Here is a 114,419-nt window from a genome sequence, read left to right as displayed (position 1 = left end):
CGCGGCGCGACTCCTCCTGGCGGCGGCGCTCGGCCACCATGTTCGCGTTCTCCTCCATGAGGTCCTGCAGCGCCTGGACGACGAGCACCGCGGACGGGACGTCCCGGAGCACGACGGGCGACTCGAGGCCGGCGTTGATGGTGACGTGGCCGCTGCGGTGCAGGTGCTGCAGCGGGCCGCGCCTGAGGGTCACGTCGTAGCCGCGCGAGTGCAGCAGCTCCTGACGGGTGCGCACGAAGAACCCGTGCGACACGATGAGGCGCCTGGTCGTGACCGTGTACCGGCGGTTCAACCAGACCAGCACGGGCAGCAGCGTGACGAACACCGCGACGCCGGCGAGCGACACGAGCAGCAGCGCGTTCTCCCACGGCTCCGGGAACCAGCTGCCGAAGTACCCGCCCGTGAGGCAGATCGCGAGCAGCAGCACCACCGGCAGCGTGAGGGCGCGGCCGTGCGGTCGGAGGCGGACGAGCACGCGCTCGGGGTCGGCGGCGACCACCTGCTGCTGCGGCCTCGCGGGCGGGGCAGCGGGGCGGCCGAGGCGCGGATCCACGTCATGCGACGAGGTGAGGCGGCCCGCCTCGTCCTCGGCGAAGCGACGGCGCTCCTCCTTCTCGGCCTTGCGACGGGCCCTGCGGCCGCCGCGGACGGGGAGCGCCCGCCCGCCCTCTCCGGGTGCGTACCGCTGCGTGTCACCCGTGTGCGCCATGCCTCATTGATACCGCAGATGCGTCACGTCGCCCGCGGCGACAGACGTGACGGCCCGATCCGCGGCGGACTCGACGGTGAGCCGCCCGTCGTCGTCGACCCCGGTGGCGCGCCCGAGGAGCTCGCCGCCGCCCGGCAGCTCGACGCGGACGTCGCGGCCGATCGTGGCGCACGTGCAGGCCAGCTCGTCGACGAGCCCGGCCGCGCGCGCGTCGCCGTCGGCGTCCACCCAGGCCAGGTACCGGGTGCGGAACGCCCGGAGGTAGGCGGCCAGGATCGCGTCCACGTCCGGGTCCGGCACGCCCGCCAGCCGCAGGGACGTGGAGGTGGGCGTCGGCAGCTCGGCCTCCTCGAGCGTGAGGTTGAGGCCCGTGCCCACCAGCACGCGGCCGGGCGCGACCAGCTCGCCGAGGATCCCGGAGACCTTCCGGCCGTCCACGTGCACGTCGTTCGGCCACTTGAGCGTCACGTCGGCCGGTGCGGGCACGAGGTCGCGCAGGGTCGCGACGAGCGCGAGGCCCGCCACGAGCGGCAGCCAGCCGGGGTCGAGGTCCGCGCGCCCGGGGACGCAGAGCACGCTGACCGCGAGGGTCCGCCCGGGCGGCGCCACCCAGACGCGGCCACGGCGGCCGCGCCCCGCGGTCTGGTCGAGGGTGAGCACGACGGATCCGTCCGGCCACGCGGCCGGATCCGCGGTCGCCCGCCGGGAGAGCTCGTCGTTGGTCGAGCCGATCGAGTCCAGGGCGAGGAGGCGCGGGGCGGCGAGGCGGCTGAGGGGGAGGTCCATGTCGTCACCGTACCGAGCGGATCAGGAGGTGATCGCACCCCGGACCCGCCGTCTTCTGTGCGTGGTCCACAAGAGCGGGGCGCGCACCCGCCGGTACAGTGAGGCGGGTGACTGCACACGAGCCAGACGAGGACGCCGGCGCCCCGGACATGTACACGACCGCAGGCAAGCTCGCCGACCTGAAGAGGCGCTACCACGAGGCCGTCACCGCGAGCGGCGAGGCCGCCATCGAGAAGCAGCACGCGCGCGGCAAGATGACCGCCCGCGAGCGCATCGACCAGCTGCTCGACCACGGGTCGTTCGTCGAGCTCGACGAGTTCGTCCGCCACCGCACGCACGCGTTCGGCATGGACGCCAAGCGGCCGTACGGCGACTCCGTCGTCACCGGCACGGGCACCATCAACGGCCGCCAGGTCGCCGTCTACTCGCAGGACTTCACGATCTTCGGCGGATCCCTCGGCGAGGTCGCGGGCGAGAAGATCATCAAGGTCATGGAGCTCGCCATCAAGACGGGCGTCCCCATCATCGGCATCCTCGACTCGGGCGGCGCCCGCATCCAGGAGGGCGTGGTCGCGCTCGGAAAGTACGGCGAGATCTTCCGCCTCAACACGCGCGCGTCGGGCGTGATCCCGCAGATCTCGCTGATCATGGGCCCGGCCGCAGGCGGCGCCGTGTACTCCCCCGCGCTCACCGACTTCGTGATCATGGTCGACAAGACCAGCCACATGTTCGTCACCGGCCCCGACGTCATCAAGACCGTCACGGGCGAGGAGGTCGGCTTCGAGGAGCTCGGCGGGGCGCTGACCCACAACAAGGTCTCGGGCGTCGCGCACTACCTCGCGAGCGACGAGGACGACGCGCTCGACTACGCGCGAACGCTCCTCGGGTTCCTGCCGGACAACAACCTCGCCGAGCTGCCGGAGTTCCCGCGCACCGCCGACCTCGAGATCACGGCGCAGGACAGCAAGCTCGACACGATCATCCCGGACAGCCCGAACCAGCCGTACGACATGAAGACGATCATCGAGCTCGTCGTCGACGACGGCGAGTTCCTGGAGACGCAGCCGCTGTTCGCGCCCAACATCATCGTCGGGTTCGCGCGCGTCGAGGGCCGCTCCGTCGGCATCGTCGCCAACCAGCCGAACGCGATGGCGGGCACGCTCAACATCGAGGCGGGCGAGAAGGCCAGCCGCTTCGTGCGGTTCTGCGACGCGTTCTCCATCCCGATCCTCACGCTCGTCGACGTGCCCGGGTACCTGCCCGGCACCGAGCAGGAGTGGACGGGCGTCATCCGTCGCGGGGCGAAGCTGCTGTACGCCTACGCGGAGGCGACCGTGCCGCTCGTCACCGTCATCACGCGCAAGGCGTACGGCGGCGCGTACATCGTCATGGGATCCAAGCAGCTGGGCGCCGACATCAACCTCGCGTGGCCGACGGCCGAGATCGCGGTGATGGGCGGCCAGGGCGCCGTGAACATCCTCTACCGCGGCGAGATCAAGGGCGCCGAGCAGGCCGGCGAGGACGTCGCCGCCGTGCGCACCCGGCTCGCGAACGAGTACACGTACAACGTCGCGAGCCCGTTCCTCGCGGCGGAGCGCGGCGAGCTCGACAACGTCATCCAGCCGGCGGCAACGCGCGCGTCGGTCGTCAAGGCCCTGCGGGCGCTGCGCACCAAGCGCGCGAGCCTGCCGCCCAAGAAGCACGGGAACATCCCGCTGTGAGCGACGTGCACGCGTCGGCGGATGCCCCCCTCGGGGGCTTCCGCGTCCTCGGCGGATCCCCCACCGAGGAGGAGCTCGCCGCCGCCACGGCGGTCATCGCGGCGCTCGCGGCGCAGCCCGCCGCCGAGCAGCCCGCGCGCCGCGCTCCGGACGCGTGGCAGCGATCGCAGCGCAGCGTCCGCGGCACGCTGGTGCCGGGTCCCGGTCGCTGGCGCGGCTTCTCCGGCTGACCCGTCGCCCGGACCGCGGGGTGCGTGCGCCGCACGCCGTGTCCTCCCAAATGACGACTTGGCCGGTCCCTCCCGCTGCGTGAGACTCGTCGTGCTGGGGGGCCCGCATCGCGGGTCAGTCAACACGGCGTCGTCCATCTGTGGTGAGCAGACGACGCCGGGGGGCGGATCATCCCGATGCTCGGGTCATCGGGATGACCGGAGAGGCGCGGGGGCGGACGGTGCAGGCACCGGCCCCCGCGCCTCTCAGCATCACCGACCGGTCACGCGGGCGAGGTCGGCCCACTCAGGTGCGCGGGCGCGGGATCTCCAGCCACAGGTCGACCTCGTCGTCGAGGTCGTCGCTGCCCAGGAGGCTCGCGCTGCCGTCGCCCGCCACGCTCAGGCCGACGACGGTGATCGCGGTGTCGGATCCCTCGGGCACCGTCCGGGCGATGATCTTGTCCGCCCGCGTGTCCCGCACGGCCTCGGCGAGCCGGTCGAGCACCACGTCGCGCGTGGCGTCGTCGAGGTCGTCGATCCCGCCCTCGTCGAGGAGCGTGACGACCGTGCCGCGGCGCCGGGCCAGCATGACCTGCTCGCGGACGGCGTCGTTGAGGAGCGTGCGGCCGCGGATCTCGTCGCGGATCGCGCCCTCCAGGTAGAGGCACTCCTGCCGCTCCTCCGGGGACAGGTCGCCGCCCGTCTCCACGATGCGGCGGAGCATGGGGACGGCCATCCTGCTCGTCTGGCGGAGCCGGAACTGGCGCTCGTAGAGGTGCGCCTCCTGCGCCGCCTGCCAGTCGGCCGCCTCGCGCTCGGCGCGGTGGAACTGCCGGGCGTCGCGCGCGGCCTTGGCGAGGGCGTGCGCGAGGACGTGCGAGACGGCCACCCACAGCGCGCTGCCCGTGACGCCGTATGCGACGAGCCCGGCCGGCCCGCCCCAGAGCACGGTCTGCACCGCCAGGATGACGATGCCCGCCCAGGCGAAGCCCTGCCGACGGCGGGCGGACGTGATGGTCATCAGGGTGCCGACGGCGGCGACGTGCCAGGTCGTGAAGGGCGCGAGCGGTCCGGGCGAGAGCTGACTCGTCACCAGGACCGGCACGACCGTCGCGACGGCGAGGTTGAAGGACGCGAGCCAGACGGGCATGACCGTGGGGCTCGTGGGCCACAGGCTCATGAGCGTGGCGACGAGGTAGAGCGCCACGGCGACGAGCGTGACGGCCGGATCCGCGGGGGCGGTGATCGCGACGAGCGCGAGCACCACGTGGTACGCGGAGAAGAGGGCGGCGAGGCCCAGCACGATCGAGCGCGGGACGACGATCACCGGTCGCCCCTCTCGCGATCCGGGCGCTCGGTCGGAGACGCGTCGAGGTCCCCGGGGAGGAGGGGTGCCTCGGGCGCGGCGGCGTCGGCCGGGGCGGGCCAGCGGATCCGCACGGCCGTGCCCTCCCCCGGCGCCGAGTCGATGGTGACGAGCCCGCCGGCCTGCGCCACGCGCTCCTTGATGGACACGCGGAGCCCCAGGCGCTCCGTGGGGATGCGGCGCTGGTCGAAGCCGACGCCGTCGTCGACGACGTCGATCGCCACGCCCTCGTCGCCGTGGCCGGAGATGACGAGCATCCGGGTGATGGTCTCGGCCGAGGTGCCGGCGTGCTGGAGGCTGTTCATCATCGCCTGCACCGCCGCGGAGTAGATGGCCTCGGCCGTGGCCACCGGGACCGTGCGCGCGCCGAGGTCGCGCGTCTCGAGGACGAAGGGCGCGGAGAGCGCGGAGGCGGCGTCGACGATGCGCTTCGCGACGGCGCGCAGGGGCACCGAGGCGTCGTCGTCCGTGCCCTGCTCGGCCGCGGCCAGGTGACCCATCGCGTTCGCGGCCATCGTGGCGGCGAGCGTGCGGGCCGCCGGATCCGCGGTGCGCGCCGCCGAGAGCAGCGTGGTGAGCACGCTGTCGTGCACGATCGCGTCGACCTGCACGCGCTCCACCTCCGTGGCGTGCTGGCGCACCGCGTGCGAGTAGCGCGTCAGCGCGGTGCCCTGGGCCCAGTCGACCCCGAGGGCCGCCTGGCGGAGCACCGTGACGATCATCAGGACCGAGCCGCCGAGGATGATCGAGTAGAGGACCTGCAGGAACGAGTCGAGCGGCGTGATCACGCCGTGGCGCAGCGCCACCTCGAGGAAGCCGAGCCCGAGCGGCACGGCGACCGTGTAGATCACGGCGATCCAGAGGCGGAACGCCATCGCGGCGCACGTGGTCGCGACCGTGAGCTCCTGGTAGAGGAACGGCTGCGGGACGATCGAGAGGGTCTCGGGGACGATCGCGAACGGCCACGTGGCGAGCGCGAGGACGAAGACCAGGGCGACGGTCGCGTGCGCGGGCACGACCCCGCGACGGATCACGCCGGCGACGCAGGTCCAGACGAGGCTGCCGAAGAACACCACGAGGAAGGCGATGCTCCAGGCCGGGCGCATGGCGTCCAGCTGGCCGTTGATGACCTGCAGCGACTGCAGGGCGAAGAGGAGGCCGAACGCGCTGGCGCCGCGGCCGAGGATCGTCTCGATCCGGGCGAGGCTGATGGGGTTGTCGGGGGTCCGCGGCGGGGCGCCGGCGAGGGCGCGCGTCACGGGAGCCGCGGAGCGCGGCGCGCTGGCCGGAGGCCTAGCGGCCATCGCCGCCGTCCTGGTCCAGTCCCGGGAGGATGCCGTCCTCCACGGCGCGGCGGAGCAGGTCGACCTTGGTGGGGGCGGGGCGGCCGACCTCGACGTACTTCACGCGGATCCGGTCGAGGTACTCGCGAGCCGTGCTGTTCGCGATGCCGAGCTGCTGCGCGACGAGCTTCAGCGGCAGGCCGGAGGCGTACAGGTGGAGCACGTCGCGCTCGCGCCGGCCGAGCTGGGCCTTCGCGAAGTCGCGGTCCGCGTCGATGGCGGTCGCCCACTCCAGGTTGTTGAGCACGTCGCCGCGCGCGACGGTGGCGACGGCCGCCATGACGGTCTGCGTGGCCGACGACTTGGGGATCACCCCGGCGGCGCCGGCGGCGAGCGCCTCGCGGACGCTCGCGACGCGGTCGGCGATGCTGTGGACGAGGACCGCGGCACCCGTTCCCTGCGCGGCCTTGACGTTGTCGGTGACGGAGGAGCCGTCCCCCAGCGAGAGGTCGAGCACGACCACGTCGCACTCCCGGCCGACCAGGCCCTCGACGAGCTCGCGGGCGTTCGCGGCCGCGAGGATGAACTCGAACCCGGCGTCGAGGCACGCGGCCTTGAGGCCGAGCCGCACCGACTCGTGGTCGTCGACGACGGCGACGCGGACGGGCGGACGGGCTTCGGTCACCTGATCGGATCCCTGCGTGGTCTCGGTCATCCGGATCCCCCTCGTCGCGTGGTGCCGTCGAGCTCCGACGGTCGCCTCGCCCACTGTATCGCCCGCCCGCCGCGTCCTCTCGGCGACGGATGCCCCGGTCAGGAGGCCGCGGGCACCAGCACGGCCACGCTCTCGACGTGGTGGGTGTGCGGGAAGAGGTCGAACGAACGCACCGAGCGGAGCTCGTAGCCGCGCTCGGCGAACAGCGCCACGTCGCGGGCCAGCGCGACGGGATCGCACGCCACGTAGACGACCTGCGCCGGGCGCAGCTCGGCGAGCGCGTCGACGACGGGCTTCTTCGCGCCCGCGCGCGGCGGGTCGAGCACGACGGTCGCCGCCTGCAGGCGACGGCGCTCGGCGGGGCTCGCCTCGCGGACGAGGTTCTGCAGGTAGCGGTCGACGCGCGACGTGAGGGACGCGGCGCCCACCCACTGCGCCAGGTTGTCGCCGGCGAACTCGGTGGCGACCTCGTCGCTCTCCACGCTCGTGATCCGCACGGTGTCGCCGAAGCGGTCGCCCACGGCCGCGGCCAGCAGGCCGACCCCGCCGTAGAGGTCGAGGTTCGCGGCGCGCGGGTCGAAGAGGGCCTCGTCGATGGAGGACTGGACGGCGTCGTACAGCGTCTCGGCGGCCCGGCGGTGCACCTGCCAGAAGCCGCCGGCCTCCAGCTTGAACTCGCGGTCGTGGACGCGCTCGGTGATGGTGTCGCGGCGCTGCGGCTTGCCGTCGATGAGCAGCATGCGCACGTGGCCGTCGGAGGGGGCGACGAGGTCGATCCCCTCGACGCCGGGGAAGCGCTGCCCGAAGGGCGCGGCGCCGTTGACGCCGGCGGTGGCGAGCGGGAGCGTCTCGACGGGGATCACCCGGTGCGAGCGCGAGGCGTACGGGCCCACCAGGCCGTCGTCGGCCACGTGCAGGCTGACGCGCGTGCGCCAGCCGAGCCCGTCGGACTCGTCGTCGCCGGGGAGCGCCTGCACCTCGACGTCCATGTCGACGTGCGCCATGCGGGAGAGCGAGTCGACCACGACCTGCCGCTTGAGCTCGCGCTGGTGGGCGAGGCTGATGTGGCCGAGCTCGGCGCCGCCGACGCGGTCCTCGGGGGCGCGGTCGACGGAGGCCTCGGCCCAGACGTGCGGGCGGCGGTGCGGCGACGCGTCGAGCACCTCGACCGTGTCGGCGCGCCAGAACGACTTCTTCGAGTCCTCGGTGATGCGCGCCCGCACCCGCTCGCCGGGGATCGCGTCCGAGACGAAGATCACCCGGCCGTCGTGCCTGGCCACGGAGACCCCTCCGTGCGCCATGTTCGTCACGTCCACCTCGACCTCGCGGCCCACCTGCTCACCCATCCCGCAACCCTGACACACGCGGAGGCGGCACGAACACACAGGCGACAGCGGACCGCAACCCTGACACACGCGGGAGCATCGCCGGGACGCACGGACGCCCCGACGCGCGTGCCACCATGTCGGCGTGACCACGCGCCTCCACCTCGCCTCCACGTCCCCCGCCCGCCTGGCCCTCCTGCGCTCCGCCGGCATCGAGCCCGTCGTGATGCCGTCCGACGTCGACGAGCCCGCGGCCGTCGCGGCGGCCGAGGCGGGCCAGGGCCCGCTCGGCCCCGAGGACATGGTGCAGCTGCTCGCGCGCGCCAAGGCCGAGGCGGTCGTCGGCCAGCTCGTCGCGGGTGCGCCGATCACGGGCCTCGTGCTCGGCGGCGACTCGGCCTTCGAGATCGACGGCGTCGTGCACGGCAAGCCGCACACCGTGGAGCGCGCCACCGAGCGCTGGCGGGCGCAGCGCGGCCGGGAGGGGCGGCTGCACTCCGGGCACTGGCTGATCGAGGTGGCCGAAGGCCGCATCGTGCGCGGCATCGGGCGAGCGGCCGTCGCGGACGTGCGCTTCCGCGCCGACATCACCGACGCGGAGATCGACGCCTACGTCGCGACGGGCGAGCCGCTGCTCGTCGCCGGGTCGTTCACCATCGACAGCCTGGGCGCCGCCTTCATCGAGCGGATCCAGGGAGACCCGAGCACGGTCGTCGGCCTCTCGCTGCCCACCCTCCGCGGGCTCGTCCGGGAGCTCGGCGCGGAGTGGACGGACCTCTGGAACCGTCAGGGCGCCGTGGAGGCGCGGCTCGTCTGAGCGGCGAGCCGCCGGCGGGCGTCAGCCCATCCCGAGGACCTCGATGCGGTCGGCGAGGTACGCGTCGAGCGCCCGCGTCTCGTGCGCGGCCGGCCCCCACTGCACGCGGAGCTCGCGGCCGCGCAGGGACAGGGGCCCGGATCCGCGCGCGAGCGACGCCGCGTCGAGCGCGATCGGCTCCCAGTCGTAGTCGACCGCGTCGCCCTCCTCGAAGGCGCGGACGGCCTGGCGCCTCGCCTCCTTGCGCGCCTCGACCCCCGAGTCCAGGCCCTGGGAGCGCGTGGGCTCCACGGCGCGAGTGATGCTGCCGGTGCGACGCAGGGATCCGTCGGCCGAGAGCAGCAGGACGCCGAGCCGCCAGGCGCGACCCACCGGCACCATGGCCGGCTGCCGCTTGATCGGCCCGAACGAGCGCTTGGCGCGCACCTCGGCGAGCGCCTCGTCGGGCGCGCGGCGGGCCTGCAGCTCGCCGACCGTGGCCCTCAGCAGCTCCCGGAGGTCGGCCGCGGCCGCTCGCGCGTCGTCGTCGCCGGTGCCGGGTGCGGTCATGCGTCGATCATGCCAGGGGCGCGACGCGACCGGCCCGTTGTGGGCGCGCCTACCCGGCAGCCCCTCATGTTTGTGCGGACCCTCCGAAGCCGGGCGCAGCACGCACCCTAGGCTGGGGTCTCATGACGCGTGTGAACAAGGTCCTCATCGCCAACCGGGGCGAGATCGCCGTCCGCATCATCCGGGCGGCGAGGGATGCGGGGATCGGCTCGGTCGCCGTCTACGCCGACCAGGACCGCGACGCCCTGCACGTCACGCTCGCCGACGAGGCATACGCCCTCGACGGGCAGACGAGCGCCGACACCTACCTCGTCATCGCCAAGCTCCTCTCCATCGCCCGCCGCTCCGGCGCCGACGCCGTGCACCCGGGCTACGGGTTCCTCGCCGAGAACGCCGACTTCGCCCAGCAGGTCATCGACGCCGGGCTCACGTGGATCGGCCCCTCACCGAGCGCCATCCAGCAGCTCGGCGACAAGACCACTGCCCGCCACGTCGCCGAGCGAGTCGGCGCACCGCTCGCCCCCGGCACGCTCAACCCCGTGTCCGGGGCGGACGAGGTGCTCGACTTCGTCGACGTGCACGGGCTGCCCGTCGCCATCAAGGCGGCGTTCGGCGGCGGCGGCCGCGGCCTCAAGGTCGCCCGCACCCGCGAGGAGGTGCCGGAGCTGTTCGAGTCCGCCACCCGCGAGGCCGTCGCGGCGTTCGGCCGCGGCGAGTGCTTCGTCGAGAAGTACCTCGACCGCCCGCGGCACGTCGAGACCCAGTGCCTCGCCGACTCGGCCGGGAACGTCGTCGTGATCTCCACGCGCGACTGCTCGCTGCAGCGCCGCCACCAGAAGCTCGTGGAGGAGGCGCCCGCGCCGTTCCTCACCGACGAGCAGAACGCGCAGCTCTACGCCGCGTCCAAGGCGATCCTCCGCGAGGTCGGCTACGTCGGCGCCGGCACGTGCGAGTTCCTCGTCGCGCAGGACGGCACCATCTCCTTCCTCGAGGTCAACACCCGCCTCCAGGTCGAGCACCCGGTCTCCGAGGAGGTCACGGGCATCGACCTCGTGCGCGAGCAGTTCCGCATCGCCGCGGGCGGCCTCATCGACTACGACGACCCGGCGCCGCGCGGCCACTCGTTCGAGTTCCGGATCAACGGCGAGGACCCGGGCCGCGGCTTCTTCCCCGCGCCCGGCCCCGTGCACGTGTTCCAGGCGCCCGGCGGCCCCGGCGTCCGCGTCGACTCCGGCGTGCGCGCGGGCGACGTGATCTCGGGCGCGTTCGACTCGCTGCTCGCGAAGCTCATCGTCACGGGATCCAGCCGCGAGGACGCCCTCGAGCGCTCGCGCCGCGCCCTCGACGAGTTCGAGGTGCAGGGCCTGCCGACCGTGCTCCCCTTCCACCGCGCGATCGTGCGCGACGCGGCCTTCGCCCCGGCGGACGGCGCGCCCTTCTCCGTCTACACGCGCTGGATCGAGACGGACTTCGACAACACCATCGAGCCCTGGTCCGGCGCCCTCGAGGACGCCGCCGAGGCGCCCGCCCGGCACACGGTCGTGGTCGAGGTCGGCGGCAAGCGCATCGAGGTGAGCCTCCCCGAGGACCTCGCGCCCGCCGCGGGCGCGTCCTCGTCCCGACGCGCGGCGGCGGCCCCGGCCCGGCGCAAGCAGGCCGGCTCCGTCGACACCTCGGGCGGCGGATCCGTCACCTCGCCCATGCAGGCGACCGTCGTCAAGCTCGCGGTCGAGGAGGGCCAGCAGGTCGTCAAGGGCGACCTCCTCGTCGTCCTCGAGGCGATGAAGATGGAGCAGCCGCTCACGGCGCACACCGCGGGCACCGTCTCCGGGATCGCCGCCGAGGTCGGCCAGACCGTCCCGTCGGGGCACCGCCTGCTCGACATCGTCTGACCCGCGCACCACGCGACGACGGCCGGTCCCCTCGGGGGCCGGCCGTCGTCGCGTGCGGGCCGCGCGGTGCGGCCGACGCGTCAGAGGACGATGTGCATGGCGCGCGCCGCGTCGGAGATGCTGCCCGACAGCGACGGGTAGACCGTGAACGCGCGGGCGACGTCGTCCACCGTGAGCCGGTGCTCGACCGCGAGGGCGAGCGGGAAGATCAGCTCGCTCGCCTTGGGGGCGACGATGACGCCGCCGATGACCGTGCCCGAGCCGGTGCGCGCGAACAGCTTCACGAAGCCGTCCTTCACGTTCTGCATCTTCGCGCGGGGGTTGGACGCGAGCGGCAGCTTGTAGATGTCGCCCTGCGCGAGCCCCTCCTCGATCTGCTTCTGCGACCAGCCGACCGTCGCGATCTCCGGCTGCGTGAAGATGTTCGAGGTCACGTTGCGGAGCTCGGTGGGGCTGACCGCATCGCCCATCGCGTGGTAGACGGCCGTGCGGCCCTGCATCGACGCGACCGAGGCGAGCGGAAGGAACGTGGTGCAGTCCCCCGCCGCGTAGACGCTCGGCACCGAGGTGCGCGCGACGCGGTTGACGCGGATGTGGCCGGAGTCGCTCATCTGCACGCCCGCCTCCTCGAGGCCGATCCCCGCGGTGTTGGGCACGGATCCGACCGCCATGAGGCAGTGGCTGCCCTCGACGACGCGGCCGTCGCTGAGCGTCGCGACCACGCCGTCGCCCTGGCGCACGACCGACTCGGCGCGCGACTTCGAGAGCACGGTCATGCCGTTGCGCGTGAAGACGTCCTCGATCACGCGGGCCGCGTCGGCGTCCTCGCCCGGCAGCACCTGGTCACGGGAGGAGATGAGCGTGACCTTGGCGCCGAGCGCCGTGTAGGCCGAGGCGAACTCGGCGCCCGTGACGCCGGATCCCACGACGATGAGGTGCTCGGGCACGCAGTCCATCGTGTACAGCTGCGTCCAGGTGAGGATCCGCTCCCCGTCGGGCTTCGCGGTGTCGAGGATGCGCGGGCTCGCGCCCGTGGAGATGACCGTGGTGTCCGCGTCGATCTCGTCGAAGTCGGTGCCTCGGCCGCCCCCGCGCCCGGTGGAGACGATGATGCGGTTCGGCCCGTCGAGCCGGCCCTCGCCCTGCACGATGCGGACGCCGGCGCGGATGAGGCTCGACTTCATGTCCTCGGACTGCTGACGCGCGAGCCGGAGCAGGCGGTCGTTGACGGCCTGGAGGTTGACCGCGACCTCGGGGCGCACGGGCCGACGGGTCGCCTCGCCGCGGGAGAAGAACTGGACGCCGAGGTCGGCGGCCTCGCCGAGCGCGTTGGTGGCCTCCGCGGTGGCGATGAGGGTCTTCGAGGGGACGACGTCTGTCATCACGGCCGAGCCGCCGACGCCCACGCGCTCCACCAGCGTCACCTCCGCGCCGAGCTGCGCTCCGGCGATGGCGGCCTCGTAGCCGCCGGGACCCCCTCCGAGGACGGCGATCCGCTGGTTGGCCTCGAACTCGTATCCCATGCGCACATCATCCCGCAGGCCCGCGGCCCGCGCGAACCCGGCCGTCGTGGCGGCCGGGGCCGCCCGCGCCCGCGCATTTAGGATCGGGGGATGACGTACAGCAACCCCCTCGAGTCGCCCGACGCCGACCCCCAGGAGATCGCGCGGCAGGCGGCCGGGCAGATCGCCGAGCTCACGGGCGTCGAGCGCCACGACATCGCCCTCACGCTCGGCAGCGGATGGGGGAAGGCGGCGGACCTCATCGGCGAGACCACCGCGACGATCCCCGCGACGGAGGTCGTCGGCTTCTCGAAGCCCGCGCTCGAGGGCCACGTCGGCTCGCTCCGCAGCGTCCTGCTGCCGTCCGGCCGCCGCGCCCTCGTCATCGGCGCGCGGACCCACTACTACGAGGGCCACGGCGTCCGCCGGGTCGTGCACAGCGTGCGCACCGCCGCCGCGACCGGCGCCACCACCATGATCCTCACCAACGGCGCGGGCGGCATCAAGGAGCACTGGACCCCGGGCACGCCCGTCCTCATCAGCGACCACATCAACCTCACCGCCGACTCCCCGCTCGAGGGCGCGACCTTCATCGACCTCACCGACCTCTACTCGGCGAGGCTCCGGGCGATCGCCCACGAGGTCGAGCCCGACCTCGACGAGGGCGTCTACTGCCAGTTCCGCGGCCCGCACTACGAGACGCCGGCCGAGGTGCAGATGGCGAAGGCGATCGGCGGCCACATCGTCGGCATGTCCACCGCCCTCGAGGCCATCGCCGCGCGCGAGGCGGGCATGGAGGTGCTCGGCATGTCGCTCATCACGAACCTCGCGGCCGGGATCCAGAAGACCCCGCTCAGCCACGAGGAGGTCATCGAGGCCGGCCGCGCCGCCGAGGGCCGCATCGGCGGCATGCTCGCGCGCATCGTGGGCGCCCTGTGAGCCGGGAGGAGACCGCGGCGCTGGTCGCGGCCGCGCGCGCCTGGCAGGCGCAGGACCCGGATCCCGTCACCCGCGCCGAGGTCGACGAGCTGCTCGCCCTCGTCGACGGCACCGCCGCCGGGGCCTCCGCGGCCGACCGGGAGCAGGCGGCCGCCGGGATCCGCGACCGCTTCCAGACGCGCCTCCAGTTCGGCACCGCAGGGCTCCGCGGCGAGCTGGGCGCAGGCCCGAACCGGATGAACCGCGTGCTCGTCTCGCAGGCCGCCGCCGGCTTCGCCGACTACCTCCGCAGCCGCAGCCCTCGGCCCAGCATCGTCATCGGCTACGACGGGCGCCACAACTCGCGGGTCTTCGCCGAGGACACCGCGCGGATCATGGCCGGTGCAGGCGTCCGCACGGTGCTGCTCCCCCGGGCCCTGCCCACGCCCGTCCTCGCGTACGCGGTGAAGCACCTCGCCGTGAGCGCGGGCGTCATGGTCACGGCGTCGCACAACCCGGCGCGCGACAACGGCTACAAGGTCTACCTCGGCGACGAGGACCACGGCGCGCAGATCGTCAGCCCGGCCGACCGCGACATCGCGGCCTTCATCCACAAGGCCGCGGGCGAGCGCACCGTGCAGCAGCTGCCGGTGGCGGACGACTTCGAGATCGCGCCCGAGACGCTGATCGACTCCTACGTCGCGGAGACCGCCGACCTGTTCGCCGCGCCGCTCGCCCCCCTGAAGTGGGTCTACACGCCGCTGCACGGCGTCGGGTGGGAGACCGCGGCGCGCGTGTTCGACGCGGTCGGCGTCGACGCGCCCGTCGTCGTCGCCGCGCAGGCGGATCCCGACCCCGACTTCCCCACGGTCGACTTCCCGAACCCGGAGGAGCCGGGCGCGCTCGACCTCGCGTTCGAGGCGGCCGTGCGGTCCGACGCCGAGCTCATCATCGCCAACGACCCCGACGCCGACCGGCTCGCGGTCGCCATCGCGGACGAGCACGGCGCCTGGCGGCGTCTCTCGGGCAACGAGGTCGGCATGCTGCTCGGGCTGGGCATCGCCGAGCGCTACGCCGCCGACGGCAACACGGGCACGTTCGCCTCGTCCCTCGTCTCCTCCCCCGCGCTCGAGGTCGTCGCCCGGGAGCTGGGCTTCGGCTACCGCGAGACGCTCACGGGCTTCAAGTGGATCAGCCGCGTGCCGGATCTGATCTACGGCTACGAGGAGGCGCTCGGCTACCTGGTCGCCCCCTGGATCACGAGCGACAAGGACGGCATCTCCGCGGCCGTCGCCGTGCTCCACGGCGTGATGCTGCTCAAGTCGCGCGGGCAGACCATCGACGACTACGACCGCGAGTTCGCCGAGCGGTTCGGCTCCTTCGCGAGCGACCAGATCTCCGTGCGCGTCACCGACCTCGCCGTCATCCCGCGCATCATGGCGAAGCTCAGGCAGTCGCCGCCGACGTCGATCGGATCCCGTCGCGTCGAGCGCATGGACGACCTCGCCGAGGGGACGGCCGACCTGCCGCCGAGCGACGTGCTCCGCTTCCACCTCGGCGACGGCGCGCGGCTCATCGTGCGTCCGAGCGGCACGGAGCCGAAGATCAAGGTCTACCTCGACGCGCAGAGCACCGAGGGCACCGTGGCCGAGCGCCGTGACGCCGCGCGCGCCGTCGTGGCCGACCTCGCGCAGGCCGTCCCGCTCCTGCTCGAGGTCTGACGCGGGGGATCCGCGGGCCGTCCGGCGGTCCGCGGATCGCTGCGCGACGTCCACTGGTAGTGCTGCTATCAGTGCGCTAGCCTGGCGGCATGCGCATCACCGAGCTGGCCGAGACCACGGGGGTCCCGCCGGCCACCGTCAAGTACTACGTCCGCGAGGGCCTGCTGCCCGCGGGCACCCGCATCGGCGGCAACCGCACCGACTACGACGACGAGCACGCGCGGCGGATCCGGCTGATCCGCGCGCTCATCGACGTAGGCCGGCTGCCCGTCGCCCGGGCCCGCGAGGTCCTGGCCGTGCTCGACGACGACGACCGCCGCGTGCAGGACGTCTTCGCGGTCGCGCAGGACGCCCTCACGCCCGGCCCGCCGGCGACGGAGCCGCCCGCGTCCGACGCGCTCGCCCGCATCGACGCGGTCACGGAGGAGGCCGGCTGGTGCGTCCTGGACGGGCACGCCGGCCGTGCGCAGGCAGCGCGGGCGGTCGACGCCTTCGCCCGGTCCGGGCACCCGGTGGAGGACGCCTACCTCGCGCGCTACGTCGAGGCGGCGGGCGTGCAGGCCGAGGCCGACCTCGCCGGGGTCAGCGCCCGGCCCGATCGCACGGCGATGGCCGAGCTCATGGTCGTCGGCACCGTGCTCGGCGACGAGCTGGCAGCAGGGCTCCGGCGGATCGCGCAGGCCACCATCGCGATGCCGAAGGAGGCCGCGGCGTGATCCGCCGCGCGTTCGGCTGGCACCGGCCCCTCATGGCGGTCGCCGCGCTCATGGCCGTCGTCGCGGCGGCGTGCCTCGTGGGCGGCCTGGTCGACGACCGCGTCGTGACGGGCGCGCCCGTCTGGGACAAGCCGGCCAAGTTCTCGCTGTCGATCCTCGTCTACGCCGTCTCGTGGGCGTGGCTCATCGCGCGGCTCCCGCGCTTCCGGCGGCAGGCCCTCGTCGTGGGGACCGTGGTCGCGGTGGCGCTCGTGATCGAGCAGGCGGTCATCGTGGGCGCGGCGGCCGCCGGGACGACGAGCCACTTCAACGTCACGACCCCGCTGGCGACCGCCCTCTGGGGCGTCATGGCGGCCTCCGTCACCGTGCTGTACCTGTGCGCCTTCCTCACGAGCCTGGCCGTGCTGCGCCTGCGGCTGCCCGACCCGGCGCTGACGCTCGGGATCCGGGCCGGCGCCCTCATCGCGCTGGTCGGCATCGGCCTCGCGTACCTCATGACCTCGCCCACCGCGGCGCAGCTCGCCGACTTCCACGGCGTGGCCGGCGCGCACACCGTGGGCGCGGCGGACGGCGGTCCCGGGCTCCCCGTGCTCGGCTGGAGCACCACATCGGGCGACCTGCGGATCCCCCACTTCGTCGGGATGCACGCGCTGCAGCTGCTGCCCGTCGCGGCACTGCTCCTCGGGCTCGCGGCGCGGCGGATCCCGGCGCTGGCGCCCGACCGGGTGCGCGTGCGGCTGACGGCGATCGCGGCCATCGCGTACCTCGCGGTGGTGGCGCTCGTCACCGCCCAGGCGCTCGCGGGGCAGTCGATCACCGGCCCGTCGCCCGCTGTCATCGCGGCCGGAGCGGCGATCGCCGGAGCCTCGCTCCTCGCGGCCGGGATCGTGATCGCCCGCGGCGACCGGGTCCCCACCTCGACGGCGGATGCGGCATCGGCTCCCGCAGGGGCGGATCAGCCCAGCGCGGCGTCGAGCTTGGCGGAGATCTCCTCGAGGTCGAAGTAGTTCTCGATCACCACCACATCGGCGTACGTCTGCCCGATGCGGTCCACGAGCTCCGGCGACGTGAGGATCACCTGCGCGTCCTCGCCGAGGGAGGCGACGCTCGCGAGGTCGGCCGCGGTCACGTCCGCCTCGATGCCGAGGCGCGCGAGCGCCCGCTCCGCGTTGACCTTGAGGATGCCGGACGTGCCGATCCCCACGCCGCAGATCGCGACGACCTTCATGCGCTCTCCTCGCCGGCCATGATGCGCCGGACCTCGTCGACGGTGGTGGCGGCGCGCAGCCGCGGGATGGCGGTGGCGTCGTTGAAGATGTTGGCCATGTCGGCGACCGACGAGACGTGCCGGTCGACCGTCGTGACCGCGAGGCCGACGATGACGTCGACGGGGTCGTTGTGCGCGTGCCCGAACGCCACCGGCTCGGTGAGGGTGACGACCGCGAGGCCGTCCGCGAGCGTCTCCGGACCGGGCCGGGCGTGCGCGAGCGCGAGCCCCGGGGCGATGACGACGTAGGCGCCGAACTCCTCGACCACGCGGATCATGGCCTCGCCGTACTCCGCGGTGGCCGCCCCCGATCGCACGAGCGCGTCGCCGACGAGGCGCACGGCAGCGCGCCAGTCGGCGGCGTCGGCGCCGAGGGTGACGGCGTCGTCCGGGAGCGGTGGGAGCACGGGGTGCGACCTCTCTGTCGAAGCGGCGAGCGGGACGGGTCGAGCGGGACGGGAGACCTCGGGCCCCGCGCTACAGGCGGGCGAACCCGTCGGAGATGATGTCGGCGAGCGCCTCGCGCTCCTCCAGCGGCAGGAACGCCGCGGCGGCCGCGTTCAGCTGGAAGACCTCGTGGTCGTCGAGGTCGTAGGCGAACGCGTCCGTGAGGAGCGCCAGCTCGCGGCTGATGCTGGTGCCGCTCATCAGGCGGTTGTCGGTGTTGACCGTGACGGCGAAGCCGAGCTGGTAGAGCAGGTCGAAGGGGTGGTCGACCATCTCGTCGCCCCACGCCTCGATGGCGCCGGTCTGCAGGTTCGACGACGGGCTGAGCTCGAGCGGGATGCCGCGGTCCTTGATCCACTGCGCGAGCGTGCCGAGGGTGACGAAGACGTCCTCGCCCTCCTCGCTGTCGACCTCGATGTCCTCGGCGATGCGCACGCCGTGGCCGAGGCGCAGGGCCCGTCCGTCGAGGAGCGCACCGCGGATGGACTCGAGACCGTCGGCCTCGCCCGCGTGCACCGTGCGGGGCATCCACTCGCGCGCCAGCAGGTCGAACGCGCCCTGCATGCGGGACGGCGGGAAGCCCGCCTCGGGCCCGGCGATGTCGAAGCCCACGACGCCGCGGTCGCGATGGCGGATGGCGAGCTCCGCGATCTCGGTGCCCCGGTCGAGGTGGCGCATGGCGCTGACGAGCTGGCCGACGCGGATGGATCCGCCCGCCTCCTCGACGCCGCGCACGGCCTCCTCGATGCCGGACTGCACGGCCTCGACCGCCTGGTCGAGCGACAGCCCGCGGGTGAGGTGCTGCTCCGGCGCCCAGCGGATCTCGCCGTAGACGACACCGTCGTCCGCGAGGTCCTCGACGAACTCGCGGGCGACGCGCGCCAGCTGCTCCTCGGTCTGCATGACGGCGATGGTGACGTCGAAGGTCTTCAGGTAGTCGACGAGCGATCCGGAGTCGGCGCTGGTGCGGAACCACTCGCCGAGCGCCTCGGCACCCGAGGCGGGCAGCTCGAGCCCGATCTCGTCGGCGATCTCGACGATCGTCCCGGGACGGAGGCCGCCGTCGAGGTGGTCGTGCAGGGAGACCTTGGGGAGGTCGCGGAACGACCCTCCGCCGGGCAGCGTGGAGTCCTCGGGAGCGATCGTCATGGGACGAATCTACTAGCCTCGACGCGGCCCACGCCGAGGTAGTAGGCACACGAACGATCGGTGCGCGAGACGTCGGCGGCCGCGACCCGAGCCGGAGGACCCATGCCCACCAAGATCCTGATCGACTGCGACCCGGGGCACGACGACGCCCTCGCCCTGATGCTCGCGCACGGCAGCCCCGAGGTCGAGCTCGTCGGCATCACCACCGTCGCCGGCAACCAGACGCTGGAGAAGGTGACGCGGAACGCGCTCGCGGTCGCGACCGTCGCGGGCATCCACGGCGTGCCCGTCGCCGCCGGCTGCGCGCGCCCGCTGGTGCGGCCCGTGATGACCGCGCCGGAGATCCACGGCGAGTCCGGGCTCGACGGGCCCGAGCTGCCGGAGCCCACCGTCGCGCTCGACCCGCGGCACGCGGTGGACGTCATCATCGAGACGGTCATGGGCCACGCGCCCGGCGAGATCACCCTGGTGCCGCTCGGCGCGCTCACGAACATCGCGCTCGCGATGCGCCGCGAGCCGCGCATCGTCGAGCGCGTGAAGGAGGTCGTGCTCATGGGCGGCGGCTACCACCGGGGCAACCGCACGGCCGTGGCGGAGTTCAACATCGCGGTGGACCCCGAGGCCGCGCACATCGTCTTCGGCGAGGCGTGGCCCGTGACGATGGTCGGCCTCGACCTCACGTACCAGGCGACGGCGACGCCCGAGGTCATGGCGCGCATCGCGGCCCTGGGGACGCCGGCGGCGCGCTTCGTCGTCGACTCGATGGAGTCCTACGGCCGGGCCTACCACGACCGGCAGGACTTCCCGAGCCCGCCCGTGCACGACCCGTGCGCCGTCGCGCGCGTGATCGACCCGCGGCTGGTCAGCGTCCGGCGTGCGCCGATCTCCGTCGAGCTGACGGGCACGCACACGACCGGGATGACCGTCGCGGACCTGCGCCGGCCAGCTCCCGCCGACTGCACGACGCAGGTCGCCGTCGACCTCGACCACGCCGGGTTCTGGGACATGGTGGTCGACGCGCTCGAGCGCATCGGCTGAGGCGCGGGCCGCCAGGGCTGGGCCCGGCCGGCGTCTTCCGACGACGGCCGGGCAGCGGATCAGCCCTCTGCGGTGATGCGCTCCCGCACGAGCGGGCCGCGCGCGACGTGCTCCTCCGGATCGCCGACGCGGTACGCGCCCTCGAGCGACTCCAGCGCACGGGCGAACCGCTCGGGCTCGTCGGCCGAGAGGGTGAAGAGCGGGTCTCCGCGGCGGACGCGGTCCCCCGGCTTCGCGTGCAGGTCGACGCCCGCGGCGTGCTGCACGGCGTCCCCCTGGCGCGCGCGTCCGGCGCCGAGGCGCCAGGCCGCGATGCCGAACGGGAGGGCGTCCTGCTGCACGAGCACGCCGTCACGCTCCGCGGTGACCACGTGGGTCTCGCGCGCGACGGGCATCGCGGCGTCCGGATCACCGCCCTGCGCGCGCACGGTGGCGCGCCACGAGTCCATGGCCCGGCCGTCGCGGAGGGCGACCTCGACGTCGGCGTCCGGGATCCCGACCGCGGCGAGCATCTCCCGCGCGAGCGCCAGGGTGAGCTCGACGACGTCGGCGGGGCCGCCGCCCGCGAGCACCTCGACGGACTCGCGCACCTCGTTCGCGTTGCCGATGGCGAGGCCGAGCGGGACGTCCATGTCGGTGAGGAGCGCGGTGGTCCGGACCCCGGCGTCGGTGCCGAGCTCGACCATCGTGCGGGCGAGCTCGCGGGACCGGTCGATGTCGGTCATGAATGCGCCGGATCCGAACTTCACGTCGAGCACGAGCGCGCCCGTGCCCTCCGCGATCTTCTTGCTCATGATGCTCGACGCGATGAGCGGGATCGCCTCGACCGTGCCGGTGGTGTCGCGCAGCGCGTAGAGGCGCTTGTCCGCCGGTGCGAGGCCGCTGCCGGCCGCGCAGATCACGCCGCCGTGGTCCTTCATCTGCTGCACCATCTCCTCCGTGGAGAGGTCGGCGCGCCAGCCGGGGATGGACTCGAGCTTGTCGAGCGTGCCGCCCGTGTGGCCGAGGCCGCGGCCGGAGAGCTGCGGCACCGCGACGCCGTACGAGGCGACGAGGGGCATGAGCGGGAGGGTGATCTTGTCGCCCACGCCGCCCGTGGAGTGCTTGTCGACCGTGGGCTTGCCGAGCTGCGAGAAGTCGAGGGTCTCGCCGCTCGCGATCATGGCGAGGGTGAGGTCGCGGATCTCGATGCGGTCCATGCCGCGGAGCAGGATCGCCATCGCGAGCGCGGCCATCTGCTCGTCCGCGACGTAGCGGTCGGTGTACGCGGCGACGAGCCAGTCGATCTCGGCGGTCGAGAGGCGGCCGCCGTCGCGCTTGGTGCGGATGAGGTCGACGACGTCGAACGCGGCGCTCACGAGCGGTCCCCGTAGGCGTTCAGCGTGCTGGGGCCGAACGCGTCCGGCAGGACCTCGTCGATGGTGCGGATCCCCGACACGGTCTCCAGCAGCATGCCCGGCACCGCGTGCTCGAACAGCAGCTGCCGGCAGCGCCCGCACGGCATGAGGACGTTGCCGTCCCCGTCCACGCACGTGAAGGCGACGAGCTGGCCGCCGCCCGTGAGGTGCAGGACCGAGACGAGCGCGCACTCGGCGCAGAGGGTCAGGCCGTAGGACGCGTTCTCCACGTTGCAGCCGGTGATGACGCGGCCGTCCGTGGCGATGGCCGCGACGCCCACCGGGAACTTGGAGTACGGGACGTACGCGCGGCCCATGGCCTCGTGCGCCGCCTCGCGGAGGGATCCCCAGTCGATGCCGCCCGACTCGACGGGCTCCACGGCGCTCACGACTTCACGTAGGGCTTGCCGGCGGCGGCGGGTCCGCGCACCTGCCCCACGAGGCCCGCGACGGCGGCGATGGTCACGACGTACGGCAGCATCAGCATGAACTCGCTCGGCACGGGCGACCCGATGACGCCGAGGACGTTCTGCAGGTTGCTGGCGAAGCCGAACAGGAGGGCCGCGAGGGTGGCGCGCAGCGGATCCCACCGGCCGAAGATCACGGCGGCGAGGGCGATGAACCCGGCGCCGGCGGTCATCTCCTTGTTGAACGCGCCGACGGATCCCAGCGTGAAGAACGCGCCGCCGAGGCCCGCGATGGCCCCCGCGAGGGAGACGTTCCAGAACCGGGTGGCGGAGACCTTGATGCCCACGGTGTCGGCAGCCTGCGGGTGCTCGCCCACCGCGCGGAGGCGGAGGCCCCAGCGCGTGTGGAAGAGGCAGTACCAGACGAGGAACACGGCCACGTACATGACGTAGACGATGATCGTCTGCCGGAAGAGCACCGGCCCGATGATCGGGATCTGGCCGAGGACCGGGATGTCGATGCGGTCGAAGCGCGGCGGCGAGTTGAGGCGCCCCGGGTCGGCCGACAGCACCTGCGAGAAGAGGAAGCTCGTGAGGCCCGTGACCAGCACGTTGAGCACGACGCCCACGATGACCTGGTCGACCAGGTACTTGATCGCGAAGGCGGCGAGCACGAACGAGACCAGCATGCCGGCGACCATGGCGGACGCCAGGCCGATGAGCGGCTGCCCCGTGAGGGAGGCCACCACCGCGGACACGAACGCGCCCGCCAGCAGCTGGCCCTCGATCGCGACGTTGACGACGCCGACGCGCTCCGAGAGCACGCCGCCGAGCGCGCCGAAGATGAGCGGCACCGACAGGGCGACCGTGCCCACGAGGAGTCCCGGCACCGGGATCGTCTGGCCCGCGGACGCCCAGGTGAGGAACGCGACGAGGAACAGGATCGCGAACACGACGGTGAACCACAGCGGCACCTTCGCCGACCGGCGCACCAGCACGGCGGACACCACCGTGAGCGCGGCGAGGGCCACGGTCACGGCGACGCCGGTGGCGGCGGTCGGCAGCACGAGCGGCGCGAGCTGGATGAGGTCGGTGCCGGTCGAGAGGCCGAACGTGCTCGACCCCTCGCGTCCGAGCAGCACGAACAGGACGAGCGAGATCACGGTGAAGACGCCGAAGGCGACGGGCGCCTTCCAGCTGGTCGCGACGGCGCGCTCGAGGGCCGCGGCCGCGGGGTCGTGCGGCGCGGGTGACGCCGACTGCGTGGGGGTCGTCGCGGTCATGAGGCGATCGCCGCCTTCCGGGTGCGGGTGGTGCGACGCGCCTGGCCCGGCGCGGGCAGGCGGAAGACCGCCCGCACGAGCGGGGGCGCCGCGATGAACAGGACGATGAGCGACTGGACGACCACGACGATGTCGATGGGCACGCCCTCGGCCGCCTGCATCGAGAAGCCGCCGGCCTTGAACGCGCCGAACAGGATCCCCGCGACGAACACGCCCCACGGCCGGCTGCGTCCGAGCAGCGCCACCGTGATGGCGTCGAAGCCGATGCCGGCGTCGATGCCCGAGCTGAAGCCCGTCGTGACCGTGCCGAGCACCTGGCTCGCCCCTGCGAGGCCCGCGAGCCCGCCGGAGATGAGCATGGCGTAGAGGTACGAGTTCTTGACGTCGATGCCGGCCACCCGCGCGGCGCTCGGGTTCTCGCCCACCGCGCGGAAGCGGAAGCCGAGGCCCGAGCGGTTGAGGAGGTACCAGACGATCACCGTCGCGACGACGACCACGAGGAAGCCCGCGTGCAGCGAGTACCCGTCGCCGAGGAGCGCCGGGAAGATCGCGTTGTCGGCCATCGCGGGCGTCTTCGGGTTGTTGGACCCGGGTGCCTGCAGCAGACCGGGCGTCCGGAGCAGGTACGAGAGGAGGTAGAACGCGACGTAGTTGAGCATGATCGTGACGATCACCTCGTGCGCACCCGTGCGCGCCTTGAGGAGGCCGACGATCCCGCCCCAGACCGCACCGCCCACGATGCCCGCGGCGACGGCGAGCACCAGGTGGATCACGGGCGGCAGGTCGAAGCCGAAGCCGACCCAGCCGGCGCACGCGGCGGCGATGAGCATCTGGCCGCGGGCGCCGATGTTGAACAGGCCCACGCGGAACGCGAGCGCGACACCGAGGCCGGCCGCGATCAGCGGGGTCGCGAAGGTCAGCGTCTCGGTGAGCGGCTTGATGCCGTTCGCGAAGCCCGGCCGGCGGAAGTTGTAGATGGATCCCTGGAAGAGCGCGGAGTAGGCACCGGAGGCCGCGTTCCACGCCGCGCTCAGCGTGTCGGTGGGGCGCTGGAAGAAGTACCCGGCCGCCTTCTGCGTCTCCTCGTCCGTGACGGCGATGAGCAGCGCGCCCACGATGAGCGAGAGGACGACCGCGAGGACGGACAGCAGCGCGCTGCCCGACGCGATCTCGCGGAGGACCTGGCCGGCGCGGGACCCCTCGGCTCCGTCGCCGGGAGCGGCCGTCGCCACGGCCGGCACGCCCGCGGGCGCCTCCGAGCGCGTGGGGTCGCCCACGGATCCGGCCTCGCGACCGGAGGCGGGCAGCTGCCCCGCGGACGGGTCCTCGGGCGCCTGGCCCTCGGGACGGGTGGTGTCGTCGGTCATGCGGTGCGCCCTCCGGCGGTCGTGGGGGTGGTGACGGATGCGGGGACCTCGCCGGCCATCATCAGGCCGAGCACGTCGCGCGGGGTGTCGCCGGGCACGATGCCGACGATGCCGCCTCGGTACATCACGGCGATGCGGTCGGCGAGCGCCGCCACCTCGTCGAGCTCGGTGGAGACGACGATGACGGGCAGGCCCCGGTCGCGCGTCTCGACGACGCGCGTGTGCACGAACTCGATGGATCCGACGTCGAGCCCGCGCGTGGGCTGCGCCGCGACGAAGAGGCGGAGGTCGCGGCTGAGCTCGCGGGCGAGCACGACCTTCTGCGCGTTGCCGCCGGAGAGCCGGCCGACGTGCGTGTCGATGCCCTGGGTGCGGATGTCGAACTCGCGGACGCGGTCGCGCGCGAACTCGTCGAGGTAGCCGAGCTTCAGGGATCCGGCGACGACGAACGGCGGGCTGTCGGACCGGTCGAGCATCAGGTTCTCGGCGATGGTGAACTCCGGCACGAGCCCGTCCTCGTTGCGGTCCTCGGGCACGAAGCCGACGCCGGCGTCGAGCACGCGGCGGACGGAGCGGCCGGTGAGGCGGGTCCCGTCGAGGTCGATGGTGCCGGACACGCGGGGCTGCAGCCCGAGGATCGCCTCGGTGAGCTCGGTCTGGCCGTTGCCCTGCACGCCCGCGATGGCGAGGATCTCCCCCGCGTGCACCTCGAAGCTCACGCCGTCGACGACGACCTGGCCGGACGCGTCGATCACCGTGAGGTCGCGCACCACGAGGGCCGCCTCGCCGGGCGTCGCCGGCTCCTTCTGGACGGTGAGCGACACGCTGCGCCCGACCATGAGGGACGCGAGCTCCGCGTTGCTCGCGGTGGGCTCGGCCTCGCCGACCACCTTGCCGAGCCGGATCACGGTGATGCGGTCCGCCACCTCGCGCACCTCGCGCAGCTTGTGGGTGATGAAGACGATGCCCGTGCCGGCGTCCCGCAGCTGCTTCATGATGACCATGAGCTCGTCGGTCTCCTGCGGCGTGAGCACGGCGGTCGGCTCGTCGAACACGAGCACCCCCGCGTCGCGCGACAGGGCCTTGATGATCTCGACACGCTGCTGCACGCCGACGGGCAGGTCGGCGACGAGCGCGTCCGGGTCGACGTCGAAGCCGAACCGGGCGGAGATCTCGCGCACCTTCGCGCGGGCGCCCGCCAGGTCGAGCCGGCCGCCGAGCTTCGTCTCCTCGTGGCCGAGCATGACGTTCTCCGCGACCGTGAAGACGGGGATGAGCATGAAGTGCTGGTGCACCATGCCGATGCCGGCGGCCATCGCGTCGCCCGGCCCGGCGAACCGCGCCACCCGGTCGTCGAGCAGGATCTCGCCCTCCTCGGCCTGGTACAGGCCGTAGAGCACGTTCATCAGCGTGGACTTGCCCGCGCCGTTCTCGCCCAGCAGGCAGTGGATCTCGCCCGGGTGGACGACGAGGTCGATGTGGTCGTTGGCCACCAGCGCGCCGAAGCGCTTGGTGATGCCCCGCAGTTCGAGCTTCATCGGATCAATCTGTTCGGTGGGTGTGGTGAGCACGCGGCGGGGGGACCGGCGACTGCCGATCCCCCCGCGGTGCGTTCGATGCTACTTCGTCAGCGACGACGGCGACTCGACGGTGATCGAGCCGTCGATGATGCCGGCCTTGATGGTGTCGAGCTCGCCCGACAGGTCCGACGGGACCTCGGACTCGTAGTCGTGGAACGGGGCGATGTCCACGCCGCCGTTCTCGAGGGTGCCCACGTAGGGCGTCGCGTCGAACTTGTCGTCCGCCGCGGTCTTCACCACGTCCTCGACGCCCGCGTCGATGCCCTTGAGCACCGACGTGAGGAAGAGGTCCTTGAGGTCGGGCGCGGTCTCGTACGCGTCGGAGTCGACGCCCACCATGACGACCTTCTTGTCGCTGGAGTCGCGGATCGCCTGACCCGCGCTGAGGAAGATCGGGCCGCCGACGGGCATGATGACGTCCGCGCCCTGGTCGATCAGGGTCTGCGCGCTGGTCTTCGCGGCGGGGTTCGCCTCGAAGCCGCCCGTGAAGGAGCCGGTCTGGCTGGCGACGTCCCAACCGATGGCCTTGACGTCCTTGCCCTTCTGCTCGTTGAAGTACTTCACGCCGTCGACGAAGCCGTCCATGAAGATCGTGACGGTCGGGATCTGCAGGCCGCCGAAGGTGCCGACCGTGCCGGTCTTCGAGTAGGCCGCGGCCGCGTAGCCCGCGAGGAACGCGGCCTCGCTGGTGTTGAAGGTGATGGGCTTGACGTTCGGGGCGTCGATCGAGGCGTCGTCGATGATCGAGTACTCGATGTCCGGGTTGGCGGCTGCAGCCTCCTTGGTGGCGTCGGCCAGCAGGAAGCCCACCGTGAGGATCAGGCCGCAGCCCTGGTCGGCGAGGTTGGTGAGGTTCGGCGCGAAGTCGGTCTCCGCCGCGGACTCGACCGGCTTGGCGGCCGGGAGGCCGAGGTCGGTGACGGCCTTGTTCATGCCCTCGTAGCCCAGCTGGTTGAACGACTTGTCATCGAAGCCGCCGGAGTCGGAGACCATGCAGGTGAGCAGGTCGCTCTTCGCGACGCCGCCGGTGCCTCCCGCGGTCGACTCGGGGGCGGCGCCGCAGCCCGCGAGGATCGCGGTGATGCCGACGGCGGCGAGACCGCCGAGGGCGGCCTTTCGGGTGGTGATGGTCACTGTGGCCTCCAGGTGCAGCCCGGGTCAGCCGGGCGATGTGCGTTCATGTTACCCATGCACGGGAATGCATCCCGTGCCCCGGTCGGGCCCCGGGGCGCAAGCGTTATCGATCCGCGACGGCCCCGAAACACCGCGGCAACACGGGCTCTGCTAGGGCGTCGAGACCGACTTCACCTGCACGTCGCCGGAGACGATCCGGGCCTTCAGCGCGTCGAGCTCGGACTGCAGCTCGGGCGACACCGAGGCGGCGAGGTCGTGGTACTCCGCGAGGCCCACGCCGCCGTTCGCGAGCGTGCCCACGTAGGGCTCCGAGGAGAAGGTGCCCTTCTGGTCGTCGGCCACGATGTCGACGACGGCCTGCCCGGTGTCCTTGAGCACGCTCGTGAGCAGGAGCGGGCGGTACTCGGCGGGGAGCGTGTCGTAGCCGTCGTTGTCGACCCAGATGAGCTTGCCGCTGCCGTGGGCGAGGATCGCGGACGCGGCGCCCTCCCCCACCTGGCCGGCCACCGGCATGATGACGTCGGCGCCCTGGTCGAGCAGGTTCTGCGTGGTGGTCTGGCCCTTCGACACGTCCTCGAAGTCGCCGGTGAACGTGCCGTCCTGCGCCGCCGCGTCCCAGCCGAGCGCCTGGACGCTCGTGCCGTGCGCCTGGTTGTACGCCGCGACGCCATCGACGAAGCCGTCCATGAAGAGGGTGACGGGGGGCTGGTTGCCGCCGCCGAAGGTGCCGACCTTGCCCGTCTGGCTCACGCCCGCCGCGAGGTAGCCCGCGAGGTAGGACGCCTGAGCCGTGTCGAACACGAGCGGCTTGACGTTCGGGGCGTCGACGACCTCGTCGACGATCGAGAAGTGCACGTCCGGGTTCTCCGCCGCGGCGGCCGACGTGGCCTCCGCCAGCTCATAGCCCACGGTGAGGATGAAGCCGCAGCCCGTGCCCACCGCCTGCTCGACGTTCGGGGCGAGGTCGGTCTCCGACGTCGAGACGAGCACGTCGGCCTGGATCCCCAGCTCCTTCTCCGCCCGCTGGAGCCCCTCCCAGCTCGACTGGTTGAAGGAGCGGTCCTGCAGGCCGCCGGAGTTGGTCACCATGCGGGCGCAGTAGTCGCTCGCGGCGGCCGAGGTGGCCCCGGGCTCGGGGGCCGCGCCGCACCCGGCGAGGGCCGCGGCGGAGAGGAGGGCGATGGGCAGGATGGCGGCGCGGACGGCGCGGCGGGTGCGGGGCATCCCCGGAATCTAACGGCGGCGCTCCCGCCCCCTCCGGCCGCGGAGAGCGCCCGGAGGGTTCGTTACCCCTTCGTTACAGGACGTCCGTCCCGCCGCTGAGCTTGAGCGCGTCCACCACGCTCTTGACGCGCTGCGCGTTCTCCTTGGTGGTCACGAGCAGGGCGTCGGGGGTGTCGACCACGACGATGTCGCGCACGCCGATGAGGCTGATCACGCGCTTGCTGTTGGCCACCACGATGCCGCTCGACGCGTCGGACAGGACGCGCGCGTCCTCGCCGAGGATCACGAGGTCGGACTTGCGACCGCTCGAGTGCATCTTGGCGACGGAGGCGAAGTCGCCCACGTCGTCCCAGGTGAAGCGACCGGGGATCACGGCGAGCGCGCCCCGGGCCGCGGCGGGCTCGGCGACCGCGTAGTCGATCGCGATCTTCTTGAGGTTCGGCCAGACGCGGTCGACGACGAGGCCGCGGTCGGCGGTGTCCCACGCCTCGGCGAGCTCGAGAACGCCCTTCAGCAGCTCGGGCTCGGTGCGGCCGAGCTCCTCGAGCAGGCGGTCGGCGCGCGCGATGAACATGCCCGCGTTCCAGAGGTGCGTGCCGCCCTTCACGTAGCCGCGGGCGACGCCGATGCTCGGCTTCTCCACGAACGACGCGACCTCGAGGGCGTGCGGGGCATCCGGGATGCTGAGCGCCTTGCCGGTGTGGATGTAGCCGAAGCCGGTCGCGGGCTCCGTGGGCGTGATGCCGATGGTCGTGATGTAGCCCGCGTCGGCGGCGATGACGGCCTCGCGGACGGTGTCGCGGAAGCGGTCCGGGTCGGCGATGACGTGGTCGGCCGCGAACGAGCCGATGATGACGCCCGGCTCGCGGCGCTGGAGGATCGCCGCGGCGAGCGCGATCGCGGCGGTGCTGTCGCGCCCCTCGCTCTCGAGGACCACGTTGGGGTCGGTGAGCTCGGGGAGCTGGGCCTCGACGGCGGCGCGGTGGGCGCGGCCGGTGACGACCATGATCCGGTCCTCGCCGGAGAGCGGCGCGAGCCGCTCCCACGTGTCGCGCAGCAGCGTGCGGCCGGAGCCCGTGAGGTCGTGGAGGAACTTCGGGGCGTCCGCGCGGGACAACGGCCAGAGGCGGGAGCCCACGCCACCCGCGGGGATCACGCTGTAGAAACGGGAGATCGCGCTCGTCTGCTCGGTCATGCGCCCACACTATCGGCACCCTGGGAAACAGCCGGATGCGCCGAGTTCACGCGACGGCAACGGGGCGTTCACGACAGCACGGCGGCGCGGTCGGCACCGGTGCCTAGCGTCGGAGGCATGCGCGTAGCCGTCGTCAGCGAGAGCTTCCTCCCCACCGTCAACGGCGTCACCACGAGCGTCTGCCGGGTGCTCGAGCACCTCAGGGACCGCGGGCACCAGGCCATCGTGATCGCCCCGGACGCCGGCGCCCCGTCCGAGTTCGCGGGCTTCCCCGTCCACGGCGTGCCCGCCATCGCCTACCGGCAGTTCCCGGTCGGCATCCCCAACCCCCAGGTTCTGCGCCTCCTGACCGACTTCGCGCCCGACGTGCTGCACGCAGCGTCGCCCCTCTTCCTGGGCGCGCAGGCCATCGCGGCCGCGACGCGCATCGACACGCCCTCCGTCGCCATCTTCCAGACCGACGTGGCGGGCTACGCGCGCCGGAACCGGCTGGCGGCGACCGCGCCGTACGTGTGGCGGCTCGTGCGGTGGATCCACCAGGGCGCGGACCTGACCCTCGCGCCCTCGAGCGCCGCGGCCGCCGACCTCGCGGCGGCGGGCGTCGAGCGCGTCGCCCGCTGGGGCCGCGGCGTCGACCTCGACCGATACCACCCCCGCAACCGCGCCATGGAGGACGCGGTCGCGCTCCGGCACCGCGTCGCGCCGGGCGGCGAGACGATCGTCGGGTACGTGGGACGCATCGCCCCCGAGAAGCAGCTCGAGCGCCTCCACGCCCTCCGCGGGATCCGCGGCGTGCGCTTCCTCATCGCGGGCGACGGCCCGAGCCAGGCGTCCGCCCGCCGCGCGCTCGCGGGCATGCCCGTGACGTGGCTCGGCCGCGTGGGCGGCCGCGAGCTCGCCGCCGCGTACGCCGCCATGGACGTGTTCGTGCACACCGGCACCGAGGAGACGTTCGGCCAGACCGTGCAGGAGGCGCACGCGTCCGGCCTCCCCGTGGTCGCCCCGCACGCGGGTGGCCCGATCGACCTCGTCGACCACGGCACGGACGGCTTCCTCTTCGATCCCGCGTCGCCCCGGGACGCGCACCTGCGACGCCTGGTGGACGAGCTCGTGGCCAGCGAGCCGATGCGCCTGCGGATGGGCGAGGCGGGCCGCCGGGCCGTCCTCGGCCGGTCGTGGGCCACGATCGGCGACGAGCTCATCGGGCACTACGGCCGCGCGGTGTCGGCCCGCCGATCGGCCCTCCAGGTGGCGGACGTCGCGGGCGCCGGCCCCGTCCCGCTCCTCGCCTGACGCGGTCGCCGACGAGCCCTGAGGCTTAGGGTGCCCTAACGGGTGACCGCCCGGACCCGCCCGTAGACTCGACGGCGACGCGCAATGTCGGCGCGAAGGCGCTCCGCCCACGGGGCACCAGCATCAGGGAGGGTCATTCCGTGTCCATCAAGACGGCAGGAACCCGCGAACCGCACATCGCTCGCGCACCGAAGGTCCCCGCGGGGACGCTGTACCGGGGCCGCGAGGGCATGTGGTCATGGGTGTTGCACCGCATCACCGGCGTGTCCATCTTCTTCTTCCTCCTCGTGCACGTGCTCGACACGAGCCTCATCCGGGTGAGCCCCGAGGCATACAACGCGGTCATCGGCACCTACAAGAACCCGATCATGGGCATCGGCGAGGTCGCCCTTGTCGGCGCCATCGGGTTCCACGCGCTCAACGGGCTGCGGATCATCCTCATCGACTTCTGGCGCTTCGGCGCCAAGCACCAGCGCCTCATGTTCTACGTCGTGATCGGCCTGTGGGTCGTGCTGATGGCCGGCTTCGTGCCGCGCCACCTCCTCAACGTCTTCAGCGAAGCGGGATGGATCTGATCATGAGCGACATCGCACAGCAGGTCAGCGTCGAGCGGCCCCGCCAGCCGCGCCAGCCCCGCAAGCAGGGCGGCGTGAACTGGGAGAAGTGGGGCTGGATGTACATGCGCGCCTCGGGCGTCGTGCTCGTCGTGCTCATCTTCGGCCACCTCTACGTCAACCTCATCCAGGGCGAGGGCATCAAGGCCATCGACTTCGCGTTCGTCGGCGGCAAGCTGTCCGACCCGTTCTGGAAGGTGTGGGACATCGCGCTTCTCTGGCTCGCGGTCATCCACGGCGCCAACGGCATGCGCACCCTCGTGAACGACTACGCCGCGTCGCCGCGCACCCGCACGATCCTCAAGGGCGCGCTCGTCACGTCCACGGTGGTCCTGCTCGTGCTCGGCACGCTCGTGGTCTTCACGTTCGACCCGTGCCCCGCCGGTCAGCCCGCCGACCTGCTGCCCTCCTTCTGCGGCGACCTCTAGTCGCTCCCCCTCCCGCCTCGAGAAAGAAGCCCGTGACCACTGACACCGCGACCCCCGGTTCCGAGCCCTCCACGAGCACCATCGTGGACGGCGTCCACTACCACCAGTTCGACATCGTCATCGTGGGTGCGGGCGGCGCAGGCATGCGCGCGGCGATCGAGGCGGGACCGCAGGCGAACACGGCCGTCATCTCCAAGCTCTACCCGACGCGGTCCCACACGGGCGCGGCGCAGGGCGGCATGGCCGCGGCCCTCGCCAATGTCGAGGAGGACAGCTGGGAGTGGCACACCTTCGACACCGTCAAGGGCGGCGACTACCTCGTCGACCAGGACGCGGCGGAGATCCTCGCCAAGGAGGCCATCGACGCGGTCATCGACCTCGAGAACATGGGCCTCCCCTTCAACCGCACGCCCGACGGAAAGATCGACCAGCGCCGCTTCGGCGGGCACACGGCCGACCACGGCAAGAGCCCCGTCCGCCGCTCCTGCTACGCGGCCGACCGCACGGGCCACATGATCCTGCAGACGCTGTACCAGAACTGCGTCAAGTTCGGCATCAACTTCTTCAACGAGTTCTACGTGCTCGACCTGGTCATGGCCGAGGTCGACGGCAAGGAGCAGCCCGCGGGCGTCGTGGCCCTCGAGCTGTCGACCGGCGAGATCCACGTGTTCCAGTCGAAGGCCGTGATCTTCGCGACGGGCGGCTTCGGCAAGATCTACAAGACGACCTCGAACGCGCACACCCTCACGGGCGACGGTGTCGGGATCATCTGGCGCAAGGGCCTGCCCCTGGAGGACATGGAGTTCTTCCAGTTCCACCCGACCGGCCTGGCAGGGCTCGGCATCCTCCTGTCCGAGGCGGCACGTGGCGAGGGCGCGATCCTCCGCAACAGCGAGGGCGAGCGCTTCATGGAGCGCTACGCCCCCACCATCAAGGACCTGGCTCCCCGCGACATCGTGGCGCGATGCATGGCCACGGAGATCCGCGAGGGCCGCGGCGCCGGCCCGAACAAGGACTACGTCTACCTCGACATCACGCACCTCGAGCCCGCGGTCATCGACGCGAAGCTCCCGGACATCACGGAGTTCGCGCGCACCTACCTCGGCGTCGAGCCGTACACGGAGCCCGTGCCCGTGCTGCCGACCGCGCACTACGCGATGGGCGGCATCCCCACGAACATCAAGGCCGAGGTCCTCTCCGACAACACCACGGTCGTGCCGGGCCTCTACGCGGCCGGCGAGTGCGCGTGCGTCTCGGTGCACGGATCCAACCGCCTGGGCACCAACTCGCTCCTCGACATCAACGTGTTCGGCAAGCGCGCGGGCAACTACGCGGCCGAGTACGTGAAGACGGTCGACTTCACGCCGCTGCCCGCCGACGCGGCCGACTTCGTGAAGGGCCTCGTCGAGGGCGCGCGCAACTCCAACGGCACCGAGCGGATCTCGACGCTGCGTCGCGAGCTGCAGGAGTCGATGGACCGCAACGCCCAGGTGTTCCGCACCGAGGACACGCTGATCGAGGTCACCAAGGTGATCGCCGACCTGCGCGAGCGGTACACGAACATCCAGGTGCAGGACAAGGGCCAGCGCTTCAACACGGACCTGCTCGAGGCCATCGAGCTCGGCTTCCTGCTCGACCTCGCGGAGGTCGTCGTGTACTCGGCGATGTACCGCAAGGAGAGCCGCGGCGGCCACTTCCGCGAGGACTACCCCACGCGCGACGACGAGAACTACATGGTGCACACCATGGCGTACCTCACCGGCGACGCCCACAGCACGGACGCCGGCGACCACATCAAGCTGAGCACCAAGCCCGTGGTCATCACGAACTACCAGCCGATGGAGCGGAAGTACTGACCCTCAGGGTCAGCGCCGCCGCACATCACCGCATCACCGATCGGAATAGGACCGCACACGTGAGCACCGCAACCCTGGACGCACCCCCCGCGGGAGAGGCCTCGGCCATCCCCACCTTCACGGTGACCCTCATCATCCGCCGGTACCTGCCGGGCCAGGACGCCGAGCCCCGGTGGGAGGACTTCGACGTCGAGGTCTACCCGACCGACCGCATCCTCGACGCGCTGCACAAGATCAAGTGGGAGCAGGACGGGTCGCTGACCTTCCGCCGCTCCTGCGCGCACGGCGTGTGCGGATCCGACGCGATGCGCATCAACGGCCGCAACCGGCTGGCCTGCAAGACGCTCATCAAGGACCTCGACATCTCGCAGCCCATCTACGTGGAGGCCATCAAGGGCCTGCCGCTGGAGAAGGACCTCGTCGTCGACATGGAGCCGTTCTTCGAGTCGTTCCGCGACGTGCAGCCCTTCCTCATCTCGAACACGAAGCCGGAGAAGGGCAAGGAGCGGATCCAGTCCGCCGCCGAGCGCGCCCGCTTCGACGACACCACGAAGTGCATCCTCTGCGCGGCGTGCACGTCGTCCTGCCCGGTGTTCTGGACCGACGGCCAGTACTTCGGCCCCGCCGCCATCGTCAACGCGCACCGCTTCATCTTCGACTCGCGCGACGAGTCGAACGTGCGCCTCGACATCCTCAACGACAAGGAGGGCGTGTGGCGCTGCCGCACGACCTTCAACTGCTCCGAGGCGTGCCCGCGCGGCATCCAGGTGACGCAGGCGATCGCCGAGGTCAAGCAGGCGATCATGCGCGGCAAGGCGTAGCGCCACCGCTCCCCCGGACCACGAAGGCCCCGCAGCTCCTCGGAGCTGCGGGGCCTTCCGTCTTGCAGCGCGCGGCTAGCCGCCCGCGAGGATCCGCTCAGCCGCGGCACGCGCCTCGGCGGCGGTGCGCGCCGTGAGGACCGCATCGGCGGCCGCGCGCGCCTCGTCGAGGGTGCGGCGGCCGAGCTCGAGGCGGACGTCGGCGAGCGCGGCGGGCGTCATGGACAGGCTCGTGGCGCCGAGGCCGACGAGGACCACCGCGAGGAGCGGATCCGCCGCCGCCTCGCCGCAGATGCCGACGGGCGTGCCGGATGCGCGGCCCGCGTCGCCCAGCGTGCGGACGAGGCGGAGGACCGCCGGGTGCCAGGGATCCTGGTACGACGCGACGGAGCCGAGCAGGCGATCCGCCGCCATCGTGTACTGCGTGAGGTCGTTGGTGCCGACGCTCACGAAGTCGGCGACCTCGACGACCTGGTCCGCGAGGAGGGCGAGCGACGGCACCTCGGCCATGACGCCCACCGTGCGGAGGCCGAGCTCGCGACCCAGCTCCACGAAGTACGCGGTCTCCTCCGCGTCGGCGACCATGGGCGCCATGACCCAGAGGTCGGCGTCGGTGGCGGCGTCCGCGGCGGCGAGGGCGGTGAGCTGGTCGCGGAGGATCTGCTCGTTCGCCCGGAGCGCGCGGAGCCCGCGGAGGCCGAGCGCGGGATTCTCCTCGTCCTGGTCGGTGAGGAAGGCGAGCGGCTTGTCGGCACCGGCGTCGAGCGCCCGGACGACGACCTTGCGGCCCGGGAACGCCTCGAGGAGCGCGGTGTACTGCGCGGTCTGCGCGGCGACCGACGGCGCCTGGGCGGCGTCGAGGAAGAGGAACTCGGTGCGGAAGAGGCCGACGCCCTCGGCGCCGAGCTCGACCGCGCGCGCGGCCTCGTCGGGGGATCCGAGGTTGGCGAGGAGCGGGACGGGCGTGCCGTCGGCGAGCGCGCCGTCGGTGATGGGGGCGGCGAGCGCCTCCTCGCGGGCGCGGATCCGGCGGACGGCGTCCTCGCGCTCGGCATCGGACGGATCCACGATGACCACGCCCGCCGCCGCGTCGACGACGACCTCGTCGCCCTCCGCGAGGTCCGCGGCGCCCATCACTCCGACGATGGCGGGGATGGAGCGGCTGCGGGCGAGGATCGCGGTGTGGCTGGTGGGGCCGCCGTCGGTGGTGACGAGGGCGAGCACGCGGTCGAGGTCGAGCAGCGCGGTGTCGGCGGGCGCGAGGTCGCGCGCGACGAGGACGAAGGGCGCGTCGGCGGTGGGGATGCCCGGCGCGGGCACGCCGCGGAGGAGGGCGATGACGCGCTGGGCGACGTCCGCGAGGTCCGCCGCGCGCTCGGCCATGTAGCCGCCCATGCCCGTGAGCAGCTCCTGGAAGGTGGCGAACGCCTCGAACACGGCGCGCTCGCCTGAGCGGCCCTGGCCGACGAGGCGGCCGACCGAGTCGAGGAGCGCGGGGTCGCGCGCCATGAGCGACTGCGCGTCGAGCACGTCCTTGGCGTCGCCCCCGGCGCGGGCGCCGCGCGCGGCGAGGTCGTCGGCTGTCGCGGCGAGGGCCTCGGCGACGCGCGCGACCTCGGCGTCGGCGTCGCCCGTGAAGGGCTCCGTGCCGGGCTCGGGTAGCGGGTCGGGCATCCTCATCACGGGCCCGGTGGCCACTCCGTGTCCTACTCCGATGCCGGTGATGCGCACGGTGACTCCTCGCTCGGGTGCGGCCGCGCGCGGACGCCGTGCGCGGGATGGGCGTCCGGTGGGGCTGCCGGAACGGCCCGTCCACGCTATCAGGGGGCTGGCGGCCCGTATCCTCGGGGGATGACCGCCCCCGACGGCCGCGGACGCCCCGCATCCCCCGCTCCCGGCACGACTCCCGCGGAGCAGCCCGCGCCCACCGGCATCCCCGCCCTGTTCGCCCGCGTCATGGCGCTCAAGCCCGTGCGCGTGTTCCTCGCCTACGGGGCCGCGGGCGGACCGATCCTCGCCGCCGGCATGTCGTACCAGGCGGTGTTCGCCGTGTTCGCGGCGCTCGCGGTCGGCTTCTCGGTGGCGGGATCCGTGCTGGCGGACAACCCGATGCTGCTCGACTCGCTGCTGCGCCTGATCCAGGGCGCGGTACCCGGCCTCTTCGGACCGGAGGGCGTGATCGAGGATCCGCAGGAGCTGCTGAAGTCGAGCACCATCTCCATCGCGGGCATCGTGGGGTCCATCGGCCTGCTCGTCACCGCGCTCGGCTGGCTCGCCTCCACGCGCGACTCGGTGCGCCGCATCTTCGAGCTGCCGCCGCCGACGACGTTCTTCCTGCTCCTCAAGGTCAAGGACCTCGGGCTCGCCCTGGTGTTCGCCCTCGCGATGCTGCTCTCGGCCGCGCTCTCGGTCGTGAGCACCGGGCTCCTCGGGTTCGTGTTCGGGCTCATGCAGGTCGGCGAGGACTCGTTGCTCGCCGTCGTCGTCGGTCGCACCGTCGGCCTCGCGCTCGTGCTGGCGCTCGACACGGCCGTGCTCGCGGGCGCCTACCGGATCCTCTCGGGCGTCAGGATCCCGCGGCCGCAGCTCCTGCAGGGCGCGCTCCTCGGCGGCGTCGCCATGGGCGTGCTCAAGGTGCTCGGCACGGCGCTCCTCGGCGGGGCCAGCCGGAACCCGCTGCTCGCCTCGTTCGCGGTGATCATCGGCCTCCTGATCTGGTTCAACCTGATCTGCCAGGTCATCCTCATCTGCGCCTCGTGGATCGCCGTCAGCATGCGCGACCGGGGCATCGACGCGCGCCGCCTCAGCCCCGAGGAGCTGGAGAAGGAGCGCGTCACGAAGCTCGACGAGGCCCGGCGGATCCTCGAGGAGGAGGAGCGCGCGCGAGCCCGCGAGCGCTACGCCGGGTCGCGCGGGCTGACCCGGGTCCTGCTCCGGCTGCGGGGAGAGCACCGCCGTTAGGATCGACTCCATGCCCTCGAACCTCCGCGTCGCGTCCATCAACACGAACGGCGTCCGGGCCGCGTTCCGCAAGGGCATGGGCGATTGGCTCGCCACGCGCGACGTCGACATCCTCGCCATCCAGGAGGTCCGCGCCGAGACGAGCGACATCGAGGGCCTCCTCGGACCCGAGTGGAACGTGCTGCACGACGCCGCGACCGCCAAGGGCCGCGCGGGCGTCGCCATCGCGAGCCGCCGCCGCGCGGAGATCCACCGGGTCGCCATCGGCGAGGAGGACTTCGACAGCGCGGGCCGCTGGCTCGAGGCCGACTACGACGTGGACGGCACGATCGTCACGGTCGTGAGCGCCTACGTGCACTCCGGCGAGGTCGGCACCCCCAAGCAGGACGAGAAGTGGAAGTTCCTCGACGGGATGGAGCGCCGCCTGCCCGAGATCGCCGAGCACTCCGAGCTCGCCGTCGTCGTCGGCGACCTCAACGTCGGGCACCGCGAGCTCGACATCCGCAACTGGAAGGGCAACGTGAAACGCGCCGGGTTCCTGCCGCGCGAGCGCGCCTACCTCGACCGGATCCTCGGCGCGCGCGGCGAGGATGTCGAGGGAGTCGACGGATCCACCGGCCCCGGCCTCGGCTGGGTCGACGTCGGCCGCCAGCAGGCCGGCGAGGTCGACGGCCCGTACACGTGGTGGAGCTGGCGCGGCAAGGCGTTCGACAACGACACGGGCTGGCGCATCGACTACCAGCTCGCGACCCCGGCCCTCGCCGAGAAGGTCACGGGCTACGCGGTCGACCGCGCCGAGGCGTACGACCAGCGATGGTCGGACCACACGCCCGTGGTCGTCGACTACGCGATCTGACCCGTCGCCCGCACCGCCCCTCTCCCCTCCCCCTCCGCGCCGCACCGGCGCCCCGCGAGCGCCCCGCGCTCCCCTCACGAAGGCATCGCCATGACCGCACGTCCCGTCCTCTTCTCCGGCATGCAGCCGTCCGCCGACTCGCTGCAGATCGGCAACTACATCGGCGCGCTCCTGCAGTGGAAGGAGCTGCAGACCACGCACGACGCCGTGTTCTGCGTCGTCGACCTGCACGCCATCACCGTGCCGCAGGACCCCGCGGCGCTCCGCGCGAGCACCCGGCGCACCGCCGCGCAGTACATCGCCGCGGGCATCGACCCGGCCGTCTCCACGCTGTTCGTGCAGTCGCACGTGCCGGCGCACACCGAGCTCGCGTGGATCCTCAACACGCTCACCGGGTTCGGCGAGGCCAGCCGCATGACGCAGTTCAAGGACAAGTCGCAGAAGCAGGGCGCCGACGCGACGACGCTCGGCCTGTTCGCGTACCCGACGCTCATGGCGGCCGACATCCTGCTGTACGGCTCCGAGGTCGTGCCCGTCGGCGACGACCAGAAGCAGCACGTGGAGCTCACGCGCGACCTCGCGAAGCGCTTCAACTCGCGCTTCGGTGAGGTGTTCCGGATCCCGGAGCCGATGATCCAGAAGGACACGGCGCGCATCTACGACCTGCAGGACCCGACGTCGAAGATGAGCAAGTCCTCCGCTTCGGACGCGGGGGTGGTGTGGCTGCTGGACGAGCCCGCGAAGACGGCCAAGAAGATCCGCTCGGCCGTCACGGACACGGACCGCGAGATCCGCTTCGACCGCGGCGAGAAGCCCGGCGTCTCGAACCTGCTGACGATCCTGTCGGCCTTCGAGGGGACGGCCGTTGGTGCTCTCGAGGACCGCTACGCGGGCCGCGGCTACGGCGACCTGAAGAAGGACGTGGCCGAGACCGTCACGGGCGTCTTCGAGCCGATCCGCGCGCGGACGCTCGAGCTGCTGGACGACCCGGCCGAGCTCGACCGCGTGCTCGCCGGCAACGCCGCGCGCGCCGAGGAGCGGGCCGACGCCATGCTGGCGCGCGTCTACGACGCCGTCGGACTCGTGCGGCGCGCCGGCCGATGACCCTCCGGCTGGTCCTCCTCGACCTCGACGACACGCTGGTGGACCACCGCGGAGCCGTGGCCGACGGGATCACCGCGCACCTCGCCGCGCGCGGGCACCTCGACGCCGCCGACGCCGGCGAGCGCGACCGGGCCGTCGCGCTGTGGGTCGCGCTCGAGGAGGAGCACTACCACCGCTACCTCGCGGGCGAGCTCGACTACCAGGGCCAGCGGCGGGCGCGCGTGCGCGGGTTCCTGGCCGCGTGGGAATCCGCCGACGCCGCTGACCTCGCCGCCGGGCTCGCGGAGGACGACGCCGCGACGGACGCCTGGTTCGGCGGCTACCTCGCCGGGTACGAGGCGTCGTGGCGCGCGCTGCCCGGTGCCGTGGAGGCGCTAGACGAGATCGCGCGCCGGCACCCGGGCGTGCGCTTCGGTGTCGTGACGAACGGCGAGCGCAGCCAGCAGGAGCCGAAGATCGCCGCGGCGGGGCTCACCGACCGCCTCTCCCCCGTCGTCTGCTCGGGCGACCTGGGCTTCACGAAGCCCGACCCGCGCATCTTCCTGCTCGCGTGCCAGGAGGCCGGAGTGGATCCGGCCGACGCCGTGATGGTGGGCGACCGGCTGCGCACCGACGCGCTCGGCGCGGTCGACGCGGGCCTCGCCGGCGGCATCTGGTTCGACGCCCTCGGCGACGCGGACGCGCCCCTGCCGGCCGGCGTCGTGCGGATAACCGCGCTCGCCGACCTCGCCGACGCCGTGGACCTCGTCGGCGTCCGCTGACGGCGTAGGTCGCGGAGCGTCACGGACCCCGGCCCCGCAGCCGCGTGGGCTAATCTCGACGCATACACGTGCTCCGGGGTCGGTGGAAATCCGAGCCGGCGGTGACAGTCCGCGAACGGACGATGCGCGACCGGGTCCCCGGGAGCCTCGTCCGCCGATCCGGTGGGAATCCGGGACCGACGGTTAGAGTCCGGATGGGAGGCGCACGCGGCGTCGGCGAGCCTGCCGGCGTCGAGGTCTCGTCGACCGCGCCCGGAGTCCGTCCACGGACGAGGACACCATGCACGACGACCCGACGGCACCGCACGCGGCCGGCCAGCACGCGGCCGACGCACCCGCGCTCGAGCGCGCGATGCGCCGCGGCCTCGAGCTCGCCGCCGAGGGTCCCGCGTGGGGCCCGAACCCGCGCGTCGGCTGCGTGATCCTCGACGCCGACGGCCGCGTCATCGCCGAGGGCCGCCACCGCGGCGCCGGATCCGCGCACGCCGAGGTCGACGCGCTGCGGCAGCTGCCCGCGGGCGGGGCACGCGGATCCACCGCGGTCGTCACGCTCGAACCCTGCAACCACACCGGCCGCACCGGGCCGTGCGCCGACGCGCTGGTCGAGGCCGGGGTCGCACGCGTCGCGTACGCGGTCGCCGACCCGGGCGCCGAGTCCTCGGGCGGCGCGGCCCGCCTGCGCGCCGCGGGCATCGAGGTCACCGACGGCGTGCTCGCAGACGAGGCCGCCGCGTTCCTGCGCGCGTGGCTCGGATCCGCCCGGCTCGGTCGCCCGTTCGTCACGGCGAAGTGGGCCTCCAGCCTCGACGGCCGCATCGCCGCCGCGGACGGCACGAGCCGCTGGATCACCGGGCCCGCCGCCCGGCAGGACGTGCACCGCCGCCGCGCCGAGGCCGACGCGATCCTCGTGGGCACGGGCACCGTGCTCGCGGATGACCCCGCTCTCACGGCCCGCCGGCCCGACGGGATCCCGTACCCGCACCAGCCCGCGCCCGTCGTGCTCGGCGACCGCGCGATCCCCGACGACGCGGCCGTGCACCGGCACCCGCGCCGGCTGATCCGCATCGGGGGCCACGACCCGGCGGAAGCGCTCGCGGAGCTCGGCCGCCTGGGGATCCGCCACGTGTTCGTGGAGGGCGGCCCCACGATCGTCTCCGCGCTCGTCGCCGCAGGGCTCGTGGACGAGGTGGTCGCCTACCTCGCGCCCGTGCTCCTCGGCGGCCCGCGCACCGCGACCGGCGACCTCGGCGTGCCGAGCATGCCGGCCGCCCACCGACTCACCCTCATCAGCACGACGCGGCTCGGGGACGACATCCTCGTGACCGCGCGACCCACCACGGAAGGCCAGTGATGTTCACAGGGATCATCGAGGAGCGCGGACGCGTCCTCGCGCTCGACGCCGAGGGCGACTCCGCCCGGATCACGGTGGAGGCGCCGCTCGCGGTGTCCGACGCCCGGCACGGCGACTCCATCAGCGTCGACGGCGTGTGCCTCACGGTCGTCGCGCAGACGCCCGAGGGCTTCACCGCCGACGTCATGCGGCAGACGCTCGTGATGAGCTCGCTCGGACGCCTCGGCGTGGGCGACCGCGTGAACCTGGAGCGCGCCGCGCGCGTGGGCGACCGGCTCGGCGGCCACATCGTGCAGGGCCACGTCGACGGCACCGGGCGCCTGCTCGCGACCACGCCGGGCGAGGCGTGGCGGATCCTCCGCTTCTCGCTGCCTGCCGACCTCGCGCCGCTCGTGGTCGACCGCGGATCCATCACGGTGCAGGGCGTGAGCCTCACCGTGAGCGCGGTCAGCCCCACCGACACCCCCGTTGCCGACGCCTGGTTCGAGGTGTCGCTCATCCCGGAGACGCTCACGGCGACGACGCTCGGCGCGCTCGAGCTCGGCGACGAGGTCAACCTGGAGACCGACGTGCTCGCACGGCACGTGCAGCGGATGCTCGCGCTCGACGCTCGGTCGGAGGATCGCTCGTGAGCCTCGCCGACATCCCCGCAGCGCTGCAGGAGCTGCGCGCCGGCCGCCCCGTGATCGTCGTCGACGACGAGGGCCGCGAGAACGAGGGCGACGTGCTGCTCGCCGCCGAGTCCGCCTCGCCCGAGTGGATCGCCTGGCTCGTGAAGCACTCGTCGGGCTTCATCTGCGCGCCCATGACCAACGAGATCGCCGACCGGCTGGAGCTGCCGCTCATGGTGGCCGACAACCGGGATCCGCGCGGCACCGCGTACACGGTCTCCGTCGACGCCGCCGACCGGCTCTCCACGGGCATCAGCGCCTCCGACCGCGCGCACACCCTGCGCGTGCTCGCCGACCTCGGCAGCGTGCCGACGAGCCTGCACCGGCCCGGCCACATCCTGCCGCTGCGCGCGGTCGACGGCGGCGTGCGCGAGCGGGACGGCCACACCGAGGCCGCGGTCGACCTGCTCACGCTCGCGGGCCTCACGCCCGTCGGCGCGATCAGCGAGATCGTGCAGGACGACGGCGAGATGATGCGCCTCCCCGGCCTCCTCGCCCTCGGCGAGCGTGAAGGCGTGCTGGTCGTCACGATCGAGGCGCTGAAGGCGCACCTCGAGGAGTTCCACTGCGACCGGCCGCTCGAGCCCGCCGTCGCGATCCCCGAGGCGTCGCGCGTGATCTTCGAGGTCGAGACCACCGTCCCCACCACGCACGGCTCCGTGAAGCTGCGCGCCTACCGCGACCGCACGACGGGCGCCGACCACGTCGCGATCGTCGCGGGCGAGCCGCGCGCGCACGGGACGCTCGTGCGCGTGCACTCGGAGTGCCTGACGGGCGAGGCGCTCGGATCCCTCAAGTGCGAGTGCGGGCCGCAGCTCGACGCCGCGCTCGACGAGATCCAGCGCGACGGCGGCGTGGTCGTCTACCTGCGCGGGCACGAGGGGCGCGGGATCGGCCTCATCAACAAGCTGCGCGCGTACCGGCTGCAGGAGGACGGCTTCGACACGCTCGACGCGAACGTCGCCCTCGGCCTCCCGGCGGACGCGCGCGACTACGGCGCGGCGTCGGCGATCCTGCAGGAGATGGGGATCGAGGACGTGCGCCTGCTCACGAACAACCCCGAGAAGGTACGGCAGCTCGAGGCGCACGGCGTGGAGGTGACCGAGCGCGTGCCGCTCGTCGTCGGCGTCAACGACGTGAACGCGGGCTACCTCGAGACCAAGCGCGACCGCATGGGGCACCGCATGGTGCTCGACACCGACATGCACATCGGACCCGACGCCTACCCCGACGCCGAGGCGCCCGACGGCCTGACCACCACGACCGCATCACCCCAGGAGGAGACCGCATGAGCGGACACGGAGCACCCGAGATCGACCCCACCGCGCTCGACGGGAGCGGCCTCCGGGTCACGGTCGTCGCCGGACGCTGGCACGACGAGATCAGCGCGGGCCTCCTCGCGGGCGCGCAGCGCGTGCTCGACGCGGCGGGCGTGACCACCACGGTGATCCGCGTGCCCGGCAGCTTCGAGCTGCCCGTGGTCGCGCGCGCGGCGCTCGACGCGGGGGCCGACGCGGTCGTCGCGCTCGGCGTGATCATCCGCGGCGGCACGCCGCACTTCGAGTACGTGTCCGACGCCGCGACCTCCGGCCTCACGCAGGCGTCGCTGCTCGCGGGCAAGCCGATCGGCTTCGGGCTGCTCACGCTCGACGACGAGCAGCAGGGCATCGACCGCGCGGGGCTCCCGGGGTCGAAGGAGGACAAGGGCGCCGAGGCGGCCGAGGCCGCGGTGACGACGGCGCTGCTGCTGAAGGGGATCCGCGGGGCCTGACCTGCCGGCCGCTCGGTTTTGATATCGAGAACGGGTATCAGTAAGGTCGTCGGGAGCGCCGCCGGACCGCCCGGCACCCGGCGCGGACGGACGGGGGCCCGGTGCATCCCGCCCTCGACGTCCGCTCACTGTCCATCGCGATCGACCGCGTGCCGCTCGTGCACGACGTCGACCTGCGGGTCGGGGCGGGCGAGCGGGTCGCGCTCGTGGGCGCGTCCGGATCGGGCAAGTCGCTCACCGCGCAGGCCGTGCTCGGGACGCTGCCGCCCGGATCGCGCATGCACGGCGTCGTGGAGCTCGGCGGCGGCGCCGTCGGGCCGGCCGCGCCACGCCAGCGCCTCGGCCGCGTCGCCGCCGTGCAGCAGGACTCGCTCGCGGCGCTGAACCCCCTCGTCACGGTGGGCGCGCAGCTGGTCGCGGCGCTGCGCGCGAGCCGGGCCCGCGGATCCGCCGCCGACGGCGGGCTCCTCACCCGGTCGGACGCGCGGCGCGAGGTGCGGCACCTGCTCGCCGAGGTGGGCATCCAGGATCCCGACGGCACGCTCCCCGCCTTCGCCGCCGAGCTGTCGGGTGGCCAGCGGCAGCGCGTCTGCCTCGCTCTCGCGCTCCTCTGCCGCGCCGATCTCCTGTTGGCCGACGAGCCGACGACCGCGCTCGACGTCGTGACGCAGGCGCGCGTGGTCGACGTGATCCGCCGCCGCCTCGACGCGACCGGCCAGGCGCTCCTCTTCATCACGCACGACCTCGCTGTCGCCGCGGCGCTGTGCGACCGGGTCGTCGTGCTCGAGGCCGGCCGCGTGGTCGAGGCCGGGTCGATGCGCGAGCTCGTGCGGCGGCCGCGGCACGCGTACAGCCGGGCGCTCGTGGCGGCGGCGTCGCGGCGGGCGGGCGGCGGATCCGCGGATCGCGTCGCGGCGACGGCCTCCGCATCGGCCCCGCTCGGCGCGGTGGCGGCCCGATGACCGACGCGCTCGGCGCCACCGGGATCACGCACCGGTACCCGCCGCGCCGCGACCCCGCCGCGCGGCGCATGGCCCGCACCGCCCGCGCGTCCGGTGCCCCCGGCCCGGCGCCCGCGCTCGACGACGTGACCTTCCGCATCGCGCCCGGCGAGACGGTCGGGATCGTGGGCCGCTCGGGATCCGGCAAGTCGACCCTGCTGCGCGTGCTGCTCGCCCTCGAGGCCCCGACCGCGGGCCGCGTGGCGCTCGGCGAGCGCGCGGTCGCACCCTGCCGCGCATCCGCCCTGCGCTGGTACCGGCGGCGCGTGCAGGCCGTGCCGCAGGATCCGGGCGCGAGCCTCGAGCCGCGCATGACCGTGCGGCAGCTCATCCGCGAGCCGCTCCGCCGCCTCGACGTGCCGGGCGACCACGCCACGATCGTCGCCCGCGCCCTCGACGACGTCGGCCTCGCCGCCTCCCTCGCCGACCGGCGGCCCCGCGAGCTGTCCGGCGGGCAGGCGCAACGCGTGGCGCTCGCCCGGGCCATCGCGACCTCCCCGGGGATCCTCCTCGCCGACGAGCCCGTGAGCGGGGTGGACCTGCCGCTGCGCGACCGGATCATCGAGCTGCTCGGCGACCTCGTGCGCGAGCGCGGCCTGGGGCTCGTGCTCGTGTCGCACGACCTCGACGCCGTCGCGCGGCTCTGCGGGCGCAGCGTCGTGCTCGCGGGCGGGCGGATCGTGGAGGAGGGGCCGACCGGGCGCCTGCTCGCCGACCCCGCGCATCCGGCCACGCGCGAGCTCGCCGACGCCGTGCCGCGGCTGCCAGGAGCGCTCACCGCATGACCGCGTCCCACCCGTCAGGACCCGCGGGCCCGGGCACCGCCGCGCCCCACGCCGCCGTCCTCCTCTCCAGCCAGCTCGTGTTCAACCTCGGCTTCTACGCGGTCGTCCCGTTCCTCGCCGTCGTGATGCGCGACGACCTCGGGCTCGGTGCCCTCGCGATCGGCCTGGTGCTCGGCGCCCGCACCTTCAGCCAGCAGGGCCTGTTCCTGCTCGGCGGGATGCTCGCCGACCGCTTCGGCCCGCGCACCCTCATCGCCGCGGGCTGCGTCGTGCGCGTGTCCGGCTACCTGGGGCTCGCGCTGGCCGCGGACCTCGCCGGCTTCCTCGCCGGCGCGATCCTGACGGGGCTCGGCGGCGCGCTGTTCAGCCCGGCGCTGCAGAGCCTGGTCGCGGCCGCCGACGCGAGGGGCCGCGCCACGCGTCGGCCCGGCCGCCCGTCGCTGTTCGCCGCGCTCGTGCTGGTGGGCGAGGTCGGCGCGGCCGTCGGTCCGCTCGCGGGCGCCGCCCTGCTCGGTCTGGGATTCTCGGCGACCGTGCTCGTGGGCGCGGCGCTGTTCGCGGCCGTGGGCGTCGCGCTGTGGTGCGTGATCCCGGCGGACGCGGGGCGGGCCGTCGCGGCGTCGCCCGGGGAGTCGCGCCCGGGATCCGCGCCCGTCGCCGGTGCTGCCGCCGCCGCCCGCTGGGCCGCCGCCCCCGCCCCCGTCGCCGACCGCTGGGCCGCCGTCCGCGACCGCCGCTTCCTCGCGTTCTCCGCCCTCTTCGCCGTCGACCTCGTGGCCTACAACCAGCTCTACCTGGGGCTGCCGCTCGAGCTCACGCGCGCAGGCGCCGGGACTGCGGCGGTCGGATCCGCGTTCCTCGCCGTCTCGCTGCTCACGATCGCGCTGCAGTGGCCCGTCGCCCTCCTCGCGAAGCGGCTCGGCCCCGGTCGCGCGCTCGCGCTCGGCTTCGGCACCACCGCGACGGGCTTCGCGGCGCTCGCGCTCGCGTCCGTCGTGCCGCCGCCCGCGGGTGCCGAGCTCGTGCCCGCCGCGGTCCTCGTCGTCTGCCTCACGCTCGGGCACATGACCGCGGGCCCCGTGACCATGGAGCTCGTCTCGTCCTTCGCCGCCGGCCGCCCGACCGCGTCGTTCTACGGGCTGCTCGCGAGCTGCGGCGGCGTGGCCGTGCTCGTCGCCGGCGGCGTGGTCGGATCCCTGCTCGACGCGGCGCCAGCTGTCGCCTGGGGGATCCTCGCCGTGCTGCCCGTCGCGGCGGCCGTCGGCCTGCCCCGGCTGCTGCCCGCGCCCGTGCCCTCTCTCGAAGCGCACGCCGCGCACGACGCGCACGCAGCCGGCCGCGCCGCGTCCCCACGAGCCACGCCCGCTCCCCCGACCACCACCTCCGATGCCCCGCGCATCGCCGTCGATGCCCCGCGCATCCCCGAGACAGGACCCCATGCCCGCTAGACGCCCCCGCTCCGCCCGTCCCACCCGCGCGGCCCGCTCCGCCGCCCTCATCGCCCTCGCCGCCGCGTCGATGCTCGCCCTCAGCGGCTGCTTCGCCGCGAGCCCGGGGTCCACCTCGGGAGGCGGGCAGGATGGCGACGCCCGCATCCGCCTCGCCATGCTGCAGCCGCCGCGCTCCGGCCTCACGCCCCTCAGCGACGACGCCTTCAAGCTCGCGCGCTGGAGCACGGCCGAGACGCTCGTGACGCTCGACGACCTCGGCGACGCGCAGCCGCAGCTCGCGACCGGCTGGACCCGCGTCGACGACCTGACCTGGGCCTTCGACATCCGCCCCGACGTGCCCTTCCACGACGGCACGACCCTCACGGCCGCGCAGGCCGCCGCCTCGCTCACCGCCGCGGCGACCGCGAGCCCGAAGCCGCGGATCCTCGACGGCGTCGACCTCACGGCCACCGCCGACGGCGACCGCGTCCTCGTGCGCACGGCGACGCCCGACCCGCTCGTGCCGCAGCGCATGTCGAGCCCGCAGCTCGCGATCCTCGCCGCCTCCGCGTACGGCGCCGACGGCACGGTCTCCCCCGTCGGCACGGGCACGGGACCGTTCCGCCTCACCGCGGTCGACGGCACGTCCTCCGCCACGCTCGACAGGTTCGACGGCTACTGGGGCGGGCGCGCCGCGTCCGCCGGGATCGACGTGCGCTTCGTGCCCGACGGCACCGCGCGCGCCGCCGCCCTCCGCACCGGCACGGCCGACGTGGTCGAGGCGATCCCCGTGGGCCAGGCCGCGCAGGTGGATCCGCAGCTCCTGCACGAGGTCGCGATGCCGCGCACCAACACGCTGTACCTCAACACGCGGACCGGGCCCTTCGCGGATCCCGCCGTCCGCGCCGCCGCCCAGGCCGCGGTCGACCGCGCCGCGCTCGTCTCCGGCGTCTACGAGGGCCGGGCCGACGCGGCCACCGGGCTCCTCGGACCCGCGCTGCCCTGGGCCGCCGACCTCCGCGACGGCGCCTCCTACCGCGACGCGCTCGCCGGTCGCGCGACACCCGCTCGGGTCGACGGCGTGCCGATCACCCTGGGCACCTTCACCGACCGCGCCGAGCTCCCCGAGGTGGCCGTGCAGCTCGAGCAGCAGCTCGAGGCCGCCGGCTTCGACGTGACCCAGGACGTCCGCGAGTACCAGTACATCGAGGCCGACGCGCTCGCGGGGAAGTTCGACGCCTTCATCCTGTCGCGCGCGACCGTGCTCGACTCCGGGGATCCGGCCGCCTACCTCTACAGCGACTTCGCGTGCCAGGGCTCGTTCAACATCTCGCAGGAGTGCGACCCCGCGGTCGACCAGGCCCTCGCCGAGGCGTCCGCGCTGCCGGCCGGGCCCGAGCGCCGTGCCGCGATCATGCGGGTCGAGGCCCTCGTGCTCGCCGACGACGCCGCGGTGCCGCTCCTGCACGAGCGCGTGATCCAGGGCGAGGCCGCCGGGGTCACGGGCGCAGTGCGCGATCCCCGCGAGCGCGCGCTCATCACCGTCGACACGCGCGTCGAGCGCTGATGGGCCGCGCGCGCGACGGGCTCGTCGTCGGGGCGTCCCGCGTCGTCGCGATCGGCGGCGTCGTGGCGCTCGTCGGCGCGCTGCCGTGGCTCTCCGGCCGCTCGCCCGAGTACACGATCCTCCGCGCGCGCTACGCCGACCTCGAGGCCACCCCGGAGGCGCTCGCGGCGGTGCGCGCGCAGCTCGGCCTCGACCGCGGGCCGCTCGCCGTGTCGTCCGACTGGCTCGCGGGCGTCCTCCGCGGCGACCTCGGCACGTCGTGGATCTCCGGCCGCCCGGTCCTTCCCGGCACCCTCGACGCGCTCGGCGTCTCCCTCACGCTGATGGCGTTCGCGATCGCGGTCGCCGTGGCGGTCGCGGCGCTCCTCTGCGCGCCCGCCCTCCGCGACGCGACGCGCGGGCGCCTGGCCCGCGGATCCGGTGCCCTGGCCGCCGCCCTCACCGCGCTCCCCGAGTTCCTGCTCGCGACCGCGCTCCTCGTGGTGGTCGCCGTCTGGCTGCGCTGGGCGCCGCCGTCCGGCTGGGACGGGCCGGCGAACGCCGCGCTCCCCGCGCTCGCCCTCGGGATCCCCGCGGGCGGGCTCATCGGGCGCCTCCTCGCCGACGCGATCCGGTCCGCGTCGGCCGAGCGCTGGGTCGCCACGTGGGCGATGGCCGGCCTGCCGCCCGCGCGCACGACCCTCGCGGTGCTGCGCCGCGCGCTGCCGTCGGTGCTCGGGCAGGTCGGGCTCGTGCTCGTCGGCCTCACGGGCGGCGCGGTCGCGGTCGAGCAGGTGTTCGCGATCCCCGGCATCGGCCGCGCGACCCTGGGCGCGGCCAGCAGCCAGGACGTGCCGGCGCTGCAGGCGGGCGTGCTCGCGCTCCTCGCGGTCGCCGTCGCCGCCGGCGCGCTCGCGGATCTCGCCCGTCGCGCGCTCCTCGGCCCCGCCCTCCGCCTGGGATCGCTGCCCGTGCCCGACGCGCGCGTCCCCGCCCGACCGCGCGACGCCGCCGTGCCCGCCGTCGCGGCCTGTCTCCTCGGGCTCATCGTCGTGGCGGGTCTCGCGCGGGATCCCCTCGCCACCACCGCGGGCCGCCTCGCGCCGCCCTCGTGGGCGCTCCCCTTCGGTGCCGACGCGAGCGGCCGGGACCTCCTCGGCCGGGTCGGCCACGGCGCCGTCACGACGCTCGGCACGGCGCTCCTCGTGGTGATCGCGTGCTGCGCGATCGGCCTCGTGCTCGGGCTCCTGCCGCGCGCGGCGATCGGGCCGGTCGAGGTCGCGAACGCGGCCCCGCCGATCCTCGCCGGGATCGTGGTCGCCGCGATCCAGGGGCCGTCGACCGCGGGCGCGGCCATCGCCGTCGCCGCCGTCGGCTGGGCGCCGCTCGCCGCGCACGCCGGGGCTCTGATGCAGGAGGCGCGCGCGCAGCCGCACGTGCGGATCCTGCCGGTGCTCGGCGTCGGACGCGCGCGGATCCTGCTGGTGCACCTGCTGCCCGCCGTCGTCGGCCCCGTGGTGCGGAACGCGATGCTGCGGCTCCCCGGCATCGCCCTCACGCTCGCGGCGCTCGGCTTCCTCGGCCTCGGCAGCGCCCCGCCGACGCCCGAGTGGGGCCTGATCCTCAGCGAGGGCAGCGCCTACGCGGAGCGCGCGCCGTGGGCGGTCGCCGCCCCCGCGCTCGCGCTCGTGCTCGCCGCGGTGATCGCGGTGTCGCTGTCGGCGCACGACCTGACGGGATTCGTGCGGCGGCGGAGCGCATCCGCCGCGGACGCGCGCCCGGCCGACGCGCCCGCGATGGCCCCCGGGGGCTAGCGCCGCTCGTCCGGCCCCGGCTCCTCCGACGGCAGCGGGTCGAGGGCGATGCCGCCGTCCGCATCCCACCTGAGCGCCTCCGCCTGATCCTCCTCGGTGGGCTCCTCGGCGAGCCGGGCGCGCTCCTCGAGCTCCTGGTGCGTCCAGCGACGCAGCTGCAGCACGGCGAGCACCACGACCGCGACGCACGGGATCGCCAGGTACCAGAAGCCGGTCGCGACGGCGACGATCGCGCCCGCACCGCAGATCTGGGCGAGCCCGGGCAGGACGGCGCGGCCGGTCTCGTGCTCCATGGGGCTCCTCGTGGTGGGCGGCATCGCGGGTTCCGCCGGCCGTCCCAACCTACCGACCGCGCGCACAGCATCTCCCCAGGGGCGTAAACTCAGCTCGGCCATCACGAGTGGCCCCCTCGACTCCGCCGCACCCGGCGCCCGCGCCCGACCGGCGCGCCCGCCCCATCCGCGCGCCCCTGCCGCTCACGCCGCACCAGCCGAAAGCCGTCTCCACGCATGTCCACGACCCCCGCGGCCCGCACCGCCGCCCCGTCCACCGCCACACCGCCCGCCGGCAACTCGCGCTCGCGCGTCATCATCGCGAGCCTCATCGGCACGTCGATCGAGTTCTACGACTTCTACGTCTACGCGACCGCGGCGGTGCTCGTCTTCCCCGCGCTCTTCTTCGCGAACGACGACCCGACCGTCGCGCAGCTCGCGTCCTTCGCCGTGTTCGGCGTCGCGTTCATCGCGCGGCCCATCGGATCCATCCTCTTCGGCCACTTCGGCGACCGCGTCGGCCGCAAGGGCACGCTCGTCGCGTCGCTGCTCACCATGGGCATCGCGACCGTGCTGATCGGCTGCCTCCCCACGGCGCTCACGCCCGGCTGGGAGGTCGCGGCCCCCGCGCTCCTCGTGATCATGCGCTTCGGCCAGGGCCTCGGCCTCGGCGGCGAGTGGAGCGGCGCCGCCCTCCTCGCGACCGAGAACGCGCCGGTCGGCAAGCGCGCCATCTACGGCACGTTCCCGCAGCTCGGCGCGCCCATCGGCTTCATCGTCGCCAACGGCGTCTTCCTCGCGCTGAGCCTCGGCCTCACCCCCGAGCAGTTCCAGGCGTGGGGCTGGCGCGTGCCGTTCCTCGCGAGCGCCGTGCTCGTGATCGTGGGCCTCTACGTGCGCCTGAAGCTCATCGAGACGCCCGCGTTCCAGAAGGTCGTCGACTCCGGCGAGGTCGCGAAGCTGCCCGTCGCACGCGTGTTCGTCACGAGCTGGCGCCCGCTGATCCTCGGCACCTTCATCATGCTGGCGACCTACACGCTCTTCTACCTGATGACCACGTTCACGCTCACCTACGGCACCACCGCGCGCGACGCCGCCACGGCAGAGGCCGCCGCGACGAAGGCCGGCAAGACCTTCAACCCGGACACGTTCGCCGCCGGACTCGGCTACGCGCGCAACGACTTCCTCATCATGCTCATCGTGGGCGTCGTGTTCTTCGGCATCTTCACGATGGTCTCGGGACCGCTCGCGGAGAGGTACGGCCGCCGCAAGATGCTCATCGCGACGACCGTCGGGATCCTCGTGTTCGGCCTGCTCTTCGTCCCGCTGTTCTCGGGCGGCTTCGCGGGCACGATGGCGCTCCTCATCATCGGCTTCACGCTCATGGGCCTCACGTTCGGGCCGATGGGCGCGGTGCTGCCCGAGCTGTTCCCGACGAACGTGCGCTACACGGGATCCGCGATCAGCTACAACGTCGCGAGCATCCTCGGCGCCGCGGTGGCTCCCTTCATCGCGGTGGCGCTCTGGCAGCTGCTCGACGGGAACGTGCTGCTGGTCGGCGTGTACCTGAGCGCCATGGCCGCGATCACGCTGGTGGCGCTCATCATCAGCCGCGAGACGCGCGACGCGGACTACGCGGGGAACGTCAGTTGACACGCGTCATGTGAACGGCCGGCCCGGAGGGGCGGGGAGCGCCGGTACCGTCGGCGGGCCACGATCCGTGGCGTCTCCCCGTCCCTGAAGTCGGAAGCCACCGCCATGACCGCTGCCCCCGCCACCTCCCCGCCCGTCGCCGCCCCGGCCAACCCGCGCTCGCGCGTCCTGGTCGCCAGCCTCATCGGCACGTCGATCGAGTTCTTCGACTTCTACGTGTACGCGACCGCCGCCGTGCTGGTGTTCCCCGCGCTGTTCTTCGCGAACTCGGATCCCGCGGTTGCGCAGCTCCAGTCGCTGGCCGTGTTCGGCGTCGCGTTCTTCGCCCGGCCCATCGGATCCGTGCTCTTCGGCCACTTCGGCGACCGGTTCGGCCGCACGCGCACGCTCGTCGCGTCGCTGCTCACGATGGGCATCGCGACCGTGCTCATCGGATCCCTGCCGAGCGGCCTCACGCCGGGCTGGGAGATCGCGGCACCCGCCGCCCTCGCCGTGCTCCGCTTCATCCAGGGCCTCGGACTCGGCGGCGAGTGGGGCGGCGCGGCGCTGCTCGCGACCGAGAACGCACCCGCGGGCAAGCGCGCCATCTACGGCACGTTCCCGCAGCTCGGCGCGCCCATCGGCTTCTTCCTCTCGACCGGCCTGTTCCTGGTGCTCTCGCTCACGCTCTCCCCCGCCGACCTGCAGTCGTGGGGTTGGCGCGTGCCGTTCCTCGCCAGCGCCGTGCTCGTGCTCGTGGGCCTCTACGTGCGCGTGAAGCTCGTGGAGGCTCCGGAGTTCCAGGCGGTCCTCGACCGCGGCGAGACGTCGCGGCTGCCGCTCGGCCGCACCATCCGCACCGGCTGGCGGGGCCTGATCCTCGGGGCGCTCGCCCTCCTCGCCATCTTCACGCTCTTCTACCTCATGACCACGTTCACGGTCACCTACGGCACGTCGCCCCGCACCGCGGAGGCCGCGCAGGCCGCCGCCAGCGCAGCGGGCAAGCCCTTCGACGCGGCCTCGTTCCACGCCGGCCTCGGCTACGCCCGCACCGACTTCCTGCTCATGCTCCTCGTCGGCGTCGTGTTCTTCGCGATCACCATCGTGGTCTCGGGCGCGCTCGCCCAGCGTCGCGGCGCGCGTCCCATCGTGGCCGTGAGCGCCGCCGGCATGGTCGTCTTCGGCCTGCTGATGGATCCCCTGCTCTCCGCGGGCCTGCCCGGCACGCTCATGTTCGTGATCCTCGGCTTCGCGCTCATCGGCATCGGGTACGGCGCCGTCGGATCCCTGCTGCCCGGCATGTTCGCCCCCGACGTCCGCTACACGGGCGCGTCCCTCGCGTTCAGCCTCGCGGGCATCATCGGCGGCGCCGTCGCGCCGTTCATCGCGACGTGGCTCTGGGACATCGGCGGCGGCGGCGTGATGCTCGTCGGCGTCTACCTCAGCGTCGCCTCCGCGATCTCGCTCGTGGCGCTCCTCGTGCTGCGCGAGCACGGCGCGGCGCGCGCTGCGGTCGGAGCCGACGCGGCCTGATCCCGGGCGGCCTCACCCCGTGCGGGCGGCGGCGGACCGGCGGGCTCACCAGGCCCGGCGGATCGCCTCCGCCCGTTCGCGCATCGCGGCGGACCGGCCGTGGATCACGAGCCCGAGCGCGAATGCGGCCGACGCCACGAGCGCCACGGTCGGCAGCACGATGAGCAGCGGGGCCACCGGGATCAGCAGGTACGCGGCTCCGCCCGCGCCCAGCAGGAGCCCGGCGATCGGGCCGAGCACCGCGTACGCCCCCGTGGCCGCCGCCATGACCGCGAGCGCGACGCGGGCGAGCGGCTCGAGCAGCCGTCCGCGCAGCACGACCACCGCGAGCACCACGAGGGCCGCGGCCCGGACGAGGTCGAGCGCCGTCGTCAGCGTGATGAGGCCGGTCGACCGGAGCTCGTCGAGGGAGGCCGCCTCGGCGAAGGGCCGCATCGCCGCCTGCGCCGCCGCGATCCCCACGACGACGGCCGCATGCACGAGCACCGCGACCCCGGCGACGCGCGATGGCCGGAGGAGCCCCGGCTCCCCGCGCACGCCGCGGCAGAGCACCACGGCGGCGACCACCGTGAGCACGACGCCGAGGACGTCGACGACGGGACCCCGCAGCTCGATGGTCGACGACATGTCGGGCGTCGGCTGGATCCGGAAGCCGCCCAGCAGCGCGGGTTGCAGCAGCAGCGCGCCCGCGGAGGCGAGGCCCGCCACGAGCGTCGTCCGTCGTGATCCGCTCATGGCCGTCGCGCGCATCGCATCCCCCATCGCCCTCGATGCCCCGAACCTAGCGGGCCGACCGGGCGAGCGGGACCCCGCGCCCCCGTCCCGGCCGAGGGCTGGCCCGGCGGGGGCCGCGCCGCTATCGTCGCTGGCATGCAGCCGTCCGCTTCGCCCCGGGTCCTCGCGGTCGCGCGCGACGACGCCCACCGCTTCTCCAAGCCCGTCCGCCCGTCGATCACGCTCCTCGCCGGCCTCGGCGTCGAGGGCGACGCGCACCTCGGGACCACCGTCCAGCACCTGTCGCGCAAGCGCCGCGACCCGGACGCGCCGAACCTCCGCCAGGTGCACCTCGTCCACGCCGAGCTGCACGACGAGCTGGCGGAGAAGGGCTACAGGGTCGGGCCGGGCGACCTCGGCGAGAACGTCACGACCGCGGGCGTCCCGCTCCTCGACCTGCCCACGGGCACGCGCCTGCACCTCGGCGAGGAGGCCGTGGTCGAGCTGACCGGCCTGCGGAACCCCTGCATCCAGATCGACAAGCTCGGCACGGGCGCCATGAAGGCGGTGCTCGACCGCGACGCCGACGGGAACGTCGTGCGGAAGTCCGGCGTGATGGGCGTCGTGGTCACCGGCGGCGAGGTCCGCCCCGACGACGCCGTCCGCGTGGAGCTCCCCGCGGGCGAGCAGCTCGCGCTGCAGCCCGTCTGATGGTCGCGGACATGCGGATCCTCGCGGCGACCCTGGCGGGATTCGGCGCGCTCGTCGTCGCGGTGGCGCTGGGCGCCGTGATGGGCGGCATCGCGGGCGAGGAGCCGGCGGGCATCGAGATCGCGTGGGCGTTCGCCGCGGCCGGTGCCGCGATCCTGCTCGTGGCGCTCGGTGTGGAGATCGCGCGCCGCCGGGGTCTGCGCCGCTAGGAGCCCGCTCCCTCAGCGGGGTCGGCGGCCTGCGGCGCGTCCGCCGATTCCGTGTCGCCGTCGCGCGCAGCGACGCGTGCGCGACGCCGCCGGATCGCCCCGCGGACGACGAGGGCGAGAAGCACGGCGCCCGTCCCGGCGGCTCCGATCGTGCACCCCACGACCAGGATCCGGTCGCCCTCCGTGCGCACCTCGGTGCGGTGCGCCACCTGGAACAGGAGGTACGTGACGATGCACGCGAAGCCGGCGAGCGCTTCCTCCGCCTGCTCGCGGAAGCTCAGGCGGGGACGCGGGGGCATGCGCCCAGCCTGCCACGGCCACGAGCGGGTCCCGATGCGCGTCGGTCTCAGCCCCGGCAGCCGCAGCTCTCGCGCACCACGAGCTTCGTGCCGAGCCGCAGCGTCACGGGATCCGCCGGCTGCGTGCTCGTCGTCGTGTCGATGAGGATGCGCGCCGCCGCGCGCCCCATCGCCTCCATGGGCTGCCGAACCGTGGTGAGCCGCGGCGTCGCGAGGAGCCCCGCGAGGATCCCGTCGAAGCCCGTGACCACGACGTCGCCCGGCACGTCGACGCCCTCCGCGCGCAGCAGGTCGACGAGCGCGAGCGCCAGCTGGTCGCTCGCGCACACGAGCGCGCGCGGCAGCCGACCCGCCCGGAGCGCCGCGATGACGCCGCCGAAGCCGGATCCCTCGCCGAGCACCGTGTCGTCGAGCACCTCGTCGGAGGCCGCGACCCCGAGCTCCGCGAGCGCCTCGCGGTACCCCTGGAAGCGCTCCCGGTAGTCGCCGACGCTCGTGGCGCCCACGAACCCGAGGTCGGTGATCCCGTGCTCGACCACGAGGTGCCGCACGAGCTCGCGCGCTCCCCCGGCGTTGTCGGACGTGACGCGATGGTGCCCGTCGTCCGCCGGCGGGTAGCTGAAGAGCACGATCGGCATGGCGAGCGAGACCCGCTTCAGCGACGCGGCGGCCGACGGGCCCGGGAAGATCGCGAGGCCGTCGACGCGGCCGGCCGACTCGGCGACGGCGGTGGCGGTGTCGCTGCCGCGGCTGAGCATCACGGGCCGGTCGTGGGCGCGGCACTCGAGCTCGAAGCCGCGGCGCACCTCGTCGACGTAGAGCGGGAACGCGCGCGGATCCGCCGCGATCTCGCCCGCGTCGTCCCAGGGGATGAAGGTGCGGCCGGGCGCGTACGGCGTCGCGACGGCTGCGGCCTCGGCGGATGCGGCCGGCTCCGCGGGCTCGCGCTGCAGCGGCCGGTCGATGAGGAGGTCGAACGAGTGCAGCCCCAGCGCGCCCGTGCGACCGCGCGCCAGGCCACGGGCCGACGCGCTCGGCATGTAGCCGAGCTCGCGCGCCGTCTCGAGCACGCGCTCGCGCGTGGCAGCGCTGATCTGGTCGGGTCGGCTGAACGCGAACGACACGGTCGCGATGGACACCTTCGCGCGTTCTGCGACGTCGTAGACCGTGGGGCGCCGGGGGCTCATGCGACCGTCCTCTCTCCTGGAGAGCGTAGCGAGACGGGCGCGGACGACCGCGCCCCGGCGCCGCCCGAGGCGGGCACGGGCGCGGTCACGGGCGCGGTCAGCGGATCCGGAGACCGTGGTGCAGCGGGTACACCGGGTCCTCGGTGTCCGACGGCACGTCCGTGCGCGAGGCCCGCACCGCATCCATCGAGCGCGGGATCTCCACCGGCAGCCGCCCCTCCGGCGCGATCCGTCCCGTGAGCGCCGCGAGCACGGCCGCGTCCGAGCTGCCGTAGTCGACCGCGAGCGCCGCGGCGAACGGCACGAGCGGCGTCATGATGGCCGGCCGGTCGAGGTTGACGACCACGACGAGCGGGCAGCGGTCGGCGATCCGCCGCAGCCGGTGCACGAGCCCGGGCGGGAATTCGAGCGACCCCTGGTGGAACCACGCCTCGAGGAAGAGGTCCGAGCGCGGCTCGAAGGGGGCGCCGAGCCGCACGATCGCGAGGTCGGCGTCGTCGGGCCCGTCGGCCGGATCCGCCCAGCCGCCGAGCGACTCCGGCCGCATGCCCTCGACGTGCACGCGCAGCCGGGGTCCGTCGACCGGCAGCAGCGGCAGCGTCGGCCGGCCGCCGCGCTCCCGGTTCTCGAGCACGGTGACCGAGGCGGCCTGCGCGCGGAAGCCGAGCTCGCGGAGGTCCGCGCGGCCGACGACGCGCTCCGCCTCGTCCTCGTCGACGTAGGGGTCGTCGAAGAGCCCGAGCCGGAACTTCACGAGCAGGAGGCGCCGCACCGACTCGTCGATGCGCGCCTCGGTGACCCGACCGTCGGCCACGAGGTCCAGCAGCACGTCGACGCACTCCTCGCCGCCGAACTGGTCGCAGCCGGCCTGGATGATCCGCTCCATCCGCTCGTGCGGCGTCAGCTCCTCCACGCCCCACGCGCGCGCGGGCAGCACCTGGTCGCCGACGTGGTTGTCGTTGACGAGCTCCCAGTCGGTGACCACGACGCCGTCGTAGCCGAGCTCCTCGCGCAGCAGCCCGGTGATCACCTGCCGGTTGAAGCCGAAGCCCACCGGCTCGATCTCCTCGCCGTCGCGCACGAGGCCCTCGGGCATCCCGTAGTACGGCATCATCGCGGCGGTGCCGCGCGCGATCGCCTCGCGGAAGGGCGCGAGATGATACTCGAACATGCCGCCCGGGTACACCTGCTCGCGGCCGTACGGGAAGTGCGCGTCCTCGCCGTCCTTCTGCGGGCCGCCGCCCGGGAAGTGCTTGGTGGTGCAGGCGACGCTGGTGGATCCGAGCTCGTCGCCCTGGAACCCCCGGAGGTACGCAGCCGTGAACTCGGCCACTCGGTCGGCGTCGTGCCCGAGCGTCTGCGCCTGGCGTCCCCAGCGCGGCTCGGTGGCGAGGTCGATCTGCGGGTGCAGCGCCGCGCGGATCCCGACGGCCACGTACTCCTGCCGGGCGGCGTCGGCGAACGCGCGGATCGCGTCCACGTCGTCGAGCGCCGCCAGGCCGAGCGCCTCCGGCCACTGCGAGAAGGGGCCGGCCGAGAAGGCGACGCCCGCGTTCTCGACGAAGGCGTGGCGCGGATCCGTGCTGACCGTCACGGGGATCCCGTGCGGCGTCGACTCCGCCAGCTCCTGCAGCCGGTTGCTCCAGCGCGCGGCCTGCCGGGCCGTGCGGATCTCGTGCACGTTGAAGTGGTTCATGGCCTTGCCGACCACGACCTCGGTCGTGCCCGACTTCGAGATCGCGCCCGGCTCCTCCTTCAGCTCTCCGTCGGCGCCGACCTCGATCACGGTCTGGAACATCAGGCCGGCCTTCTCGGCGAGGCTGAGTCGCCCGACGAGGTCGGCGGTGCGCTCCTCGGGGGTCAGCCGCGGATCCTCGTAGGGCGCCATCACCCCGTCGCCGTCGAGGTCGCGGAACCGGGTGCCGTCGGGGGCGGTGAGGAAGGGGCGCGGGGCGCGGGGCATGGGGGTCTCCAGGGGTCGGAGGCGGGAGGTGGTCACTTGAGGCCGGCGGTCGCGACGCCCTGGATGAAGTAGCGCTGCAGGAACACGAACAGGGCGAGGATCGGTGCGATCACGAGCACGGATCCCGCGAGCAGCAGGCCGTAGTCGGTCGCGTTCTGCCCGGTCGAGTACAGCGACAGGGCGATCGGCAGCGTGTACATGCCCTCGGTCTGCGCCGCGACGAGCGGCCAGAGGAAGTTGTTCCACGACGCGAGGAACGTGAGGATGCCGAGCGTCGCCAGCGGCGGCCCGCACAGCGGCATCACGATGCGGGAGAAGATGCGGAACTCCCCCGCGCCGTCGAGCCGCGCGGCCTCGATGAGCGCCTCGGGGATCCCGAGCATGAACTGCCGCATCAGGAACACCCCGATGGGCGCCGTGATGAACGGGAGGATCAGCGCCGCGTACGTGTTCACGAGGCCGAGCCCCGAGACCATGACGAACAGCGGCACGAAGGTGACGACGCCCGGCACCATCAGCGTCACCATCACGGTGAGGAACAGGATGCGCTTGCCCGGGAACTCCATCTTCGCGAGCGCGTAGCCGACCATCGAGCAGAACACGAGGTTGCCGAGCACGGTGACGAGCGCCACGACGAGGCTGTTGGAGAAGAACGTGCCGAAGTCGAGCGGCCCGAACCACTGCGCGAAGTTGTCCGCGACGGGATCCTGTGGCCACCACGTCGGCGGCCGCTGCAGGATCTCGCCCTGCGTCTTCACGGAGCCGAGCGCCATCCAGATGAACGGCAGGAGCCAGACGCAGAGCACGGCGGCGAGCACGACGTAGACGATCGCGCGGGCGCGGCGGCCGCGGTCGGTGCGGCGTCGACGCGGCGGGGCGCCGGTCGCGGCGTGCGCGGCGACGGCGGCCGTCGCGGCGGGGGCGGATGCGGTGGTGGTCATGCGCGTGCCTTTCAGTCCTTCGACCGCAGCAGCCGGAACTGCAGCAGGCTGAGCAGGGCGATGGCGAGGAAGAGGACGTAGCTCGCCGCGGAGGCGAGGCCGTACTCGCCGAAGCCGAACTGCCGGTACGTGTAGTACGCGACGGACAGCGTGGAGTCGAGGGGGCCGCCGCGGGTCATCACGAACGCCTCCTCGAAGAACTGCAGGAAGCCGACCGAGATGAGCACGGATCCGAGCAGCAGGGTCGGGCGCAGCAGCGGCAGCGTGACCGAGATCAGCCGGCGCCAGGGGCTCGCGCCGTCCATGACGGCCGCCTCCTGCACCTCCTCGGGCACGGCCTGCAGGCCTGCCAGGAAGATGATCATGAGCGTGCCGACGTTGCGCCACACCGCCATCACGACGAGCGAGGGCAGCGCCCACGTGGTGTCGCTCAGCCAGTTGGGGCCGGTGATCCCCACCAGCGCGAGCGCCGAGTTGAGCAGGCCGTCCGGCAGCAGGATGTAGCGCCACACGACCGAGACCGCGACGATGCTCGTCACGACGGGCGCGTAGAAGCCGACGCGGAAGAACGACACGATGCGGCCGCGGCCGGAGTTGAGCGCGAGGGCCAGCGCGAGCGCGATGACCATCGTGACCGGGATCCCGACGACCACGAAGAAGGCCGTGACGCCGATGGAGCGGAGGAACGTGGCGTCGGTGAAGAGCTTCGCGTACTGGTCGAGGCCCGTGAAGTCGACCGCGAACGGGGAGCGGATGTCGGTCGCGCGGAAGTCCGTGAACGACATGGCGAACGAGCTGACCAGCGGCACGAGCATGAAGACCGCGAAGACGGCGACGAACGGGAGGCAGAAGCCCCAGGCGACGATCGCCTGGCGGCGGCGCTGCCGGGCGACGAGCGGGGACCGCGTGCGGCCGGGACGGGTCCCGGCCGCACGCGTGGCGGTGATGGCCAACGGCTACTCCGCCGAGCCGATGGAGTCGGCGTCCGACTGCAGCTTGGCGAGCGCGTCGGGCACCGATGAGGTGCCGCGGCGGATCTGCTCGAGCGCCGAGTCCGCGGCGGATCCGACCTTGACCCAGTTCGTGCTCACGGGCACGGACTTCGCGGTCTTCAGCTGCTCGCCGAACGCGGCGAGGGTGGGGTCGGCCTGGAGCGCGGGGTCCTGCCACGCGGACTGCGACGCGGGCAGGTCGCCCGTCGCGGCGTACCAGGCCGCCTGCGTCTCCGGCTGGCCGAGCCAGCGGGCGAGCTTCCACGCGGCGTCCTGGTTCTTCGCCTGGTCGAAGACGACGAGGTTCGCGCCGCCGCTGAACGACGCCGAGGTCTCCTTCGCCGGCAGCACCGCGGTGGTGAACTTCGAGGCGAAGTCCGTGCCACCGACGGCCTTCAGCTGGCCGATCTCGAAGGGGCCCTCGATGAGCATGGGCGTGGATCCGTCGACGAACGAGGCCTCCTGCGCGCCGGACGAGACGTCGACGTCGGGGTCGGCGATGCCGTCGGCGAAGAAGCTGCCGTAGTACTCGTAGGCCTCCCGCATCTCGGGGGTGTCGAGGGTCCACTTCGCGCCGTCGGCGATCTCGGCGCCGTTCGACCACGGCATCCAGAGCGTGCCCTGGAACGCGTCGTTGCCGGCGGGGAGGCGGATGCCGTGCGCGGCGCCGGCCTTCGACTGCATGTCGGACGCCATCTGCTTGAGCTCGTCCCAGGTGGTGGGCGCCTTCGTCCAGCCGGCCTTCGCCGCGAGGTCGGTGCGGTAGTAGAGGACGCGGGTGTCGACGTACCAGGGGATGCCCGCGGCGCGGTCCTCGACGGAGTTCGTGGCGAGGGAGCCGGGGAAGGAGTCGCTCGCGTCGACGTCGGTCGGCACGGTGGTGAGCGCGTCGGCGAAGTCGGCCATCCAGGTGGTGCCCATCATCGCGATGTCGGGGGTGGTGCCGCCCGCGATCGCGGTCTGGAACTTGTTGTGGGCGGCGTCCCACGGGATCGCCGTGACGTCGACCTCGACGTCCGGGTTGGCGTCCTCGAAGGTCTTCAGGAACGCGGGCAGGGCCTCGCCCTCCGCGCCCATGGCCCACATGGTCACCTTGCCCTTCGCGGGCTCGGAGCCGAGCGTGGTCGCGGACGCGGGACCGGATCCCTCATCGGCGGACCTGCCGCAGCCGGTCAGCGCGACGGTGGCCGCCAGCACGGTCGCGACCGCGCCGAGACGCATGGATGTCTTCACGTGTTCCTCCTTGAACGAAGCGCCCGCGTCGCGAGCCGGTGAGTTACTTATGCGCATAAGAAGCGCAGCGCGTCGAGCATCTCATGGACCCCGTGCAGGGGGCAAGCGCGGGATCCGGCGGCGGCTGCCCCACGCTCTCGGGCGGCTGTCGCGGCGCTGTCGGCCGGGAGTCGGGCACCTGTCGGGTCCGCGTCGTGGTGCGCGCAGAATCCGGCCGCCAGGCTGGCCCCATGAACGAGACACGGGTGGCGGACCTCCGCCGCGAGCGGGGTTGGACGCAGGACAGGCTGGCCGAGGCCAGCGGGATCACGGTGCGCACGGTGCAGCGCCTGGAGGCGGGGAACGACGCGAGCCTCGAGACGCTGTCGCTCGTCGCGAAGGCGCTGGAGGTGCCCGTGCGGGACCTCTTCGCGACCGTCGACGACGGCGACTTCGGCCGGACGGTGTCCGCGCTCGACGACCGCGCGGAGCGGCAGCAGGAGAGGCGCGACGCGACGGTCGACGGCTACCGGTCCCTCTACTCCGGGGTCGGGATCGTCTGGACGCTGCTCGTGGTGGCCGGCATCGCCACGCACGTGCTGCCCGGCGTCGCGGCGCTCCTCATCGGGGCGTACTGGGCCGGCGGCGCGCTGCTCTCGCGGTTCATCCTGCGGGTGGTCGTGGGTCCGCGGCTCGACAGGGCCTACCCGCTGTCGCGGGACCGGACGCTCGACGAGCAGGCCGTCAGGCGGGGTCGGCGGCGCCCGAGCTGATGCCCGGCGATCCGTCGTCGGTCGCGGCCTCGGCGCGCGCGGACCGCTCGCGATGATCCACCCCTACCATCACGCTGCTGTCGACGCGGTCGAGGATCTGGACGCTCACATCCAACTCGCCGACGTGCCACCGCACGGGACTGGGCTGATCGTCGAACACCGGGCGGGAGGGACCGAACACGGCGCCGAGGGCCGCGACGAGGACGTCGTGGTCGCGCCGGACGAGCGGATCCCGCGGGCCACCGTGCCGCGCCAGGTGGAAGCCCACGCTCGCCACCTCGCCCGCATGGGTGCCGTAGGAGAGATCGTGGACGGCGTCGGGTCCGCCGGTCAGGGCGCGGAGGTCCGAGTCGGGGGCGTGCGCGTCGACCTCGCCCGTCGGATGCACGCCGAGGGCGGCGAGCATCCGCTCCGCGTCCGCCGCATCACGCGGCCATGGCGGCGAGACGATCGCACGGACGAACGCGACGACCGTCGCGGTCGCCTCGTGCGGATCCGATGCCGCGTCGCCCACGCGGATCAGTCGTCCGCCGGCTGCGCACCCTGACGCTGCACGACGACCGCGGCCGCGTCGGCGGCCACGACCAGGGCGCCCTCGCGGTCGGCGCCCGCGGCGAGCGCGGAGGCCAGCGCGCCGCAGAACGCGTCGCCCGCGCCCGTGGTGTCGACGACGCGGGAGACCTTCGACGCGGGGACCTCGACGTCGCCCCACATCGCGCCCTCGGCGCCGAGGGTGACGAGCAGCGACGCGGGCGCGGGCGTGCCCGATTCTCGGAGGAGCCCGGCCTCGTGCTCGTTGACGACCACGGGATCCGCGAGCGCGAGCACGTCGGCGGGCAGCGCGGCGAAGGGCGCGAGGTTCAGCACGACGCGGGCGCCGGCGGCGTGCGCGCGGCGGACGCCCGCGGCGACCGTGTCGAGGGGCAGCTCGAGCGAGGCGAGCAGGACGTCGCCCGCGGCGAGCGCGTCGAGCGGCTCGAGGTGGGCGTCCGTCACGCGCCCGTTGGCGCCGGGCGCGACGATGATCGTGTTCTCTCCGTCGGCATCCACCGCGATGATCGCGAGGCCCGTCGTGGCGCCATCCACGGTGACGAGGCCGGACACGTCGATGCCGCGGTCGGCGAGGCGCGCACGGTAGGCGGATCCGTCGGCGTCGTCGCCCACGGCACCCACCATGGCGACCTCGCCGCCGGCGTCGGCCGCGGCGACCGCCTGGTTCGCGCCCTTGCCGCCCCAGAGCCGCTCGGGGTCGGATCCGATGAGCGTCTCCCCCGGCTGCGGGTGCCGCTGCACGCGCACCACCTGGTCGACGTTGAGCGATCCGAGCACCACGACGCGGCCCATGGGCACCTGCCTCCCCCGGCGAGTGGCCGGCCGCGCCCGGGTGGCGCTCTCGGCCAGGGTACCGAGCGGATCCACCCGCCCGGCACGGCCCGGGCACCGCCGCGCCTGCCGCTACCGTGGGGAGGAGACGACCGATCGGAGGCCGCCCGTGCCCGACCCCGACCGCCGCGCGCGCGACCCGCGACCTCCGCTCCTGATCTCCCGCTCGTTCACGCTCATCTGGCTGGCGCAGGCGCTCTCCGCCTTCGGCGAGTACGTGCTGGCGGCGACAGTGACCGTCTGGCTCGCCACGGGCCTCGCCCCCGGCGACCCGGCCCTGCCGCTCTACATCGGCGCGGTCATCGGCGCGACGAGCCTCCCCCGCCTCGTGCTCGCGCCGATCGCGGGCGTGCTCGTCGACCGCTGGCCCGCCCGCCGCGTGATGATCTCGGCCGACCTCGCGCGCGCCGCCCTGCTCGTGCCGCTCATGGTGATCGCCGTCACCGGTCCGACGCCCCTGGTGATCGCCGCCGTGATCACGACGCAGCTGGTCATCGGCTGCGTGTCGCAGCTCTTCGACCCGGCGCGCGCCGCGCTCGTGCAGGTCGTCGTCCCGGCGGATCGCCGCGCCGCCGCCGCGGGACGCTCGCTGCTCGCGAGCACGGGCGTCGGGATCCTCTCCGGGCTGACCGGCCCGGCCGTCTACGCGCTGCTCGGGCCGGAACCCGCGCTCGTGATGGACGCCGTGTCGTTCCTCGCGTCGGCGGCGCTGGTGCTCGCGGTGCGCGAGCGAGGGGCCACGGCCGCCGACACCGGGTCGCCGGACGCGGATGGCGGCGGGCACGGGCACGGGCACGGGCACGGGCACGGCACGGTCGCCTCCGCGGGAGTCCGCTTCCGCGCCGAGCTCGCCGCCGGGGTCCGCATCGTGCGGGCCTCGCCGCGCCTCCGGGTCCTCGTGGCCGGCCTCGCCGCCTACGGCGTGACCCTCGGCGTCAACAACGCGACCCTCGCCCTCCTCGCCCTCACCACGATGGGCCTGACGGCGGCGGAGTACGGCGTGGTCACGGCGATGTTCGCGGTCGGCGGCCTCGTCGGCGCCCTGACGGCGCCCGCGGTCGTCACCCTCATCCGCCCCGAGCGCGCGGTCCCGGCCGCGCTCGTCGCGCTCGGCGCGACCTACGCCGCGTACTCGACCGTGCGCGCGTTCCTGCCCGCGGCGATCCTCATGGGTATCGCGGGCCTCGTGTTCGCGGTCTTCCTCGTCTCCCAGGGCCCGATCCTCCAGGCGGAGGCACCCGTCGGGACCATGGGCCGGGTCTCGTCGCTCACGTCCACGGTGCTGGCCGCGTCGTCGCTGCTGGCCACGGTCGTGACGGCGCAGGTGCTCGCCCTCCTGCCGCCGTCCGCGCAGCCGTCCGCCTACCCGGTGGCGGTCGCCACGGCCGCCGCCGTCATGGGCTCCGCCGGCCTCGCGCTCGTCGCGGGCGGCCTCAGTCGAGGAAGAGGATCCGCAGCCGCCGCGTCGTGAAGACCAGGCCGATGGCCGTCATGACGGCGAAGTAGAGCACGTGGCCGACGACCGCGAACGAGAGCGCGCCCGTCGTGAACCCGCGCACGAGCTCCACCGCGTGCCAGAGCGGCAGCGCCTGGATCACCGTCTGGACCCACTCCGGGTACACCGACAGCGGGTAGAAGGTCGCGGAGAACAGGAACATCGGCAGCAGGACGAAGTTGATCCAGTCCATCTGCTGGAACGTCTTCATGTAGCTCGTCACAGCCATGCCGAAGCTCGCGAACGCCAGCGCGATGAGCACCACGGACGGCAGAGCGAGGATCGCCCACCACGACAGGTTGAGGCCGAGCACCTGCATCACGACGAGGAAGCCCGACGAGTAGACGACGCCGCGCAGCAGCGCCAGGCCGATCTCGCCGAAGGCCACGTCGAGCGGCCCGAGCGAGGTCGCGAGCATGCCCTGGTACAGCTTCGAGTGGTTCATCTTGAAGAAGACGTTCCAGGTGGAGTCGTACACGGCGCCGTTCATGGCGGAGACCGCGAGGAGCGCGGGCGCGATGTAGGCGGCGTACGGCACGGGCTGGCCGGTGCTCGTGGTCACGTCGCCCACTAGCGAGCCGAGGCCGATCCCCATCGCGAGCAGGTAGAAGACCGGCTCGAAGAAGCCGGAGAGGACGACGGTCCAGTTGGTGCTGCGGGTGGCGAGGAGGCCGCGGGACAGGACCGAGCGGGCGTTGCCGGCGTAGAGCGATCGGGGGCCGCCACGGCTGCGACGCGCGGCGGGCGCGGGCGCGGTGGCGCTGGCGGGTGCGGTGGATCCGGTCATGCGCGCAGCCTCCTCGTCGCGACGCGGCGCGACAGCGTCCAGCCGACCGCGAGCCAGAGCAGCAGGTAGGCGACGTGGACGACCGTGAGCCAGAGCGGCTCCTGCATGCCGTAGGTCGCGACCCGGCCGAGCTCGGTGCCGTGCCAGAGCGGCGAGATCCAGCCGATCCACTGCAGCCAGACCGGGAACTGCGTGAGCGGGAAGAACGTGCCCGAGAACAGCGACAGCGGCGTGATGACGAAGCGCATCACCATCGCGATCTGCCCGCTGTCCTGCGTGAGGGTCGCGACGTAGGCCATGAGCATCACGCCGATCGCCATGCCCGTGAGGACGGCGGCGCCGATCGCGAGGAAGCCCGTGCCGAGCGGCACCGCGCCGAACAGGAGCATGAACGCGAAGTAGGCGATGCACGTGGGCGCCATGCGGATCGCGACGCCGATGACCTGGCCGTCGATGATCTGGGCCGGCGTGAGCGGCGACGCGTTCATCGCCTGGAACACGGGGTTCCACTTGAACCCGCCGAAGATCGGGAAGCTGAACTCCTCGCTCGCGACCGTCATGGCGCTGGTCGCGAGGAGCGCGGGCGCCACGAACACGAGGAAGCTGACGCCGAGCGCCTGGTTCGCGTCCGTGCCGCGGTCGACGACCGTCGCGAGGCCCACGCCGAGCGCGTAGAGGTAGACGTAGGGGCTCCCGATGCCGGTCGCGAGCGCGGTGCCGAGGTAGGCGCGGATCCCGAGCAGCCGGTGCTCCGCCGCGTACCAGGCGCCGAAGCGACGCGGGCGGACGCCGCCGGCGACCGCGGCCTGCCGGGTGTCGACGGCGCTCACTCGACCAGGCTCCGTCCCGTGAGGCGGAGGAAGACGTCCTCGAGGCTGGATCGGCGCACGAGCGTGGTGATGGGCTCCAGGCCCTGCTCGAGGATCCGGCTGAGCACGACCTCGCCGTCGGACGCGTAGACGAGCACGCGGTCGGGCAGCACCTCCACGCGGTCGCCGTAGCCGGCGATCTCGCGGGATGCGGACTCGTTGCGGTCGGACCCGAAGCGCACCTCGAGCACCTCGCGGCTCGAGTGGTCGCGGATGAGGGACGCGGGCGACCCCTCCGCCATGATGCGGCCCTCGTCGACCACGACGATCCGGTCGCAGAGCTGCTCGGCCTCGTCCATGTAGTGCGTGGTGAGCACGAGCGTCGTGCCCTGCTCCTTGAGGCGGAACAGGCGATCCCAGAGGATGTGGCGGGCCTGCGGGTCGAGGCCCGTGGTCGGCTCGTCGAGCAGCAGGATCCTCGGGTCGCTGATGAGGGCGCGCGCGATCGTGAGGCGCCGCTTCATGCCGCCGGACAGGTCGTCGACCTTCGCGTTCGCGCGGTCGCTCAGCTGCGCGAACTCGAGCAGCTCGTCGGCGCGGGCCGCGACATGCTTGCGCGGCAGCCCGAAGTAGCGGCCGTAGACGATGAGGTTGTCGCGCGCCTTGAGCTCCAGGTCGAGGTTGTCGGCCTGGGGCACGACGCCCAGCTGCGAGCGGATCTCGGGCCCGTGCGTGTCGGGATCCAGTCCGAGGATGTCGAGGGTGCCGCCCGTGCGCGAGGAGACCGCGCCGATCATGCGCATGGTCGTGGACTTGCCCGCGCCGTTCGGGCCGAGCAGCCCGAAGGACTCGCCGGGCGCGACCTCGAAGGAGAGGCCGTCGACGGCGACGTGGTCGCCGTAATTCTTCACGAGGCGGTCGGCGGTGATGACGGGGGTGGGCACGAGTCCACAGCCTAGGGATGGCCGGGGGTTTTCTCCATGAGCTGAATCTCTCCGGGCGGATGCGCGGCGGCTGACGCGTAGAGTCGCCACGGCGATGCGACACTCGCGATGCTCCGCTCGTCGGACGCCCGATCACTCGCCGGCCGTCCACTCGGCTGGCCGCGCGCCGCATGACGATCGCACCCACCACCCGGGAGAACCCGCATGAGCACCGCCCGTCCCGAGACCGCCGCCGCCCCGCGCGCCCGCTCCCGCAACCCGTTCGCCCGCCGCGACTCCGCCGACGACGGCCCCCGCGCCCGCTTCTCGGAGCTGCTGCCGTACATCCTCGAGCAGCGCGGGCTCATGGCGTTCGTCGTGGTGCTGAGCGTGCTCGGCGCGGCCGCGAGCCTCGGCCAGCCGCTCCTCGTGCAGCGCGTCGTCGGCGTCGTGCAGGAGGGCGGCCAGCTGGGCGTCCTCGTCTGGGCGCTCGTCGGCCTGGTCGTCGTGTCCGGCGTGCTCTCCGGCTACCAGCACTACCTGCTGCAGCGGATGGGCGAGGGCATCGTGCTCTCGTCGCGCCGCACGCTCGTGCGTCGGATCCTCCGCCTCCCCATCTCCGAGTTCGACACGCGCCGCACGGGCGACCTCGTCTCGCGCGTCGGAAGCGACACCACGCTCCTGCGCGCCGTGCTCACGCAGGGCCTCGTCGAGGCGATCGGCGGCGCCGTCACGTTCCTCGGCGCCATCATCGCGATGCTCATCATCGATCCCGTGCTCCTCAGCCTCACCGTGCTCGTCGTCGCCGTCTCGGTCGTCGCGGTCGTGGGACTGTCCGGCCGCATCCGCGTCGCCAGCCAGCGCGCGCAGCGCAAGGTCGGCGACCTGGCCGCGAGCGTCGAGCGGGCCATCGGCGCGATCCGCACGGTCCGCGCCAGCAACGCCACCGATCGCGAGATCCGCGCCATCGAGACCGACGCCGAGGGCGCGTGGGAGATGGGCATCAAGGTCGCCAAGGCGTCCGCGGTGGTCGTTCCCATCGCCGGCATCGCGCTGCAGGCGTCGTTCCTCGTGGTGGTGGGGGTGGGCGGCTACCGCGTCGCGGCCGGGGCCATCACGGTCGGCGACCTCGTGGCCTTCATCCTGTTCCTCTTCCTCATGATCATGCCGCTCGGCCAGGCCTTCGGCGCCGTGACCGCGGTCAACCAGGCGCTCGGCGCGCTCGGCCGGATCCAGGAGATCGTGAAGCTGCCCGTGGAGACCGACGGCGACGCCGACCTCGCCGGACGCCTCCGCGACGACGCGCCCGCGGCGGACGACCGCACCGACGCAGCCGCCGTCGAGCTCGTGGACGTGCGGTTCGCGTACCCGGTGTCGGCGGAAGCTGACGTGGTCGCGGACGGTGCCGCGACGACCGAGGCACCCGCATCCCCGGCCGACGCCGCGGACGCCGCACCCGGCGCCGACCGCACGGGCGGCGGCGTCCTCCAGGGCATCAGCTTCCGCGCCGAGCGGGGCACGCGGATCGCGCTGGTCGGCCCCTCCGGCGCCGGCAAGAGCACGATCCTCGCCCTCATCGAGCGCTTCTACGACCCGACCTCCGGCGTCGTGCGCGTCGGCGGGCGCGACATCCGCACGCTCGACCGCGAGGACCTCCGCCGCCAGATCGGCTACGTCGAGCAGGACGCCCCCGTGCTCGCCGGCACGCTCCGCGAGAACCTCACGCTCACCGCGTTCGACGCGACGGACGAGGACTGCATCCAGGTGCTGCACGCCGTCAACCTCACCGAGGTGCTCGCGCGCAACGAGCTCGGCCTCGACGCGCCCGTCGGCGAGGACGGGATCATGCTCTCGGGCGGCGAGCGCCAGCGCCTCGCGATCGCGCGCACGCTGCTCTCGGCTCCCCCGATCCTGCTGCTCGACGAGTCGACGTCCAGCCTCGACGGCCTCAACGAGCAGCTGCTCCGGAAGGCGATCGACGCCGTCGCCGAGCACCGCACCCTCATCGTGATCGCCCACCGGCTCTCGACCGTCGTCGACAGCGACCTCATCGTCGTCGTCGAGAAGGGCCGCGTCGTCGGCACCGGCACGCACGCCGAGCTCGTCGTCTCGACGCCGCTCTACCGCGACCTCGCGAAGCACCAGCTGCTCGTCTAGCGGGCGCCCACGGCGCCCTCGGCCGGCCACGGCGCGGCGGATGCGCGGTGCCGCTCTGCGCGCGTGGCGGCGCTCAGACCGGCGGCGTCGGCTCCGCCCGCTCCGGCGCGCTCAGGTGCATCTCCCGCGCCGCGAGGAACACCGGCAGGGCGACCGCGAACGCGACGAGCGGGGCGAGCAGCACGTAGATCCAGACCCGCCGCATCCGGAGCCTGCGCCCCTCGACGACGATGAAGACGACGCTCGCGACCGCGGCGATCAGCAGGTCCCACGAGAGCGACGAGACCGACGGACCGCCGGCGGACAGGTCGGCGAGGAAGTCGCGGCCCTCCGTGACCACGCGGATGTTCGCCGACCACGTGAGCACGAGGCCGGCTGCCGCGAGCACCAGGTAGACGACGGCGAGGCGCGTGGGGCGCCGGCGTGCGGGACGCGTGCTCATGGGGACCCCATCTCATCGGTGAGGCCAGGCTATGCGGTGGCCAGACGGTGCGCGCGAGCGGGGCGGAATCGGTCGCGGGGCGGCGTGCTGCGCGCTGCGTGCTGCGCGCTCGAGGAGAGACGCGTCCGCGCTGCCCGCGGCGATCAGCCGGGCGACGCCTCCGTGCGCACCCGCATCTCGCGCACGCCGAGGAACAGCGGGAGGGCGAACGCGAGCGCGACGAACGGGATGAGCACCACGAAGACCCACGCGAACCGGATGCCGAGGCGTCGCCCCTCCACGAGGATGAGCACGACGGCAGCGATCGCGGCGATGAGCACGTCGGCCGTGAGCGAGGACACCGACGGGCCGCTGCCGAACCAGTCGCCCAGGTAGTCGCGTCCGGACGTGATGGCGGCGATGTTGTAGGTCCACGTCACCACGACGCCGGCCAGCGCGAGCACGAGGTAGGCGTAGGCGAGCGGGGTGGGACGGCGCCAGCGGTAGGTCATGTCGGTCTCCTCAGGTCGGTGCGGCTCCATGAGGATAGCGGCAGTGTCGTGTCGCCGCTGGCGGCGTCAGGTCAGCGCGTAGAGCGCGACCGCGCTGGCCGCCGCCACGTTGAGCGAGTCGATCCCGTGCGCCATGGGGATCCGCACGACGGTGTCCGCCGAGTCGATCGCCTCCGCGGACAGCCCGGGCCCCTCCGACCCGAGCACGATGGCGAGCCGCTCGTGCTCCTCGGCCCGGAAGTCCCGGATCGACACCGCGCCGGGGGTCAGCGCCAGGGCCGCGACGTGGAAGCCGGCGTCCGCGAGGGTGGCCCGCGTCTCCGGCCACTCCCCCGTGCGCGTCCACGGCACCTGCAGCACGGTGCCCATGCTGACGCGGATGGCGCGGCGGTAGAACGGATCCGTGCAGCGCGGCGTGACGAGGACCGCATCCGCCCCGATGGCCCCGACCGAGCGGAAGATCGCGCCGACGTTCGTGGGATCCACGATGTCCTCGAGCACCACCACCCGCCGCGCGTCCTCGAGCAGCGACGCGACCGAGGGCAGCGCCGGCCGGTCGAGCGACGCGACGACGCCGCGGTGCAGCACGTAGCCGGTGAGCTCCGCGAGCAGCTCGCCTGGCCCGGTGAACACCGGCACGTCCCGGTCGCCGACCAGCGCGAGCGCCTCGTCGACCGTGCCGCCGAGCGCGAGCACCGACCGCGGCGCGTGCCCGGCCTTCAGCGCCCGCTCGAGCACCAGCGCGGATTCCGCCAGGTAGATCCCGTGGCCCGCGCCCTCCGCCTTGCGGAGCGCGACGTCGGTGCGGTGGCTGTAGTCGGCGAGCCGCGGATCCGCGAGGTCGTCGATCGGGACGACGTGCGCCACTACGAGGCGAACGGGTCGGGCGTGAGCGTGTACTTCGTGTTCAGGTACTCGTGGATCCCCTCGAGCCCGCCCTCCCGGCCGAGCCCCGACTGCTTCACGCCGCCGAACGGCGCCGCGGCGTTGGAGATGACGCCCATGTTGAGGCCCGTCATGCCCGTCTCGAGCCGCTCGATCATGCGCTGGCCGCGCGCGAGGTCGCGGGTGAAGACGTACGAGACGAGGCCGAACTCGGTGTCGTTGGCGAGGCGCACCGCGTCGTCCTCGTCGTCGAAGGGCACGATCGCGACTACCGGCCCGAAGATCTCCTCGCGCAGGATGTCGCTGCCCTCGGCGACGCCCGTGATGAGGGTCGGCGGGTAGAAGTGGCCGGCGCCCTCCTGCGGCTCGCCGCCCGCGCGCACGGAGGCGCCGCGCTCGACCGCGTCGCGCACGAGCCGGTCGGCCTTGTCGACGGCGCGGCCGTCGATGAGCGGGCCGACCGTGACGCCGTCCTCGGTGCCGCGGCCGATGCGCATCCGGTCGATGCGCTCCTGCAGCCGGTCGGCGAAGGTCTCCGCGATCGACGCCTCCACGATGAAGCGGTTCGCCGCCGTGCACGCCTGCCCGACGTTGCGGAACTTCGCCGCCATGGCGCCGTCCACCGCCTTGTCGATGTCGGCGTCGGCGAAGACCACGAAGGGCGCGTTGCCCCCGAGCTCGAGCGAGACGCGCAGCACGTTCTGCGCGGCCTGCGCGCCGAGCTGGCGGCCGACGGGCGTGGATCCGGTGAAGCTCAGCTTGCGCAGCCGCGGGTCGGCGATGAGCGGGCCGGTGACGTCGGCGGCGCGGGTGGTGGGGATCACGTCGAGGACGCCCGCGGGCAGCCCCGCCTCCGCCAGCAGCTCGGCGAAGCGGAGAGTGGTGAGCGGCGTGAGGTCGGCCGGCTTGATCACGACGGTGCAGCCCGCGGCGAGCGCCGGCGCGATCTTGCGGGTCGCCATCGCGAGCGGGAAGTTCCAGGGCGTGATGAGCAGCACGGGTCCGACAGGGTGCTGCGACACGATCATGCGGCCGGTGCCCTCGGGGTTCGTGCCGTAGCGGCCCGTGATGCGCACCGCCTCCTCGGAGAACCAGCGGAGGAACTCGCCGCCGTAGGTCACCTCGCCGAGCGACTCGGCCAGCGGCTTGCCCATCTCGAGCGTCATGAGGAGCGCGAACTCGTCCTTGCGCTCCTGGAGCAGGTCGAACGCGCGGCGGAGGATCTCGCCCCGGGCGCGCGGCGCGGTCGCCGCCCACGCCGCCTGCGCGTCGACCGCCGCGTCGAGGGCACGTGCGCCGTCCGCGGGGCTCGCGTCGGCCACCCGCGCGATGACGGCGTCGGTCGCGGGATCCCGGACCTCGAACGTCGCGCCGCCCTCGGCGTCGACCCGCTCGCCCCCGATGAGCAGGGTGGTGGGCGTGCCCGACAGGAGGTCGGTCTCGGTGGATGCGTTCATGCTGTCCTCGCTTCTTCCGTGCGGTGCGGTGCTGATGCTCGTGGCCGTGGTGCCGCGGGCCGTGGTGCGGCCGGCCGGCCGTGGTGTCGCGTGCCGTGGCGCCACCGGCCGTCTAGTCGGCCGTGCCCTCGACGATCTCGGCCCCGGCGTCGCGGAGGCGGTCGAGGGCGGCGGCGCTCGTGGCCGGTGCCACGCCCGCGACGAGGTCGGCGAGGATCCGCACCCGCTTGCCCTGGTGCACCGCGTCGAGCGCCGAGGCGAGCACGCAGTAGTCGGTCGCCAGGCCGACGACGTCGATGTCGGTGATCTCGTGCAGCGCCAGCAGGTCCGCCAGCGGCACGCCGTCCTCCGTCGTGCCCTCGAAGATCGAGTAGGCGGGCGCGCCCTGTCCCTTGCGGAGGTGGAAGTCGACGGCGGTGACGTCGAGGTCGGGGTGGTACTCCGCGCCCGGCGTCCCCTGCACGCAGTGCGCGGGCCAGGTGGTCGAGAAGTCGGGGACGACGCCGGCCGCGGCGAAGTGGCCGCCGTTGTCGCCCGTCGCCTCGTGCCAGTCGCGCGACGCCAGCACGTGGTCGTAGCGGTACGGCTCCGCGGCGAGGAGCCGGGTGATCCCCCGCGCGACGTCGCCGCCGCCGTCGACGCCGAGCGCGCCGCCCTCCGTGAAGTCGTTCTGCACGTCGATGATGAACAGAGCACGGCTCATGCGCCGCTCCTTCCCCGGGCCGGGCCCGGTGCCGTGGATCCGCCGCCCGGGACCGGGCCGCGCGTCACTCGTCCCCCAGGTCCGCCCCGCAGCGGTACGTGCCCGCGGCCAGCGCGTCCAGGGCGATCTTCGCGTCGCCCGTCACGTTCCCGATGGCGTAGAAGGCGAAGGTCAGCTTCGTGCCGTCGGCCGCGTCGACGATGCCGGCGAGCGTGTAGCCGGTGTCGATCCAGCCGGTCTTGGCCACGATGTGTCCCCGGGCCACGGCGCTGTCGCCGGTGAACCGGCCCGCCAGGGTGCCGGTGCGGCCCGCGACGGGGAGCCCGTCGTGCAGGTACCCGAGCGCCTGCTGGCGCTGGTCCACCTGGATCATCAGCTGCGCGAGGAGCGAAGGCGGGACGCGGTTCTCGGGACTGAGGCCCTGGCCGTCGACGATGGTGAGCGTGGAGGTGTCGAGCCCGTACGCCTGCAGGGCCTTCGGGATCCCGGTCGCCAGCGACTGCTGCGTGTTCCCCGCCCCGACCTGGATGCTCACGAGCCGCGCGAGCGACTCCGCGAGCACGTTGTCGGAGTTGATGAGCGCGGTCTGGATGAGCGAGGAGACCGGCTGCGACTGGACCTTGCCGAGCACGGCCGCACCGGCGGGTGCCGTGCCCTGCGTGACCTCGGCCGACCCGCCCAGCATGGAGCGGAACGTGCTGCCGACGCGCGCCAGCGGATCCTCGCTGCGGGCGGAGACGACGGCGGCGGGATCCGCGCGGTCGGCGTCGAGCTGCAGCGGCGTCATGAAGCTGGAGTACCCGGCCTTGCGCTCGGTGGCGGCCCACGACGGGATCCACGTATCGCCGGAGAAGAGCGAGGTGTCGAGCACGATGCGGGTGATGGGCGTGCCGGCCGTCGCGGGATCCGCTGCCCAGGCCGTGCGCACCTGCTGCGCGAGGTCGCTGAGGCGCGGCGCCCCCGGGTAGACGGAGCTGCCGGACGTGAGGCGCGACAGGGTCGGATCCCCGCCGCCCACGAGCACGACGGTGCCGGGCTCGGACCCGCGGACCACCGTGGTCGCGATGCGACGGTCGGGGCCGAGCGCCGCGAGGGCCGCGGCCGAGGTGATGACCTTCATGACGCTCGCCGTGCGCTCCGGGGTGCTGCCGTTCCGGTCGAACAGCACGCGTCCGGTCGCCGCGTCGCGGACCTGGCCCTCGAAGGTGGCGAGGCGCGGATCCTGCGCGAGGGACGAGATGGAGCACATGCGGAGGTCGCGCGCTGCCTGGTCGGCGGGCGCGGGACGAGGCGGGGCCTCGGTGGGTGTCGGGCTCGGGGTGGGCGTCGGGTCGGCGGTGGCGGCGACGCTCGCCGAGGCGCTGCCCGCGCGACCCGTCAGAGCGCCCGCGCCCACGGCGCCGGCGGCGAGCAGGGCGATCACCGCGACCGCGGCCGTCAGGGACCGGGTGCGACGGCGGTCACGGGTGCGGGTGCGGGCTCGGTCGCGCATGCGGGCTCCGGACGCGGGCGCGTCCCGGTCGGTGCGGTCGGCGCGCGCGCGGTCGGGGCCGTCGGCAGGGGATCGCATGGGGCCATGTTAGACGGCGCACCCGATGGGCCGTCCGGCCGCCGGGGCTCCCGGGACGCACGCGAGGAGAGGGCCCTGTGGGGGACCTGCGACTCGGCTCCGCTGCTCTCGCGCGAGATCGCGACGAGCGGGAGGGATGGTGGAGCCGCCTGTCAGAATCGAACTGACGACCTTCTCATTACGAGTGAGATGCTCTACCGACTGAGCTAAGGCGGCCCGGCCCGGACTCAACGAGTACCAGGCACGAGTAGAGAGCATACCGGATCCCGGAGGCCGCTCCCGCACGTCGGCAGCGCGCGCCCGCCCAGCCCCGTCCCCGGTCCGCCCTCGACGCGTCAGCCGCAGGTCGTGCCGGCGGCAGGCGGATCCCCGCCGAGCAGGTAGCCGTCCACCGCGGACACGATGCACGGATCCCGCTCGTCGTAGGCGATGTGCCCCTCCCCCTCGTAGGTGAGGAGCACGCCGGAGGCGAGTTGGCCCGCGAGCGCCTCTGCCCACGTGTACGGCGTCGCGGGATCGCCCGTGGTGCCGACGACGACGATGGGCGCCGCGCCCTCCGCCGACACGGGCGCCGGGGTGTCCCGGGCGGGATAGGGCCAGTTGCCGCACAGCGGGTCGGGCTCGCCGTCGCGGGAGGTGTCGTCATCCGCGAGCTCGCCGGCGGCGGCTCGGAACTCCGCCGCCTCCGTCACGAGCACCGCGGGATCCCGCTCCACCGGGTAGTCGATGCACTGGATCGCGAGGAAGGCCTCGTAGAAGTTGCCGGAGTAGGTGCCGTCCGGCTTCCGGCCGAAGTAGGAGTCGGCGAGCGAGAAGGCGGTGGTGGACTCGCCGCGGAGCGCCTCGGTGAACGCGGTCGTGAGCGCCGGCCACTGCTGCTCGCTGTAGAGCGCGGAGTCGATGGCGCTGCGCATGACCTGCCCGTCGAGCTCCCGCCCGTCGCGGGCGCGCAGCGGGCTCTGGTCGAGTCGATCGAGGAGGCTCGCGACCATCTGCTCGCCCTCGTCGACGGATCCGCGGAACGGGCACCCCTGCACCGCCAGGCACGCAGCCATGTACGACTCGAACGAGGTGCGGAATCCCGTCGTCTGCGCGAGCACGACGTCGAACGAGCTCGCGGAGGGGTCCGTCGCGCCGTCCAGCACCATCCGGCCGACGTGCGCAGGGAAGTCCTGCGCGTACTGCGCGCCGATGCTCGTGCCGTACGAGTAGCCGAGGTAGTTCAGCTGCCTGTCCCCCACCAGGGCGCGCAGCATGTCGAGGTCGTGCACGGTGCTCTGGGTGTCGATGAACTGCAGCAGCGGGCCGGACCGGGCGGCGCAGGACTCCGCGAACGACTTCGACGCCTGCACCAGCTCCTCGTCGTGCGCTGCGGTGCCGGGCGGCGCCTCGGTCTCGCCGTAGAGGAACGAGTCGAGCTGGGTGTCGTCGACGCAGTCGACGGCGGTGGAGGCCCCGACGCCGCGGGGGTCCCAGCCGACGATGTCGTAGGCGTCCTGCAGGTCGCGCGAGACCGCGTAGTCGACGCTGGCCTTCACGAAGTCGACGCCGGACGCACCCGGACCACCGGGGTTGACGAAGAGCGAGCCGCGCGGACCGTCGGCGCCGCGTGCGGTGTGCCGCACGAGGGCGAGCTGGATGTCGGTGGCCGGATCCGGGGCCGACCAGTCGAGCGGAGCCGTCGCGGTCGCGCACTGGGCGCCGTCCTCGCACGGGGACCACGTGAGGGCCTGCTCGTAGTAGCGGGCCAGGTCGGGCGCGACCTCCTCCGTCGTGGGGCTCGAGGTCGAGCTGCGCGGCTCGGGCACGGGGATGAGGCCGCAGCCGCTGAGGGCCACGGCGGCGGCGAGGAGGACCGCGCCCAGCGCTCCCGCTCGACGCCGGGCCCTCGCCTGCGTCCTGCGGCGCGTCATGCGCGACCCGTGGTGCGCGTGCGTGTGATGGAGACGAGCATCGCCTCCAGGGCGAGCGCCGGCGACACGTTGCCGTCGATCCGGCGGCGCGCGACCCCGACCGCGTCGAGGACCGCGAGCGACGCCGCCGCGGATCCGGCCTCCGCGGCCTCCGCGATCCGCGGGGCGATCGCCGCGTTCACCTGGGGCAGGTCCGCGCCCAGCTGATGCAGGAGCACGTCGCGGTGCAGGGACATGAGGTCGACGAGGATCCGGTCGATGCCGTCGCGGAGGCTCCGCGTGGCCCGCCGCTTCTGGTCCTCCTCGAGCTGCCGGATCTGCGATCGCAGCTGCGGCGGGATGGATCCGCCCTCCTGCACGCCGAGCGACCGGAGCGCGCGCTCGCGCTCGTCGGCGTCGCGCTGCACCGTGAAGGCCTTGGCGTCCTGGCCGGCGAGCTCGAGCATGGCGGCGGCGGCGCGGACGGCGTCGCCGACCGTGCGGATGCCGAGCGCGAGCTCCAAGGTGCGGCTGCGGCGCTCGCGCGCCTCGGCGTCGGTGGCGAGCCGGTGCGCCATGCCGATGTGGCTCTGCGCCTCGCGGGCCGCACGCGTGGCCGTGGCCGCGTCGACCCCGTCCCGACGCTGGATCAGCGCGGCCACGTCCTCGACGGACGGGATGCGCAGCCGGACGCTGCGCACGCGGGAGCGGATGGTCGGGATCAGGTCGGCCTCGCTGGGCGCGCACAGGATCCAGATGGTGCGCTCCGGCGGCTCCTCGAGCGCCTTCAGCAAGAGGTTCGACGTGCGCTCGGTCATCCGGTCGGCGTCCTCGACGACCATGACGCGGTAGCGGCCGACCGACGGCGAGTACTGCGACGACGTGACGAGCGCCCGCACCTCGTCGATGGCGATGATGACCCGCTCGGTCGCGAGCACGCCGAGGTCGGGGTGGCTGCGGGCGGCGACCTGGCGCGCGGTCGCGGCGTCGCCCTCCGGCGTGCCTTCGCTGAGCAGCGCCGTCGCGAAGGCGTAGGCGAGGTTCGAGCGGCCGGATCCGGGGGGCCCGGTGATGAGCCACGAGTGCGCGAGCGCGGTGCCGGCGGCGTCACGCGCCGTGGCCCGCGGGCTGCTCGCCGCGGCGAGGAGCGCGACCGCCTCGGACTGGCCGGTGAGCTCGTCCCAGATCGCCCGCCCGTCGGGGCTCGCGGACGAGCCGTCCGCCGGCGCGGCAGCCGCCCGGTCCGTCGTCGCGTCGCTCACGCCGACGCTCCCGCCGCGATCAGCGCATGCGCTCTGGTCCGGATCTCCGCGGCGATCTCCTCGCGCGGGCGCGCGGCGTCGACGACCAGGAAGCGCTCCGGCTCCGCGTCGGCGAGACCGAGGAACGCCTGGCGCACGCGCTCGTGGAACTCGGCGCGCTCGGCCTCGAGCCGGTCGAAGCGCGTGCGAGCCGCGTCGAGGCGGACGCGGGCGGCGGCCTGGTCGAGGTCGAGCAGCACCGTCAGGTCGGGCAGGAGCCCCTGGGCGGCCCAGAGCGACAGCTCGCGGATCTCGACGGCGTCCAGCACGCGACCCGCCCCCTGGTACGCGACGGACGAGTCGAGGTAGCGGTCCTGCAGGACCACGGCGCCCCGTTCGAGCGCAGGCCGGACGACCGTCTCGACGTGGTGCGCCCGGTCGGCCGCGTACAGGAGCGCCTCGGCGCGCGGCGCGATGTGGCCGCGACGGTGCAGCACGATCTCGCGGATCTCCACCCCGAGGTCGCTGCCCCCGGGCTCGCGGGTGACGACGACCTCGTGGCCCTCATCCTCCAGCCATCCCCGGAGGAGCGCCGACTGCGTGGACTTCCCCACGCCGTCGCCGCCCTCCAGGGTGATGAAGACGCCGGTCACGTCGCGTCGGACGCCGTCGCCGCGGCAGCGGCCTCCTTGTTGGCGGCCCTCGTCGCCGCAGCCTTCGTGGCGGCTGCCGAGCGCGCGGCGGTCGTCTTCGCGGTGCCGGTCTTCGCGGTGGTCGTCTTCGCCGCGGTGGACTTCGCTGCCGTCGTCTTCGCCTTCGCGGGTGCCTTGGCCTTCGCCTTGGCCGGAGCCTTGGCCTTGGTCTTCGGCTTCGTCGGCCCCTTGGCGCGCTTGTCGGCGAGCAGCTCGACCGCACGGTCGAAGTCGATGTCCTCGACGGACTCGCTCTTCGGGATGGTCGCGTTGGTCTCGCCGTCCGTGACGTACGGACCGAAGCGCCCGTCCTTCACCTTGATGCCCTTGCCGCTCACGGGATCCGCGTCGAACTCCTTCAGCGCGCTGGACGGACGACGGGCGCCGTACTTGGGCTGCGCGAAGACCTCGAGGGCACCGGGGAGGTCGATCTCGAAGATCTGCTCCTCGCTCGTGAGCGAGCGTGAGTCCGTGCCCTTCTTCAGGTACGGGCCGTACTTGCCGTTCTGGGCGGTGATGGGGGTGGCCGTCTCCGGATCCTCGCCCACGACCCGGGGGAGGTCGAGCAGGCGCAGCGCCGTCTCGAGGTCGACCGTGGCGAGGTCCATCGACTTGAAGATGGAGGCGGTGCGCGGCTTGACGGCCGCCGCCTTCTTCGCCGCGGGCTTCTTGGCGGGCGCCTTCTTCGCGGGTGCTGCCGCGGCGGTCGCGGGCGCGCTCTCGAGCACCTCGCCGGTCGCCGGGTCGACACCGCCAGCGGGGGCAGCGGGCGCCTCCTCGGGCTCGGGGTCGAGCTCGGTGACGTACGGGCCGTAACGACCGTCCTTCGCCACGACCTGCTTGCCGTTCTCGGGGTTGATGCCGATGACCCGGTCGGTGACTACCGGCGCGTCGATGAGCTCGCGGGCCTTGGCCGCCGTCAGCTCGTCGGGCGCCAGGTCCTCCGGCAGGTTGACGCGGCGGGGCGTCGCGTCCGCGGCGGCACCCTCCTCGTGGACCTCCAGGTAGGGGCCGTACTTGCCGATGCGCAGGGTGATGTCGTCCGCGATGCGCAGCGAGTTGATCTCCTTCGCGTCGATCTCGCCGAGGTTGTCGATGGTGGGGCGGAGCCCCTTGTGCGCGTCGTTGCCGTAGTAGAAGCCCTTCAGCCAGTCGACGCGCTCGGCCGAGCCCTCCGCGATGCGGTCGAGGTCGTCCTCCATGCCCGCGGTGAAGTCGTACTGCACGAGCTCCGTGAAGAACTCCTCCAGCAGCCGCACCACCGAGAAGGCGATCCAGTTCGGGACGAGGGCCGTGCCGCGCGGCGTGACGTAGCCGCGGTCGACGATCGTCGAGATGATGGCGGCGTAGGTCGACGGACGACCGATCCCCAGCTCCTCGAGCGTCTTGACGAGGCTCGCCTCCGTGTAGCGCGGCGGCGGGCTGGTCTCGTGCCCCTTCGCGTCGACGTCGACGAGGCGCAGGTCCTGGCCCTTCTTGAGGTCGGGCAGCTTGGCCTCGCGCGGCTCGGCCGCACCGTGGCGCTCCTCGTCACGGCTCTCCTCGTACGCGGCCATGAACCCGCGGAACGTGATGACCGTGCCCGAGGCGGCGAACTCGGCGACCTCGCCTGCGGACGTGGGGCCCGCGGCGATGACGACCGAAGCGGTGGATCCCTTCGCGTCGGCCATCTGCGACGCGATGGTGCGCTTCCAGATGAGGTCGTAGAGCTTGTGGTCGTTGCCGCGCAGCGTGGATGCGAGCTGCTGCGGCGTGCGGAAGGTCTCCCCGGCGGGGCGGACGGCCTCGTGGGCCTCCTGCGCGTTCTTGCTCTTGCCCGCGTAGAGGCGCGGCTTGTCCGGCACGGTCTCGGGCCCGTAGAGCTCCGCGGCCTGCTTGCGCGCCGCGTTGATCGCCTGCTGCGAGAGCGAGGGCGAGTCGGTGCGCATGTAGGTGATGTAGCCGTTCTCGTAGAGCGACTGCGCGACGCTCATGGTCTGCCGCGCGGAGAAGCGGAGCTTGCGCGCCGCCTCCTGCTGCAGCGTCGACGTGGTGAAGGGCGCGGCGGGGCGACGCGTGTACGGCTTCGACTCGACGCTCTGCACCTTCAGCGGCACGGACGGGTCGCGGAGCGCCTCGGCGAGGGCTTCCGCGCTGCTCGCGTCGAGCGGGCGCGAGTCGTTCTTGAGCGCGCCCTTGTCATCGAAGTCGCGGCCCGTGGCGATGCGCGCACCGTCGATGCGGACGAGGCGGGCGTCGAACGGCAGCTGCTGGTCGACCGGCGAGAGCGATGCCGTCAGATCCCAGTACGAGGCGGTGACGAAGGCCAGCCGCTCGCGCTCGCGGTCCACGACCAGCCGCGTCGCGGCGGACTGCACGCGGCCCGCGGACAGGCCGGGCCCCACCTTGCGCCAGAGGACGGGCGACACCTCGTAGCCGTAGAGGCGGTCGAGGATGCGCCGCGTCTCCTGCGCGTCCACGAGGGCCGTGTCGATGTCGCGCGTGCTGTCGCGGGCCCGCTCGATGGCCTCCTTGGTGATCTCGTGGAACACCATGCGCTTGACCGGCACCTTCGGCTTCAGCACCTGCAGCAGATGCCACGCGATGGCCTCGCCCTCGCGGTCCTCATCCGTCGCGAGGAAGAGCTCGTCGGCGTCCTTGAGCGCCCGCTTGAGGTCGGCGACCGTCTTCTTCTTCTGGTCGCTGACGACGTAGTAGGGCTCGAAGCCGTTCTCCACGTCGACGGAGAACTTGCCGAGCGTGCCCTTCTTCAGCTCGGGCGGCAGGTTCTTGGGCTCGATGAGGTCGCGGATGTGGCCGACGGAGGCCTGCACCTCGTAGCCGCTGCCCAGGTACTGGGCGATCGTCTTGGCCTTGGCCGGCGACTCGACGATGACCAACTTCTTCGTGCCGGGCACGTGACTCCTTATATATGCGTTCATGGGGGCCGGTGGCCGGCACGGTGTCCGGGATGCGTGCCCGCTCGGATCGGATCCGATCCGGGGCGACGTGCGGCGGGGTCCCCGACAAGGCACACCATACACACGCGCACCGACCGGGCACCTAATCGCGGCGCCTCCCGGATGCGCCGCGTCCGGGCGGCGCATCGGCCGGGCAGGAGCGCCCCACGCGGACGTGGACGAGGACGCTCGACGGAGGCCCGACCCCTCTCATGGGCCACCCGCGAGACGCTCTCGACCAGCGCGCATCGGCTCCGCCAGGAGGGCGAGGACGCCCCGGACGACCGGGCTGCCCCGGGTCATCCCGACGCCCGGGACGGCGGTTGACCGGCTCTCGCGCGCGCCGTGACCTGGAGGCCCGTCGGGCCACCGCGACGCTCTGCCACCACGACCGCCGTCGTGCCCGTGATCTCGCAGCCCGCGAGCGCCGCCCCCGCGGCGACCACGACCTCCTCGGCCGCCGAGCAGGGAGAGCCGGCCGCGAACCCCGCGGCGACGTCCGCCGCGGCGAGCGCCCCGGAGTCCGCGGCGCCCGCCGCGGCCGCCCTCTCCACCAGCACGGATGAGACGGCGACCGTGGCCAGCGCGAGCGCGGTGACCGCGCCGAGCACGCCGACAGCGACCACGGTGCCCGAGCCGACGTCGCCGTCACGGGGCACCCGGATCCTCCTGCCATGCGCAGCCCCGCGCCGAGACGCGGAGCCCTGCAGCGCCAGCGGGCCCGAAGCGGCTGGGCGCCGTGAGCCGGACGCAGACGGCGTGACCCGACCGGTCCACCGCCATCGACGCTCCCCCTGCCGCGCCGTCGATGCGCGCCGCCGCAGTGCCCGCGTCCTCCCCGCGTCCGATGCTCCGTGCCGCCTCCTCCGCCGCGGATGTCAGCACGACCTGCTGGCCGACGGTCTGCACCGCGCCCAGGCACAGCCCGAGGACCAGCACGACCGCGGGCAGCACGACCGCCAGCTCCGCGGCCGCCGCCCCGCGATCCGCGACCGGGCAGGCACGCGGATCGCCGTGCGGAACTGCCTCCGCCGAGGTGGACGGGATCACCGGTCGTACGTCAGCGCGCGCCGCACGAGGTCGAGGAGCATCCCGCGGACCTCGTCGCTCTGCAGGATGACCACGAGCAGGCCCGCGAACGCCACCGCTGCCATGGTCGCGATGGCGTACTCGGCGGTGGCCGCACCCCCGTCGCCCGCTGCACGGCAGAGGAGCGCACGCCGCACCGCACGAGCGACACGAGCGGAACGCGACGGCGCCAGCCTAGGGGCCGCCACGACCACCTCCCCACCGCAGGAGCCCGCGCAGCTCATCACCCGCGTCGATTGACGCGACGGAGCGTCAGACGCAGCCTCCGCCGCGGCCAGCGGCCATACGGCGCGGCCCTCCGGCGCCACCGCGGCTCCCGTCATGCCGGATCCGTGCCCCCGCGCTGCCGCGACCTCCGCGCCGCGCACGTCGATCGGGTGCGCCCGCTCCTCGACTCGTCCCATGTCCTCGTCCTCTCCCTCTGGCGGGCCATCCCCGCCGTCCTGTCCCTGCCGACCATCGGCCGGGACGCCACCATGCCCCGTCCGACGACCTCGGCCCGTGGCGGGATCCGCGATGGTGGATGCCCTCATCCGCGGCCGAGTGTTGAGGACACGACGGCCAGCAGCATCGGCACCACGCCCACCGCCAGGAACGCCGGCAGGATGCACACGCCCAGCGGCAGCATGAGCCGCGCCGCCAGACGCGCCGCCGCCCGCTCCGCCCATGTAGCGGCGTCCCTGCGGATCCGCTCCGCCTCGCTCCCGAGGAGCACGGCCACGGGAGCACCGGAGCGGGCGGCCGCGTCGACGACCGACCCGACGGCGTCGAGGTCGTCGCCAGCGCGCAGTCCGGCGCGCTCGCACGCGCGTCGGACGACCGCGACCGCACGAGGCACGGACGCCCCGCCTGACATGGCCATCGCCACCAGGTCGAGGACGAGCCCAGGTGCCGGCTCCCGCGGAAGGGCCCGGCTCACCAGGCGGCGGTTCCACCGCCACCCGATCGCCACGAGCGAGGAGCCCACCACGAGGCACACGAGCCCGGGCACGGTGGTGACGAGGACGCGGAGCGGATCGAACCCGAGCCCTGCCGCCAGGAGCAGGCCTGCGCCGGGCATGAGGAGCACGGTGCGGCTGGTCGCCACCGGTCCGGCGAGCGCCGTCCCCGCGTCGCGGCGCACCCGGGCGATGTCGACGAGGGAGCCGGCGAGCCGGTCGAGGGACCGCGCGAGCGGCGCTCCCGTGCGATCCGCGACCTCGAGCCCCGCGGCGAGCGCGGACCACGAACCCGCGGTGCCTCCGCCCGCCGCCTCGCACGCGGTGGCCGCCAGCACGACGCGGTCGGCGAGGGGAGCCGATCCGGCGCCCGCGGCCACGTGACGGACCAGGGCCGGCACTGCGCGCTCACCGCGCCGGGCGCGCCCGCCCGGCGGCGCCAGCTGCGACCACGCGCGCTCGAGGTGCAGCCCCGCGCCGAGCAGCACCGCGAGTCGTCGCACGAACGCGGCGATCTCCTCGGCCTCCTCGACGACCGCCTCGTCGTCCCCGCCCCGCAGCCGGACACGCAGCCCCGGGCGGACGGCGTGCGCGCGCCGGATCATCCACGACCTCCGAGCGCATCCGAGGCCGGCGCCGCCACCGCGGGCCGCGCCACCGGACCCGCGCCGGGATCCCAGCGCACCGGCACGACGCGGAGGCGACCGTCGTCGCCCGTCGCGAGGCGTCCGGCGGCGGTCACCCGGCGCCCCCGCGGCGTCCGGGCGAGGTGGACGACCAGGCCGATCGCGCTCACCGCCTGGCGTGCGGTCGTGACCGCGTCCATGCCCGCGAGCGCACCCAGCGCCTCGAGCCGGGCCGGCACTTCCGCGACGCCGTTGGCGTGCAGGGTGCCCGCGCCTCCGTCGTGCCCGGTGTTGAGCGCTCCGAGCAGGTCCCTGATCTCGCTGCCCCGGCACTCCCCCACAACCAGCCGGTCCGGACGCATCCTCAGCGCCTCCCGCACCAGGCGCGGCAGGGACAGCTCCCCGGCCCCCTCGATGTTGGCCTGCCTGGCCTCGAGCGACACGACGTGCGCATGACGCACCCGCAGCTCGGCGACGTCCTCGACGAGCACGATGCGCTCCCGCGGATCCGCCCGGGCGAGCAGCGCGCCGAGCAAGGTCGTCTTCCCGCTGCCGCCGGCCCCGGTGATCAGGAGGTTCGTGCGCCGTCGCACCGCCTCCTCGAGCAGAGCGCGGCATCCGGGCGGGAACGCCCCCGCCGCGTCGAGCGCGTCGAGCGTCGGCCTCGCCCGCGAGGGGAGCCGGACGGAGAGCAGCGTCCCGCGCGTCGACACGGGTGGCAGCACCGCGTGGATGCGCATCCCGTCACCCAGCCTCACGTCCACGCACGGCGCCGCCTCGTCCAGATGCCGCCCGCCCTCCGCGGCCAGCCGCACGGCCAGCGCCCGCACGGACGGCTCACCGCCGAGGTCGACGTCGGGTCGGCGCTCGGGGCCGGATCCGCGGTCGACCCAGACCTCGCCGTCGCCGTTGACGAACACGTCCGTCGCCAGGGGGTCCTGCGCCAGATGCGCGAGGGGACCGAGCGCGGACGGGACCCGGCGCAGGGGCGGGTGCGATGCGGGCTCGGCGACGACGCCGTCCGCCGGGAGACGGAGGACCCCGCCGACCCCCGGGCCCCGGGCATCGGACGACGCGACGCCCCGACCAGCGACGCCCGGCGACCGGGGCCGTGGGACGAAGGCCGCGGGGGCGACGACGAGCGGATGATCGCCCGGCCCCGCGCCGCCCGCTGACCGGTGCCGCGACGCCTCCCTCGGGAGGACGCCTCGACCCACGACGGATGCCTGCCACTCGATCATGCGCGGACACTAGGCGCGGCCGCTCGCCGTCCTGACGCGCGGGCACGAGCCGGTGAGGAGTCGCCATCGCGACACGTTGGGGAGGAAGAGGGGCGGCGCCCATCGGGGGAACGGGCGCCGCCACGTGACGAAGGATCGGGGGAATCCTGGATCCGCCACACGCCGGGCTTGGCCCGACGGCATGAGCATACGCCGCGAGCCTCCCCCCATGGGAGGGTCATGCGTGTTCTGGCCGTTCCCCCACCGGACTCCCGGGCAGCGGGGTCGCCGCATCCACCCCTGTCGGCCGCGGTGGCGAACGGCCCACCCGCTAACGTGGGTCGCGGAGAGGATGACGATGACGATGTCCACGAACCCCCGATCGACCCAGCCCGGAGCCTCGAGCCCCGCCGCGCCCGACCAGGACGAGGAGGGGACGAACATGCCCTCGCGCCCGGCGACGACCACGGAGCCGGGGCCCGTCCACCCGCCGTCGGAGGCGTTCCGCGCCACCCGCGTGGCCGACGAGTCCCTCGCCGCGTCCGCCGCCGCCGACCGTCTCGGCTTCTGGGCCGACAGGGCCCGCGAGCTCGTGACCTGGGAGACCCCGTTCGAGACGGTCCTCGACTGGTCGGACGCACCCGTCGCCCGCTGGTTCCCCGAGGGACGGCTCAACGTGGCCTACAACTGCCTCGACCGGCACGTGCTCGCCGGGCACGGCGACCGCGTCGCGCTGCACTGGGAGGGCGAGCCAGGCGACACCCGCGACCTCACCTACGCAGAGCTCACCGCGGAGGTCAAGCGCGCCGCGAACGCCCTCAGCGACCTGGGCGTCGTCGCGGGTGACCGCGTCGCGATCTACCTCCCGATGATCCCGGAGGCCGTGATCGCGATGCTGGCGGTCGCGCGCATCGGAGCCGTCCACTCCGTCGTGTTCGGCGGTTTCAGCGCCGAGAGCCTGCGCGCGCGCATCGACGACGCGGCGGCCCGCGTGGTCATCACCGCGGACGGCGGCTGGCGCAAGGGCAAGGTCTTCCCGCTCAAGCCGGCCGTGGATGCCGCGCTGGTCGGATCGGCCGGATCCGTCGAGCACGTCCTCGTCGTCAGGCGCGGCGAGAACGAGGTCGACTGGGACGAGAGCCGCGACCTCTGGTGGCACGAGCGCGTCGCCGCGGCGGATCCGGAGCACGAGGCGACAGGCTTCGAGGCCGAGCACCCCCTCTTCATCCTCTACACGAGCGGCACGACCGGGAAGCCGAAGGGCATCCTGCACACCTCCGGCGGCTACCTCACGCAGGTCGCGTACACCCACCGCAACGTCTTCGACCTGCACCCCGAGACCGACGTCTACTGGTGCACGGCGGACGTCGGCTGGATCACCGGCCACAGCTACGTCGTCTACGGCCCGCTCGCGAACGGCGCCACGCAGGTCATCTACGAGGGCACGCCGGACACCCCGCAGCCCGGCCGCTGGTGGGACATCGTGGAGAAGCACGGCGTGACGATCCTCTACGCGGCGCCCACGGCCATCCGCTCCTTCATGAAGACCGGCCGCGAGATCCCCGACGCGCGCGACCTCTCCTCCATCCGCCTGCTCGGCTCGGTCGGCGAGCCCATCAACCCGGAGGCGTGGCGCTGGTACCGCGACGTCATCGGCGGCGGCGACGTCCCCGTGGTCGACACGTGGTGGCAGACGGAGACCGGCGGCATCATGATCTCCGCCCTCCCCGGCGTCACCGCGACGAAGCCCGGATCCGCGCAGACCCCCATCCCCGGCATCCAGGTCGCCGTGGTCGACGACCAGGGCGAGCCCGTCGCCCGCGGCGAGAGCGGCCTCCTGGTCGTGACCGAGCCATGGCCCGGCATGCTGCGCGGCATCTGGGGCGACCCGGAGCGCTACCGCGAGACCTACTGGGACCGCTTCGGCGACCGCTACTTCGCGGGCGACGGCGCCCGGCTCGACGAGGACGGCGACATCTGGCTGCTCGGCCGGGTCGACGACGTGATGAACGTCTCCGGCCATCGCCTCTCGACGGCGGAGATCGAGTCCTCGCTCGTCGCGCACCCGTACGTGGCCGAGGCGGCGGTCGTCGGCGCGTCCGACGAGGCGACCGGCCAGGCGGTGGTGGCCTTCGTGATCCTCCGCTCGGCCGAGGCGAGCGCGCTCGGCGACCAGGATCCGAACGAGGTCCTCCGCAAGCACGTCTCGGACCAGATCGGCGCCATCGCGAAGCCGCGCCGCGTGTTCGTCGTGCAGGAGCTGCCGAAGACGCGCTCGGGCAAGATCATGCGCCGGCTGCTGCGCGACGTGGCGGAGGGCCGTGCTATCGGCGACACCACCACGCTGGCGGACACGCAGGTGATGCAGGTCATCTCCGACCGCATGAGCGCGGGCTGACCCGACATCACGACGCAGGACGACAGGAGGGCCGGGTGCGATGCGCACCCGGCCCTCTCCCCTGTCCGCCGCGGCGGACGGCGGCTACTCGACGAGCGCGACCACGAGCTCGACCTCGACGGGCGAGCCGAGCGGCAGCTCCGCGACGCCCACGGCGGAGCGGGCGTGGATGCCGGCGTCGCCGAGGATCTCCCCCAGCACCTCGCTCGCGCCGTTGATGACGCCGGGCTGCCCGGTGAAGCCCTCGGCCGAGGCGACGAAGCCCGTGACCTTGATCACGCGCGCGATGCGGTCGACGCCGCCAGCCGCATCCGCCGCCGCCGCGAGCCCGTTCAGCGCGCACGTGCGCGCGTGCGCCTTGGCGTCCTCGGCCGACACCTCGGCGCCGACCTTCCCGGTCGCAGCGAGCGCGCCGTCGACGAAGGGCAGCTGGCCGCTCGTGTAGACGAGACCGGCGTGGACGACCGCGGGGACGTAGGCGGCGACGGGCGCCGCGACCGCGGGCAGCTCGATGCCGAGCTCGGCCAGTCGATCGGAGATCGTGCCCATTAGGCGCCGTGCTCGGAGCCGGCGACCGGGCGCTTCATGTACGCGACGAGCCCGCCTTCGGGGCCGGTGACGACCTGCACGAGCTCCCAGCCCTGGGACCCCCACGTGTTGAGGATGGCGGCCGTGTTGTGGATCATCAGCGGCGTGGTGAGGTACTCCCACTGCGCGGGCGTTGCGGTCATCTCGGCTCCTTGCCGGTCGGGTCGGGGTGCATGACGGGACGGGCGCGGGCGGCCGGCGCACAGGTCTCACGGGTTCCCATACACCCTTCCCGTACTCTGGAGTCTATGTCTGCTTCCAAGAACACGCCCGGCCGCGTCGCCGCCGCGCTCACGGGCGTCCTCGGCATGAGCGCCGTCGCCGGCGTGCTGGTCGCGGCGATGGTCACCCCCGCCATCGCCGTCACGAGCCTCGCGGCCAACAACACGATCGGCCTCTTCGAGGACCTGCCGGACTACCTGCAGATCGACAACCTCGCCCAGAAGACCGAGCTCTACGCCACGCAGGGCGGCCAGCCGGTCAAGTTCGCCGAGTTCTACGCGCAGAACCGCCAGGAGGTGAGCTGGGACGAGGTCTCCGACAACGCGAAGGCCGCGGCCGTCGACACGGAGGATCCCCGCTTCTACGAGCACGGCGGCGTCGACGTGCAGTCCACGTTCCGCGCGCTCGCCCAGAACGTCATCGGCGGCGGCGTCGAGTCGGGCGCCAGCACCATCACCATGCAGTACGTGAAGAACGTGCTCGTGCAGAAGGCGGAGACGCTCGCCGAGACGGACCCGGACGCGGGCAAGAAGGCGTACGCGGAGGCGACGCAGGAGTCGACGGCCCGCAAGCTCAAGGAGATGCGCCTCGCGATCGGCCTGGAGAAGAAGTTCTCGAAGAACGACATCCTCCTCGGCTACCTCAACATCGCGAACTACGGCGGCAGCGTCTACGGCATCCAGTCGGCCGCGAAGTACTACTACGGCGTGGACGCGAAGGACCTCAGCATCGCCCAGGCCGCGAGCCTCGTCGCCACGGTCAACTACCCCACGGCCCTGCGGATCGACGAGCCCGGGAACATCAAGGCCAACCAGGAGCGCCGCGACGTGCTCATCGACAACATGCTCAAGCACCACAGCATCACGCAGCAGCAGCACGACGAGGCGATCGCCACCCCCGTCACGCCGGCGATCACCCCCTCCGTGAGCGGCTGCAACGCGGCCCAGCCCGCCAGCGCCGCGTACTTCTGCGACGCGGTGAAGTACACGGTCGAGAACTCGAAGGAGTTCGGCCAGACCCCCGACGAGGCCCGTCGGAACCTCAACCGCAACGGCTACAAGATCTACACGACGCTGAACCTCGACCTGCAGGCCAAGGCCACGGACGACATGCGCAAGCAGATCCCCACGACGATGAACAGCATCAACGTCGGATCCGCCATGACGAGCGTCGAGGCCAAGACCGGCCGCGTGATCGCCATGGTGCAGAACACCGACTACGGGAACGGCGACCAGCGCGGCGTCACCAGCGTCAACTACAACACCGATGAGGCGCTGGGAGGATCCCGGGGCTTCCAACCCGGATCGACCTACAAGATCGTGACGCTCCTCGACTGGCTCAAGGAGGGGCACTCCGTCAATGAGGTCGTGCGCGCGTCGAACGGCGTATGGACCGGGCGCGACTTCACGAACTCATGCGGGGGCGGGAACTCCCCCGGGGACACTCTCCGGGTGACCAACGACGGTGCAGCCCCCGGGCCGAACCGCACGGTCATGTCGGGTACGGCGAACTCCACCAACACCGCGTTCATGGCCATGGCGTCCGAGCTCGACATGTGCGGCATCCAGCAGACCGCCCAGGACATCGGGATCCACCAGGCGCAGACCGGGAAGAAGCTGTCCAACCTGATCGCGGACATCATCGGATCAGGCGCGAACAACGTGTCGCCCTTGACGATGGCGTCGGCGTACGCGACCGTCGCCAACAACGGCACCACCTGCACGGCGGTCCTGATCGACAAGGTCGTGCTGCCGGATGACACGGAGGTGACGCCGCCCCAGGCGAACTGCACCGAGACCGTGAGTCCGGACGTCGCGCACACCGCCGCCTACGCCCTCGCCGGGGTCATGGGGGCCACCGGTGCCGCCGCCGACACGAACGACGGCACGCCGCTCATCGGCAAGACCGGAACCACGGATGCGGCGAAGGACACCTGGTTCGTCGGGTCCAGCACCGAGGTCACGACCGCCATCTGGGTGGGCAGCTCCTCGGGCCAGCAGATCCAGCAGCGCAAGACCAAGCTCCCGAGCGGGCAGCTCATGTCCACCGCTCGGTTCGCGGTGTGGAAGCCGTTCATGCAGTCCGTCAACGCGGTCTACAAGGGGTCGGCGTTCCCTGGTCCGGCAGCCGAGCTCACCCGCACGCCGACGGTCCAGGTTCCGGACGTCTCGGGCATGTCGCCCGCCGACGCCCAGTCGGCCATCGAGGGCGCGGGCCTGTCCTTCGCCCAGGGCGGCTCGCGGTCCTCCGCGAACGTGGCCGCCGGCCAGGTCGCCGGATCCGACCCGGGTGCCGGTGCCAACGCGGCGCGTGGATCGACCGTCACGGTGTTCATCAGCAGCGGGCCCGACCAGAGCCAGCAGCAGGGCACCCCGGGCACCGTCCCTGACGTGCGCGGGCAGGACATGACGAGCGCCCGGCAGACGCTCCGGGGCGCCGGATTCGACGTGACCATGGCCCAGGAGCAGGTGCAGGACAACTCGCAGATCGGCAAGGCGACCCGCACGGATCCCGCGGCCGGGCAGCAGAGCGGCGGCCCCGTGACGCTCTACATCGGACGCAGCTGATGGGCGTGCTCGGCACCATCGCACGCACCGTCGGCGTCGTCGCCGCGGCCGGCGCGGCGGTCTTCGCGTACGCGTCCTTCTATGAGCGGCGCCGCTTCACCCTCCGCGAGGTGACGGTGCCGGTACTCCCTGTGGGCGCCGACCCCATCCGCGTGCTCCACCTGTCGGACATGCACATGGCACCGTGGCAGCACAAGAAGCAGCGCTGGGTGCGTGAGCTCGCGGAGCTCAAGCCCGACCTCGTCGTCGACACCGGCGACAACACGGGACACGAGCAGGGCATCGTCGCGGTCGAGGAGACGCTCGAGGCCTTCCGCGGGATCCCCGGTGTCTTCGTGCACGGCTCGAACGACTACTACGGGCCCATGCTCAAGAACCCGTTCAAGTACTTCACCGCCAACACGCACGCCACGCAGCGCCCGGCCGACCTCGACCTCCCCCGGCTCGAGCGGCTGTACGCGTCGCTCGGCTGGGTCGACCTCAACAACGCCGCGGGCGCGATCGAGGTCAACGGCACGCTGCTGGAGTTCTTCGGCGTGGACGACCCGCACCGCGACTTCGACCACCTCGAGGCGCTCCCCGGAGCCCTCGACGCGTTGCGCGAGGACGGGGATGCCTACCAGGGCGCATCGGACGCCCCCGTCGTGTCCATCGGCGTCGCCCACGCCCCCTACCGCCGCGTGCTCGACTCGTTCGTCACCAACGGCGCCCGCATGATCTTCGCCGGGCACACGCACGGCGGCCAGGTCTGCGTGCCCGGCTACGGCGCCCTCGTCACCAACTGCGACATCCCGCGCCGCCAGGTGAAGGGCCTCAGCGTCTGGCCTCACGCCGACCGGGCGTCGTTCCTCAACGTGAGCGCGGGCCTCGGCACGTCGATCTACGCGCCCGTGCGCTTCGCGTGCTTCCCCGAGGCGACGCTGCTCACGCTCACCGCGGTCTGACCGCCCGCGGCGTACTCCGGACCCGTGAACATCGGGTATCGTAGATCCCGGCCCTCGGGCCATCGGGGTGTGGCGCAGTTTGGTAGCGCGCTTCGTTCGGGACGAAGAGGTCGCAGGTTCAAATCCTGTTACCCCGACACACCGCCTCCTCCGCGAGGCACAGCATGACCGGCATCATGATCAAGGGCCGCTCCCCCGGGAGCGGCCCTTCGTCGTCCGGGCGATCAGCCGAACGCCTCGCGAGGCTCGGACTGGCAGATGTGAGGCGACTCGACCGGAAGCGCTACACGATGCAGGCCCCGTCGGGCTCATTCGATGAGCGAAATCCAGCCACGCCCCGTGGGTGCGCACACGAGATGGATGTCGACAATCGCCACAGACCCACCCTCTGGGTCGAGATGCAGAGCATAGGCAGTCCGGACGAGAAACGCAATGCACCCTACGCTCCATTGTCGAACGCGCGGCTCCGACGTAACTTTCAGACATTGGCGTCGGCCAGGAGGGGAAAATGAACCGCAAACGCGCATTGCTGACTGCCTGCGGGCTCGGCGCCGTATTCGCGATCAGCGCTCTCGCGACCACCGCGATGACTGCCACACCACGCACCGACCCATCACGGGAATCGTCTCAACAGGACTTCTTCACCGACTCGCAAGTCGACACCGCATGGACGCAGGCTGTCAGCGCATTCCCCAATCCGCTTCCGCCGGGACAAGCCTTCCCCGCGACCGCACCGAGCTTCTTCCACCCCGATGACGGGAAGGTGCATTCGTACCACGTCGATCTCCCTGCGCAATTCGTAGCTCGATACTGGCGATGCGCGTGGTTGAAGATCAGCCTGCATCCCCCTGAGTCAGACGCGGGAACCGGTGTCGGCGAGGCCGATCTCCAATTGAGGGCCGAACAGTGGGAGAAGATACCACAGGTTGCACGGAACATGGACGTCCGCGCATACATTCACGACATGGAGACATATGCCGAGACCGTAGGAAAAAGCGAAGCCGCGGTCGAGTTCGAAAGTGAATGTTGAACAACGAATGGAGCAATCTGATGAAGCATGAAAGCAACTCCAACCGTCGGCGGGCGCGCGCGCTGGTCGTCGTCGCCCTGACAGCGGGTCTGGGGATCCTCGCCGGGACGTCGACACCGGCGATGGCCGAGACGAGGGCCCTGGATGGCTACCAACCGGTCGGGCTGTCGTTCTACCCCCATGCGTACCGTGAGACCAACCCACACAACGCGGAGTTGATCATCATCGATGACATGCAGGGCGGTGGGGGGCCTCCTGTCTACGCCGGCATCACCAGATCTCAGAACACCAGTTCGTTCGCGACGACGGAGGAGACATTCGGGAAGTGGTCGTACTTCATAAACAAGGCCACAGGTCGAGCCAGCAACGCTCCGGGAACCTTCTTCCTCCGGGTCGAGGTCGTCGGCGGATGCGGCGGAGACTGCGGGGTGGGTCACTGGACGGGCAGGATCTCGTTCAACAACCCCGTCTCCAATGGACAAGCGACGGATACGAAGTAGATGCCGAGGCGTCACTGCAGGTGACTCCTCAGATGACGTGATGGCCACCCTGATGACGACCGCTGAATCGTCACCAGGGTGGCCCCCGTACGCGCACGCTCCCCGCCCGTACTCGATTCCGAGAAGCGCTCGCCGCCCCATCACGCGTAGTCAGGCGAAGCTCGTCGATGTGACGGCCTCGGTTCACGGCCAACTCGCACTCGGCAGTCGCCGACGATTCAACGCCCTTCGTCGACTCTGGGTCCGGATCTCGATTCGATGCGGATCCAGAGCAAGAACCTGACGACGAGAACTGAGACGGGTCCTCGCCTCCTACGCAGTGATGGGACGATGACGGCCGTCGGCACGAATCGAACAGCGGTGCCCTTCGCGATCATGGACGGGACGCTGATCGCTCCCTCGAGCTCCTCGAGCGCCGACGGGCCGCGGTCGTGATCGGGCTGGAAGGCTGCGCGGCGCGGCGACGGCCACACCACGGTGCGCTCTCGCCGACGATGCCGACCGGACGATGCCCCGATGCGAACTCCTAGTCGGCGCCCGACAGATGACTGTCGATGCCCCATAGGCCCTCCACGCGTCGCGATGCCCTCGGGAGGAGCCGGAGCCGGACCGCCGCTCGGCCGCGGGCAACGCCCGCCCGGCGGACACGGCAGATGGCACGTGAGCTCCTCCACGAGCATCGGACAGGCACGCAGACCAGGTTCCGGAGATGACGCGTCGATCGCCTGTGCGCTCGGTCGCCAAGCCGTCCGGCGATCATGCGGCGCGGTCTAGCGCGAGACGGCCTTCAGCCGCAGCGCCGGCCGCTCGATCGCGTAGTAGGTCGCTGCCGACAGCGCGAGCGTCACCGCCCCCACCACGAGCGTGTTGAGGGCGAAGCCCGCGAGCGTGTCCGGGAGCACGAGGCCGGCGCGGCGGAGGAAGCGGATCACCGGCAGGTGCCAGAGGTACACGCTGAACGAGATCGTGCCGAGCCAGGCGATCCACCGGAGCTCGAGGAAGCGCGTCACCGGGCCGAGGGATCCCCCGCGCCGCGGCAGCGCCACGAGGAGCAGCAGCGTCGCGCACGAGGCGGCCACGATGCTCTCCTCGAGCGCGCCCACGGGCGCCTCCGAGGCGATGACGATGAGCGCAGCTGCGAGGATCCCGGCGGGCACGCGCCAGGCCGCGACGCGGTCGCGCAGTGCCTCGTCCGCGGACAGCGCGAGCAGGACCACGGCCGCCGCCATGCCGTAGGCGAAGAGGTCCGCGTGCACGAGGATGCTGCGGTTCGCGACCGCCTCCCATGTGACGCCCCACTCGCTCGCGAGGCGGCCGCGGTACCCGAGGGGGGCCTGCGCGATCATCGACCACACCTTGCCGGCCACGCCGATCAGCAGGAGCACGGCCGCGGGTGCGAGGGCGCGGATCCACGTGGCCCTCCCCCGCAGCAGCCGCGCCGCCAGCAGCGCCACGAGGGGCAGCACCACGTAGAAGGACACCTCGACGGCGAGCGTCCACGCGACCTCGATCCCGCTGCGGAGCGTGCGCGGCGTGTAGCCCTGCAGCAGCAGCGCGTTCACGATCGTGTCGACGGGACCCAGCGTGCCGACCGAGATGCCGGCGTCGCGCGTCTCGCGCGGCAGGATCGCGATGCGCAGCACGAGGCTCACGAGCAGCAGCACCACGACGTAGCCCGGGAAGACGCGGAGGACGCGGTTCACGGCGTAGCGCGACAGGCGCGGCATCGCGCCGCCGTCGACGAGGCTCCGCGCGAACGGCAGGAACAGCAGGAATCCGCTCAACACGAAGAACAGCGTGACGCCGTGGCTGAAGAACGCGACCTCGCCGACGAGCGGGACGTCAGTGGTGGGCCGGGCCAGCTGGCGCTGCACGTGATACAGCAGCACGGCGACGGCGGCGACCCCGCGGAGCCCCTCGATGCCGGGCAGGAGCGTGCGCACGCGCGCGGGCGCGGACGTCGGAGTCCCGGTCATGATGGCCTTCCCGGGTCGGTGGTGGAGCGGTCGTCCAGTCTACGAGGGGCCCGATCCGAGGGATCCGCGGCCGGGCCACGCACAGCACGACGGCCGCCGCCCGGAGGCGACGGCCGTCGGCGCGCGCTCCCCATCGAGCGCGGGCTCACCCCTCCGCGGGAGGGGCGGGCTGGGCCGGCGCCGCCGGAGCGGCAGGCGCGTCCGGTGCCGTGGGCGCCGCCGACTGGCTGGGCTTCGGTGCCGGCGGCACGTACGGCTTCTTCGTCAGCGTGCTGCTCGGAGCCGGGAAGCCCTCGGCCGGGTAGCGGTCGTCGATGAACGTCTGCAGCGGCTTGAAGATCCGGTGACGCGCGCTGTCCGCGGCCGAGCCGTTGAGGACGTTGCGGCGCATGGACGCGAAGCCCTCCACGTTGCCGACCCAGACAGCCGTCGTGACCTCGGTGGAGGATCCGACGAACCAGGTGTCCTTCGAGCGGTCGGTCGTGCCCGTCTTGCCCATGATCTCCGTGCCGTCACGCGGGTTCGACGCCGCGCCCGTGCCGCCCATGACGGCCTTGAGGGTGAAGGCAGCCGTGTTGGCCACCTCGGGGCTCATGGCCTGCGTGCACTCGCTCTTGGGAGTGACCAGCTCGGACTCGTCCGGGAGGACGACCTTGTCGATCGCGATGGGCTTGCACATCGTGCCCTGGTTCGCCACGGAGGCGAAGGCGGTCGCCATCTGGAGCGGGGCGACGTTGTTGCCACCTGAGCCGACCACGTCCGGCGGGTAGTTCTGCAGGTCGCGGTTGTCGGCGTTGTAGACGCCCATGTCCTTCGCCGTCTGGTTGATGTCGCAGATGTCGAGCTGGCTGGCCATGGCGATGAACGCCGAGTTAACGGACGCCACGGTCGCCTGGAGGACCGTCTGGTTCGAGGTCGCACCGGTGTTCGTGTCGTTGGTGACCGTGTAGGGCTCGGATCCCACACGCTCTCCGCAGGCGCGGAACTCCGACTGGTTCCACTTCGTCTTCGACGCGTTCACGGTCTGGTAGACGGACTTCCCGCTCTTCAGCCAGTCGACGAGGGTGAAGATCTTGTACGTGGATCCGACCTGGAACCCGGCGGAGCCGCCGTGCGCCTTGTCGGCCGAGTAGTTGATCTCGGTTACGCCGGCCTGGTTGGCCGCGACGCCGTAGTCGGTGTTCTGCGCCATCGCGATGATGCGGCCCGTCTTCACCTCGCGGGAGACCACGGATCCGCCGATCTTCGTGAAGCGCGCTGTGGTCGGAACCTGCTTGCGCATCTGCTCCGCGGCGTTCCCCTGGATGTCGAGGTCGAGCGTCGTGTAGACCTGCATGCCGCCGCGCTTCAGGACGGCGTCGCGCTCGGCCGGCGTCGCGCCGAACTCTGGGTTCGTGAGGATCTCGTTCTTCACGTAGTCGCAGAAGTAGGCGGCCGAGATCGGGTTGGCCTGGATGCAGCCGCTCGTGGAGGGCGTGATCGTCGGCGTGATGGCAGCGGCCGAAGCCGTGTCGTACTGCTCCTGCGTGATCTTCTGCTCCTTGAGCATGTTCCGCAGCAGCAGGTCGCGACGCTCCTTGTTGCGTTCGAGGTTGTCCGGGTTGTCGATCTTGAACACCTCGGGCGCGTTGACCGTGGCGATCAGGCTCGCGGCCTGCTCGAGGGTCAGGTCGGCGGCGGAGACGTTGAAGTAGTAGCGCGCCGCGGACTCGATGCCGTAGACCCGGCTGCCGAAGTTCGCGATGTTGAGGTACGCGAGGAGGATCTCGTTCTTGGAGTACTTCTTCTCCACCCCGATCGCCATCCGCATCTCCTTGAGCTTGCGGGGCATGTCGGGCTGGGTGGCCTCCTGGAAGGCCTTGCGGCCCTCGGCCTGCGTGGCCTCGTCGGAGGAGTCGACCATGTTCTGGGCCTTCTGGACCAGCACGTTGCGGACGTACTGCATCGTGATGGTGGAGGCGCCGGACTGGACCTCCTTGTTCAGGACGTTCTGCGCGAGCGCGCGAGCGGCCGAGAGGACGTCGACGCCGCCGTGCTCGTAGTATCGGGGGTCCTCGGTCGCGATCGCGGCGTCCTTCGCGAACGACGATACGGCGTCCCACGGGACCTCCTCCCGGTCCTGCGAGAAGAACTCGGCGAAGGGCACCTGCTGGTCGCCCTGCTTGGCGAACAGGACGGTCTTCTGCGCGAGGTTGTCGATCTGCAGGTTGTCGGGGATGTCCTCGAAGACGCCGATGGTGCTGTTGGCCGCGATGCCGGAGACGGCGATGGCCGGGGTCACCATGGCTGCGACGAGCACGCCGGCGATCGTGCTCATGCCGACGAGTCCGAGGAACGCGCCCAACCGGGTCGAGATGGTCAGGTCAGTTTTCCTCATGGTACGAATCTAACCCGCGCCCGGAGGCGCCACATCCGCCTCAGGGAGGGTCTCAGCTCCCCGTGGCCGAAATGTGATGAGTGCACTCGCGATCAGGCCGCGCGGGCCTCCCCGATGGCCAGATCGCGCACCGTCTGGAGCGTCTGGATGCGGTGCTCCAGCGTCGTGGACGACGGCGCGACGATGAGCTCGTCGGCCCCCGTGCTCGTGAGCAGGCGTTCGAGGCCGATCCGCACGGCGTCGGGCGAGCCGATGGCCTGGCGGCGGTCGCGCGCCCCGATGATCTCGCGCTCGAGGTCGCTGAACGCGTACGCGGCGGCCTCGGCCGGATCCACGGGCTGGGGCTTCCCGCCCTGCCGCATGCGGAGCCACGTGATGCGGCCCGCACGCGCCTCGCGCTCGACGACCTCGGGATCCTCGTCGGCGATGACGCTCACCGCGATGGCGCTGTGCGGGGCGGCGAGGTCATCGCTCGGCTGGAAGCGCTCGCGATACAGCGCGAGCGCCTGCTCCGTGCGATCGCCCGCGAAGTGGTGCGCGAAGGCGAACCGGATCCCGAGGGCGGCGGCGACCTGCGCCGAGTAGCCGCTGGATCCGAGGAGCCACATCTGCGGGCGGTCGCCGAGCCCCGGGACGGCCGTGATGCCCCGCAGCGGGTTGTCGTCCGCCATGCCGCCCGTGAAGAAGCCGACCAGGTCGACGAGCTGCTGCGGGAAGTCGTCCACGCCGAGGCCCGCCTCGCTGCGGCGGAGCGCCATCGCGGTCGCGCCGTCGGTGCCGGGGGCCCGGCCGATGCCGAGGTCGATGCGGTCGCCGTAGAGGGCGCGGAGGGTCCCGAACTGCTCGGCGACGACGAGCGGCGTGTGGTTCGGCAGCATGACGCCCCCGCTCCCGACGCGGATGGTCGAGGTGCGGGCGGCGATGCCCGCGAGGAGGACCGCCGGGGCGGAGCTCGCGATGCCCGGCATGCCGTGGTGCTCGGCCACCCAGAACCTCGAGTACCCCGCGGCCTCGGCGGCCTGCGCGAGCCGGATGCTGCCGGCGACGGCGTCGGCGTTCGTACCGCCGAAGGGACGGGGAGCGAGGTCGAGGACGTCCAGGGGCACGCGTTCGAGGTGTGTCACCCCGGGGAGCACGGGCGCGATCCACGGCGCATTCCCCGCCGGGGGCGCGTTGCTAGGCTGCGGCCCGATGGATCCCGCCGCCCCCGCTCCCCCGCCGGGCGCGACGGCCGAGGGCACCGCGACCGGCCGTTCGACCTGGGGCGCGCGGCGGGACCGCGAGCGTCGACGCATCCGCCGACGGCAGGCGACCGCGCTGCTCCTGGCGTACGTCGCCCTGATCGGGCTGGTCACCCTCACCCCGGACAGCGTCGACCGCGGCGTCTACCCCTACCTGATGCGCGGCGTGGTGTTCGTGCAGCACCACGGGATCCCCGGGTTCCGCTACTCGATGATCGAGGAGGTCGCGAACGTCGCCCTGTTCGCGCCGCTCGGCATGCTCGGCGTGCTGGCCTCCGGGGCTCCGCGCTGGTGGATCGTCGTGCTCGCCGGGACCGCCATGTCGGCGACGGTGGAGCTCGCGCAGGGCGCGTTCCTGCCGGCGCGCGTGGCGTCCGTCACCGACGTGGCGGCCAACGGCCTCGGAGCTCTCCTCGGCGCGGCGACGGCGGCGCTCGTCGCGGCCCGGACGCGACGACGCGGGCGGATCCGGTCGTGATCGGATCCGCCCGCATCGGGTCGGGAGCGGCGTCGGGCGTCAGGACGCGCGGCGACGGCGGGCCGTCGCGATGCCCGCGGCCGCGGCGCCGGCGAGGAGCAGCCCGCCGCCGGTGATCGCGAGGCCGATGGGCATCGTGCCGCCGGTGACGGGGAGCGAGCCCGCATCAGCAGCAGTGCGGGTGCTCGCCGGGACGACGGAGACGATGCCGCACCAGTGGTCGCCCGACGCGGCGGTCTGGTTGGCGCGCCAGGTGCCGGTCGCCGTCGTCGGGACCACGAGCGTGCCCGAGACGGAGCCGTCGGCGGCCGCGGTGACGGATGCGGCCGGGTCGCCCGCGGCGGCGGGTGCGCCGGCCGCGGCGGAGAGGCGCACGGCGACGGTCTCGCCCGCGGTGAAGGATCCGGCGACGCCGGCGATCCGGACCGACTCGCCGGGGGCGACGGCGGCCGGGGTGACGGACATGCCGCTGCAGGCGATGGCGGAGTCCTTGGGGACGTAGTTCTCCGCCTGGGCGGCGACGGGGACGGAAACGGTGATCGCGAGCGCGACGAACGCGCCCGCCAGGGTCTTGGCGAGCATCTCGGGTGTGCCTTCTCTGATGCGCCCGGGACGGACGTGCGGGGGGCACGACGGGTATCGCCTCGGTGCGGTGGTGTCCGCGGCGCGCGATTTCGGGTCGACGCCTTCAGGCAGACAGCGGGTCGGGTAAACCCACGTTCGAGATGCTAGCCGCGTCCGCCGCCCCAGCCGAGACGCGCGGGCGGGATCGGCCCCGGACTGGGGTCAACCGGCGCCCGGTCACGGCACCCGGAGACGGCGGAAGGCCCCGAGGCGGATGCCTCGGGGCCTTCCGTCGCCGGGCTCCGCGAGGGAGTCAGGCGACGCTGTGCGTGATGTGGATCAGGCCGTGGCGCGCTGGCGACGGACCGTGGCGAGCACGACGACGAGAGCGGCACCGAGCAGCAGCAGGCCGCCGCCGGTCCAGATGAGGACGACGGGCAGCTGGCCACCCGTGACGGGGAGGCCCGCGGCGCCGTCGGCGCTGGAGCCACCGGTCGCGGTGCCGTTGCCGGCGGCCGCGACGACCGAGATGGTCGTGGAGACGGTGTTGCCCTGGGCGTCCGTGCCGGTGAGGGCGTAGGAGCCCGCGGCGGAACCGGCCGGCAGCGTGACGGTGACGCGGAGGCTGCCGTCGTTGGCCGACGTCTTGGTGATGGAGTTGGTCGTCACGGCCATGGGGGCCGTACGGAAGGAGGCGAGCGTGGCGTTGGCGGCGTCCTCACCGGTGATGGTGATGGTGACGGCGCTGACGGGAGCGAACGAACCGGGCCCGAAGGACAGGACGGTGCTCTGGCCGGGCGCGACGGTCGGGTCGCTGACGGTGACGCCGCCCTCGGGCGTGTACGGGTCCGCGTTGGCGGCGGTGGCGACGGTGAACGTCGCGGCGAGGGCGATGGCCGCCCCGGCGAGGATCTTCTTGAGCATGTGGTTCCCCCAGTGTGAGTTGCGCGTGGTGCATAGGGGCCACTAGCGGACTCGGGTCCGCCGTCGATCATTCCCCCACTGAGGAGACTACTGGGATGCGTCGCAGGACAGGGAACGGAACTCTGTCGCGATCGTGTCAATTACCGGGGTGGTCACGATCGAGAGGGGCGTGTCGGTCTTTTTGTCCCCCAGCGTGTCCACCGTTATGCGGACCTCCTGACCGGGCTTCAGCGTCACCTCGACCTGCGCGACGGCCCGCCCGCCCACGATCTCCGGCTGGAACTGCGTCTCCTGGCCGTCGATGTGCACCCGCAGTGGAACCGTGCCAGGGGGACCGTACACCGCCACGCGCGTCTTGACGTCACCGGGCGCGACGCCGTACACGCCTCCGCCCGTGACCACGAAGGGCAGAGAGGCCGCGTCGGCCGGCGCCGTGGATCCGAGGATCACCTCGGTGCGGTAGTCCGGCCTGCCGTCGTCCCGGCACATGGCCATCGCGAGAGTGGTCCGCAGCGAGAGGAAGTAGTCCATCTTCGCGCCGGTCGAGTCGTTGAGGAACACGCCGAAGACCGTCGACTCTTCGTTGTCGGCAGGCAGCGAGCCCTGGAACGTGGTGCCGTCGAGGGTCGCCTGCTCGTCGGCGCGGGAGTTCCAGATCAGGATGCGACGCTCGTCGGCGGCGTGCCCCAGCGCCTTCACGAGCGCGGCCGGGTCCACGTCACCGGAGGAGATCTTCGCGAACACCGAGTCGGCGACGCTCGCGAAGACCGCGTCCTGGACGTCCGGGTTCGGGTACCGGAGGTAGACGTCATGAAGGAGCAGGTCGACGGCGTCGTCGGAGCGGAGCACGTCGCCGGTCGCGAGCGTGATGGGGCCGGTGGCCTCGAGCAGGTACGAGAGGGCGACCGGGTCGATGCTGATCACGCCGTCGACCGCCTGGCCGTGCTTGAGCCGCCACATCTCGGCGGCGAGCGGCGCGGCCTGGGGGAACTCGGGCGTCAGCGTGACGTCCTGCATGTAGCGGCCGGTGATGGTGCCGTAGAGGCCGGCGGTCTGGGGATCCAGCGGCAGGGCGGGCTCCGCGAGGTGCGGGAACGCGCGCGCCGAGTCCTGGCCGGCGAGCGAGAACGCGCCGCCGCCGGTGCGGACGAGCGCCAGGGCGCCCGGGATGCCGCCCGTGGAGCGCACCTCGGCGTTGTTCTGGAACATGAGCAGGTAGCTGCGGTCGCCGTCGGCGCCGAGCATGGCGGGGGCGAGGTCGGTGACGTGGCGCACGACGGCGAGGGTCTCCGCGGCCTTGCCCACCGTCTCCTTCAGGCGCCCGACCGCGTCGGCGACCGGGCGGATGGTGCTGCCGGTGTCGATGGCCGTCACGTCGGTCAGCGCCGCGTCGAGCGCGTCGTCGGCCTGGCGGACGGGCTCCTGCGCGGCCACGATCGGGTCGAGGTCGAGCCGCCCGTCCTTCGGCGTGAGGCTCGCGACGTCGAGCGTGCCGGCGATGCCGACGACGGGCTGCAGCGCGTCGCCGCCGATCCGGTCGACGATGCCGGAGATCTCGCGGAAGGCGCGGAGGTTGGGGCCCACGAACGGCACGTGCTCGGTGACGGCCCAGATCGGATCCCCCGTGAGCGACACCGCGCGCGCGGAGTGATCGCGCAGCTGCGCGACGTTCGCCGAGGCTCCCGCGGAGTCGCCCGCCAGGAGGTCGCTCTGCACGGACGACGCGAGCGGCACCGCCTGCTCGAGCTCCCCGCGGGCGAGGAGGGCGCGGGCGGCGACCCACGCGATCCAGAGGACGAGGATGACGGCGATCGCGGCGACGGCGACCGTCACGACACGGCGACGCGTCCAGGGGCGCCGAGCCCGGCGTCGACGCCGCGACGGCGCGAGGCCGGTCGCCGAGGTCACCAGGTGGCCCCGCCGTCGGCGGAGATGCTGACGGAGTCGCCGGTGAGCAGCCAGACGTCGCGACCCGCCGCCGAGAGGGCCACGGATCCGCTGGTGGGCGCAGCCGCCGCGCAGCCGAGGACGCTCACGGCGCCCGAGGCCGGCACGATGCGGCCGACGCTCGTGCCCGCGCAGGATCCGGCGGTGCCCGCCGTGAGGATGCCGTCCGCGCCGAGCGCGAGCGCGAGGACGCCGGGTGCGTCGACCAGGCGGAAGTCGCCGCTGCCCGAGCGGACGTGCAGCGCGCCGGATCCGCAGAGGACCGCGGCGGCCTGGCCGCTGTCGACGACCTGGACGGCGTCGTCGCACGGAGCGTCCCGCGGGCCCTGGACGAGCTGCACCGTGCCGGGCTGTGTCGGGTCGACGTACGCGGTCGTCGCCGTGAGCGCGGGCGCGTCGCGCCAGAACTCGCCGCCCGTGAAGCTCTGGAGCGTGGTGCGGGTGCACGCGGCGGTCACGTCGGCGACGATGCTGCCGACGTCCGGGCTCTCCACCTGCAGCGCGAGGATCCGGCGCGCGTCGAAGGAGCCCGTCGAGCGGGTGTCCCAGGTGCGGCCCTCGTCGATGGTGGTCTGGATGCGGGCCGGCTCGCCCGTGCAGGCGCCGCCCGTCGTGCGCCAGGCGACCTCGGCGTTCCCCGCCGCGAGGAAGACGGTGGGCGCGGCCACGGTCGTGCTCGCGGTGGCGCTCGGCGCGGGCGTCGGGCTCGCGGCGGCGTCGGTGCTGGCGGCGGACGGCGCGGGGGCGGCCGTGCCCTCGTCGGCGGACCCCGCGCCGGTGCGGGTCACGGCGGCCGAGACGAGGATCAGGTCGATGACGAGGAAGGCGATCACCGCGGTGACGCCGACCCCGGGGATGATGCGGCCGAGCGACGGACGACGGCGCCGGGTGCGCCCCGTGACGGCCATGGGCTTGCGGCCGTCGGGCTCCGACCTAGCCACGCGCGGCACCCGCGGGTCGAGGGGCGCGGTGGTCGGACGGTCGTCGTCGCAGGCGGCGCGGTGGCGCCTCGGCGTGAGCCGACATGGTGTCTCCCGGTGTGGCGGGCATCGTGCGGCACGCGGGCGGCTCACCCTCGCGGGCGGCAGCATCCGGTCCGCGCCCCGCCGACGAGCCGCGACCCGCTCCTCCGGTGGAGCACGGGCCGCCGATCCGCGCGACGGGAGATGCGGGGTCGAGCGGTGGTGTCATCCGGATCGTACAGGCCCCCGCGGGACCAGCCGGGACGACACGGGTCGGCGGCGGGTCAGGGAGCGGCCGGGCTCGTGGTCTCGGCGCTGTCGGGGCGCACGTACGAGTAGCCGTACTGGCCGTAACCGTAGGCGTCGGGGCCCTTGGTCGGGAGCATGGTCAGCACGACGCCGAGCACCTCGGCGCCGACGCTGTTCAGCGACTCGATGGCCGCGTGGACCTGGCCCCGGTGCGCGCGACCGGACGACACGATGAGGATCGCCCCGCCCGCGCTCTTCGACAGCACGGCGCTGTCGGTGACGGGGAGGAGGGGCGGCGCGTCGATGAGCACGGTGTCGAACTCGGCCTCGAGCTCCTTGAGGAGCGTGACCATGGTGCGCGATCCGAGCAGCTCGCTCGGGTTCGGCGGGATCTGCCCGGCCGGCAGCACGAACATGTTGCGGTTGCCCCACGGCTGCAGGACGTCCTTCAGCTCCGCGCGGCCGATGAGCACGTCGGTGAGCCCGACCGCCCCCTCGAGCCCGAGGTAGGACGCGAGCTTGGGACGGCGCAGGTCGGCGTCGATGACCGCGACCCTGGCGCCCGCGTCGCTCAGGGCGATGGCGAGGTTGGCGCTCGTGGTGGACTTGCCCTCGGGCTCCACCGCGCTCGTGATGACGAAGCTGCGCGCGCGGCCGCCGAAGTCGAGGAACTGCAGGTTCGTGCGCAGGCTGCGGAAGGACTCGGCGCGCGGGCTGCGCGGATCCGACTGCACGATGAGCGGGCGCTCCTTGGCCTTCGGGTCGTACGCGATGCCGCCGAGGATGGGGGCGTGCGTGACGAGGCGCAGGTCGCGCTCGCCGCGGATCCGCGTGTCGAGCGTGGCGCGCAGCACGGCCGCCGCGACGCCGAGCGCGAGGCCGATGAGACCGCCCAGCGCCAGGTTCAACGGGACCTGCGGGGACACGGGCGATGCCGGGATCCGCGCCTCCTGCAGGGTGGTGATCTTCACCTGCGGCTGCCCGTTGGCGTCGAGCGGCGTGAGCTCGGCGACGACGTCGGTGAAGCTGCGGGCCACCGCGTTGGCGATGGTGGCGGCCGCCTCGGCCTGCTCGTCCTCGACGGAGATCTGGATGATGACCGTGTCGGCCGCCGCGGTGGCGGTGATCTTCGGCGCCAGCGACTCGGCCGTGGCGTCGAGGCCCAGCTGCGCGATGACCGGCTCAAGCACGACGGGCGTCGCCACGACGTCGGCGTAGCTCTTGACCGCCTGCTGCGTGAACGTGCTGCCCTGGCTCAGGTCCTGCACGGTGCCCGCCGACTGCGTCGAGACGAAGACCTTGGACGACGCCCGGTACTCGGGCGTCTGCACGAGCGAGTAGCCGGCCGCGGCGCCCACGCCGAGCAGCAGGACCAGCAGGATGAGCACCCACGACCGTCGCAGGATCCGGATGTATTCACGCAGTTCCACAGGCGATCCCCCTCGTCGATGGAGCGCCCCCCAGCGGCGCTCGAGCCCCATGCTCCCACAGCCGCGGACCCGCTCCGGTTCCCCGGAGCGGGGAATGACGCCCCGCGGATGACGCCCCCGCATCTGGGGCGGACCCATGGTGGGACGCTCGGTCTAGCGTTGATGCGGGTCAGGCCACCCACCTGCCCCATGCGCATCGCCGCCCGCTCACCCGAAGACGAGGTCAGCCCCCATGCTCGACGCCTGCGCCGCCCTCCTGCCGCTCGCCACCCTGCTGATCACGGGGGTCCTCACCGCGTACGGCCTCCGCTACCTGCGCGACTGACGACCCGCGCCGCCCGGCGACCGGGTCGGATCAGGCGAAGTCCGCGTCGGGGCCAGCGGGGTAGCCGAATGCCGACGCGCTCGCCTCGACGGGCCGGCCGCTCGTGAGCACTCCCCCGCTCTCCGCGAGGTAGCAGGCGCCGCAGAGCGACATGTACGTGACGTCCTCGCCGTCGATCGCGACCTGGTCGCCGGCGAAGATGAAGCGCTCGCCGACCTGGCGCGCGTTGAAGACGGCCTTGCGCCCGCAGCGGCAGATGGTCTTCATCTCCTCCAGGCTGTGCGCGATCTCCAGCAGCCGCCGGCTCCCGGGGAACGCGACCGTCTGGAAGTCGGTGCGGATCCCGTAGGCGATGACGGGCACGTCCTGCAGGATCGCGATGCGCAGCAGGTCGTCCACCTGCGACTCGCGGAGGAACTGCGCCTCGTCGACGAGGAGGCACGCCGTCGGGCCGCCCTTCTCCTGCAGGACGCGCTCGCGGTGGATCCCGAACTCCTGCCAGACGTCCGCGTCCGGCTCGAGGAGGAAGTCCACCGGGCGACGGACGCCGAGGCGGGACACGATGTCGCGGTCGCCCTTGGTGTCGATCACGGGCTTCGTGAGCAGAACGTGCTGCCCGCGCTCCTCGTAGTTGTAGGCGGCCTGGAGCATCGAGGTGCTCTTGCCGCTGTTCATCGCGCCGAAACGGAAGTAGAGCTTGGCCATCTACCGAAGGTAGCCGTCCTCGGTGGCGCGATCGATCAGGTCGGACCGACGGCCCGCGATCCTCCCGACGAGGCGGTACTTCGCGCGGACGCGGCGGAGGTACGTCTTCGCGGTCTCGTACTGGACGTTCATCGCCGTGGCGACGGCCAGGGTCGACCGACCCGTGACGTAGAGGCGGAGCGCCTGCTCCTCGCCCTGGCTGAGGCGGGGGCTCGCGAAGGCGCGTGCGCCGCCCTCGCCCGTCGCCCCGTCCTCGCGCCGCTGACCGGATCGGGATCCCGCGGCGACGGCACGGACTGCGGCCACGATGTCCGCCGCGGGCACGGGCCCGGTCAGCAGCGCGGCGGCCCCCGCGTCGACCACGCGACGACGGACCACCTCGGCACCCGAACGCGACAGGACCACGACCGCCGCTCCCGCCGCGCGGCAGGAGCGGATCCGGCCCTCGAGGCTGACCGCGTCGGCGAGGTCGTAGTCGACGACGACGACGTCCGTCGGGAAGCGCGGCGAGCGCACCAGCTGGAGCCAGCCCGTCGTGCTCACCACGACGTCGATCTCGGGAGCCCGGCGGCGGAGGATCGCGCAGACCTCGTCCAGCGCGGACTCGTGGCCCATGAGCACGCCGACGCGCACGGGCTGCGGCGACGACCGCCCGGAGGCGTCGCGCGTGCCCGCCCCGGGGTCGCGCACGCTGGTCATGTCAGAACTTTAGCCAGGGGGCGCGCCCGGACGGCATCCGGGGGCGTGGGCGGACACCCCGTGCGGCGCGTCAGAACAGCGTGGCCTGCGTCGCCGAGGCGGCGGGCAGCGCCGCGGCGACCAGCGGGCCGGGCGCCGGCGCCTGCGTCCAGCTGCCGCGACCGCGTGCCGTGGTGGCGCGGCTGTCCGCGCCCTCCTGGCTCCAGCCGGGGCGCGGTCGGCCGCCGTGCGGAGCGCGTGCGGCTTCGACGCCGGGGAGGTCGGCGCGGGACAGCACGCCGCCGGTGCGCGGATCCACCCGCCCGCCGCCGAGCCCGTGCCTGCGGACCAGCGGATCCATGCGCGCCTTGAGCCACGACCGGTACGCCTGCGGGGCGTACGCGCCGCGCGCGTAGAGGTCGAGGTAGCAGCCCACGAGATCCGGGCGCTCGCGCTCGAGCCACTGGAGGTACCACTCCTTCACGCCGGGCTTCAGGTACAGCGCGGAGTAGAGGACGCGCGTGCCGCCGGCCTCGCGGATGCGGGTGAGCGCGTGGTCGAGGTGCTCCACGCCGTCCGTGAGCATGGGCAGGATCGGCATCATGAAGACGGTGCAGTCGAGGCCCGCATCGCGGATCGCCGTGACCGTCGCGAGCCGCGCCGCCGTCGTGGGCGTGCCGGGCTCCACCGACTGCTGCAGCTCGTCGTCGAGCACGGCTATGCTCATCGCGAGGTCCACCGGCACGCTCGTCGAGGCCTCGGCGAGCAGCGGGAGGTCGCGGCGCAGGAGCGTGCCCTTGGTGAGGATGGACAGCGGCGTGCCCGACGACGCGAGCGCCGCGATGATGCCGGGCATGAGCGCGTAGCGGCCCTCGGCCCGCTGGTACGGATCCGTGTTGGTGCCGAGCGCCACGGCGTCGTGCGTCCACGTGGGCTTCGCGAGCTCGCGGGCAAGCACCTCGGCGACGTTGACCTTGACGACGATCTGGTCGTCGAAGTCGCGGCCCCCGTCGAGGTCGAGGTACTCGTGGGTGGGGCGCGCGAAGCAGTAGACGCAGGCGTGCGTGCACCCGCGGTAGGGGTTGATGGTCCAGCCGTACGGCATGACCTTCGACTCCCCCGGCACGCGGTTGAGGGCCGACTTGGCGAGCACCTCGTGGAACGTGACGCCCTGGAACTCCGGGGTGCGGACGCTCTGCACGAGGTTGCTCAGGCGGGCGAGCCCGGGCAGCGCGTCCGCGCTCGCGTCGGACAGCCTCTGCGCGCTCCATCTCATGCGCCCATTCGAACACACATTCGAACGGGATGCGAGCGGGCGGGCGGGATCTCGCGCCCGCCCGTCCCGTCAGTGCTGGAGCTCGAGGACCTCGGCGGTCTCCTGGATGATCTTCGGCGTCTTCTTCGGGTCGGACGCGACGAGCGTGCCGTAGTTCGGGATCATGCGCGTGAGGGGCTTCTTCCATCCCGCGATGCGGTCGGGGAAGCAGCGCTCGAGGACGTCGAGCATGATCGGGACCGCCGTGGACGCCCCGGGCGATGCGCCGAGGAGGCCGGCGATGCTGCCGTCCGCCGCCGCGACGACCTCGGTGCCGAACTGCAGCACGCCCCCCTTCTTCGCGTCCTTCTTCATGACCTGGACGCGCTGGCCGGCCGTGACCTGGTACCAGTCCTTCGGGTCGGCCGTGGGCATGAACTCGCGGAGCGCGTCGAACTTCGTCTCCTTCGAGGCGATGAGCTGGCTGACGAGGTACTTGATGAGGCTCAGGTTGTCCTTCGCGACGGCGAGCATCGGGATGATGTTGTGCGGGCGGATCGACGCGAACAGGTCGAGCAGCGAGCCCTTCTTGAGGAAGCGCGGGCTGAAGCCGGCGTAGGGCCCGAAGAGCAACGAGGTCTCGCCCCCCACCACGCGCGTGTCGAGGTGCGGCACGGACATGGGCGGCGAACCGATGGCCGCCTTGCCGTAGACCTTCGCGCGATGCTTCGCGACGATCTCGGGGTCGTCCGTGCGGAACCACTCGCCGCTGATGGGGAACCCGCCGAAGCCCTTGATCTCGGGGATGCCCGACTTCTGCAGGAGGGGCAGCGCGCCGCCGCCCGCGCCGATGAAGACGAACTTCGCATCCACCTGCACGGTCGAGCGGCCGACGTCGTTGCGGATGCGGAGGTGCCAGCTGCCGTCGGGGTTCTGCGACAGGCCGCGGACCTCGTGATTGAGGTGCAGGGCCGCGCCGTGCTCCGTGAGGTAGTCGATGAGCTTGTTGGTGAGGGCGCCGAAGTCGACGTCGGTGCCGCCCTCGAATCGCGTGGCCGCGATGACCTCGTCCTTCTCGCGCTGCAGCACGAGGAGCGGGGCCCAGGAGTGGATGACCGCGGGGTCCTCCGAGTACTCCATCGCCTCGAAGAGGGGATGGGCGCGCATCGCGTCGAAGCGACGGCGGAGGAACTCGGCGTTCTCCTTGCCGCGGACGAACGTCATGTGCGGGGTGGGGTTGATGAACTCCTTGGGCTCCGGCACGGCGCCTGCCGTGACCAGGTGCGCCCAGAACTGGCGGGAGAGCTGGAACTGCTCGTTGATGCGGGTCGCGGACCCGATCTCGATCTTCCCGTCCTTCTCCGGCGTGTAGTTCAGCTCGCAGAGGGCGGCATGGCCCGTTCCCGCGTTGTTCCACGGGTTGCTCGACTCCATGGCGACCTCGCCCAGGCGCTCGAAGATCTGGATGGTCCAGTCGGGTTCGAGCTGCTTGATGAGGGTGCCGAGCGTCGCGCTCATGATCCCGCCGCCGACGAGGACGACGTCTACCGGTTCCGCTGATTCACTCACCGGATCAGTGTACGCCCGCTCCTCGGGGCCCCCTCGGGGTCGCGGGGAGTGGTACGGGAACCCTCACGGGCGCCGGCCGGGGAGGGATCAGCGACGGGCCGCGACGACCTCGGCGATCTGCACGGCGTTGAGCGCGGCGCCCTTGCGGAGGTTGTCGTTGCTGATGAAGAGGGCGAGGCCGCGGCCCTCCGGCGCGCCCTCGTCGGCGCGGATCCGACCGACGTAGCTGGGGTCGGTGCCGGCGGCCTGGAGAGGTGTGGGGATGTCCGACAGCTCGACGCCTGGCGCGGTCGACAGGAGCTCGACGGCGCGGGCCACGCTCAGCGGCGACGCGAACTCGGCGTTGACCGAGAGCGAGTGGCCGGTGAAGACCGGGACGCGCACGCACGTGCCGCTGACGAGGAGGTCGGGCAGCCCCAGGATCTTGCGGCTCTCGTTGCGGAGCTTCTTCTCCTCGTCGGTCTCGAAGAGGCCGTCGTCGACGATGCTGCCGGCGAGCGGGATCACGTCGAACGCGATGGGGCGCTGGTACACGGCGGGCTCGGGGAGCTCGACCGCGCGGCCGTCGTGGACGAGGCGGCGGAGGGCGTCCGGGCCCGCGGCGACGGCGGCCTCGGCCTGGCCCGCGAGCTCCTCGGCGCCGACGAGGCCGGATCCGGAGACGGCCTGGTACGTGCTGACCACGAGGCGGGTGAGGCCGGCCTCCTCGTGCAGGACCTTCAGCACCGGCATCGCGGCCATGGTGGTGCAGTTCGGGTTCGCGATGATGCCGCGGCGGGCCTCGTCGATGGCCTCGGGGTTGACCTCGGAGACGACGAGCGGGACCTCGGGGTCCATGCGCCAGGCGCTCGAGTTGTCGATGACGAGCACGCCCGCCTCGGCGAAGCGCGGCGCCTGGGCGCGCGACGTGGTGGCGCCCGCGGAGAAGAGCGCGATGTCGAGACCGGTGGGATCGGCGGTGGCCGCGTCCTCCACGATGACGGCGCGTCCGGCGAACGGCAACGTCGTGCCGGCGGAGCGCGCGGAGGCGAAGAAGCGGATCTCCGCGATCGGGAACGCGCGCTCCTCCAGCAGGCGGCGCATGACGGCGCCGACCTGGCCGGTGGCGCCGACGACGCCGACGCGGAGGCCGGGGGTCTCCTGAGCGGGGGCGGTGGATCCGGCGGGTGCGGTGTCGGTCACGGGTGGCTCCTCCTGCGGTGCGCGGGCGTGCGGGTCGGACGTGCGGATCGGGCGGGTGCGGCTCAGCGGCCGGTGCCGGCGTGGACGACGGCGACGTCGTCCGCGTCGAGCCCGAACGCGTGGTGGACGACGCGCACGGCCTCGTCGATGGTGTCGGCGCGGGTGACGACCGAGATGCGGATCTCGCTGGTGGAGATCATCTCGATGTTGATGCCCGCGTCGGACAGCGCCGTGAAGAGCTGCGCCGAGACGCCCGCGTTCGTGCGCATGCCGGCCCCGACGAGCGCGAGCTTGCCGATCTGGTCGTCGTGCTGGAGGCCGGTGAAGCCGACCTCGTCCTTCTCGGCGGCGAGGACCGTGAGGACGCGCTGCGCGTCCGACTTCGGCAGCGTGAACGAGATGTCGGTGAGGCTCGTGGCGGCGGCCGACACGTTCTGCACGATCATGTCGATGTTCGCGCCGGTCTTGGCGACGATGGTGAAGATCTGCGCGGCCTTGCCCGGGACGTCGGGGACGCCGACCACCGTGACCTTGGCCTCGCTGAGGTCGGCGGCGACACCGACGATGACGGGCTCTTCCACATTCTCTCCATCCGTGGGGTTGTAGACGATGGTGCCCTCGTTGTGCGTGAACGAGGAGCGGACGTGCAGCAGGACGCCGTGCCGTCGGGCGTACTCGACGGCGCGGATGTACAGGACCTTCGCGCCGGACGCCGCGAGCTCCAGCATCTCCTCGCTCGTGATCCGGTCGATCTTGCGGGCGAGGGGCACGACGCGCGGGTCGGCCGTGAAGATGCCGTCGACGTCGGTGTAGATCTCGCAGACGTCGGCGCCGAGCGCCGCGGCGAGCGCGACCGCCGTGGTGTCGGATCCGCCGCGGCCGAGCGTGGTGATGTCGCCCGTGCCGCGGTTGAAGCCCTGGAAGCCCGCGACGATGGCGATGGCGCCCTCGCCGAGCGCGTCGCGGACGCGGCCGGGCGTGACGTCGACGATGCGGGCCGCGCCGTGCTGCGCGTCGGTGATCATTCCGGCCTGGCTGCCGGTGAAGGAGCGCGCGTCGTAGCCCATGCTCTTGATGGCCATGGCGAGCAGCGCCATGGAGATGCGCTCGCCCGCGGTGAGGAGCATGTCGAGCTCGCGCGGCGCGGGGATGGGCGTGACCTCGTGGGCCAGGTCGAGCAGCTCGTCCGTGGAGTCGCCCATGGCGGAGACGGCGACGACCACGTCGTTGCCGGCCTTGCGGGTGGCGACGATGCGCTTCGCGACGCGCTTGATGCTCTCGGCGTCGGCCACCGACGATCCGCCGAACTTCTGCACGATGAGGCTCACGGGCGACTCCTGGGGTTCGG

At 73.1% G+C, this 114,419-nt stretch carries 104 protein-coding genes, 2 tRNA genes and 1 riboswitch (1 of these 107 only partly in view); of the genes, 41 read left to right on the top strand and 65 right to left on the bottom strand.

Features of this window, described 5'->3' with window-relative positions; translation table 11 throughout:
- Positions 1-709: the 5' portion of a PH domain-containing protein gene (locus tag NL142_RS05195; protein WP_435081233.1), read on the bottom strand. It extends 86 nt beyond the left edge of the window; only the first 709 of its 795 coding nucleotides appear in the window; it begins with the start codon at positions 707-709; the stop codon falls past the left edge of the window.
- Between the two features lie 3 nt (positions 710-712).
- Positions 713-1,495: a biotin--[acetyl-CoA-carboxylase] ligase gene (locus NL142_RS05190; protein ID WP_435081232.1), complete on the bottom strand. Its 783-nt coding sequence runs from the start codon at positions 1,493-1,495 to the stop codon at positions 713-715.
- 149 nt (positions 1,496-1,644) lie between these two features.
- Here NL142_RS05190 and NL142_RS05185 point away from each other — a divergent pair, with 149 nt between their 5' ends.
- On the top strand, positions 1,645-3,216 hold the full coding sequence (locus NL142_RS05185) for an acyl-CoA carboxylase subunit beta (protein WP_194683353.1): 1,572 nt from the start codon (positions 1,645-1,647) through the stop codon (positions 3,214-3,216).
- The gene (locus NL142_RS05180; protein WP_194683057.1) at positions 3,213-3,446 is read left to right on the top strand and encodes an acyl-CoA carboxylase subunit epsilon; all 234 of its coding nucleotides are present in this window, start codon (positions 3,213-3,215) and stop codon (positions 3,444-3,446) included. Before NL142_RS05185 ends, NL142_RS05180 begins: the two co-directional genes overlap by 4 nt.
- A 286-nt stretch (positions 3,447-3,732) precedes the next feature.
- Here the strand turns inward: NL142_RS05180 and NL142_RS05175 are convergent, their stop codons facing one another.
- The 4 genes from NL142_RS05175 to NL142_RS05160 all read right to left on the bottom strand — a co-directional run bounded on the left by NL142_RS05175 (position 3,733) and on the right by NL142_RS05160 (position 8,138).
- Positions 3,733-4,755 carry a DUF8320 family protein gene (locus NL142_RS05175; RefSeq protein WP_435081231.1) on the bottom strand — a complete coding sequence of 341 codons (1,023 nt, stop codon included), beginning with the start codon at positions 4,753-4,755 and terminating at the stop codon, positions 3,733-3,735.
- Entirely contained in the window at positions 4,752-6,053 is a 1,302-nt protein-coding gene (locus tag NL142_RS05170) for a sensor histidine kinase (RefSeq protein ID WP_308726676.1), read from the bottom strand. The genes NL142_RS05175 and NL142_RS05170 overlap by 4 nt, the downstream gene beginning before the upstream one ends.
- A gap of 34 nt (positions 6,054-6,087) precedes the next feature.
- Positions 6,088-6,792 (bottom strand): response regulator transcription factor, encoded by a 705-nt coding sequence (locus NL142_RS05165; protein WP_194683060.1) that lies wholly within the window; start codon positions 6,790-6,792, stop codon positions 6,088-6,090.
- Positions 6,793-6,890: 98 nt separating this feature from the next.
- Positions 6,891-8,138 (bottom strand): class I SAM-dependent RNA methyltransferase, encoded by a 1,248-nt coding sequence (locus tag NL142_RS05160; protein WP_435081230.1) that lies wholly within the window; start codon positions 8,136-8,138, stop codon positions 6,891-6,893.
- Positions 8,139-8,262: 124 nt separating this feature from the next.
- On the opposite strand from NL142_RS05160, the gene NL142_RS05155 reads away from it, so the two are divergent.
- Positions 8,263-8,934 (top strand): Maf family protein, encoded by a 672-nt coding sequence (locus tag NL142_RS05155; protein ID WP_435081229.1) that lies wholly within the window; start codon positions 8,263-8,265, stop codon positions 8,932-8,934.
- Between the two features lie 21 nt (positions 8,935-8,955).
- On the opposite strand, the gene NL142_RS05150 is transcribed toward NL142_RS05155, so the two are convergent.
- Entirely contained in the window at positions 8,956-9,483 is a 528-nt protein-coding gene (locus tag NL142_RS05150) for a hypothetical protein (protein ID WP_194683062.1), read from the bottom strand.
- Positions 9,484-9,605: 122 nt separating this feature from the next.
- On the opposite strand from NL142_RS05150, the gene NL142_RS05145 reads away from it, so the two are divergent.
- A complete protein-coding gene (locus NL142_RS05145) occupies positions 9,606-11,375 on the top strand; it encodes an acetyl/propionyl/methylcrotonyl-CoA carboxylase subunit alpha (protein WP_435081228.1) in 1,770 nt (589 codons plus the stop codon).
- 80 nt (positions 11,376-11,455) lie between these two features.
- Here the strand turns inward: NL142_RS05145 and NL142_RS05140 are convergent, their stop codons facing one another.
- Positions 11,456-12,898: an NAD(P)H-quinone dehydrogenase gene (locus NL142_RS05140; RefSeq protein ID WP_435081227.1), complete on the bottom strand. Its 1,443-nt coding sequence runs from the start codon at positions 12,896-12,898 to the stop codon at positions 11,456-11,458.
- Between the two features lie 90 nt (positions 12,899-12,988).
- On the opposite strand from NL142_RS05140, the gene NL142_RS05135 reads away from it, so the two are divergent.
- The 4 genes from NL142_RS05135 (at position 12,989) to NL142_RS05120 (ending at position 17,239) form a co-directional block, all read left to right on the top strand.
- Complete coding sequence (locus tag NL142_RS05135; RefSeq protein ID WP_194683064.1) at positions 12,989-13,816, top strand: purine-nucleoside phosphorylase; 828 nt, start codon at positions 12,989-12,991, stop codon at positions 13,814-13,816.
- Positions 13,813-15,516, top strand: a complete 1,704-nt coding sequence (locus NL142_RS05130; RefSeq protein WP_435081226.1) for a phospho-sugar mutase — start codon at positions 13,813-13,815, stop codon at positions 15,514-15,516. Before NL142_RS05135 ends, NL142_RS05130 begins: the two co-directional genes overlap by 4 nt.
- 89 nt (positions 15,517-15,605) lie before the next feature.
- Positions 15,606-16,232 carry a MerR family transcriptional regulator gene (locus NL142_RS05125; RefSeq protein WP_435081225.1) on the top strand — a complete coding sequence of 209 codons (627 nt, stop codon included), beginning with the start codon at positions 15,606-15,608 and terminating at the stop codon, positions 16,230-16,232.
- Positions 16,229-17,239, top strand: coding sequence for a hypothetical protein (locus tag NL142_RS05120; RefSeq protein ID WP_435081224.1), 1,011 nt, complete (start codon positions 16,229-16,231; stop codon positions 17,237-17,239). Before NL142_RS05125 ends, NL142_RS05120 begins: the two co-directional genes overlap by 4 nt.
- Here the strand turns inward: NL142_RS05120 and NL142_RS05115 are convergent.
- The 3 genes from NL142_RS05115 to NL142_RS05105 all read right to left on the bottom strand — a co-directional run bounded on the left by NL142_RS05115 (position 17,188) and on the right by NL142_RS05105 (position 19,095).
- Positions 17,188-17,460 carry a PTS sugar transporter subunit IIB gene (locus tag NL142_RS05115; RefSeq protein WP_012037671.1) on the bottom strand — a complete coding sequence of 91 codons (273 nt, stop codon included), beginning with the start codon at positions 17,458-17,460 and terminating at the stop codon, positions 17,188-17,190. The genes NL142_RS05120 and NL142_RS05115 overlap by 52 nt on opposite strands.
- Complete coding sequence (locus tag NL142_RS05110; RefSeq protein ID WP_012037670.1) at positions 17,457-17,906, bottom strand: PTS sugar transporter subunit IIA; 450 nt, start codon at positions 17,904-17,906, stop codon at positions 17,457-17,459. The genes NL142_RS05115 and NL142_RS05110 overlap by 4 nt, the downstream gene beginning before the upstream one ends.
- 70 nt (positions 17,907-17,976) lie before the next feature.
- Positions 17,977-19,095, bottom strand: coding sequence for an adenosine deaminase (locus NL142_RS05105; protein WP_435081223.1), 1,119 nt, complete (start codon positions 19,093-19,095; stop codon positions 17,977-17,979).
- A gap of 102 nt (positions 19,096-19,197) precedes the next feature.
- Between NL142_RS05105 and NL142_RS05100 the strand changes: the two genes are divergently transcribed.
- The gene (locus NL142_RS05100) at positions 19,198-20,133 is read left to right on the top strand and encodes a uridine-preferring nucleoside hydrolase UriH (protein WP_435081222.1); all 936 of its coding nucleotides are present in this window, start codon (positions 19,198-19,200) and stop codon (positions 20,131-20,133) included.
- A gap of 59 nt (positions 20,134-20,192) precedes the next feature.
- On the opposite strand, the gene NL142_RS05095 is transcribed toward NL142_RS05100, so the two are convergent.
- The 8 genes from NL142_RS05095 to NL142_RS05060 form a co-directional block, all read right to left on the bottom strand.
- Positions 20,193-21,491, bottom strand: coding sequence for a thymidine phosphorylase (locus NL142_RS05095; RefSeq protein ID WP_435081221.1), 1,299 nt, complete (start codon positions 21,489-21,491; stop codon positions 20,193-20,195).
- Positions 21,488-21,919 carry a cytidine deaminase gene (locus tag NL142_RS05090; protein ID WP_194683071.1) on the bottom strand — a complete coding sequence of 144 codons (432 nt, stop codon included), beginning with the start codon at positions 21,917-21,919 and terminating at the stop codon, positions 21,488-21,490. Before NL142_RS05090 ends, NL142_RS05095 begins: the two co-directional genes overlap by 4 nt.
- Complete coding sequence (locus NL142_RS05085; protein ID WP_435081220.1) at positions 21,916-23,220, bottom strand: ABC transporter permease; 1,305 nt, start codon at positions 23,218-23,220, stop codon at positions 21,916-21,918. The genes NL142_RS05090 and NL142_RS05085 overlap by 4 nt, the downstream gene beginning before the upstream one ends.
- Complete coding sequence (locus tag NL142_RS05080) at positions 23,217-24,587, bottom strand: ABC transporter permease (RefSeq protein WP_435081219.1); 1,371 nt, start codon at positions 24,585-24,587, stop codon at positions 23,217-23,219. Before NL142_RS05080 ends, NL142_RS05085 begins: the two co-directional genes overlap by 4 nt.
- A complete protein-coding gene (locus NL142_RS05075) occupies positions 24,584-26,125 on the bottom strand; it encodes an ABC transporter ATP-binding protein (protein ID WP_435081218.1) in 1,542 nt (513 codons plus the stop codon). Before NL142_RS05075 ends, NL142_RS05080 begins: the two co-directional genes overlap by 4 nt.
- Before the next feature lie 81 nt (positions 26,126-26,206).
- The gene (locus NL142_RS05070; protein ID WP_435081217.1) at positions 26,207-27,301 is read right to left on the bottom strand and encodes a BMP family lipoprotein; all 1,095 of its coding nucleotides are present in this window, start codon (positions 27,299-27,301) and stop codon (positions 26,207-26,209) included.
- Positions 27,302-27,451: 150 nt separating this feature from the next.
- Complete coding sequence (locus tag NL142_RS05065) at positions 27,452-28,525, bottom strand: BMP family lipoprotein (RefSeq protein WP_435081216.1); 1,074 nt, start codon at positions 28,523-28,525, stop codon at positions 27,452-27,454.
- A 73-nt stretch (positions 28,526-28,598) separates the two neighbouring features.
- On the bottom strand, positions 28,599-29,720 hold the full coding sequence (locus NL142_RS05060) for a mannose-1-phosphate guanylyltransferase (protein WP_012037660.1): 1,122 nt from the start codon (positions 29,718-29,720) through the stop codon (positions 28,599-28,601).
- Positions 29,721-29,837: 117 nt separating this feature from the next.
- Here NL142_RS05060 and NL142_RS05055 point away from each other — a divergent pair, with 117 nt between their 5' ends.
- The 5 genes from NL142_RS05055 (at position 29,838) to NL142_RS05035 (ending at position 34,732) form a co-directional block, all read left to right on the top strand.
- Positions 29,838-31,013 carry a glycosyltransferase family 4 protein gene (locus NL142_RS05055; RefSeq protein WP_435081215.1) on the top strand — a complete coding sequence of 392 codons (1,176 nt, stop codon included), beginning with the start codon at positions 29,838-29,840 and terminating at the stop codon, positions 31,011-31,013.
- Between the two features lie 140 nt (positions 31,014-31,153).
- Positions 31,154-31,588, top strand: a complete 435-nt coding sequence (gene sdhC, locus NL142_RS05050; RefSeq protein WP_081840904.1) for a succinate dehydrogenase, cytochrome b556 subunit — start codon at positions 31,154-31,156, stop codon at positions 31,586-31,588.
- Between the two features lie 2 nt (positions 31,589-31,590).
- Positions 31,591-32,055, top strand: coding sequence for a succinate dehydrogenase hydrophobic membrane anchor subunit (locus NL142_RS05045; protein WP_012037657.1), 465 nt, complete (start codon positions 31,591-31,593; stop codon positions 32,053-32,055).
- A 32-nt stretch (positions 32,056-32,087) separates the two neighbouring features.
- Entirely contained in the window at positions 32,088-33,911 is a 1,824-nt protein-coding gene (sdhA, locus tag NL142_RS05040; protein WP_194683077.1) for a succinate dehydrogenase flavoprotein subunit, read from the top strand.
- Between the two features lie 59 nt (positions 33,912-33,970).
- Positions 33,971-34,732: a succinate dehydrogenase iron-sulfur subunit gene (locus NL142_RS05035; protein WP_012037655.1), complete on the top strand. Its 762-nt coding sequence runs from the start codon at positions 33,971-33,973 to the stop codon at positions 34,730-34,732.
- A 75-nt stretch (positions 34,733-34,807) separates the two neighbouring features.
- Here the strand turns inward: NL142_RS05035 and ptsP are convergent, their stop codons facing one another.
- A complete protein-coding gene (gene ptsP / locus NL142_RS05030) occupies positions 34,808-36,463 on the bottom strand; it encodes a phosphoenolpyruvate--protein phosphotransferase (RefSeq protein WP_435081214.1) in 1,656 nt (551 codons plus the stop codon).
- Between the two features lie 120 nt (positions 36,464-36,583).
- On the opposite strand from ptsP, the gene NL142_RS05025 reads away from it, so the two are divergent.
- The 13 genes from NL142_RS05025 (at position 36,584) to NL142_RS04965 (ending at position 50,783) form a co-directional block, all read left to right on the top strand.
- Complete coding sequence (locus NL142_RS05025) at positions 36,584-37,693, top strand: YihY/virulence factor BrkB family protein (protein ID WP_435081213.1); 1,110 nt, start codon at positions 36,584-36,586, stop codon at positions 37,691-37,693.
- A 10-nt stretch (positions 37,694-37,703) separates the two neighbouring features.
- Complete coding sequence (locus NL142_RS05020) at positions 37,704-38,549, top strand: exodeoxyribonuclease III (protein ID WP_435081212.1); 846 nt, start codon at positions 37,704-37,706, stop codon at positions 38,547-38,549.
- A 90-nt stretch (positions 38,550-38,639) separates the two neighbouring features.
- The gene (gene trpS / locus NL142_RS05015) at positions 38,640-39,653 is read left to right on the top strand and encodes a tryptophan--tRNA ligase (RefSeq protein ID WP_435081211.1); all 1,014 of its coding nucleotides are present in this window, start codon (positions 38,640-38,642) and stop codon (positions 39,651-39,653) included.
- Positions 39,650-40,414, top strand: coding sequence for an HAD family hydrolase (locus NL142_RS05010; protein ID WP_435081210.1), 765 nt, complete (start codon positions 39,650-39,652; stop codon positions 40,412-40,414). The genes trpS and NL142_RS05010 overlap by 4 nt, the downstream gene beginning before the upstream one ends.
- Positions 40,415-40,479: 65 nt before the next feature.
- Positions 40,480-40,624, top strand: a riboswitch (FMN riboswitch).
- 70 nt (positions 40,625-40,694) lie between these two features.
- Complete coding sequence (ribD, locus tag NL142_RS05005) at positions 40,695-41,765, top strand: bifunctional diaminohydroxyphosphoribosylaminopyrimidine deaminase/5-amino-6-(5-phosphoribosylamino)uracil reductase RibD (protein WP_435081209.1); 1,071 nt, start codon at positions 40,695-40,697, stop codon at positions 41,763-41,765.
- Positions 41,765-42,397: a riboflavin synthase gene (locus NL142_RS05000; RefSeq protein ID WP_435081208.1), complete on the top strand. Its 633-nt coding sequence runs from the start codon at positions 41,765-41,767 to the stop codon at positions 42,395-42,397. The genes ribD and NL142_RS05000 overlap by 1 nt, the downstream gene beginning before the upstream one ends.
- Complete coding sequence (ribA, locus tag NL142_RS04995) at positions 42,394-43,728, top strand: GTP cyclohydrolase II (RefSeq protein ID WP_435081207.1); 1,335 nt, start codon at positions 42,394-42,396, stop codon at positions 43,726-43,728. The genes NL142_RS05000 and ribA overlap by 4 nt, the downstream gene beginning before the upstream one ends.
- Complete coding sequence (gene ribH, locus NL142_RS04990; protein WP_119373630.1) at positions 43,725-44,207, top strand: 6,7-dimethyl-8-ribityllumazine synthase; 483 nt, start codon at positions 43,725-43,727, stop codon at positions 44,205-44,207. Before ribA ends, ribH begins: the two co-directional genes overlap by 4 nt.
- A 101-nt stretch (positions 44,208-44,308) precedes the next feature.
- Positions 44,309-45,169, top strand: a complete 861-nt coding sequence (locus tag NL142_RS04985) for an ATP-binding cassette domain-containing protein (protein ID WP_435081206.1) — start codon at positions 44,309-44,311, stop codon at positions 45,167-45,169.
- On the top strand, positions 45,166-45,993 hold the full coding sequence (locus NL142_RS04980; RefSeq protein WP_435081205.1) for an ABC transporter ATP-binding protein: 828 nt from the start codon (positions 45,166-45,168) through the stop codon (positions 45,991-45,993). The genes NL142_RS04985 and NL142_RS04980 overlap by 4 nt, the downstream gene beginning before the upstream one ends.
- Positions 45,990-47,441 carry an MFS transporter gene (locus NL142_RS04975; protein ID WP_435081204.1) on the top strand — a complete coding sequence of 484 codons (1,452 nt, stop codon included), beginning with the start codon at positions 45,990-45,992 and terminating at the stop codon, positions 47,439-47,441. The genes NL142_RS04980 and NL142_RS04975 overlap by 4 nt, the downstream gene beginning before the upstream one ends.
- The gene (locus NL142_RS04970; RefSeq protein ID WP_435081203.1) at positions 47,431-48,990 is read left to right on the top strand and encodes an ABC transporter substrate-binding protein; all 1,560 of its coding nucleotides are present in this window, start codon (positions 47,431-47,433) and stop codon (positions 48,988-48,990) included. The genes NL142_RS04975 and NL142_RS04970 overlap by 11 nt, the downstream gene beginning before the upstream one ends.
- Positions 48,990-50,783, top strand: coding sequence for an ABC transporter permease subunit (locus NL142_RS04965; RefSeq protein ID WP_435081202.1), 1,794 nt, complete (start codon positions 48,990-48,992; stop codon positions 50,781-50,783). The genes NL142_RS04970 and NL142_RS04965 overlap by 1 nt, the downstream gene beginning before the upstream one ends.
- Here the strand turns inward: NL142_RS04965 and NL142_RS04960 are convergent.
- Positions 50,780-51,076 (bottom strand): hypothetical protein, encoded by a 297-nt coding sequence (locus NL142_RS04960; protein WP_435081201.1) that lies wholly within the window; start codon positions 51,074-51,076, stop codon positions 50,780-50,782. The two genes, NL142_RS04965 and NL142_RS04960, sit on opposite strands and share 4 nt — an antisense overlap.
- Positions 51,077-51,292: 216 nt before the next feature.
- Between NL142_RS04960 and NL142_RS04955 the strand changes: the two genes are divergently transcribed.
- Both NL142_RS04955 and NL142_RS04950 read left to right on the top strand, forming a co-directional pair.
- A complete protein-coding gene (locus NL142_RS04955; protein ID WP_435081200.1) occupies positions 51,293-52,708 on the top strand; it encodes an MFS transporter in 1,416 nt (471 codons plus the stop codon).
- 105 nt (positions 52,709-52,813) lie between these two features.
- A complete protein-coding gene (locus tag NL142_RS04950) occupies positions 52,814-54,220 on the top strand; it encodes an MFS transporter (RefSeq protein ID WP_435081199.1) in 1,407 nt (468 codons plus the stop codon).
- A 45-nt stretch (positions 54,221-54,265) separates the two neighbouring features.
- Here NL142_RS04950 and NL142_RS04945 read toward each other — a convergent pair whose 3' ends face one another.
- Positions 54,266-54,955, bottom strand: coding sequence for a hypothetical protein (locus NL142_RS04945; RefSeq protein WP_435081198.1), 690 nt, complete (start codon positions 54,953-54,955; stop codon positions 54,266-54,268).
- A gap of 135 nt (positions 54,956-55,090) precedes the next feature.
- Between NL142_RS04945 and NL142_RS04940 the strand changes: the two genes are divergently transcribed.
- Both NL142_RS04940 and NL142_RS04935 read left to right on the top strand, forming a co-directional pair.
- The gene (locus NL142_RS04940; protein WP_435081197.1) at positions 55,091-55,645 is read left to right on the top strand and encodes an MOSC domain-containing protein; all 555 of its coding nucleotides are present in this window, start codon (positions 55,091-55,093) and stop codon (positions 55,643-55,645) included.
- A gap of 11 nt (positions 55,646-55,656) precedes the next feature.
- Positions 55,657-55,854 carry a hypothetical protein gene (locus tag NL142_RS04935; RefSeq protein ID WP_435081196.1) on the top strand — a complete coding sequence of 66 codons (198 nt, stop codon included), beginning with the start codon at positions 55,657-55,659 and terminating at the stop codon, positions 55,852-55,854.
- Here the strand turns inward: NL142_RS04935 and NL142_RS04930 are convergent.
- From NL142_RS04930 to NL142_RS04905, 6 genes are all read right to left on the bottom strand, one after another.
- Positions 55,851-56,153, bottom strand: a complete 303-nt coding sequence (locus NL142_RS04930) for a hypothetical protein (protein WP_435081195.1) — start codon at positions 56,151-56,153, stop codon at positions 55,851-55,853. The two genes, NL142_RS04935 and NL142_RS04930, sit on opposite strands and share 4 nt — an antisense overlap.
- Before the next feature lie 47 nt (positions 56,154-56,200).
- Positions 56,201-57,340 (bottom strand): LacI family DNA-binding transcriptional regulator, encoded by a 1,140-nt coding sequence (locus NL142_RS04925; protein ID WP_435081194.1) that lies wholly within the window; start codon positions 57,338-57,340, stop codon positions 56,201-56,203.
- 97 nt (positions 57,341-57,437) lie between these two features.
- Complete coding sequence (locus NL142_RS04920) at positions 57,438-59,303, bottom strand: glycoside hydrolase family 3 protein (protein WP_435081193.1); 1,866 nt, start codon at positions 59,301-59,303, stop codon at positions 57,438-57,440.
- Between the two features lie 32 nt (positions 59,304-59,335).
- Positions 59,336-60,244, bottom strand: a complete 909-nt coding sequence (locus tag NL142_RS04915) for a carbohydrate ABC transporter permease (RefSeq protein ID WP_435081192.1) — start codon at positions 60,242-60,244, stop codon at positions 59,336-59,338.
- An 11-nt stretch (positions 60,245-60,255) separates the two neighbouring features.
- On the bottom strand, positions 60,256-61,197 hold the full coding sequence (locus NL142_RS04910; protein ID WP_104293844.1) for a carbohydrate ABC transporter permease: 942 nt from the start codon (positions 61,195-61,197) through the stop codon (positions 60,256-60,258).
- Between the two features lie 3 nt (positions 61,198-61,200).
- Positions 61,201-62,469, bottom strand: a complete 1,269-nt coding sequence (locus tag NL142_RS04905) for an extracellular solute-binding protein (RefSeq protein WP_435081191.1) — start codon at positions 62,467-62,469, stop codon at positions 61,201-61,203.
- Positions 62,470-62,699: 230 nt separating this feature from the next.
- Here NL142_RS04905 and NL142_RS04900 point away from each other — a divergent pair, with 230 nt between their 5' ends.
- Entirely contained in the window at positions 62,700-63,221 is a 522-nt protein-coding gene (locus NL142_RS04900) for a helix-turn-helix transcriptional regulator (protein ID WP_435081190.1), read from the top strand.
- Here the strand turns inward: NL142_RS04900 and NL142_RS04895 are convergent.
- Both NL142_RS04895 and NL142_RS04890 read right to left on the bottom strand, forming a co-directional pair.
- The gene (locus NL142_RS04895; RefSeq protein ID WP_435081189.1) at positions 63,193-63,735 is read right to left on the bottom strand and encodes a DUF6301 family protein; all 543 of its coding nucleotides are present in this window, start codon (positions 63,733-63,735) and stop codon (positions 63,193-63,195) included. The two genes, NL142_RS04900 and NL142_RS04895, sit on opposite strands and share 29 nt — an antisense overlap.
- A 5-nt stretch (positions 63,736-63,740) precedes the next feature.
- Entirely contained in the window at positions 63,741-64,565 is an 825-nt protein-coding gene (locus NL142_RS04890) for a ribokinase (protein ID WP_435081188.1), read from the bottom strand.
- A gap of 148 nt (positions 64,566-64,713) precedes the next feature.
- Between NL142_RS04890 and NL142_RS04885 the strand changes: the two genes are divergently transcribed.
- A complete protein-coding gene (locus tag NL142_RS04885) occupies positions 64,714-66,075 on the top strand; it encodes an MFS transporter (protein WP_435081187.1) in 1,362 nt (453 codons plus the stop codon).
- On the opposite strand, the gene NL142_RS04880 is transcribed toward NL142_RS04885, so the two are convergent.
- The 3 genes from NL142_RS04880 to NL142_RS04870 are packed head-to-tail and all read right to left on the bottom strand — an operon-like array spanning position 66,038 to position 68,639.
- A complete protein-coding gene (locus NL142_RS04880) occupies positions 66,038-66,886 on the bottom strand; it encodes an ABC transporter permease (RefSeq protein ID WP_435081186.1) in 849 nt (282 codons plus the stop codon). The genes NL142_RS04885 and NL142_RS04880 overlap by 38 nt on opposite strands.
- Positions 66,883-67,716, bottom strand: a complete 834-nt coding sequence (locus NL142_RS04875) for an ABC transporter permease (RefSeq protein WP_435081185.1) — start codon at positions 67,714-67,716, stop codon at positions 66,883-66,885. Before NL142_RS04875 ends, NL142_RS04880 begins: the two co-directional genes overlap by 4 nt.
- Complete coding sequence (locus NL142_RS04870) at positions 67,713-68,639, bottom strand: ABC transporter ATP-binding protein (protein ID WP_435081184.1); 927 nt, start codon at positions 68,637-68,639, stop codon at positions 67,713-67,715. The genes NL142_RS04875 and NL142_RS04870 overlap by 4 nt, the downstream gene beginning before the upstream one ends.
- Before the next feature lie 204 nt (positions 68,640-68,843).
- Between NL142_RS04870 and NL142_RS04865 the strand changes: the two genes are divergently transcribed.
- Positions 68,844-70,775, top strand: a complete 1,932-nt coding sequence (locus NL142_RS04865; RefSeq protein ID WP_435081183.1) for an ABC transporter ATP-binding protein — start codon at positions 68,844-68,846, stop codon at positions 70,773-70,775.
- A 73-nt stretch (positions 70,776-70,848) separates the two neighbouring features.
- Here the strand turns inward: NL142_RS04865 and NL142_RS04860 are convergent, their stop codons facing one another.
- The 16 genes from NL142_RS04860 to NL142_RS04785 form a co-directional block, all read right to left on the bottom strand.
- Positions 70,849-71,217, bottom strand: a complete 369-nt coding sequence (locus tag NL142_RS04860) for a DUF2834 domain-containing protein (protein ID WP_079532177.1) — start codon at positions 71,215-71,217, stop codon at positions 70,849-70,851.
- Positions 71,218-71,360: 143 nt separating this feature from the next.
- Positions 71,361-71,708, bottom strand: coding sequence for a DUF2834 domain-containing protein (locus NL142_RS04855; protein ID WP_435081182.1), 348 nt, complete (start codon positions 71,706-71,708; stop codon positions 71,361-71,363).
- Between the two features lie 66 nt (positions 71,709-71,774).
- The gene (locus NL142_RS04850) at positions 71,775-72,575 is read right to left on the bottom strand and encodes a TrmH family RNA methyltransferase (protein ID WP_435081181.1); all 801 of its coding nucleotides are present in this window, start codon (positions 72,573-72,575) and stop codon (positions 71,775-71,777) included.
- A complete protein-coding gene (locus tag NL142_RS04845) occupies positions 72,575-74,050 on the bottom strand; it encodes an NAD-dependent succinate-semialdehyde dehydrogenase (RefSeq protein WP_435081180.1) in 1,476 nt (491 codons plus the stop codon). Before NL142_RS04845 ends, NL142_RS04850 begins: the two co-directional genes overlap by 1 nt.
- 112 nt (positions 74,051-74,162) lie before the next feature.
- Positions 74,163-74,753: an isochorismatase family protein gene (locus NL142_RS04840; protein WP_435081179.1), complete on the bottom strand. Its 591-nt coding sequence runs from the start codon at positions 74,751-74,753 to the stop codon at positions 74,163-74,165.
- 64 nt (positions 74,754-74,817) lie between these two features.
- Complete coding sequence (gene dacB / locus NL142_RS04835; RefSeq protein WP_435081178.1) at positions 74,818-76,323, bottom strand: D-alanyl-D-alanine carboxypeptidase/D-alanyl-D-alanine endopeptidase; 1,506 nt, start codon at positions 76,321-76,323, stop codon at positions 74,818-74,820.
- Positions 76,324-76,463: 140 nt separating this feature from the next.
- Positions 76,464-76,539 (bottom strand) — tRNA-Thr (locus NL142_RS04830).
- A 119-nt stretch (positions 76,540-76,658) separates the two neighbouring features.
- A complete protein-coding gene (locus tag NL142_RS04825) occupies positions 76,659-78,236 on the bottom strand; it encodes an alpha/beta hydrolase (protein WP_435081177.1) in 1,578 nt (525 codons plus the stop codon).
- On the bottom strand, positions 78,233-79,477 hold the full coding sequence (locus tag NL142_RS04820; RefSeq protein WP_435081176.1) for a DNA polymerase III subunit delta': 1,245 nt from the start codon (positions 79,475-79,477) through the stop codon (positions 78,233-78,235). The genes NL142_RS04825 and NL142_RS04820 overlap by 4 nt, the downstream gene beginning before the upstream one ends.
- On the bottom strand, positions 79,474-80,109 hold the full coding sequence (tmk, locus tag NL142_RS04815) for a dTMP kinase (protein WP_194683117.1): 636 nt from the start codon (positions 80,107-80,109) through the stop codon (positions 79,474-79,476). The genes NL142_RS04820 and tmk overlap by 4 nt, the downstream gene beginning before the upstream one ends.
- Positions 80,106-83,045 carry a type I DNA topoisomerase gene (gene topA, locus NL142_RS04810; RefSeq protein WP_435081175.1) on the bottom strand — a complete coding sequence of 980 codons (2,940 nt, stop codon included), beginning with the start codon at positions 83,043-83,045 and terminating at the stop codon, positions 80,106-80,108. Before topA ends, tmk begins: the two co-directional genes overlap by 4 nt.
- Before the next feature lie 341 nt (positions 83,046-83,386).
- On the bottom strand, positions 83,387-83,746 hold the full coding sequence (locus NL142_RS04805; RefSeq protein ID WP_194683119.1) for an Rv3654c family TadE-like protein: 360 nt from the start codon (positions 83,744-83,746) through the stop codon (positions 83,387-83,389).
- On the bottom strand, positions 83,736-84,137 hold the full coding sequence (locus NL142_RS04800) for a TadE family type IV pilus minor pilin (RefSeq protein WP_194683120.1): 402 nt from the start codon (positions 84,135-84,137) through the stop codon (positions 83,736-83,738). Before NL142_RS04800 ends, NL142_RS04805 begins: the two co-directional genes overlap by 11 nt.
- Entirely contained in the window at positions 84,134-84,400 is a 267-nt protein-coding gene (locus NL142_RS04795; protein WP_255522707.1) for a DUF4244 domain-containing protein, read from the bottom strand. Before NL142_RS04795 ends, NL142_RS04800 begins: the two co-directional genes overlap by 4 nt.
- A 305-nt stretch (positions 84,401-84,705) precedes the next feature.
- Complete coding sequence (locus NL142_RS04790) at positions 84,706-85,719, bottom strand: type II secretion system F family protein (protein ID WP_435081174.1); 1,014 nt, start codon at positions 85,717-85,719, stop codon at positions 84,706-84,708.
- Entirely contained in the window at positions 85,716-86,981 is a 1,266-nt protein-coding gene (locus tag NL142_RS04785) for a TadA family conjugal transfer-associated ATPase (RefSeq protein WP_435081173.1), read from the bottom strand. The genes NL142_RS04790 and NL142_RS04785 overlap by 4 nt, the downstream gene beginning before the upstream one ends.
- A 337-nt stretch (positions 86,982-87,318) precedes the next feature.
- On the opposite strand from NL142_RS04785, the gene acs reads away from it, so the two are divergent.
- Positions 87,319-89,358, top strand: a complete 2,040-nt coding sequence (gene acs, locus NL142_RS04780) for an acetate--CoA ligase (RefSeq protein ID WP_435081172.1) — start codon at positions 87,319-87,321, stop codon at positions 89,356-89,358.
- Positions 89,359-89,442: 84 nt separating this feature from the next.
- Here acs and NL142_RS04775 read toward each other — a convergent pair whose 3' ends face one another.
- The gene (locus NL142_RS04775) at positions 89,443-89,907 is read right to left on the bottom strand and encodes a RidA family protein (protein WP_435081171.1); all 465 of its coding nucleotides are present in this window, start codon (positions 89,905-89,907) and stop codon (positions 89,443-89,445) included.
- Positions 89,907-90,089 (bottom strand): Sp36 family protein, encoded by a 183-nt coding sequence (locus tag NL142_RS04770; RefSeq protein WP_209657787.1) that lies wholly within the window; start codon positions 90,087-90,089, stop codon positions 89,907-89,909. Before NL142_RS04770 ends, NL142_RS04775 begins: the two co-directional genes overlap by 1 nt.
- Positions 90,090-90,194: 105 nt before the next feature.
- Here NL142_RS04770 and NL142_RS04765 point away from each other — a divergent pair, with 105 nt between their 5' ends.
- The 5 genes from NL142_RS04765 to NL142_RS04745 all read left to right on the top strand — a co-directional run bounded on the left by NL142_RS04765 (position 90,195) and on the right by NL142_RS04745 (position 95,209).
- Positions 90,195-92,735: a transglycosylase domain-containing protein gene (locus tag NL142_RS04765; RefSeq protein ID WP_435081170.1), complete on the top strand. Its 2,541-nt coding sequence runs from the start codon at positions 90,195-90,197 to the stop codon at positions 92,733-92,735.
- The gene (locus NL142_RS04760) at positions 92,735-93,679 is read left to right on the top strand and encodes a metallophosphoesterase (RefSeq protein ID WP_435081169.1); all 945 of its coding nucleotides are present in this window, start codon (positions 92,735-92,737) and stop codon (positions 93,677-93,679) included. The genes NL142_RS04765 and NL142_RS04760 overlap by 1 nt, the downstream gene beginning before the upstream one ends.
- A 63-nt stretch (positions 93,680-93,742) precedes the next feature.
- Positions 93,743-93,816, top strand: a tRNA-Pro gene (locus NL142_RS04755).
- Between the two features lie 371 nt (positions 93,817-94,187).
- Positions 94,188-94,709: a hypothetical protein gene (locus tag NL142_RS04750; RefSeq protein WP_435081168.1), complete on the top strand. Its 522-nt coding sequence runs from the start codon at positions 94,188-94,190 to the stop codon at positions 94,707-94,709.
- Positions 94,703-95,209 (top strand): amidohydrolase family protein, encoded by a 507-nt coding sequence (locus tag NL142_RS04745; RefSeq protein WP_147362341.1) that lies wholly within the window; start codon positions 94,703-94,705, stop codon positions 95,207-95,209. Before NL142_RS04750 ends, NL142_RS04745 begins: the two co-directional genes overlap by 7 nt.
- A gap of 770 nt (positions 95,210-95,979) precedes the next feature.
- On the opposite strand, the gene NL142_RS04740 is transcribed toward NL142_RS04745, so the two are convergent.
- The 3 genes from NL142_RS04740 to NL142_RS04730 all read right to left on the bottom strand — a co-directional run bounded on the left by NL142_RS04740 (position 95,980) and on the right by NL142_RS04730 (position 100,668).
- Positions 95,980-97,185 (bottom strand): acyltransferase family protein, encoded by a 1,206-nt coding sequence (locus tag NL142_RS04740; protein WP_435081167.1) that lies wholly within the window; start codon positions 97,183-97,185, stop codon positions 95,980-95,982.
- 145 nt (positions 97,186-97,330) lie between these two features.
- On the bottom strand, positions 97,331-99,562 hold the full coding sequence (locus tag NL142_RS04735) for a transglycosylase domain-containing protein (RefSeq protein WP_435081166.1): 2,232 nt from the start codon (positions 99,560-99,562) through the stop codon (positions 97,331-97,333).
- Positions 99,563-99,654: 92 nt separating this feature from the next.
- Positions 99,655-100,668 (bottom strand): LLM class flavin-dependent oxidoreductase, encoded by a 1,014-nt coding sequence (locus tag NL142_RS04730; protein WP_374978577.1) that lies wholly within the window; start codon positions 100,666-100,668, stop codon positions 99,655-99,657.
- An 85-nt stretch (positions 100,669-100,753) separates the two neighbouring features.
- Between NL142_RS04730 and NL142_RS04725 the strand changes: the two genes are divergently transcribed.
- The gene (locus tag NL142_RS04725) at positions 100,754-101,281 is read left to right on the top strand and encodes a VanZ family protein (protein ID WP_435081165.1); all 528 of its coding nucleotides are present in this window, start codon (positions 100,754-100,756) and stop codon (positions 101,279-101,281) included.
- Positions 101,282-101,320: 39 nt separating this feature from the next.
- Here the strand turns inward: NL142_RS04725 and NL142_RS04720 are convergent, their stop codons facing one another.
- The 11 genes from NL142_RS04720 to NL142_RS04670 all read right to left on the bottom strand — a co-directional run bounded on the left by NL142_RS04720 (position 101,321) and on the right by NL142_RS04670 (position 114,399).
- A complete protein-coding gene (locus tag NL142_RS04720; protein WP_435081164.1) occupies positions 101,321-101,863 on the bottom strand; it encodes a sortase in 543 nt (180 codons plus the stop codon).
- A gap of 321 nt (positions 101,864-102,184) precedes the next feature.
- Positions 102,185-102,769, bottom strand: a complete 585-nt coding sequence (locus NL142_RS04715) for a sortase (RefSeq protein ID WP_435081163.1) — start codon at positions 102,767-102,769, stop codon at positions 102,185-102,187.
- 87 nt (positions 102,770-102,856) lie between these two features.
- Positions 102,857-104,602, bottom strand: coding sequence for a DUF4012 domain-containing protein (locus NL142_RS04710; RefSeq protein WP_435081162.1), 1,746 nt, complete (start codon positions 104,600-104,602; stop codon positions 102,857-102,859).
- A gap of 71 nt (positions 104,603-104,673) precedes the next feature.
- Entirely contained in the window at positions 104,674-105,657 is a 984-nt protein-coding gene (locus NL142_RS04705; protein ID WP_435081161.1) for a hypothetical protein, read from the bottom strand.
- A 305-nt stretch (positions 105,658-105,962) separates the two neighbouring features.
- Complete coding sequence (locus NL142_RS04700; RefSeq protein ID WP_435081160.1) at positions 105,963-107,357, bottom strand: tyrosine-protein kinase domain-containing protein; 1,395 nt, start codon at positions 107,355-107,357, stop codon at positions 105,963-105,965.
- Between the two features lie 355 nt (positions 107,358-107,712).
- Complete coding sequence (locus NL142_RS04695) at positions 107,713-108,387, bottom strand: thymidine kinase (RefSeq protein WP_043584435.1); 675 nt, start codon at positions 108,385-108,387, stop codon at positions 107,713-107,715.
- A complete protein-coding gene (locus tag NL142_RS04690; protein WP_435081159.1) occupies positions 108,388-109,086 on the bottom strand; it encodes a helix-turn-helix transcriptional regulator in 699 nt (232 codons plus the stop codon).
- 70 nt (positions 109,087-109,156) lie between these two features.
- Complete coding sequence (locus NL142_RS04685) at positions 109,157-110,341, bottom strand: Rv2578c family radical SAM protein (RefSeq protein ID WP_435081158.1); 1,185 nt, start codon at positions 110,339-110,341, stop codon at positions 109,157-109,159.
- 69 nt (positions 110,342-110,410) lie between these two features.
- On the bottom strand, positions 110,411-111,889 hold the full coding sequence (locus tag NL142_RS04680; protein WP_194683139.1) for a malate:quinone oxidoreductase: 1,479 nt from the start codon (positions 111,887-111,889) through the stop codon (positions 110,411-110,413).
- A gap of 87 nt (positions 111,890-111,976) precedes the next feature.
- Positions 111,977-113,071 carry an aspartate-semialdehyde dehydrogenase gene (locus NL142_RS04675; RefSeq protein WP_435081157.1) on the bottom strand — a complete coding sequence of 365 codons (1,095 nt, stop codon included), beginning with the start codon at positions 113,069-113,071 and terminating at the stop codon, positions 111,977-111,979.
- 62 nt (positions 113,072-113,133) lie between these two features.
- Complete coding sequence (locus tag NL142_RS04670; protein ID WP_012037587.1) at positions 113,134-114,399, bottom strand: aspartate kinase; 1,266 nt, start codon at positions 114,397-114,399, stop codon at positions 113,134-113,136.
- Positions 114,400-114,419 lie beyond the last annotated feature (20 nt).

It is taken from the genome of Clavibacter quasicaliforniensis (assembly GCF_051201715.1).
GTDB lineage: Bacteria > Actinomycetota > Actinomycetes > Actinomycetales > Microbacteriaceae > Clavibacter > Clavibacter seminis.
Note: the sequence above shows the minus strand (reverse complement) of the source record. Positions and strands in the feature narration are given on the sequence as shown.

Bases quoted from the DNA above. Each gene is read 5' to 3' on its own strand.
- NL142_RS05010 (WP_435081210.1), top strand. From the start codon at position 39,650: ATGACCCTCCGGCTGGTCCTCCTCGACCTCGACGACACGCTGGTGGAC.
- NL142_RS04740 (WP_435081167.1), bottom strand. From the start codon at position 97,185: ATGACCGGGACTCCGACGTCCGCGCCCGCGCGCGTGCGCACGCTCCTG.
- NL142_RS04760 (WP_435081169.1), top strand. From the start codon at position 92,735: ATGGGCGTGCTCGGCACCATCGCACGCACCGTCGGCGTCGTCGCCGCG.
- NL142_RS04860 (WP_079532177.1), bottom strand. From the start codon at position 71,217: ATGAGCACGCGTCCCGCACGCCGGCGCCCCACGCGCCTCGCCGTCGTC.
- NL142_RS04925 (WP_435081194.1), bottom strand. From the start codon at position 57,340: ATGAGCCCCCGGCGCCCCACGGTCTACGACGTCGCAGAACGCGCGAAG.
- NL142_RS04935 (WP_435081196.1), top strand. From the start codon at position 55,657: ATGCGGATCCTCGCGGCGACCCTGGCGGGATTCGGCGCGCTCGTCGTC.
- NL142_RS04685 (WP_435081158.1), bottom strand. From the start codon at position 110,341: ATGAGATGGAGCGCGCAGAGGCTGTCCGACGCGAGCGCGGACGCGCTG.
- NL142_RS04765 (WP_435081170.1), top strand. From the start codon at position 90,195: ATGTCTGCTTCCAAGAACACGCCCGGCCGCGTCGCCGCCGCGCTCACG.
- NL142_RS05075 (WP_435081218.1), bottom strand. From the start codon at position 26,125: ATGAAGCTCGAACTGCGGGGCATCACCAAGCGCTTCGGCGCGCTGGTG.
- NL142_RS04920 (WP_435081193.1), bottom strand. From the start codon at position 59,303: ATGCCCCGCGCCCCGCGCCCCTTCCTCACCGCCCCCGACGGCACCCGG.
- NL142_RS05055 (WP_435081215.1), top strand. From the start codon at position 29,838: ATGCGCGTAGCCGTCGTCAGCGAGAGCTTCCTCCCCACCGTCAACGGC.
- NL142_RS04720 (WP_435081164.1), bottom strand. From the start codon at position 101,863: ATGCTCGCCAAGACCCTGGCGGGCGCGTTCGTCGCGCTCGCGATCACC.
- NL142_RS05115 (WP_012037671.1), bottom strand. From the start codon at position 17,460: ATGAAGGTCGTCGCGATCTGCGGCGTGGGGATCGGCACGTCCGGCATC.
- NL142_RS04880 (WP_435081186.1), bottom strand. From the start codon at position 66,886: ATGACCGGATCCACCGCACCCGCCAGCGCCACCGCGCCCGCGCCCGCC.
- NL142_RS05185 (WP_194683353.1), top strand. From the start codon at position 1,645: ATGTACACGACCGCAGGCAAGCTCGCCGACCTGAAGAGGCGCTACCAC.
- NL142_RS05020 (WP_435081212.1), top strand. From the start codon at position 37,704: ATGCCCTCGAACCTCCGCGTCGCGTCCATCAACACGAACGGCGTCCGG.
- NL142_RS04735 (WP_435081166.1), bottom strand. From the start codon at position 99,562: ATGAGGAAAACTGACCTGACCATCTCGACCCGGTTGGGCGCGTTCCTC.
- NL142_RS04775 (WP_435081171.1), bottom strand. From the start codon at position 89,907: ATGGGCACGATCTCCGATCGACTGGCCGAGCTCGGCATCGAGCTGCCC.
- NL142_RS05190 (WP_435081232.1), bottom strand. From the start codon at position 1,495: ATGGACCTCCCCCTCAGCCGCCTCGCCGCCCCGCGCCTCCTCGCCCTG.
- NL142_RS05060 (WP_012037660.1), bottom strand. From the start codon at position 29,720: ATGACCGAGCAGACGAGCGCGATCTCCCGTTTCTACAGCGTGATCCCC.
- NL142_RS04890 (WP_435081188.1), bottom strand. From the start codon at position 64,565: ATGGGCCGCGTCGTGGTGCTCGGATCGCTCAACGTCGACCAGGTGGTG.
- NL142_RS04840 (WP_435081179.1), bottom strand. From the start codon at position 74,753: ATGAGCCGTGCTCTGTTCATCATCGACGTGCAGAACGACTTCACGGAG.
- NL142_RS05160 (WP_435081230.1), bottom strand. From the start codon at position 8,138: ATGGGTGAGCAGGTGGGCCGCGAGGTCGAGGTGGACGTGACGAACATG.
- NL142_RS04865 (WP_435081183.1), top strand. From the start codon at position 68,844: ATGAGCACCGCCCGTCCCGAGACCGCCGCCGCCCCGCGCGCCCGCTCC.
- NL142_RS04770 (WP_209657787.1), bottom strand. From the start codon at position 90,089: ATGACCGCAACGCCCGCGCAGTGGGAGTACCTCACCACGCCGCTGATG.
- NL142_RS04965 (WP_435081202.1), top strand. From the start codon at position 48,990: ATGGGCCGCGCGCGCGACGGGCTCGTCGTCGGGGCGTCCCGCGTCGTC.
- NL142_RS04855 (WP_435081182.1), bottom strand. From the start codon at position 71,708: ATGACCTACCGCTGGCGCCGTCCCACCCCGCTCGCCTACGCCTACCTC.
- NL142_RS05045 (WP_012037657.1), top strand. From the start codon at position 31,591: ATGAGCGACATCGCACAGCAGGTCAGCGTCGAGCGGCCCCGCCAGCCG.
- NL142_RS04695 (WP_043584435.1), bottom strand. From the start codon at position 108,387: ATGGCCAAGCTCTACTTCCGTTTCGGCGCGATGAACAGCGGCAAGAGC.
- acs (WP_435081172.1), top strand. From the start codon at position 87,319: ATGACGATGTCCACGAACCCCCGATCGACCCAGCCCGGAGCCTCGAGC.
- NL142_RS04955 (WP_435081200.1), top strand. From the start codon at position 51,293: ATGTCCACGACCCCCGCGGCCCGCACCGCCGCCCCGTCCACCGCCACA.
- NL142_RS05105 (WP_435081223.1), bottom strand. From the start codon at position 19,095: ATGACGATCGCTCCCGAGGACTCCACGCTGCCCGGCGGAGGGTCGTTC.
- NL142_RS05085 (WP_435081220.1), bottom strand. From the start codon at position 23,220: ATGACCGCGACGACCCCCACGCAGTCGGCGTCACCCGCGCCGCACGAC.
- NL142_RS04975 (WP_435081204.1), top strand. From the start codon at position 45,990: ATGACCGCGTCCCACCCGTCAGGACCCGCGGGCCCGGGCACCGCCGCG.
- NL142_RS04940 (WP_435081197.1), top strand. From the start codon at position 55,091: ATGCAGCCGTCCGCTTCGCCCCGGGTCCTCGCGGTCGCGCGCGACGAC.
- NL142_RS04750 (WP_435081168.1), top strand. From the start codon at position 94,188: ATGAACCGCAAACGCGCATTGCTGACTGCCTGCGGGCTCGGCGCCGTA.
- NL142_RS04785 (WP_435081173.1), bottom strand. From the start codon at position 86,981: ATGATCGAGTGGCAGGCATCCGTCGTGGGTCGAGGCGTCCTCCCGAGG.
- ribD (WP_435081209.1), top strand. From the start codon at position 40,695: ATGCACGACGACCCGACGGCACCGCACGCGGCCGGCCAGCACGCGGCC.
- NL142_RS04715 (WP_435081163.1), bottom strand. From the start codon at position 102,769: ATGCTCAAGAAGATCCTCGCCGGGGCGGCCATCGCCCTCGCCGCGACG.
- NL142_RS04970 (WP_435081203.1), top strand. From the start codon at position 47,431: ATGCCCGCTAGACGCCCCCGCTCCGCCCGTCCCACCCGCGCGGCCCGC.
- NL142_RS04915 (WP_435081192.1), bottom strand. From the start codon at position 60,244: ATGACCACCACCGCATCCGCCCCCGCCGCGACGGCCGCCGTCGCCGCG.
- NL142_RS05150 (WP_194683062.1), bottom strand. From the start codon at position 9,483: ATGACCGCACCCGGCACCGGCGACGACGACGCGCGAGCGGCCGCGGCC.
- NL142_RS05165 (WP_194683060.1), bottom strand. From the start codon at position 6,792: ATGACCGAGACCACGCAGGGATCCGATCAGGTGACCGAAGCCCGTCCG.
- NL142_RS05025 (WP_435081213.1), top strand. From the start codon at position 36,584: ATGACCGCCCCCGACGGCCGCGGACGCCCCGCATCCCCCGCTCCCGGC.
- NL142_RS05065 (WP_435081216.1), bottom strand. From the start codon at position 28,525: ATGCCCCGCACCCGCCGCGCCGTCCGCGCCGCCATCCTGCCCATCGCC.
- NL142_RS05140 (WP_435081227.1), bottom strand. From the start codon at position 12,898: ATGGGATACGAGTTCGAGGCCAACCAGCGGATCGCCGTCCTCGGAGGG.
- NL142_RS05000 (WP_435081208.1), top strand. From the start codon at position 41,765: ATGTTCACAGGGATCATCGAGGAGCGCGGACGCGTCCTCGCGCTCGAC.
- NL142_RS04980 (WP_435081205.1), top strand. From the start codon at position 45,166: ATGACCGACGCGCTCGGCGCCACCGGGATCACGCACCGGTACCCGCCG.
- NL142_RS04945 (WP_435081198.1), bottom strand. From the start codon at position 54,955: ATGAGCGGATCACGACGGACGACGCTCGTGGCGGGCCTCGCCTCCGCG.
- NL142_RS04725 (WP_435081165.1), top strand. From the start codon at position 100,754: ATGGATCCCGCCGCCCCCGCTCCCCCGCCGGGCGCGACGGCCGAGGGC.
- NL142_RS04845 (WP_435081180.1), bottom strand. From the start codon at position 74,050: ATGAACGCATCCACCGAGACCGACCTCCTGTCGGGCACGCCCACCACC.
- NL142_RS04900 (WP_435081190.1), top strand. From the start codon at position 62,700: ATGAACGAGACACGGGTGGCGGACCTCCGCCGCGAGCGGGGTTGGACG.
- NL142_RS04790 (WP_435081174.1), bottom strand. From the start codon at position 85,719: ATGATCCGGCGCGCGCACGCCGTCCGCCCGGGGCTGCGTGTCCGGCTG.
- NL142_RS04745 (WP_147362341.1), top strand. From the start codon at position 94,703: ATGTTGAACAACGAATGGAGCAATCTGATGAAGCATGAAAGCAACTCC.
- NL142_RS04690 (WP_435081159.1), bottom strand. From the start codon at position 109,086: ATGACCAGCGTGCGCGACCCCGGGGCGGGCACGCGCGACGCCTCCGGG.
- NL142_RS05135 (WP_194683064.1), top strand. From the start codon at position 12,989: ATGACGTACAGCAACCCCCTCGAGTCGCCCGACGCCGACCCCCAGGAG.
- dacB (WP_435081178.1), bottom strand. From the start codon at position 76,323: ATGCGATCCCCTGCCGACGGCCCCGACCGCGCGCGCGCCGACCGCACC.
- NL142_RS05080 (WP_435081219.1), bottom strand. From the start codon at position 24,587: ATGACCGACGACACCACCCGTCCCGAGGGCCAGGCGCCCGAGGACCCG.
- NL142_RS04825 (WP_435081177.1), bottom strand. From the start codon at position 78,236: ATGACGCGCCGCAGGACGCAGGCGAGGGCCCGGCGTCGAGCGGGAGCG.
- trpS (WP_435081211.1), top strand. From the start codon at position 38,640: ATGACCGCACGTCCCGTCCTCTTCTCCGGCATGCAGCCGTCCGCCGAC.
- NL142_RS05145 (WP_435081228.1), top strand. From the start codon at position 9,606: ATGACGCGTGTGAACAAGGTCCTCATCGCCAACCGGGGCGAGATCGCC.
- ribH (WP_119373630.1), top strand. From the start codon at position 43,725: ATGAGCGGACACGGAGCACCCGAGATCGACCCCACCGCGCTCGACGGG.
- NL142_RS05100 (WP_435081222.1), top strand. From the start codon at position 19,198: ATGCCCACCAAGATCCTGATCGACTGCGACCCGGGGCACGACGACGCC.
- NL142_RS04930 (WP_435081195.1), bottom strand. From the start codon at position 56,153: ATGCCCCCGCGTCCCCGCCTGAGCTTCCGCGAGCAGGCGGAGGAAGCG.
- NL142_RS04950 (WP_435081199.1), top strand. From the start codon at position 52,814: ATGACCGCTGCCCCCGCCACCTCCCCGCCCGTCGCCGCCCCGGCCAAC.
- NL142_RS04795 (WP_255522707.1), bottom strand. From the start codon at position 84,400: ATGAGCTGCGCGGGCTCCTGCGGTGGGGAGGTGGTCGTGGCGGCCCCT.
- NL142_RS04960 (WP_435081201.1), bottom strand. From the start codon at position 51,076: ATGGAGCACGAGACCGGCCGCGCCGTCCTGCCCGGGCTCGCCCAGATC.
- NL142_RS05125 (WP_435081225.1), top strand. From the start codon at position 15,606: ATGCGCATCACCGAGCTGGCCGAGACCACGGGGGTCCCGCCGGCCACC.